General features: G+C 32.2%; 85 protein-coding genes and 5 tRNA genes (1 of these 90 cut by a window edge). 71 read left to right on the top strand and 19 right to left on the bottom strand.

The genetic code is table 11. The features are described from left to right. The 5 genes from D3P13_RS14810 to D3P13_RS14790 form a co-directional block, all read left to right on the top strand. On the top strand, positions 1-1030 hold the 3' portion of the coding sequence (locus D3P13_RS14810; protein WP_157972926.1) for an Lcl C-terminal domain-containing protein. It extends 176 nt beyond the left edge of the window; 1030 of the gene's 1206 nt are visible here — the last part of the coding sequence; its start codon lies off the left edge, out of view; its stop codon occupies positions 1028-1030. 17 nt (positions 1031-1047) lie between these two features. Further along, positions 1048-1434: a hypothetical protein gene (locus D3P13_RS14805; RefSeq protein ID WP_117883644.1), complete on the top strand. Its 387-nt coding sequence runs from the start codon at positions 1048-1050 to the stop codon at positions 1432-1434. A 284-nt stretch (positions 1435-1718) separates the two neighbouring features. Beyond that, the gene (locus tag D3P13_RS14800; protein ID WP_232829206.1) at positions 1719-3146 is read left to right on the top strand and encodes a CotH kinase family protein; all 1428 of its coding nucleotides are present in this window, start codon (positions 1719-1721) and stop codon (positions 3144-3146) included. A 93-nt stretch (positions 3147-3239) separates the two neighbouring features. Then, the gene (locus tag D3P13_RS14795) at positions 3240-4349 is read left to right on the top strand and encodes a sensor histidine kinase (protein ID WP_117883642.1); all 1110 of its coding nucleotides are present in this window, start codon (positions 3240-3242) and stop codon (positions 4347-4349) included. Next, entirely contained in the window at positions 4346-5059 is a 714-nt protein-coding gene (locus D3P13_RS14790; RefSeq protein ID WP_117883641.1) for a LytR/AlgR family response regulator transcription factor, read from the top strand. The genes D3P13_RS14795 and D3P13_RS14790 overlap by 4 nt, the downstream gene beginning before the upstream one ends. A 419-nt stretch (positions 5060-5478) precedes the next feature. On the opposite strand, the gene D3P13_RS14780 is transcribed toward D3P13_RS14790, so the two are convergent. Then, a complete protein-coding gene (locus D3P13_RS14780) occupies positions 5479-8781 on the bottom strand; it encodes a glycoside hydrolase family 2 TIM barrel-domain containing protein (protein WP_117883639.1) in 3303 nt (1100 codons plus the stop codon). Between the two features lie 294 nt (positions 8782-9075). Here D3P13_RS14780 and D3P13_RS14775 point away from each other — a divergent pair, with 294 nt between their 5' ends. The 20 genes from D3P13_RS14775 to D3P13_RS14680 all read left to right on the top strand — a co-directional run bounded on the left by D3P13_RS14775 (position 9076) and on the right by D3P13_RS14680 (position 42377). Continuing rightward, a complete protein-coding gene (locus tag D3P13_RS14775) occupies positions 9076-9936 on the top strand; it encodes an AraC family transcriptional regulator (RefSeq protein WP_117883638.1) in 861 nt (286 codons plus the stop codon). 258 nt (positions 9937-10194) lie between these two features. Beyond that, positions 10195-12513: a family 20 glycosylhydrolase gene (locus D3P13_RS14770; RefSeq protein ID WP_117883637.1), complete on the top strand. Its 2319-nt coding sequence runs from the start codon at positions 10195-10197 to the stop codon at positions 12511-12513. A 253-nt stretch (positions 12514-12766) separates the two neighbouring features. After that, a complete protein-coding gene (locus tag D3P13_RS14765) occupies positions 12767-14563 on the top strand; it encodes an alpha-L-fucosidase (protein ID WP_198680038.1) in 1797 nt (598 codons plus the stop codon). Positions 14564-14695: 132 nt separating this feature from the next. Beyond that, positions 14696-17014, top strand: a complete 2319-nt coding sequence (locus D3P13_RS14760; protein ID WP_232829205.1) for an alpha-L-fucosidase — start codon at positions 14696-14698, stop codon at positions 17012-17014. Positions 17015-17021: 7 nt separating this feature from the next. Further along, a complete protein-coding gene (locus tag D3P13_RS14755) occupies positions 17022-17765 on the top strand; it encodes a hypothetical protein (RefSeq protein WP_117883635.1) in 744 nt (247 codons plus the stop codon). 29 nt (positions 17766-17794) lie between these two features. Continuing rightward, positions 17795-19408 (top strand): PDZ domain-containing protein, encoded by a 1614-nt coding sequence (locus D3P13_RS14750; protein ID WP_157972925.1) that lies wholly within the window; start codon positions 17795-17797, stop codon positions 19406-19408. Positions 19409-19440: 32 nt separating this feature from the next. After that, a complete protein-coding gene (locus tag D3P13_RS14745; RefSeq protein ID WP_117883633.1) occupies positions 19441-21039 on the top strand; it encodes a sulfatase family protein in 1599 nt (532 codons plus the stop codon). Positions 21040-21061: 22 nt separating this feature from the next. Then, positions 21062-22519, top strand: coding sequence for a sulfatase-like hydrolase/transferase (locus D3P13_RS14740; RefSeq protein WP_117883632.1), 1458 nt, complete (start codon positions 21062-21064; stop codon positions 22517-22519). Next, positions 22516-24651: a GDSL-type esterase/lipase family protein gene (locus tag D3P13_RS14735; protein ID WP_117883631.1), complete on the top strand. Its 2136-nt coding sequence runs from the start codon at positions 22516-22518 to the stop codon at positions 24649-24651. The genes D3P13_RS14740 and D3P13_RS14735 overlap by 4 nt, the downstream gene beginning before the upstream one ends. Before the next feature lie 67 nt (positions 24652-24718). Further along, positions 24719-26812, top strand: a complete 2094-nt coding sequence (locus D3P13_RS14730; protein ID WP_117883630.1) for an alpha-L-fucosidase — start codon at positions 24719-24721, stop codon at positions 26810-26812. Between the two features lie 61 nt (positions 26813-26873). Beyond that, positions 26874-28277: a sialate O-acetylesterase gene (locus tag D3P13_RS14725; protein ID WP_117883629.1), complete on the top strand. Its 1404-nt coding sequence runs from the start codon at positions 26874-26876 to the stop codon at positions 28275-28277. Between the two features lie 4 nt (positions 28278-28281). Next, on the top strand, positions 28282-30648 hold the full coding sequence (locus D3P13_RS14720; RefSeq protein WP_117883628.1) for a glycoside hydrolase family 95 protein: 2367 nt from the start codon (positions 28282-28284) through the stop codon (positions 30646-30648). A gap of 16 nt (positions 30649-30664) precedes the next feature. Beyond that, the gene (locus tag D3P13_RS14715; RefSeq protein WP_117883727.1) at positions 30665-31999 is read left to right on the top strand and encodes an alpha-L-fucosidase; all 1335 of its coding nucleotides are present in this window, start codon (positions 30665-30667) and stop codon (positions 31997-31999) included. Positions 32000-32021: 22 nt separating this feature from the next. Next, positions 32022-32936 carry an alkaline phosphatase gene (locus D3P13_RS14710; protein WP_117883627.1) on the top strand — a complete coding sequence of 305 codons (915 nt, stop codon included), beginning with the start codon at positions 32022-32024 and terminating at the stop codon, positions 32934-32936. Then, positions 32933-34489 carry a sulfatase gene (locus D3P13_RS14705; RefSeq protein WP_117883626.1) on the top strand — a complete coding sequence of 519 codons (1557 nt, stop codon included), beginning with the start codon at positions 32933-32935 and terminating at the stop codon, positions 34487-34489. The genes D3P13_RS14710 and D3P13_RS14705 overlap by 4 nt, the downstream gene beginning before the upstream one ends. Positions 34490-34551: 62 nt before the next feature. Then, on the top strand, positions 34552-36708 hold the full coding sequence (locus D3P13_RS14700; RefSeq protein ID WP_117883625.1) for an alpha-galactosidase: 2157 nt from the start codon (positions 34552-34554) through the stop codon (positions 36706-36708). Between the two features lie 2 nt (positions 36709-36710). Continuing rightward, complete coding sequence (locus D3P13_RS22245; RefSeq protein WP_232829204.1) at positions 36711-39083, top strand: alpha-L-fucosidase; 2373 nt, start codon at positions 36711-36713, stop codon at positions 39081-39083. Between the two features lie 281 nt (positions 39084-39364). Beyond that, the gene (locus tag D3P13_RS14690) at positions 39365-40681 is read left to right on the top strand and encodes a sugar MFS transporter (RefSeq protein ID WP_117883624.1); all 1317 of its coding nucleotides are present in this window, start codon (positions 39365-39367) and stop codon (positions 40679-40681) included. A 109-nt stretch (positions 40682-40790) separates the two neighbouring features. Then, positions 40791-41882, top strand: coding sequence for an acyltransferase family protein (locus D3P13_RS14685; protein WP_117883623.1), 1092 nt, complete (start codon positions 40791-40793; stop codon positions 41880-41882). Between the two features lie 66 nt (positions 41883-41948). Further along, entirely contained in the window at positions 41949-42377 is a 429-nt protein-coding gene (locus D3P13_RS14680; RefSeq protein ID WP_117883622.1) for a DUF6526 family protein, read from the top strand. Positions 42378-42416: 39 nt separating this feature from the next. On the opposite strand, the gene D3P13_RS14675 is transcribed toward D3P13_RS14680, so the two are convergent. Next, a complete protein-coding gene (locus D3P13_RS14675) occupies positions 42417-43049 on the bottom strand; it encodes a DinB family protein (protein ID WP_117883621.1) in 633 nt (210 codons plus the stop codon). 146 nt (positions 43050-43195) lie between these two features. On the opposite strand from D3P13_RS14675, the gene D3P13_RS14670 reads away from it, so the two are divergent. Beyond that, on the top strand, positions 43196-44683 hold the full coding sequence (locus D3P13_RS14670) for a Na+/H+ antiporter NhaC family protein (protein WP_117883620.1): 1488 nt from the start codon (positions 43196-43198) through the stop codon (positions 44681-44683). On the opposite strand, the gene D3P13_RS14665 is transcribed toward D3P13_RS14670, so the two are convergent. Next, positions 44676-46646, bottom strand: coding sequence for a putative porin (locus tag D3P13_RS14665; RefSeq protein ID WP_117883619.1), 1971 nt, complete (start codon positions 46644-46646; stop codon positions 44676-44678). The two genes, D3P13_RS14670 and D3P13_RS14665, sit on opposite strands and share 8 nt — an antisense overlap. Positions 46647-46738: 92 nt before the next feature. On the opposite strand from D3P13_RS14665, the gene D3P13_RS14660 reads away from it, so the two are divergent. From D3P13_RS14660 to D3P13_RS14650, 3 genes are all read left to right on the top strand, one after another. Then, positions 46739-47320 (top strand): ribonuclease HII, encoded by a 582-nt coding sequence (locus D3P13_RS14660; protein WP_117883618.1) that lies wholly within the window; start codon positions 46739-46741, stop codon positions 47318-47320. A gap of 138 nt (positions 47321-47458) precedes the next feature. Next, positions 47459-48148, top strand: coding sequence for a TapB family protein (locus D3P13_RS14655; RefSeq protein WP_117883617.1), 690 nt, complete (start codon positions 47459-47461; stop codon positions 48146-48148). Positions 48149-48234: 86 nt separating this feature from the next. Continuing rightward, positions 48235-49284: a nucleoid-associated protein gene (locus tag D3P13_RS14650; RefSeq protein ID WP_117883616.1), complete on the top strand. Its 1050-nt coding sequence runs from the start codon at positions 48235-48237 to the stop codon at positions 49282-49284. 69 nt (positions 49285-49353) lie between these two features. Here the strand turns inward: D3P13_RS14650 and lipB are convergent, their stop codons facing one another. The 3 genes from lipB to D3P13_RS14635 are packed head-to-tail and all read right to left on the bottom strand — an operon-like array spanning position 49354 to position 51023. Beyond that, the gene (gene lipB / locus D3P13_RS14645; protein ID WP_198680037.1) at positions 49354-50076 is read right to left on the bottom strand and encodes a lipoyl(octanoyl) transferase LipB; all 723 of its coding nucleotides are present in this window, start codon (positions 50074-50076) and stop codon (positions 49354-49356) included. A gap of 49 nt (positions 50077-50125) precedes the next feature. Beyond that, a complete protein-coding gene (locus D3P13_RS14640) occupies positions 50126-50857 on the bottom strand; it encodes a hypothetical protein (RefSeq protein ID WP_117883615.1) in 732 nt (243 codons plus the stop codon). Positions 50858-50864: 7 nt separating this feature from the next. Further along, complete coding sequence (locus tag D3P13_RS14635) at positions 50865-51023, bottom strand: YqaE/Pmp3 family membrane protein (protein WP_117883614.1); 159 nt, start codon at positions 51021-51023, stop codon at positions 50865-50867. 122 nt (positions 51024-51145) lie between these two features. Here D3P13_RS14635 and lysS point away from each other — a divergent pair, with 122 nt between their 5' ends. From lysS to D3P13_RS14495, 28 genes are all read left to right on the top strand, one after another. Continuing rightward, positions 51146-52837, top strand: a complete 1692-nt coding sequence (gene lysS, locus D3P13_RS14630; protein ID WP_117883613.1) for a lysine--tRNA ligase — start codon at positions 51146-51148, stop codon at positions 52835-52837. A 24-nt stretch (positions 52838-52861) separates the two neighbouring features. Beyond that, on the top strand, positions 52862-54211 hold the full coding sequence (locus D3P13_RS14625) for a WG repeat-containing protein (protein ID WP_117883612.1): 1350 nt from the start codon (positions 52862-52864) through the stop codon (positions 54209-54211). A gap of 12 nt (positions 54212-54223) precedes the next feature. Continuing rightward, on the top strand, positions 54224-54847 hold the full coding sequence (locus D3P13_RS14620; protein WP_117883611.1) for a class I SAM-dependent methyltransferase: 624 nt from the start codon (positions 54224-54226) through the stop codon (positions 54845-54847). 276 nt (positions 54848-55123) lie between these two features. Continuing rightward, complete coding sequence (locus D3P13_RS14615) at positions 55124-57523, top strand: glycoside hydrolase family 3 N-terminal domain-containing protein (RefSeq protein WP_117883610.1); 2400 nt, start codon at positions 55124-55126, stop codon at positions 57521-57523. 2 nt (positions 57524-57525) lie between these two features. After that, positions 57526-59820 carry a GH92 family glycosyl hydrolase gene (locus tag D3P13_RS14610; RefSeq protein WP_198680036.1) on the top strand — a complete coding sequence of 765 codons (2295 nt, stop codon included), beginning with the start codon at positions 57526-57528 and terminating at the stop codon, positions 59818-59820. Between the two features lie 30 nt (positions 59821-59850). Continuing rightward, positions 59851-60081: a hypothetical protein gene (locus D3P13_RS14605; protein WP_394336468.1), complete on the top strand. Its 231-nt coding sequence runs from the start codon at positions 59851-59853 to the stop codon at positions 60079-60081. A gap of 146 nt (positions 60082-60227) precedes the next feature. After that, the gene (locus tag D3P13_RS14600) at positions 60228-61814 is read left to right on the top strand and encodes an aryl-sulfate sulfotransferase (protein ID WP_117883608.1); all 1587 of its coding nucleotides are present in this window, start codon (positions 60228-60230) and stop codon (positions 61812-61814) included. A 213-nt stretch (positions 61815-62027) separates the two neighbouring features. Next, complete coding sequence (locus D3P13_RS14595) at positions 62028-63509, top strand: SLC13 family permease (protein ID WP_117883607.1); 1482 nt, start codon at positions 62028-62030, stop codon at positions 63507-63509. Between the two features lie 112 nt (positions 63510-63621). Next, entirely contained in the window at positions 63622-66111 is a 2490-nt protein-coding gene (locus tag D3P13_RS14590; RefSeq protein WP_117883606.1) for a zinc-dependent metalloprotease, read from the top strand. Positions 66112-66430: 319 nt separating this feature from the next. Further along, positions 66431-66628, top strand: a complete 198-nt coding sequence (gene rpsU, locus D3P13_RS14585) for a 30S ribosomal protein S21 (RefSeq protein WP_117883605.1) — start codon at positions 66431-66433, stop codon at positions 66626-66628. Positions 66629-66733: 105 nt separating this feature from the next. Next, positions 66734-67624 (top strand): tyrosine-type recombinase/integrase, encoded by an 891-nt coding sequence (locus tag D3P13_RS14580; RefSeq protein WP_117883604.1) that lies wholly within the window; start codon positions 66734-66736, stop codon positions 67622-67624. Between the two features lie 7 nt (positions 67625-67631). Beyond that, a complete protein-coding gene (hpf, locus tag D3P13_RS14575; RefSeq protein ID WP_117883603.1) occupies positions 67632-67937 on the top strand; it encodes a ribosome hibernation-promoting factor, HPF/YfiA family in 306 nt (101 codons plus the stop codon). A gap of 98 nt (positions 67938-68035) precedes the next feature. Further along, positions 68036-68109 (top strand) — tRNA-Thr (locus D3P13_RS14570). Positions 68110-68148: 39 nt separating this feature from the next. Continuing rightward, positions 68149-68230, top strand: a tRNA-Tyr gene (locus D3P13_RS14565). 106 nt (positions 68231-68336) lie between these two features. Then, positions 68337-68409, top strand: a tRNA-Gly gene (locus D3P13_RS14560). A gap of 91 nt (positions 68410-68500) precedes the next feature. Next, positions 68501-68572, top strand: a tRNA-Thr gene (locus D3P13_RS14555). Between the two features lie 56 nt (positions 68573-68628). Continuing rightward, the gene (gene tuf / locus D3P13_RS14550) at positions 68629-69813 is read left to right on the top strand and encodes an elongation factor Tu (protein ID WP_117883602.1); all 1185 of its coding nucleotides are present in this window, start codon (positions 68629-68631) and stop codon (positions 69811-69813) included. Positions 69814-69889: 76 nt separating this feature from the next. After that, a tRNA-Trp gene (locus tag D3P13_RS14545) sits at positions 69890-69962 on the top strand. 85 nt (positions 69963-70047) lie between these two features. Further along, positions 70048-70242, top strand: a complete 195-nt coding sequence (gene secE / locus D3P13_RS14540) for a preprotein translocase subunit SecE (RefSeq protein WP_117883601.1) — start codon at positions 70048-70050, stop codon at positions 70240-70242. Between the two features lies 1 nt (position 70243). After that, entirely contained in the window at positions 70244-70795 is a 552-nt protein-coding gene (gene nusG, locus D3P13_RS14535; RefSeq protein ID WP_117883600.1) for a transcription termination/antitermination protein NusG, read from the top strand. A 65-nt stretch (positions 70796-70860) separates the two neighbouring features. Next, positions 70861-71298, top strand: a complete 438-nt coding sequence (rplK, locus tag D3P13_RS14530; RefSeq protein ID WP_117883599.1) for a 50S ribosomal protein L11 — start codon at positions 70861-70863, stop codon at positions 71296-71298. Positions 71299-71319: 21 nt separating this feature from the next. Continuing rightward, on the top strand, positions 71320-72012 hold the full coding sequence (gene rplA, locus D3P13_RS14525; RefSeq protein WP_117883598.1) for a 50S ribosomal protein L1: 693 nt from the start codon (positions 71320-71322) through the stop codon (positions 72010-72012). Positions 72013-72032: 20 nt separating this feature from the next. Further along, positions 72033-72548 carry a 50S ribosomal protein L10 gene (gene rplJ / locus D3P13_RS14520; protein WP_117883597.1) on the top strand — a complete coding sequence of 172 codons (516 nt, stop codon included), beginning with the start codon at positions 72033-72035 and terminating at the stop codon, positions 72546-72548. A 48-nt stretch (positions 72549-72596) separates the two neighbouring features. After that, a complete protein-coding gene (gene rplL / locus D3P13_RS14515) occupies positions 72597-72974 on the top strand; it encodes a 50S ribosomal protein L7/L12 (protein ID WP_117883596.1) in 378 nt (125 codons plus the stop codon). A 132-nt stretch (positions 72975-73106) separates the two neighbouring features. After that, positions 73107-76922: a DNA-directed RNA polymerase subunit beta gene (gene rpoB / locus D3P13_RS14510; protein ID WP_117883595.1), complete on the top strand. Its 3816-nt coding sequence runs from the start codon at positions 73107-73109 to the stop codon at positions 76920-76922. A gap of 74 nt (positions 76923-76996) precedes the next feature. After that, positions 76997-81268: a DNA-directed RNA polymerase subunit beta' gene (gene rpoC / locus D3P13_RS14505; RefSeq protein WP_117883594.1), complete on the top strand. Its 4272-nt coding sequence runs from the start codon at positions 76997-76999 to the stop codon at positions 81266-81268. A gap of 2 nt (positions 81269-81270) precedes the next feature. Continuing rightward, on the top strand, positions 81271-81582 hold the full coding sequence (locus D3P13_RS14500) for a DUF3467 domain-containing protein (RefSeq protein ID WP_117883593.1): 312 nt from the start codon (positions 81271-81273) through the stop codon (positions 81580-81582). 54 nt (positions 81583-81636) lie between these two features. After that, positions 81637-82773, top strand: coding sequence for a hypothetical protein (locus D3P13_RS14495; RefSeq protein ID WP_117883592.1), 1137 nt, complete (start codon positions 81637-81639; stop codon positions 82771-82773). Positions 82774-82813: 40 nt separating this feature from the next. Here the strand turns inward: D3P13_RS14495 and ftcD are convergent, their stop codons facing one another. Continuing rightward, complete coding sequence (gene ftcD / locus D3P13_RS14490; RefSeq protein WP_117883591.1) at positions 82814-84508, bottom strand: glutamate formimidoyltransferase; 1695 nt, start codon at positions 84506-84508, stop codon at positions 82814-82816. Between the two features lie 166 nt (positions 84509-84674). On the opposite strand from ftcD, the gene D3P13_RS14485 reads away from it, so the two are divergent. Further along, positions 84675-85403, top strand: coding sequence for an FKBP-type peptidyl-prolyl cis-trans isomerase (locus D3P13_RS14485; protein ID WP_117883590.1), 729 nt, complete (start codon positions 84675-84677; stop codon positions 85401-85403). 291 nt (positions 85404-85694) lie between these two features. Here the strand turns inward: D3P13_RS14485 and D3P13_RS14480 are convergent, their stop codons facing one another. The 3 genes from D3P13_RS14480 to hutI all read right to left on the bottom strand — a co-directional run bounded on the left by D3P13_RS14480 (position 85695) and on the right by hutI (position 89503). Next, complete coding sequence (locus D3P13_RS14480) at positions 85695-86831, bottom strand: putative porin (RefSeq protein WP_117883589.1); 1137 nt, start codon at positions 86829-86831, stop codon at positions 85695-85697. Between the two features lie 163 nt (positions 86832-86994). After that, positions 86995-88065 carry an N-acetylmuramoyl-L-alanine amidase family protein gene (locus D3P13_RS14475; protein ID WP_117883588.1) on the bottom strand — a complete coding sequence of 357 codons (1071 nt, stop codon included), beginning with the start codon at positions 88063-88065 and terminating at the stop codon, positions 86995-86997. Positions 88066-88267: 202 nt separating this feature from the next. Then, the gene (gene hutI / locus D3P13_RS14470; protein WP_117883587.1) at positions 88268-89503 is read right to left on the bottom strand and encodes an imidazolonepropionase; all 1236 of its coding nucleotides are present in this window, start codon (positions 89501-89503) and stop codon (positions 88268-88270) included. 33 nt (positions 89504-89536) lie between these two features. Between hutI and D3P13_RS14465 the strand changes: the two genes are divergently transcribed. From D3P13_RS14465 to D3P13_RS14455, 3 genes are all read left to right on the top strand, one after another. Further along, positions 89537-90055, top strand: a complete 519-nt coding sequence (locus D3P13_RS14465; RefSeq protein ID WP_117883586.1) for a DinB family protein — start codon at positions 89537-89539, stop codon at positions 90053-90055. Between the two features lie 71 nt (positions 90056-90126). Continuing rightward, positions 90127-90306: a hypothetical protein gene (locus D3P13_RS14460; RefSeq protein WP_117883585.1), complete on the top strand. Its 180-nt coding sequence runs from the start codon at positions 90127-90129 to the stop codon at positions 90304-90306. 85 nt (positions 90307-90391) lie between these two features. Continuing rightward, positions 90392-90799, top strand: coding sequence for a hypothetical protein (locus D3P13_RS14455; protein ID WP_117883584.1), 408 nt, complete (start codon positions 90392-90394; stop codon positions 90797-90799). Here the strand turns inward: D3P13_RS14455 and D3P13_RS14450 are convergent. The 3 genes from D3P13_RS14450 to D3P13_RS14440 form a co-directional block, all read right to left on the bottom strand. Next, positions 90796-91335, bottom strand: coding sequence for a nucleoside deaminase (locus D3P13_RS14450; RefSeq protein WP_198680035.1), 540 nt, complete (start codon positions 91333-91335; stop codon positions 90796-90798). The two genes, D3P13_RS14455 and D3P13_RS14450, sit on opposite strands and share 4 nt — an antisense overlap. A gap of 73 nt (positions 91336-91408) precedes the next feature. Further along, a complete protein-coding gene (gene fumC, locus D3P13_RS14445; RefSeq protein ID WP_117883583.1) occupies positions 91409-92803 on the bottom strand; it encodes a class II fumarate hydratase in 1395 nt (464 codons plus the stop codon). Positions 92804-92931: 128 nt separating this feature from the next. Continuing rightward, positions 92932-95388 carry an outer membrane beta-barrel family protein gene (locus D3P13_RS14440; protein WP_117883582.1) on the bottom strand — a complete coding sequence of 819 codons (2457 nt, stop codon included), beginning with the start codon at positions 95386-95388 and terminating at the stop codon, positions 92932-92934. A gap of 337 nt (positions 95389-95725) precedes the next feature. Here D3P13_RS14440 and D3P13_RS22100 point away from each other — a divergent pair, with 337 nt between their 5' ends. Further along, positions 95726-95890 (top strand): hypothetical protein, encoded by a 165-nt coding sequence (locus D3P13_RS22100; RefSeq protein ID WP_175418937.1) that lies wholly within the window; start codon positions 95726-95728, stop codon positions 95888-95890. Positions 95891-95940: 50 nt separating this feature from the next. Here D3P13_RS22100 and D3P13_RS14435 read toward each other — a convergent pair whose 3' ends face one another. After that, on the bottom strand, positions 95941-98364 hold the full coding sequence (locus tag D3P13_RS14435; protein ID WP_232829203.1) for a TonB-dependent receptor domain-containing protein: 2424 nt from the start codon (positions 98362-98364) through the stop codon (positions 95941-95943). 82 nt (positions 98365-98446) lie between these two features. Beyond that, entirely contained in the window at positions 98447-98788 is a 342-nt protein-coding gene (arsC, locus tag D3P13_RS14430; RefSeq protein WP_117883580.1) for an arsenate reductase (glutaredoxin), read from the bottom strand. A 77-nt stretch (positions 98789-98865) separates the two neighbouring features. On the opposite strand from arsC, the gene D3P13_RS14425 reads away from it, so the two are divergent. The 9 genes from D3P13_RS14425 to D3P13_RS14380 all read left to right on the top strand — a co-directional run bounded on the left by D3P13_RS14425 (position 98866) and on the right by D3P13_RS14380 (position 112519). Beyond that, a complete protein-coding gene (locus D3P13_RS14425) occupies positions 98866-99633 on the top strand; it encodes a TatD family hydrolase (protein WP_198680034.1) in 768 nt (255 codons plus the stop codon). Continuing rightward, positions 99623-100105 carry a methylated-DNA--[protein]-cysteine S-methyltransferase gene (locus tag D3P13_RS14420; RefSeq protein WP_394336467.1) on the top strand — a complete coding sequence of 161 codons (483 nt, stop codon included), beginning with the start codon at positions 99623-99625 and terminating at the stop codon, positions 100103-100105. Before D3P13_RS14425 ends, D3P13_RS14420 begins: the two co-directional genes overlap by 11 nt. A gap of 365 nt (positions 100106-100470) precedes the next feature. Continuing rightward, positions 100471-103887: a hypothetical protein gene (locus D3P13_RS14415; protein WP_117883579.1), complete on the top strand. Its 3417-nt coding sequence runs from the start codon at positions 100471-100473 to the stop codon at positions 103885-103887. An 895-nt stretch (positions 103888-104782) separates the two neighbouring features. Continuing rightward, complete coding sequence (locus D3P13_RS14405; protein ID WP_117883577.1) at positions 104783-105133, top strand: hypothetical protein; 351 nt, start codon at positions 104783-104785, stop codon at positions 105131-105133. 107 nt (positions 105134-105240) lie between these two features. Then, positions 105241-105630 carry a hypothetical protein gene (locus D3P13_RS14400; RefSeq protein WP_117883576.1) on the top strand — a complete coding sequence of 130 codons (390 nt, stop codon included), beginning with the start codon at positions 105241-105243 and terminating at the stop codon, positions 105628-105630. A gap of 72 nt (positions 105631-105702) precedes the next feature. Next, on the top strand, positions 105703-110019 hold the full coding sequence (locus D3P13_RS14395) for a CusA/CzcA family heavy metal efflux RND transporter (protein ID WP_117883575.1): 4317 nt from the start codon (positions 105703-105705) through the stop codon (positions 110017-110019). A gap of 86 nt (positions 110020-110105) precedes the next feature. Further along, positions 110106-111230 (top strand): efflux RND transporter periplasmic adaptor subunit, encoded by a 1125-nt coding sequence (locus D3P13_RS14390; RefSeq protein ID WP_117883574.1) that lies wholly within the window; start codon positions 110106-110108, stop codon positions 111228-111230. Between the two features lie 104 nt (positions 111231-111334). Continuing rightward, positions 111335-111904 carry a DUF3575 domain-containing protein gene (locus D3P13_RS14385; protein ID WP_117883573.1) on the top strand — a complete coding sequence of 190 codons (570 nt, stop codon included), beginning with the start codon at positions 111335-111337 and terminating at the stop codon, positions 111902-111904. A 39-nt stretch (positions 111905-111943) separates the two neighbouring features. Next, positions 111944-112519 carry a DUF3575 domain-containing protein gene (locus D3P13_RS14380; RefSeq protein WP_117883572.1) on the top strand — a complete coding sequence of 192 codons (576 nt, stop codon included), beginning with the start codon at positions 111944-111946 and terminating at the stop codon, positions 112517-112519. Positions 112520-112592: 73 nt separating this feature from the next. On the opposite strand, the gene D3P13_RS14375 is transcribed toward D3P13_RS14380, so the two are convergent. The 4 genes from D3P13_RS14375 to D3P13_RS14360 form a co-directional block, all read right to left on the bottom strand. Further along, positions 112593-113327, bottom strand: coding sequence for an SDR family oxidoreductase (locus tag D3P13_RS14375; RefSeq protein ID WP_117883571.1), 735 nt, complete (start codon positions 113325-113327; stop codon positions 112593-112595). After that, on the bottom strand, positions 113324-113719 hold the full coding sequence (locus tag D3P13_RS14370) for a hypothetical protein (protein WP_117883570.1): 396 nt from the start codon (positions 113717-113719) through the stop codon (positions 113324-113326). The genes D3P13_RS14375 and D3P13_RS14370 overlap by 4 nt, the downstream gene beginning before the upstream one ends. After that, on the bottom strand, positions 113720-114382 hold the full coding sequence (locus tag D3P13_RS14365; RefSeq protein ID WP_198680033.1) for a peroxiredoxin-like family protein: 663 nt from the start codon (positions 114380-114382) through the stop codon (positions 113720-113722). It abuts the gene before it with no gap. A gap of 110 nt (positions 114383-114492) precedes the next feature. Further along, entirely contained in the window at positions 114493-115293 is an 801-nt protein-coding gene (locus D3P13_RS14360) for a haloacid dehalogenase type II (RefSeq protein WP_117883568.1), read from the bottom strand. Between the last annotated feature and the right edge of the window lie 50 nt (positions 115294-115343).

Below are 115343 nucleotides of genomic sequence, written 5' to 3'. Positions count from 1 at the left end.
TGATAATGACGGGGCAGTGGTGAGTAACATAAGTTCTGGTGAAGAATTTTACGGACAAGATGCTAATTATTTAAAGGGAGCTTCAATGGATTATGCCGATAATGGAGATGGAACAATAACTGACAACAACACGGGGTTAATGTGGCAACAAGTTCCTTCATCAGATGATTATACTTGGCAAGAAGCAATAGACTATTGTGATGATCTAGAGCTTTCCGGTTATAATGATTGGCGGATGCCTACTTTAAAAGAACTCTTTTCGATTAGTGATTTTAGTTCAGGATGGCCATATTTAGATACTGATTATTTTAATTTGGCAAGTGGTGAGGTAACCAAAGATGAACAATTTTGGGCCAACAACTATTATGTAGGTGTAACTGTTGAAGGCGGTAGTAATGCAGCCTTTGGTGTAAACCATGTTACAGGGCATATAAAGGCATATTCAGCGACAGCAAGCGGTCCTGTTGGTGGTAAATATGTTAGAGCTGTACGTGGTGGCGATTATGGAACTAATGTATTTACCGATAATGGAGATGGTACAATAAGTGATGCTAACACTGGTTTAATGTGGGCACAAGATGATGATGGAATTACCTTAGACTGGGAAGATGCTTTAATATATGCTGAAAGTTCAGAATTAGCAGGTTATTCAAATTGGCGATTGCCAAATGTAAAAGAATTGCAAGGAATTGTTGATTATTCCTATTCCCCAACAGCAACTGACGCTTCAAAGGTGGGGCCTGCAATTGACCCTCTATTTTCTTGTACACAATTGTCCAGCGATGTTCAAGAAGCGGGGTATGATGATGATTATGGTTATTATTGGACAGGTACTTCTGCTCCATTTACGAGTGGCGAACCTTACTATTATGCCTGGTATGTTGCTTTTGGTAGAGCTGTAAATGGCGAAGGTGAAGATTTTCACGGAGCAGGTGCGGTAAGATTTGACACCAAGGATGAAGACGGGCCAGCAGGAGAGGATGCTGAACGTTATTATAATAATGTAAGATTAGTAAGAGATATAAATTAATCAATAAATATAAACACATGAAAATTCAAAAAATAACAAAGACAATATTGATTTTAGGGATAGCACTGATTTCAGTTGGAGTTTATGCTCAACCAGGAGGTGATAGAGGTCAAGAGGGCCCTCCAAAACTTCCTTCAGACAAAGAAATAGTAACTATGGTCAGTGATTTAGCTACAGATATTGATTTGTCAGATTTACAAGAAGCGACTGTCTTGCAGCTTTATAAAGATCATTTCACAGAAGTTAAAGAGAAAACAAAATCTGGAAGACCTAAAAGGGAAGAAATGGAATCCTTAAAATCAGATTTTGAAGCTAAAGTCAAAGAAGCATTAACTGAAGATCAGGAAAAACTTTATATAAATTATTTGAAAAAAAATCAATCTCCAAAAAGGAAAATGAGATAATATTTGAGTTAGGTTAGTTTATCCCCATGTTTAAAAGTTTTATGAAATTTATAAACATGGGGATTTTTTCCATTTCGTAGATAAAATCATCCATTTCATTGATTTCTTTTTATTTCATGACACAAAATTCGGTGTTTTGCAGTATTAATTTAATCAATAACATCATAAAGAATAATTAATTATGAAATGAGCATGTTCAGAGCGTTGTCACCCAAGGGAATGATCAATAGCGAACTGTCCCGATGCTTCGGGATGACCATTTAAAAATAATAAATATAAGACACATGAAAAAAGTAAATTTAAGAATTCCACTCCTAGTTAATGTTTTGTTTATAGCCACTTTCTTATTTGTAAGTTGCTCTGATGACGATTCAGTTACGGAAACAGAAGTAGCAACACAAGTAGGGGTAACTTTAGATGATCCAGATTTTGACCCCACAGATTGGACAGACGCAACACATAGTAAAAGTGCAGATGCAGATTTTGATGAGGTATTTGATAATACTACAGTAAAAAGATTTGATTTTGTAATTTCTGAAAGTAATTGGGAAGCCATGCTAGTAGATATGACAAGTCTTTATGGAACTTTTGGTCAAAATAGTAGTGGTCCTGGAGGGTTAAGTGATGTTGACGAAGACCCAATATTTGTACCCGGAGAAGTTTTCTATAATGGCAAAGAATGGTACAAAGTAGGACTACGTTTTAAAGGTAATTCAAGTTTACAGACTGCTTGGCAATCTGGTATTTTAAAATTGGCATTTAAAATGGATTTTGATGAGTATGAAGATGATTATCCTCAAATAGACAATCAACGATTTTATGGATTCAAAAAATTCAGTTTAAAAAATAATTATGACGATAGCTCATTTTTAAGAGAAAAAGTTGCTGCAGATATTTTTAAGGAGGCGGGGTTAGCAGTTTCTAATACAGCTTTTTATACTCTTTATGTAGATCATGGAGATGGTCCTGAATATTTCGGATTATATACACTGGTAGAAGAGATTGATGATACCGTAATTGATACTCAATTCTCTAGTGACGACGGTAATCTTTACAAACCAGAAGATTATGGAGCTAGTTTTGCAGAAGGTACAATTAATGAGGATGGTTTTGAGAAAAAAACTAATGAAGATGAAGCTGATTGGTCTGATATTCAATCTGTGTTTACAGCTTTGCACGCAACAACACGAACAACAGATCCGGCCTCTTGGAGATTAGGTTTAGATGCAGTATTGGATACTGATGTGTTTTTACATTATTTAGCCGTAAATACGGTAATACAAAATTGGGACACCTATGGTAGAATGGAACATAATTACTATCTATACAATAATCCTGATAATAATCTATTGACGTGGATTCCTTGGGATAATAACGAAGCTTTACAAGAAGGAAAACAAGGAGGTTCTTTAAATTTGAATTTCTCTAGTCTATCAAATAACGATTGGCCTTTAATAGAATATTTATATGCAGATGAGGAATATAAGGCAATTTATGATAATTATGTTCAACAAACTGTAAACGGGCCTTTTTCAACATCTTACATTCAAAATATATATGACACATATGCAACAATAGTTGAGCCCTATGCAACCACTGAAGTTTCTGGATATACATTCTTAAATAGTAGTGGAAGTTTTCAGCAAGCAATTACAACTTTAAAATCGCATGCTTCAAGTCGTGCAACGGCTGTTGGAAAATACTTGAATTAAGATTAGTTTTAATATCTTTGTTTGTACCCAATTTATGAGTATGAACAAAGATATTTTTAATTTTTTATAAAATTTTGCACTTACATTTAAAGAATGAAACTTATTAAAAAGCAATACAATTTTAATTTTTTTGAGCCTTTTATCATTATCGCATTTTGGATATTGTTATTTGCTTCACCGTTGCTTTTTGGCCCCTTTGAAGACGGAATAGACTGGAATCATATTTTTGAAGTCTGGAAAAATAATTTACCACTATTAGGACTGTATTTAATTCACCGGTTTTTATTAATGCCTAAATTGTTTTTTAAGGGTAAAAAGGTCTTTTATTTTGTAATTACATTAGGAATAATTATTACCATTACATCTGTTCTTTACATTTTTGGGGATACTACAGGTCGGCAAAAAATGACTCCTCCAGAACGTGTTGAAAGGCATATTGAAAATTCTCCGCAAAGAATTTCTGAAATGGAACCACCACCACCTCCCCAATCTATAGAAAAAAATGGAGGGCGAATTCCTGTCTATGCCAATTTTATCATCTTAGCAGTATTATTAGTAGGTTTTGATGCAGGGTTGCAAATTTCAATGCGGTGGTCAACACTGGAACAAGAAAAAACGAGTCTTCAAAAAGAAAGTGTAGAAAACCAGTTGGCTTTTTTAAGAAATCAGATCAGTCCTCATTTTTTTATGAATACTTTAAATAATATTCATGCTTTGGTTGACATTGATACCGTAGAAGCTAAAGATGCCATTATTAAACTCTCAAATTTAATGCGTCATTTGCTCTATGATTCAGAAGAAAAATTTACACCCATTAAAAAGGAAGTGAAGTTTATTCAAAGTTATATAGAATTGATGCGACTTCGTTTTTCAGATAAAGTAAAAATCAATGTAGAAATCCCTTCAGAAATCCCTGATACATCAATTCCACCATTATTGTTCACTTCATTATTGGAAAATGCTTTTAAGCACGGAATAAGTTATAATAAAGAATCATTCATTACTATAATTATGAATTTTACAGATGAACAATTGCAGTTTTCAATAGAAAATAGTAATCATGTTAAAGAGCGTGATGGAGCTTCTGGAATTGGTATTGAAAACACTAAAAAAAGATTAGCTTTACTGTTTCAAGAGAGTTTTGATCTGAAAGTTTCAGAAACAAAGGGTATTTATAAAGTTAACTTAAACATTCCAATATGATCAGTTGCATAAACATTGACGATGAACCATTGGCGTTAAAACAAGTTGCGAGTTATATTTGTAAAACACCTTTTTTAGAGCTAAAAGGCAGTTTTGAAAGCCCTCTTGAGGCCATTTCTTTTTTACAAGATAATGCCGTTGATTTAATGTTTGTAGATATAAATATGCCGGATTTAAACGGAATGGATTTTGTAAAATCGTTAAACAGTCCGCCGAAAGTAATTTTTACAACAGCTTACAGTGAATATGCTCTGGAAGGTTTTAAAGTTGATGCATTAGATTATTTGTTAAAACCAATTGATTATGCTACTTTTTTAAAAGCTTCTAATAAAGCAAATGAATGGTTTGGGAATCAACAAAATGAAAAAGAAGAATTAAAAAGTGATGATGATTTCTTATTTATAAAATCTGAATACAAGATTGTAAGAGTTAAATTGGATGACATAAAGTATATTGAAGGTATGCGAGAATATGTTAGAATTCATTTGGTCAATGATAAACCAGTGATGACTCTTCTGAGTATGAAATCGGTTGAAGAGCAACTACCTAAGAATAATTTTATGAGGGTACATCGTTCTTTTATTGTTAATTTAAAAAAAATCACGACTATAGAGCGTAATAGAATTGTTTTTGATAAGATTTATATTCCTGTTAGTGAGCAGCATAAAGAAAAATTTCAAAAATATTTGGATGCTAATTTTTTGGTTTAATAGAAAAATACTCCCGTGATTCTAATGTTGTTGGAATACTCTTAATAGTTGGCATTCTTGATATAAATTCAGTCATGTTGCCATAGTTATCATATTTATATGTTTTTTTATGAAATAATATGCCACCCGATTGATAAACACTTTCTTCAATTATATTTCCATTTTTGTTGTACTTATATATCTGTTTTTCGGATATTGAAGTCCCTGAGTTATAAATCAATCTTTCAATCTTTTTTCCATTTTTATTAAAAAGGTATAAAACCTTATATTCAATATTCCCAGCGGTGTCAAATTAAATTTAACCTGAAGTCATAATAACACAGGGATTCATTTGTCGTAGGTTACTCACTATATTTTACTAGTAAGCTTTTTTTTTATAAATCATCGATAATTGAATTAAAATGAAATACAATTAAAAATTATTCCCTAACAAAATATTCCTTAAACTTTTTCACAAACAACTCATTGTTACCCTGAATAAAAGGAATCAAATAAAACTCATATTGATGGGTTTTAGTCGGGTCAATTTGATATTCTTTTTGTGGTTTAGAATACCAACTGTCATCACCAGCTAAGCCACGTTGCTGTAGGTCAATATTTAACTGGACTAAGTCTTGTTCTTTAATATCAATGGTGTGTTTACTGAAATTTGCATTAGGGTTTTCTTTGGAATAATCTAAGTCTGCAGTAATATCAAAATCTTCATTTGGTGAATGTGAAGCTCCTAACCCTAAGTTTTGTTGGTTACTTTTGGAGGATACTACAAGTAGACCATTTGCATTTTTATCCGCAAAGGCTACCCAGCGAATTCCTGTTTTATAGCCGTTTTCTTGTGGTCTAATATAAGGTACGTACTGATCACTAACGGTAGATTTATACAAATCTGTAATCGCTGCCGCTTTTCTGTCTTGATAATTTTCAAAAGGCCCATTACCGAAAAATGTCATCTGATCAAATTGTTTTTGAATTTGCATACGCATTCCTACTCTAGGGATATCTGATTTTTCTTTACTTGCACTTAAAACATTTCCAATTTTAATAACGCCTGAAGGAAAAATGGTGTAAGTGGACTGAAACTGTGTATCAACTCCTGGTAAATTATAAGTTACGGTAACTACAGATTTTAGAGGATCCGTTTTTTTATCTATAATAAAGTCCTGAACTTTATATTCCAACGAGGCTTTTTTCCAAGCTATATTTTTGACGTGCATAGCATTACCTAAATCATTATCGGTTGGTGCTCTCCAGAAATTCGGTTTCGGACCATTTTCCCCTTTAATATACTGTGTATCTTTATAAGTATAAGTGGTAATTTTTCCTTGAATTTTGTCAAATTCAACCATAAAATCATCATTAAATAATATCAATTTTTGTTTGTCTTCTTTTATATTCACTTTACCAGTTTGGTCAAGGTTAGAAGGTTTCCATTCGGTTTTATTGAGCAATTGAATTTGTTCATGGGCTACTTCAAAATCTGCGGGTAAAATTCCCCATTCATTCTTGGTCTTTGCAGAAATTTCAACAAAATATTCTGTATTTTGTTCGGGTTTTATACTTTCTAATGATATGCGTACTAATTTTGAAGTATGTGGCACAACATCAATACTTTCTATTGGTATTGTTGTAATTACTTTACCATCAGCCTTAATTATAGCTTCAAAATTAAAAAGAGATAAATTGGTAAAATCATATAAGTTTTCAATCAAAACACGGATTTCATTTTTTCTAGTGGTACCTTGGTTTTTAAAATTGATAAACTCATGGGCTTTTTTTACTTCATACAATGCGGGTTGTGGAGTGCGGTCAGGAAATACGATTCCGTTATTTAAAAAGCTATTGTCAGTTGGCATATTTTTACCAAAATCGCCACCATAGGCATAATATTTTTCACCTTTTTCGTTTGTTTTCCATATGGATTGATCAACCCAGTCCCATATAAAACCACCTTGTAGGTTAGGATATTTCTCAATTATATCCCAATAGTCTTGGAAGTTACCTGTGCTATTTCCCATGGCGTGAGCATATTCACTCGGAATAAAAGGGCGGTCTGTTAAATTCTTTCCTATATTTTCAAAAGAGGCAGGACTAGGGTATTGTGGTACGATAATGTCAGTATTCCAATCCATATCAAATAAATTTCCGTCTTCATCTTTATAGGGTCTTTCGTATTGTACAGGTCTTTTTGAAGCGTCTAAACTCTTAATGGCTTTATATCCATCATAAAAATTGATGCCGTTTCCAGCTTCGTTGCCCATACTCCAAATTATAACTGATGCATGATTTTTGTCTCTTGCAACCAAACGTGTCATTCTATCTATATGTGCATTTTTCCATTCTGGTTTTTTAGCTAAAGAATGTTTGCCATAATACATACCATGTGATTCAATATTAGATTCATCAACTACATAAATTCCATATTTGTCACACAATTTATAAAATAATTCTTGCTGAGGATAATGGCTCAATCGAACCGCATTGATGTTGCTTTGTTTCCAAAGTGTAATATCTCTTATAATCTGAGCTTCACTGACCACGTGTCCAGTTTCTGGATTATGTTCTTGTGTGTTCACACCTTTTAAAGTAATTCGTTGACCGTTTAGCAATAATAAACCTTGCTTTATTTCAACTGTTCTAAACCCAATTTTGGTTGGAATGGATTCAATGATATTTCCTTTTTTATCTGAAGTCGTTATCAAAAGAGTATATAAATTGGGGTGTTCAGCTGACCATGATTTTACATTATTAATAGTTGCAGAAAAGATTACTGAACTGGGCTCTGATAATTGAAATTCTTTCGTTTTACTAGTAATTTCTAGGTTATCGTTATCAAGAATTTTATAGTTGACTTTAATTTTTTGTTTTTTTATGTTATGATTTTCTAATTCTATTTTTAAATTGAATTTACCATTCAGGTAAGATGCGTCTAATAAAGATTGTACTTCAAAATCTTTAATGCGAGTTTTGGGTTGTGCATAAAGGTAAACATCTCGCTCAATACCGCTGATTCTCCAGAAATCTTGACATTCCAAATAAGATCCATCTGTCCATCTATAAATTTGTAAAGCAATACTGTTTTTACCAGATTTTAAATGTTTTGTGATATTGAATTCTGCTGGTAATTTACTTCCTTGGGAGTAACCAACATAATTTCCGTTAACCCATAGAAATCCACCAGATTTCATTGCACCAATATGTATAAAAACTTCTTTTTGATCCCAATTATTAGTTAGTTCAAAGTCTTTTCTATAAGAGCCTACTGGATTATAATCATGAGGGACTTTTCCTGGGTTTTTTGGGTATATTCCATCAATAAATTCCATTTCTTTAGAGACAGGTGCTTTAAAATCAGAAAATTCATATTGATGATTTACATATATAGGTATACCATATCCTTCAACTTCCCAGTTGGCAGGTACTTTAATGTCGTCCCAATTTGTGAGGTCCGTATCTGGCTTCATAAAATCTAATGATCTTTGATTGGGTGATTTTACCCATTGAAATTTCCATTGACCATTTAGAGATTGGTAATTTGTAGAAATATTTATATCATTACTTAAAGCTTTATCTGACGAAGTGTAAGAATGAAAAGTAGCATGGCCATTTTCTTTATTCTCAGAAATTACAGCGGGGTTTTCAATATAATGATAAATGTTTTTTTGTAAAACTTGGGAATTTAAAAAAAGGGATGTTAATAATAATAATGGAAAAATAAAACTTTTCATAGTGAGTTAATTGGTTGGGTGGATTCAAACAGTGTATTTGTCAAATTTTAATAATGGGTAAATTTAAAAAGGTCGATTATAAACCAACCATATTCTAAATGAACTCAAATATATTTAAAAAAATAATGTAATGAGGTGTTCACAATAAATTACATCGTAAATGTAATATTGAATAAAGTGCTACCCTACCAATAATTAGATGGATAATGATATTTTTTTTGCCTAAATCAAATATTTATAATCTCATTTGTATATTTTTACAAAACCCAAAACCCAAAACCCAAAACCCCATAATTGAAACTACATCGATTAAACAGAACGAGTACAAATGATAGTTCCTTCACAATAGCTCATGATGAGTATCCATTTTTTTTAAAAGTATGGCATCATCATCCAGAATTAGAACTAGTTTTAATATTAAAAAGTACAGGTACACTTTTTATTGGTGATGGTATTATTAATTTTAAAGAAAATGATGTTGTTTTAATTGGGGAGGACATACCCCATATATGGCTGAACGATGAGGTTTATTTTAACGAAGATTCTGAATTATCTTCAGAAGCGATTGCAATTCATTTTAATAAATATTTTTTAGGAGAAATTTTTTTAGATATGTTTGAAATGAAAAGAATTCTCCAAATGATACATCATTCAGGACAGGGGATTAAATTTTTTGACGTAAAGAAAGAACTTATTGAAGATATTGTAAGCCTAAAGTCATTTGATCCTTTTATTCGCATTATAAATTTCATTAAGATACTCCATAAGTTATCTAATTCAAAATCTGAAAATTTAGTTAGTTCAGGTTATATTAAAACTTTCAATAAAACTGAAAATAGAACTTTAGATAAGGCATACGAATTTATTTTTAACAACTTTAATCAACCTATTACTTCAATAGATGTTGCTAACGCTGTTAATATGAATAGTTCTTCATTTAGTAGATTCTTTAAGCGTATGCATAGAAAAACATTTACTGCTTATTTAAATGAATTGCGAATAGGGTTTGCTTGTAAATTGTTAATAGAAAATAAACAAAACATAACATCAATTTGCTATGAATGCGGTTATAATAATATTTCCAATTTTAATAGACAATTTAGAAAAATAAAAGAAATGTCACCTACGCAATATGTTAAGATTCATTCGAATTAAACTATTTACAAGCAAAAAAAGTATTAGTATTATAATCTTTAGTATTTGTTATAATTACTCGATAATACTATTTTTACTTGTTTTTAATTTAGAGTAATGATGATGATTATTACTTAAAATTCTTTAGAATTTTTTTTTCATTTTAAATGAATACTTTTTAGGTAAGGATTTTTAGAATATAATAAAGGCAGATTCTAATATTTAATGCTATAAGTGATTTAAATAGGTAATAACTAAAAATATAAACGGTAGATATTTATGTATAGATTTATTATAAGATTATTGTTTTGTTTACTAGTGTTAAATGCATGTGACAAAAAAGAAGATGAACTACAAATCGGACGAGCTGATATAATTCCTAAACCAATAAGTCAAGTAGATGGTGAAGGGCATTTTGAAATAAAATCAACTTCAATAATTACGGTTGAGAATGAAGAGCAGCGAGTTATAGTATCAAAATTTTTTAGTCAATTTCAAAAAGTAGCAGGTTGGATTCCTGAAATTGAAATAGGAGGGCAAGGTGATATTAATTTTAGTACCGATAAATCTATAAAGCCTGAAGGTTATACTTTAAAAGCAACTACAAATAGCATTACTATACAAGCAGCAACAAATACTGGGTTTTACTATGCTTTACAAACTTTAAAACAATTATTACCCATAGCTATTTATAAAAAATCACAGCAAAGTATTCGTTGGGGTATACCGGTTGTAACTATTGATGACTACCCAGCTTTTGGTTGGCGTGGTTATATGCTTGACGTTTCTCGACATTTCTTTTCAAAAGATCAGGTAAAAGATGTAATTGATTTTATGGGAGAACTCAAGTTGAATAGATTTCATTGGCATTTAGCAGATGATCAAGGATGGCGAATAGAGATTAAGAGTTATCCAAAGCTTACAGAAATTGGAGCTTGGAGAATGGATTACAATCATACAGATGAAAATAAATCTGATTGGTGGGGCAGGCCTGCACAAAAACCGGGAGAAAAAGCAACTTATGGTGGTTTTTATACTCAAGAAGATGTCAAAGAAATTATTGCTTATGCCAAAGATCGCAACATTGAAATTATTCCTGAAATTGATATGCCGGGCCATGCTCAAGCAACCATTGCAGCTTATCCAGAAATAGGTTGTGTTAATGCTTTGCCTTATGTTGCCACTGGAGGTGTTTTTAAAAATAATACGTATAACCCTGGAAAAGAAGAAACTTTTCAGTTCGCGGAGAAAATGTTAAATGAAATAATGGATTTGTTTCCTTATAAGTATGTACACATTGGTGGTGATGAGTGTAATAAAGAGCAATGGAAAGTAGACCCTTTTGCACAGCAAAGAATGAAAGAGGAGAAACTAAAAGATGAACATGAATTACAAAGTTATTTTATAAAAAGAATTGAAAAGATTATCAATTCACGTAATCGAATTATGATCGGTTGGGATGAAATTTTGGAAGGTGGTTTGGCTCCTAACGCTACAGTAATGAGTTGGCGAGGAGAAAGAGGTGGTATAGCTTCTGCAAAGGCAGGTCATGAAGTAATTATGACGCCAAGTAATTATTGTTATATAGATTTAAAACAAGGTCATGACGATTTAGAACCTAATTTAGGATATTCACGTTTATTACTTTCAAAAGCTTATAGTTATAAGGTTATTCCAGATACCTTAAATACGGAAGAAGGAAAATTAATAAAAGGAATTCAAGCGAATTTGTGGACAGAATCTATAAGTGATTGGAGTAAACTTACCTATATGACTTTTCCTAGAGTTTATGCAATTGCTGAAACGGCATGGACACCTCATGAAAAGAAAAATTGGAATGATTTTACGAACAGGCTTTTAACGCAATTCGATAGGCTTGACGCTCAAGAAGTACGGTATGCTGTAAGTGCTTTTAGTCCTTGGATAGATCATAAAGGAAATGGAAAAGAGATTGAAGTAACAATGAAAACAGAAGTGGAAGGGCTAACTATTCATTATACGTTAGACGGTACAGAACCTACTTATAAATCGCCTAAATATGAAAAAGGTTTAACGATATCAGAAAATTCAGAATTGAAAGCAAGAGCATTTAAAAATGAAAAAGCCGTTGGGTATATTTCTTCTAAAACGTTCCCTGTTCATTTGGCTAAAAATGCCAATGTTGTAAATGAAAATGAAAATGGAAAGGAAATTAAAGAAATGACGGATTTAAGTTACGGGGCTCTTTCAAAAGGGGATAAAGCATGGTATCATTTTTCTAATAAGGTTGAATTGACTATTAATTTAGGCAAAGAGACTGAAGTAAAAAAAATACAATTTGATGGGTTAAGATTTACCATATCAGGTATTTATCCACCAAAAGAAATTGAAGTTTTTGGCTCCGTTGATGGGAAAACCTATACGTTATTGGCTAAAAAAGAACAATTAGAAGAGGCATCAGAACAAGGAAGAAATAAGGTAAGTACAACTATATCTTTTGATCCTGTTAAAGTGAAAATGTTAAAATTTAAGGCAAGCGGTTTTGAGATAATTCCTGAAGGACATCATAAAAGTGGAAGCTCTTCACAAATATGGATAGATGAAATTGTAGTGAAATAACTTAATATTATTTTATCCTTACGGATGTTTTAGGTCATGAATATGACGGAGCACATTCTCCTACTTAAGGAAGCGTAAAGTGGACTGAGTAATAATTAGATGTGAATTGTTAGACTTTAGAAAAGAGACAAATTATGTAATTTATTGAATTCTGACGGGAGAAGAGCTTTTTAAAATGGGCGTTCATATTTAAAAAAATAGCGTCACCCTTTTAAAAATGAAATTCAAATTAAAAATTTTAATCAATAAAATAATGAAATTCAAATTTACTTTTTTAATTGCTATTTACTTTTTTGGATTTGCATTAAGTGCACAAGAAGATAATTACGAAGAAGCCAAAAAAGCCCTATCAGAGAGGCCTTATCCGCAATGGTTTAAAGATGCTAAATTGGGTATATTCATCCATTGGGGATTGTATTCAGTTCCCTCATATGCAAGCAAAGAGGGGTATTCTGAATGGTTTTTGAGAGGAATGCAAACTAAGGGAGTAGAGAGGATGAAATTTGTAGAAGATATTTATGGTTCCAATTTTACCTATAAAGACTTTGCTCCACTTTTTAAAGCTGAATTATTCAATCCTGATGAATGGGCTTCGCTTTTTGAAAGGGCTGGAGCCAAATATGTAATGTTGGTCTCAAAACACCATGATGGATATACACTTTGGCCGAGTAAATACAACAGAAATTGGAATTCTGTTGATGTTGGACCAAAACGTGATATTGTGGGGGAATTGACAGAAGCCGTACGAAAAACCGATTTAAAAATGGGCTTGTATTATTCACTTAGTGAATGGAATCATCCGTTACATCGTTGGTACACAGATCCACATGATAGTATTGGTAAATATGTGGATGAATATATGATTCCACAGTTTAAAGAATTAGTTAGTACTTACAAACCTACCTTAATTTTTTCAGATGGTGAGTGGTATAATACAGCAAAACAATGGCATGCCCCTCAATTAATCAATTGGTACTATAATTTAGTCGGAGATGAAGCTATTGTAAATAACCGTTGGGGGCATGGTTTAGATACCGGTTTTTTAACACCAGAATACAGTTCTGGCATTAAAGAAACTAATCGTCCTTGGACGGAGGTTCGCGGTTTAGGAAGATCATTTGGTTTAAATCGGAATGAAGATTTGGAAGCCTATGGAACATCAAAAGAACTGATTGAACGTTTTGCTCAAGCCGTTGCAAATGGAGGAGGTATGATTTTAAATGTAGGGCCAAAAGCTGATGGGCAAATTCCAATGATTCAACAAGAACGTTTAGTACAGTTGGGAGATTGGTTAAAAACTAATGGTAGTGCAATTTATGGAGCAACAGCTTATCAAATAACTGAAGAAGAAAAAAGAATAGAAATAGAAGGTCTTGATGAAAATATAGATTTTAATTGGGTGCGTAATTCGCCTATGAAAGGTATAAAAGAAGATAATTTCACTATAGAGTGGAGTGGTTATATTGTCGCCCCAAAAAAAGGAAAATACACTTTTGAAACCAAAGCTGATGATGCTGTAGCAGTCTATATAGATGGAAAACTTATTATAGATCAAAATTATACCGCATCTGGAACGCAGTCTGAAGTTATGGATGCAAATACCACTGCTTCAACGAAAGGAATAGTAAACTTGAAAGAAGGAGTAGCATATCCGATTACTATAAAATATCAAGAAAAGAAGCAAAATGCTTCGGTAAGTTTGTTTTGGGAAAGTAAATCAATAGAAAAGCAAATTGTACCGACAACGGCATTTTTTCAAAACAAAGGAAAAACAAAAAAAGGTTTAAAAGGTGTTTACAGTTCTATGAAAACGCATTTGTGCTATACCCAAAACAATGATAATGTTTACGCCATTAGTTTTGAATGGTACGATGATGAAATCGAATTAAATATTCCGAATCCTGGTAAAACGGCAAAAGTAAAACTTTTGGGCCTCGGCAGAAATTTGGATTGGAAATACGTAAATGAAAAATTAATTATTGATACCAGTTCTATAAAATATGATGAATTACCATCACATGATGCTTGGGTATTTGAGATAGGCTTATAATTGTTTATCATTTCAAATGTTTTCTTTAGTCGAGACCTGAAAAGAAAATTTATAGAGAAATGTTATCAATTTATTAGTTCATTCGGGCGGAATGAGCTAAGAATAACAAACCGAATCTTACAGGTAATACATATGAATAAATTAATAATAACAACTACAATGACAACTATAAATTTATACCGACATACATTTTCCTTATTTCATAGAGGGCTAAAGGCTGTGTTTTTTATTTATATGTTTTTATTATTAATATCATGCACACAAGATAAAGTTGAAATAGATTCACTGGTAATGCCTGTTTCCAACACCATCAAAATAGATGTTGATGACTCTAACGATTCTATTCTATTAAAAGCGGCACATGTTATTCCAACTCCTAATCAATACGAAGCTTTAAAAAATGAATTTATTGCTTTTATTCATTTTGGACCAAACACCTTTACAAGGATGGAGTGGGGAAATGGTATGGAAGATCCAAAAATATTTAATCTCCAAAAATTGAATACTGACCAATGGTGTAAAACCATGGCTGCTGCTCAAATGAAGATGGTTATTATCACGGTTAAACACCATGATGGTTTCGTTTTGTGGCAAAGTCGTTATACCAAACATGGTATTATGTCGACACCTTTTAAGAATGGAAAAGGCGACATTTTAAAAGAGTTATCAGCATCTTGTAAAAAATATGGGCTAAAATTAGGTGTCTATTTATCTCCAGCAGATTTATTTCAAATAGAAAATAAAGACGGACTTTATGGAAACTTGAGCGAATATTCAGAACGTACAATTCCTAGGGCTGTTGAAGGTCGTCCATTTGAAAATAAAACCACTTTTAAATTTAAGGTTGACGATTATAACGAGTATTTTTTAAATCAACTCTTTGAATTATTAACCGAATACGGCTCAATTGATGAGGTTTGGTTTGATGGGGCTCATCCTAAAAGAAAAGGAGGACAAACTTATAATTACATGGCATGGAAACAACTTATTACTACTTTGGCACCTAAAGCGGTCATTTTTGGTAAACAAGACATCCGTTGGTGTGGTAATGAGGCAGGAGGAACGAGAGATACTGAATTCAATGTAATGCCATACGCTGAAAACCCTCAGGAGATGAATAGCTTTGCTGATATTACTGGTGAAGATATTGCCAGTAAAGAGAAATTATATGAGGCCAAATATTTGCACTATCAGCAAGCAGAAACAAATACCTCAATTCGTGAAGGTTGGTTTTACAGAGATGACGATAAGCAAAAAGTTAGAAGTGTCGATGATGTTTTTGATATTTATGAAAGATCGGTAGGAGGTAATTCAACTTTTTTATTGAATATTCCGCCAAACAGAGATGGTAAGTTTTCTGATGAAGATGTTAAAGTATTGAATGAAGTAGGTAAACGCATTCAGGAAACTTATGGCAAAAATTTATTCGAAAACGCAACGGGTTCAAACAATGTATTGGATGAAGATTTAAGCAGTTTCGAAGTATTAGATTCTGTAAATAATGAAATTATTATTATCATAAAAGATCCAATTAAAATCAATAGAATTGCACTACAAGAAGCCATTGCAACGCATGGTGAACGAGTTGAAAAACATGCTCTTGATGCTTGGATAGACAATGCTTGGAAAGAAATTTTAACAGCAACAAATATTGGTTATAAGAGAATTTTACGATTTCCAGAAGTGAATTCAAATAAATTTAGGATTCGAATTTTAGAATCTCGTTTTTATCCTGCTATTTCAAATGTTACAGCACATTACTATAAGCCTAAACCACCTCAACTTGCAATCACAAGAGATATAAACGGTTTCGTAAGTATTCACCCTAAACGACACGATTTTGGTTGGAAACCTCATGGAGAAAATGCTTCTGAAAATATTAATTCGGGTATTAAAATGAGATATACAACTGATGGAAATGAACCAACGTCTGATTCAGAAATTTATATAGAACCGTTTTTATTGGAATCTGGAGAGGTAAAAGCCAAAGCTGAGGCAAATGATGAAAAAGGTAGTTTAACAATGCAGTTATTTGGCATTGTGAAAAAGGATTGGAAGGTTATCGGAGAGGACAACTCGTCTGGGAAACACAGCTCTAAATATGCAATTGATGAAAATTCTAAAACCTATTGGCAATCTGGTCCAAAAAAGCATCTCAATTTTATAAGTATTGATTTGGGAAAAGCCCAAAACATTAAAGGATTTATCTATACACCTCAAAAAGAACACAATGAAGGCATGATAGAAAAAGGTGTTTTAAAATCAAGTAAGGATGGAAAAACTTGGCAGTTGATCGATGAATTTGAATTTGGTAATCTAATTAATGACCCAACTCCGAGGACTCATTATTTTAAAGAAGCAATCACAACAAAATATATACGCATTGAATCTAAAGTAATAGCTGGTGGTGGAAAAACAGCAGCTATTTCAGAAATAGATTTGTTACAATAATAATTTAATGAGAAAATTTTTTAAATATAAAAAACAAGATCTAAAATGGATCTTTAGGCTTAGTATTTTATTGTTGATGTTTATTGGGTGTAAACCCATTGTATCTGATTTATATGTATCAAAAAATAATGATTTCTCTGACTTTAACGATGGGAAAATTGTTTTGAGCACACTTGAAGAAGCAATCAATAAAGTAAATAGGTTAAGAAATAATGGAAAACTTCATCCTATTACAATTCATCTTGAAGCTGGTGAGCACCGAATAACTTCACCGATTAGGATAGGTAATGAACAAGGATCTTTAAAACTGATAGGAGCGGGAAATGACAAAACTATCATAAAAGGATCTAAAAAGTTAAATTTAAGTTGGCAAAAGCATAACAGTGCTATTTGGATCGCAAAAGTTGAAAAAAATGAAATATTTGATGCCTTATATATCAATGGAAAACCGCAAATAATGGCACGTTATCCAAATTATGAAGAAAACGGAGGTCATTGGCAAGGACATGCAGCTGATGCTCTATCTAAAGAAAGAATAAGTTCTTGGAACAATCCTATTGGAGCTTTTCTTCATGTAATGCATAGTGGTGAATGGGGTGATTTTCATTATAAGATTACTGAGATAGATGAAAATGGAGAAGCCAAATTAATTGGAGGACATCAAAATAATCGTCCATCAAAAATGCACGAAAAATACAGAATGGTAGAAAATGTTTTGAGGAATTGGATAGTCCAGGTGAATGGTATTTAGATACTCATGATAATTTATACTATTGGCCTATGGAGAATATAGATTTAGCTAATACTTTGGTAGAGGTTTCAGAACAGAAACATTTAATTGAGATTGTAGGCACAGAGGAAAAGCCCGCAAGTAATATTGAAATTAGCAATTTAAAATTTGAACATACGCAGCGAACATTCATGGAAAAATACGAGCCATTATTAAGAAGCGATTGGACAATTTATCGAGGTGGGGCTATTTTTATTGAAGGTGCAAAAGATATAAAAATTGAAAATTGTGAATTTACTAATTTGGGAGGTAATGCTATTTTTGTCAGTAATTTTAATCGTAATATCGAAATTTCAAATAACCACATTCATAATATTGGAGCTTCAGCAATTTGTTTGGTAGGCTCTCCTGAAGCCGTACGTTCGCCATCTTTCCAATATAATGAGTTCATGCCGCTACCTAAAATGGATACTATTAAAGGACCAAAAAACAACAAATATCCAAGTAATGTATTGGTAGATAATAATTTAATTTACAAAATCGGTCGTATAGAAAAACAAACCGCCGGTGTTGAAATTGCTATGGCAATGAACATAACAGTTAGTAATAATAGCATTTATGATGTTCCCAGAGCAGGTGTTAATATTGGGGACGGTACTTGGGGTGGGCATATCATAGAGTATAATGACGTTTTTAATACGGTGTTGGAATCTGGCGACCACGGTGCTTTTAATTCTTGGGGAAGAGATCGTTTCTGGCACCCTAACAGAGAAACAATGAATGGTATAGTTGAGGCAAACCCTAAAATGCCAACTTGGGATGCTACCCAAACCACTATCATTAGAAATAACAGGTTCCGTTGTGACCATGGTTGGGATATAGATTTAGATGATGGGTCGTCCAACTATCAAATTTATAATAATTTATGTTTAAATGGAGGGATTAAATTGAGGGAAGGATTTAATCGTACGGTTGAAAATAATATTACAATTAACAATGGATTCCATCCACATGTTTGGTTTAAAAATAGCAACGACATTTTTAAAAGTAACATTGTTTTTACGGAGCATAGAGATATCCGTTTACAAGAATGGGGAAAAGAAGTCGATTTTAATTTTTTTCCCGACCAAAAAACTTTATTGGCAAGCCAAAATAAGGGGGTAGACAAACATAGTATTTTTGGGAACCCTCTTTTTGAAGATGCTAAATCAGGAAATTACAAGTTAAAAAATAATTCACGGGCTTTTGAAATTGGCTTCAAGAATTTTGATATGACAGGTTTTGGCGTAAAAAATAAAAAATTAAAAGCCTTGGCTAAAACTCCCAATACACCAATTATATTTTTTAGTGGAGTTAGTGAAAAGTCTTCTGTTTATGAATGGTTGGGAGCAAAAATAAAAAATATAACAACAATTGAAGAACGTTCAGCTGCAGGTTTAAACAAAACAGCAGGAGTTTTAATTACCTCAATTGATGAGAATGGTATAATCGGTAATTCTTCTTTAAAAGTTGGTGATGTTATTATTTCCTGCCAAGGTTTAGAAATAAATGAGTTTGCAAATTTAATGAAATCGTTTCAAAATGATAGTTGGCTAGGTAAACTTGATCTATTGGTTTTTAGAAATCAAAAAGAATTGAAAATTGAATTGCCTCTAAAAAAATAGTATAAACTTAACATATAAATAATTTAATTAAAATGAAGAAATCATTAAAGACAATATTATTTTTAACTTTTTTGAGCCTAATGTTTTCTTGCAATGATAAAAAAGAGCACGAAAAAGAGATCATTCAAAATCCTCCAAACATTATCTACGTCCTTACGGATGATTTGGGTTATGGAGATATTGGAACGTTTAATTCTAATGGTAAAATAAAAACTCCAAATATCGATCAATTGGCAGCAGATGGAATTAAATTTACTGACGCTCATACTTCATCAGCAGTTTGTACTCCTACAAGATATGGAATTTTAACTGGCAGATATAATTGGAGGAGTCCGTTAAAAAATGGAGTGCTCACTGGTGTGTCTAAGGCATTAATTCCAAATAGTAGAACCACAGTTGCTTCTTTGTTGAAAAAACAAGGATATGAAACGGGCTTTATTGGTAAATGGCATTTAGGTTGGGATTGGGCTCTAAAACAGGGGGATTCTGTTGGTGGTACAGGCTGGAATGCCGATGATTATGATAATATAGACTTCTCTAAACCTATAAAAAATGGACCAAAAGAATTAGGGTTTACCTATTCTTATGGGCATTCAGGCTCTTTAGATATGGCACCTTATGTATACGTTCAAAACGGAATGCCTACGGTAATTCCAGATTCTGTTACAGTAAATAAAGGGAAGTATTCTTGGTGGCGAGAAGGACCAACAGGTTCTGATTTTGTACATGAGGATGTTACCCCAAATTTTTTTAAAAAATCATTCAGTTATATTGAACAAAAGGCTAAAAGTGACAAACCTTTCTTTTTGTATTTAGCACTACCATCACCGCACACACCTATTTTACCAACCGAAGAATGGCAAGGTAAAAGTGGATTAAATCCATATGCTGATTTTATGATGCAAATTGACCATTATATGGGGCAATTACTACAAACAGTTGAAGAGGAAGGTATTGCAGAAAATACTGTTATAATTTTCACAAGTGATAATGGATGTTCTCCTCAGGCCAATTATAAAGTTTTGGCTGAAAAAGGACATAATCCAAGTGCTATATACAGAGGTCACAAGGCTGATATATTTGAAGGTGGGCATCGTGTTCCTTTTATTGTAAAATGGCCAAAGCATATTAAACCCAACTCTAGTTCTGATAAAACGATATGTACTACGGATTTATTGGCTACTGTGGCCGAATTAACAAATACAGAACTGAAAGATAGTGAGTGTGAAGATAGTTATTCAATGGTTCCACTTTTTTCTAGTGAAAGCGTTACCAATTACAGTCGTGAAGCTACTGTTCATCATTCCATCAACGGAAGTTTTGCGATACGTAAAGGAAAGTGGAAAATGATTTTTTGTCCTGACTCAGGAGGTTGGAGTGATCCGAAACCGAATTCTGAATTGGCAAAAACCTTACCAAAATATCAACTCTACAATTTAGAAGAAGATCCCGAAGAAGCGAATAATTTATTTAAAGCGAATCCTGAAATTGCTAAAGAATTAAATAGTTTAATGGTTTCAACAATTGAAAATGGCAGAAGTACAGAAGGAGAGTATCAACAGAATGATGCACCGATGAACGGTAAAGTATGGAAGGAAATAGAGCGGTTTAGTCTTTTGAATAAAAAATAATTAAATAGAAATACTTAAAGTCATGAGAAATATCAGTTGGTTATTACTATTAGTTATCTGTGTTTTTGGTTGTAAAAAAAACAATGAAAATTCAGAACCCGAAAATAAAATTGTAAAAAAGCCTAATATTATTTTTCTGTTTTCTGACGATCAAAGTTTTAAAGATGTCCATGTATTAGGTAATAAAGAAGTAAAAACGCCTACTATGGATAAACTGGCGGAAGAGGGGACTACTTTTACGCATACCTATAATATGGGTGGATGGAACGGTGCTATTTGTTTAGCTTCAAGAGCAATGGTCATAAGCGGACGGTCAGTATGGCGAGCTCAAGCAGTTTCAAAAGAGTTTAGTAAGAATAATGAACTAGATAAGACCTGGCCAAGGTTAATGCAACGTGCGGGTTATGAAACCTATATGACTGGAAAATGGCATATTTCAGCTAAAGCGGATTCTATTTTTAACCATGTAGGTCATGTTCTTCCAGGCATGCCTGGTGATAGTCCTGAAGGATATAATCGACCACAAAATGAGAATGACACGCTATGGAAACCATGGAAAAGAGAATTTGGTGGGTATTGGAAAGGAGGCAAACATTGGAGCGAAATGATAAAAGATGATGCGGTGTCTTTTATTGACAGTGCGGCAACCAAAGAAAAACCATTTTTTATGTATATCGCGTTCAACGCTCCACATGATCCGCGTCAATCTCCGAAGAAATATGTAGATATGTATCCGTTGGATAGTATCGCTATTCCTGACAGTTTTATGCCCATGTACCCTTATGCCGAAACCATGGGAGCTGGGAAAAACCTGAGAGATGAAAAATTGGCTCCTTTTCCTAGAACTGAATATTCCGTAAAAGTAAATAGGCAGGAATATTATGCATTAACAACCCATTTGGACGATCAGCTAAAGGACATAATTAATACCTTAGAAAAACAAGGTCTTATGGAAAATACGTATATATTTTTCAGTTCTGATCATGGTTTGTCAGTGGGTGAACATGGACTTATCGGAAAGCAGAATATGTATGATCATAGTATGCGAGTTCCTTTAATGATTGTAGGACCCAAAATTCCAAAAGGCAAAAAAATAGCTACTGATGTTTATATGCAAGATGTAATGGCCACAACACTTGAGTTGGCAGGAATTGAAAAACCAAAATATGTTGAGTTTAATAGTTTAACAAATCAAATTGATGGTACTGATTCTAAGGGTAGTTATGATGCTATTTATGGAACGTACGAGAAAAAATCTCAAAGAATGATAAGAAGGGATGGTTATAAATTAATCGTTTATCCTAAAAGCGAGAAAATTCTTTTATATAACTTAAAAGAAGATCCACAAGAGTTGAAAGATATAGCAGCAGAGCCTCAGAGTAAAGAAAAAATAAAAACCCTTTTTGTAGAATTAATGGAGTTACAGAAACAAATGGGAGATCAATTAGACTTATCAATTATTTATAAAAACATTTCATGAAAAGAACAAGTAAACTTTTAATTCTTTTTCTCTTAACTTTTTCTGTTGGGTTAATAGCCCAAGAACCTATAAAAATTGCTTGCGTCGGTAATAGTATTACTTATGGGGCTGGAGTCGTTAATCGTGAAAAAAACTCATACCCTGCTCAATTACAGGAATTGTTAGGTGATAAATATGAGGTGAAAAATTTTGGAGTTAGTGGTAGAACGCTTTTGAACAAAGGAAATCACCCATATACTGAGACTAAAGCTTATAAGGAAGCTCTTAATTTTATTCCTGATATTGTATTTATGAAGTTGGGTACTAATGATAGTAAGCTTGGAAACAGGGTTTATTTAGGTGAATTTGAAAAGGATTATCAAGATTTGATTCAATCATTTAAAAACATAAATGATAAAATACGGATAGTTTTGTTGCTTCCAGTACCATCTTTTACAGTAGATACTACCAAAATTTGGAATCCTGTAATAAAAAATAAAATTATTCCTTTGACGCAGTCAGTGGCATTTAATACGAATGTTGAGGTTATAGATTTATATCATTTGTTTGTGGACAAAAAGGATTTATTGCCAGATGGAATTCATCCCTCTGGATTAGGTCAAACCATTATAGCTAAAAGATTGTATGAAGTAATTCATCAAGAGCAAATGATGTCGATAAACTTTTTTGAAGATAAAAATAGTGCCATTGAAAAAAGCGAAAATTTTTACGGATATTCTTTGTTAAACTTTAAAATTGACAGTACGCAATGTAAAATTGTTGTACCCAAAAAAGTGGCAAAAGGAAACCCTTGGGTTTTACGTGCAAGATTCTGGGGACATGAGCCGCAAACTGATATTGCATTACTGGAAAGAGGTTTTCATATTGCATATTGTGATGTTAGTAGTCTTTATGGGAGCAAATTAGCATTAAAGCGGTGGAATAATTTTTATAAATTAATGACGAGTTCAGGTTTGTCTAAAAAAGTAGTTCTAGAAGGAATGAGCCGAGGTGGATTAATAATTTACAATTGGGCTGCGAAAAATCCTAAAAAAATTGCTGCTATTTATGCAGATGCCCCAGTTTTAGATGGTAAGAGTTGGCCAGGAGGAATGGGCCAAGGTAAATTAAGTAAGGGAGACTGGGGGCGTTTTAAGAAGGTGTATAAGTTGAAAAATGAAAGGAAACTAGAGAGGTTTAAAGACAACCCGATACACAAAGTAAAAAAAATAGTAAAAGGAGGTTATCCAATGCTACATGTGGTAGGAGATGCAGATAACGTAGTCCCTATTTCAGAAAATACAACACTATTTGAGAAGAAAATTAATCAGTTTTCAGGTGACATTGAAGTAATTCATAAACCAAATACTGGTCATCATCCACATAGCTTGCAAAACCCAACACCTATTGTTGACTTTATTTTGCGGGCTACAGATCAAAAAGTGAGTTTTGTAACAATTCCATCACCTTCTGCTGAATATCGTTCAGCTGCAGGATGGACTAATGGTACCGATTGGTGGGCACAAGCTCATGATATTGATTCTGTAGTTCAGACACTTAAAAATATCGATGTACTAGTTATTGGTAACTCTATTACTCAAAGTTGGGGGAGTAGTGGTAATAGAAATTATATAAATAGTAATACTGGTACCGAAGCAGCTAAAACATACTTTAAAGATATTACTTGGATGAATGCTGGTATTTCTGGTGATAGAACGCAGCATGTTTTATGGCGAATTGAAAAAGGAAATTATGAAAATGCAAATCCAAAAATGGTGGTAGTAACAATTGGCGTCAATAACTTTAGAGATAATAATGCTTTTGAAATTTTTGAAGGTATAGAAAAATTGATAGCACTTACTCGAACAAAATTTAAAAAATCAAAAATTGTCGTGTTAGGACCGTTACCAACAGGAATAGATCCTACCCAGAAGACAAGACAGAAATATAATTCAGTTCATAAATTGTTAAGTGCGTTTAAAACGCCAAACAAGGTGAAGTACTATAACCTTATTTCATTATTCATTGATGAAAAAGGGTTTTTAAATGAGGATTATTTTTCTGGAGATGGTATACATTTAAAACCTGAAGGTTATGCTATTTGGGGTAAGTTTATTAAAGAAAAATATGAACAGCTTTTGGAGGAAAATTAAAACATATCTGAAACGGACGATGTTCAAAAGAATTTTCGTAAATCAAAATATAAAGAAGATCTGAGAAATGAAATTAAGTATAAAAATAGTAGTTGTTCTAGCATTAAGTAGTATAATTTCTTGTGCTCCAAAAGTAGCACCACCAGAACCATTTGGACCAATACCGTCACAACGACAATTGCAATGGCACGGGATGGAATATTACGCATTTATTCATTTTAACATGAATACGTTTACGAATATGGAGTGGGGTGACGGTAGTGAAAAACCAGAACAGTTCAATCCAACGGAATTGGATGCTAGGCAATGGGCAAAAACAATTAAAGATGCTGGAATGAAAGGAGTCATAATTACAGCTAAACACCATGACGGGTTTTGCCTATGGCCATCAGAATATACAGAGCATTCGGTTAAAAACTCTCCATGGAAAAATGGAAAAGGTGATGTTCTTAAAGATTTATCAGAAGCTTGTAAAGAATTTGGTTTAAAGTTAGGCGTATATTTATCACCATGGGATAGAAACCATGAACAATACGGGAAACCAGAATATGTTACGTATTTTCATAATCAATTAAGAGAATTATTGACAAATTATGGTGACATATTTGAAGTTTGGTTTGATGGTGCTAATGGAGGTTCTGGGTATTATGGAGGAGCAAATGAAACTCGAAAAATAGATAATAAAACTTATTACCAATGGGATAAAGCCGTTGAAATTGTAAGAGAGTTACAGCCTAATGCTGTTATTTTTGGAGATGGTGGCCCAGGCGTACGTTGGGTAGGTAATGAAGAAGGATGGGCAAATGAAACCAATTGGAGTTTACTCAGAAGAGATGAAGTTTATCCTGGTTATCAGAAATACAAAGAATTGCGTTCTGGTCATGAAGACGGAACCCATTGGGTACCGGCAGAATGTGATGTGTCTATAAGACCAGGTTGGTATTATCATAAATCTGAAGATACTCAAGTGAAATCCTTAGAACATTTGGTTAAAATTTATTACGAATCTGTGGGGAGAAATGCTTCATTGCTAATGAATTTACCTGTTGACACTAGGGGCTTGGTTCATGAAAATGATGTGAAGCAATTGATGGCCTTAAAAGAGCAAATTACTAAAGATTTTTCTGAGAATTTAGCTAAAGATTTAGATGTAAAAGCTACAAATGTAAGAGGAGACAATTCAATGTATAAGCCTGAAAATGTGAATGATAATAATGATGAAACGTATTGGTCAACTAACGATTCAATTACAGAAGCATCTATTACATTGTCTTTTAATAAGCCTACCGAAATTAATAGAATTTTATTAGAAGAATACATACCCTTAGGACAGCGTGTAAGTAAATTTACTGTAGAAGCAGAAGTGGATGGCGTTTGGAAAGTAATAGATACACAAACCACTATTGGAGATAAGCGTATTTTAAGGTTTAATGTGGTTAAGACCTCAAAAATAAAGCTGGATATTAAAGGAAAAGCAGCATTAGCTATTTCAAATATAGAATTGTATAAAGCTCCACATTTATTAACTGAACCTATTGTTACTAGAGATAAGGAAGGCACAATAACAATGAAAGTAGCGGATAAAAATATTGAAATTTATTATACAACAGATGGTTCAGAGCCAGATACCTCTTCATTAAAGTATAATAATGCCTTTTTTGTTGATCAGCCTACTCAGCTTAAAGTGATTGGTTATAATCCAGAAAATAAAGAAAGGACTTCAGTAAAGCAGGTCTATTTTGATATTAGTAAAAAGAATTGGAAGGTTTTAAAAGTGTCTTCAGGTAAGATAGAAGAGGCTACGAAGATGATTGATGATAGTTACATGAGCTCTTGGGTCTGCGATACTAATAATAGTGGACCTAATGAAATTGTTATAGATTTAGGTAACGTGTACAATTTGTCAGGCTTTACATATATGCCTATGCAAGGGCGTTGGCCGGCTGGAATCATTTCTGATTATGAGTTTTTAGTAAGTGAAAATAATAAAACATGGAAATCTGTATCTATTGGAGAGTTTGGAAATATTAAAAACAACCCCATTGAACAGATTATAAAATTCCAATCATCTAAAGGTCGCTATATTAAGCTAAAAGGGATTAAAAGTGTAGACCATGACGGAAAAATGTCTGTTGCTGAAATAGGGGTGATTACAGAATAACATAGTTTCAATAATAAAAATAATGAACAGATAACTAAATTAAAACTCTAAAAATAGACACATGAAAAAAAGTATATTATTAATAATTGCCATCTTCTTTTTTAATCAGGCATTTGCAGAGATTTGGCTACCCTCTATCTTATCTGATAATATGGTTTTGCAGCAAAAATCTGAAGTTACCTTTTGGGGGTGGACTACTAATACCAATGAAAAAATAACCATTACGCCTTCTTGGAATAATATTTCCGTAGAAATTAAAGCCTATCAAGGAAAATGGCAAGGAAAATTAACCACGCCTAAAGCAGGAGGAATTTATACTATAACGATACAAGGTCACGAAGAAATTAGTATTAAAAATGTGCTCATTGGTGAAGTTTGGTTGGGTTCTGGACAATCGAATATGGAGTGGACGCCGGCTCAAGGCCTTGTTAATGCAGAAGAAGAAATTAAGAATGCTAATTATCCAGAAATTCGGTTTTTTCAAGTGTCTAAGCATATTGCAAATACGCCCCAAGAAAACACGAGAGGTAAGTGGATTGTTTGTAGTCCTGAAACTATGAAAAATTTTAGTTCAATTGCTTATTTATTTGGCAAGAAATTACATAAGGAGTTGGGTATTCCTGTAGGATTAATAAGTAGTAATTGGGGAGGTACCCCTATTGAAACTTGGATACCAGAACAAATGATGAACGGTAATAAGTCACTACAAGAGGCGGCAAAAAAAATCACACCAAGAGCGTGGTGGCCAAATAAAACCGAACTAGCATATAATGCAATGATTTACCCACTAATAAATTTTAATATAGCAGGTGTTATATGGTATCAAGGAGAGTCTAACCGGCAAAATGCACTATCTTATTATAAATCATTTCCTTTATTAATTGAATCTTGGAGAAAAGCATTTGGTAAGGAGTTTCCTTTTTATTTTGTACAAATTGCACCTTATAAATATGACGACCTACAAGGAATGGATGCTGCGGTGGTCAGAGATGCTCAATTACAAACCATGTTAACAATACCTAAGACTGGTATGGTGGTTACAAATGATATAGGTAATTTAGAAAACATTCATCCCATTAATAAGCAAGATGTAGGTTTGAGATTGGCCTTATGGGCATTGGCAAAAGATTATGGTAAATCAGATTTAGTATATAGTGGGCCCATTTATAAATCAATGGAAATCAAAAAGAAGAAAATTATATTGAATTTTGATTATGCTGATAATGGTTTATTACAAAAAGGAAAGGTGTTAAACGAATTTTATATTGCAGGTGATGACCAGAAATTTTATCCAGCCAAGGCTAAAGTAGTAGGAAAAACCGTCGTCGTTTCAGCGAAAGCAGTAAAAAAACCAGTTGCTGTTAGGTTTGCTTTTACAAACGGAGCTTTACCTAATTTTTTCAATAAGGAAAATTTACCTGCGTCGGCCTTTAGAACAGATAATTGGGAAATTGAATTAAAATAACAAGATGAGAAAACCAACCAAAATTTTAATAATATTTATCGTATTTTTTGCTTTAATCTCATGTCAAAAGGAAGAGGTAAAGCAACCCGTAACAGAAATTTGGTATGCCCAACCTGCTACTAAATGGATGGAAGCCTTACCTGTAGGTAATGGCCGTTTAGGGGCTATGGTGTTTGGTGACCCCAATCATGAACGTATTCAACTTAACGAAGATTCACTTTGGCCAGGTGGTCCAGACTGGGGTAATTCGAAAGGGAATAAGGATGATTTAGAGCAAATTCGTGAACTTTTGGCAGCAGGAAAAGCTCATGAAGTTGATCAACTAATAATAGAGAAGTTTTCGTATAAATCAGTTTTAAGGTCGCACCAAACTATGGGCGATTTGTTTATTGATTTTGAAGGAGAGAACGAAGTAACCAATTATAAGAGATCTTTAGATTTTGATAATGCTATTGCTAAAACTGTTTATGATTCAAATGGATATCAAGTTACGCAAAAAGTTTTTGCTTCAAACCCAGATGATGTACTCATTGTAACATTAGAAAGTAAAAATCCCGAAGGTTTAAGCTTTACTATAAAGATGAATCGTCCAGAGGATAATGGGCATAAAACCGTGGAAATCTCAAACCCTTCTGAAAAAGAAATCAGTATGAAAGGAATGGTAACTCAATATGGTGGTAAAAAGTTTTCAGAACCATTTCCTATTGATTATGGTGTAAAGTTTGAAACACGCTTAAAAGTAAATAATAATAGTGGTGAAGTAATTGCAAAAGATGGAATTTTAGAATTAAAAAACGTTAAGCAGGCTACCCTATATGTAGTAGCAAATACTTCTTTTTATCATGATGATTATGAGACTGAAAATACTAAAACTCTAACAGACGTTACTGAAAAATCGATTAAGGAATTACTTGATACTCATAAAAAGGATTATCAGGAACTATACAATAGAGTTGATTTTAATCTGGGTGATGCGAGTTTAGATAGTTTACCTACGGATGTACGTTTAAAACGTATAAAAGAGGGTAATGACGATCCAGATTTAGCGGCTAAGTTATTTAAGTACGGACGCTATTTGTTGATAGCTTCTTCACGTGAAGGAACAAATCCCGCAAATTTACAAGGGTTATGGAATGAACATATACAAGCTCCTTGGAATGCAGATTATCATTTAAACATTAATTTACAAATGAATTATTGGCCGGCTGAGGTAACTAATTTAAGTGAATTGCATACTCCATTTTTCAATTTTTTAGATAAAGTATTTGATAGAGGAAGGATTACCGTAAAAGAGCAATATGGTATTGAAAGAGGTACAGTTGCTCATCATGCTACAGATTTATGGGCTACACCATGGATGCGTGCAGAAAGGGCTTATTGGGGGGCTTGGATTCACGGAGGTGGATGGTCAGGCCAACATTATTGGGAGCATTATCAATTTACTGAAGATAAAGTGTTTTTAGAAAAGAGAGCCTATCCTACGTTGAAAAGCTTATCTGAGTTTTATTTAGATTGGTTGGTTTGGGATGAAAAATCAAAGACTTGGGTTTCTAGCCCAGATTCATCTCCTGAAAATTCATATTTAGCGTCGGATGGAAAACCAGCAGCAATATCTTTTGGTAGTGCAATGGGACATCAAATTATTGGAGAAGTTTTTGACAATACGTTGGCTGCAGCTGAAATTTTAGGAATAGATGATGATTTTGTGAAAGAGTTAAAAGCTAAAAAAGAGAAGTTACATCCAGGTGTCGTTATTGGTGAAGATGGTAGAATATTAGAATGGAATGAACCTTACGAAGAACCTGAAAAGGGACATAGGCATATGTCGCATTTATATGCACTGCATCCGGGTGATGATATTACTTCGCAAACTAAAGAAGCCTTTGCCGCGGCTCAAAAAACAATAGATTATCGATTAGAGCACGGTGGTGCCGGTACAGGTTGGAGTAGAGCATGGATGATAAACATGAATGCTAGGTTGTTAAATGCAAAATCTGCCGAAGAAAATATTGCAAAATTTATGCAGATTTCAGTTGCTGATAATTTGTTCGATGAGCATCCTCCATTTCAAATTGATGGAAATTTTGGCTATACGGCAGGTGTTGCAGAATGTTTATTACAATCCCATGAAGGGTTTTTAATGATATTACCATCGCTTCCTAATAATTGGAAAATAGGTAATGTTGAAGGATTAAAGGCAAGAGGTAATATTATAGTTGATATCGTGTGGGAGGATGGTTTATTAAAACAATTAAACTTGGTGCCGTTAACCGATAAATTGGTGAAAATTAAGTACAGTAATAAGGAAGTTGAAATTCAATTAATAAAAAATAAAAAAACATCATTAAATGAAAGTCTTGAAGAAATATAACAAAATTAAAGAGGTAATGAAAAAGTCTGTAATTTGTATATTTTTATTGTCCGCAATGTTTTCTTGGTCTCAGAATGTTGATTCACTAAAAGTAGAACAGCAAAAAATGCAATGGTTTAAAGATGCCAAATTGGGTGTTTTTATACATTGGGGATTATATGCTGTAAATGGAATTGATGAATCTTGGTCATTTTATAACGGTTATATTTCTCATAAAAATTACCTTAAGCAAACAAAAGGATTTACGGCTAAAAATTATAATCCTGAAGCATGGGCCAAATTAATTAAAAATAGTGGAGCAAAATATTCTGTAATTACTTCAAAACATCATGATGGTTTTGCTTTATGGGATACAAAATATGGAAATTTTAATTCTGTGGATGCCGCTACATCAAAAAAAGATGTATTGACACCATTTGTAACTGCACTAAGAAAAAATGACCTTAAAGTTGGTATTTATTATTCGTTACCCGATTGGACTTATAATGATTATACAAATTTCACTAGAGATTCTATTCGCTATAAAATTCAAGATGAACCAAAAAGATGGAAAAAATTCTTGAACTATTACCAAGGTCAATTAAAAGAACTTTCTGACAATTATAATCCAGATTTATATTGGTTTGATGGTGATTGGGAACATAATTCGGAAGAATGGCAAGCTCCGCAAGTTAGAAAGATGTTGTTGGATAAAAACCCAAATACAATTTTGAATTCTCGTTTACGAGAACATGGAGATTATGCGACTCCAGAACAAGGTATGCCTATAACTAGACCCAAAAGTAAGTATTGGGAATTATGTATGACTATAAATGATTCTTGGGGGTATCAAAAGAATGATCACAATTATAAAACTACCAACCAAATTATCGGAATTTTCGCTGATGTTATTGGCAATGGAGGTAATTTATTATTAGATATTGGGCCTAAAGGAGATGGTTCAATTCCAAAAGAACAAGTTGAAGTGTTGGAAGGATTAGGTAAATGGACTAGTAAACATAAAGAAGCTATTTATGGTTCTATCGCAGGCATACCCAAAGAACATTTTTATGGACCAACGACCTTATCAAAAGATAAAACAATGTTGTATTTATTTGTTAAAGGAGACCCTAAAGGTGAAGTTGTTATTAGAGGTTTAAAGAATAAAATAAACCGTATTTGGGTAGTTGGTGATGGTACTAAACTTTCTCATAAAGTTGTAGGAAGCGTATATTGGAGTCATTATCCTGGTATTAAGTATATTCAAGTACCAGAGTATGTGTTAGATGATGAGATGACTGTAATTGCTGTCTTATTAGATGGTAAGGTTGATTTATATCGAGAAGACGGAGCAGTAATAGAAAGTAATTAAAAGTAAAATTAAATAGTAGTAGATGAAACGTAAATTAATATTTGTAGTTGTTTTTATTTCTTTATTGACAATTTCTTGCAGTAAAAAGATTGTACAACAGAATAGTCATAGTGAGCCAATAACAAAGCATGTAATTCTAATAGGTTCTGACGGTTTTGGTGCTTATGCTTTTGATAAAGCTAAATTACCGAATTTAAGAATGTTAATGAAAGATGGTGCTTACTCTCTGAAAGCGAGGTCAGTTTTACCATCTTCTAGTGCTGTAAATTGGGCATCAATGATAATGGGTTCGGGTCCAGAGCTGCATGGCTATACAGAATGGGGTAGTAAAACGCCTGAATTACCATCTCGTATTATTGGAAAAGACAGTATTTATCCAACAATATTTAGTTTGATAGATGAGCAGTTGCCTAATGCAAAAATGGGTGTTTCTTACACATGGAATGGTATTGGGTACTTGTTTGAAAAGAGTATTGTAGATCTTAATTATAACGGAGCATCTGATGAAAAAACAATAAAAACAGCTATGGACTTCTTTTTAAAGGAAAAGCCGGCATTCACTTTTATACATCTTTCACATCCTGATAATGAAGGGCATGAAATTGGTCATAATACTCCTGAATACTTTACTGCTGTTGAAAAAGTAGATGGTCAAATCGGTGGTGTTATCAGTACTTTACAACAAAATAATATGATGGATGATACCGTAATTATTTTCACTTCAGATCATGGTGGTGTAGGCAAAGGGCATGGAGGTAAGACTTTACTAGAAGTTGAAATACCTTGGATTATCTATGGTAAAAACATTGCTAACAAAGGAAAATTAGAAAAGAGTATTGTAACCTATGATACTGCACCAACTATAGCCTATCTGTTAGGATTAAAAACTCCCGATTTTTGGAGAGGAAAAGCTGTTAAAGAAGTAGTGAAATTATGAAAAAAAACTATTTACCGTATTTGACATTAATTCTTTTATTGATAATTAATTGCAAACCGAAAGATCATCAAGAAAATGAAATAGCAAAAATAAATCGTCCCAATATTGTCTTGTTTTTAGTAGATGACATGGGGTGGCAAGATACTTCTGTTCCATTTTGGGATAAACGTACACCTTTTAATGATTTGTATCATACCCCAAATATGGAGCGTTTGGCCACTGAAGGTATGAAATTTACGCAAGCTTATGCAACCGCAGTGTGTTCACCAACACGGATAAGTTTAATGACCGGTATGAATGCAGCTAAGCATCAAGTTACCAATTGGACTTTAAATAAAGATGCTTTACAACCTATGGAGTCAAATCATAAAACATTATCATTTCCAAATTGGAATGTAAATGGTATGAGTCAGGTAGCAGGAGATGAAAACGCTGTTTATGCCACACCATTGCCACAGGTATTAAAAGATGCGGGTTATTATACAATTCATTCAGGAAAAGCACATCTAGGAGCAATTGGTACACCAGGAGAAAACCCATTGAATTTAGGTTTTGATGTAAATATTGCAGGTCATGCTGCGGGAGCACCTGCAAGTTATTACGGAATGGAAAATTTTGGCAATGGTAAAAAAGGTAAAGAGGTATGGGCAGTGCCTGGGTTAGAGCAATACCATGGCAAAGATATTTATTTATCAGAAGCTATTACATTAGAAGCTCTTAAAGCCATTGATACTGCAGTGCAAAATAAAAATCCTTTTTTTTTATATATGTCCCATTATGCAGTTCATTCTCCAATTATGGGAGATGATAGGTTTGTTCAGAAATATTATGATAAAGGTATCGATTCTATAGAAGCTAAATATGCCTCAATGGTTGAAGGTATGGATAAAAGTTTAGGAGATATTATGGATTTTATTGATAAAAAAAACATAGCAGATAATACCATAATATTATTTATGTCAGATAATGGAGGATTAAGTGCTGTTGCCCGTGGTGGCAAAAAACACTCCCATAATAAACCACTTAATAGTGGTAAAGGTTCTGCTTATGAAGGAGGTATACGAGAACCAATGTTGGTGAAATGGCCAGGAAAAGTGAGTGAGAAATCGAATACAGATAATTATGTAATTATTGAAGATTTTTATCCAACCATTCTTGAAATGGCGGGAATTGAAAATCCTAAAACAATTCAAAAAGTAGATGGGCAGAGTTTTGTGCCAATTTTAATAGGAGAAAGTCCTAAAACAAATGAACGTCCATTATTTTGGCATTATCCAAATTTTTGGGGAGCATCAGGTCCTGGAATTGGTGCCAGTAGTGCAGTGCGTCTAGGTGATTGGAAATTAATTTATTTTTATGAAAATCAGAAATTAGAATTGTATAATATTATTAAAGATATTGGAGAGCTAAATAACTTAGTCGAGATAAATCCTGAAAAAGCTAAAGCATTGGCAATTATTTTGACAGACTATTTAAAAGAAGTTAAGGCTCAAATTCCCGCAGATAAAAAAAATGGAAAACAGATCCCTTATCCTGCTGAGGTTTTAAACTAATTAAAACAAATAGATATACTGTACGTTATATATTAAATATTTTAATCAACAACCAATTATAAATGAAATCATTCCTAAAAATAGTCGCTCTACTCAGTATTACCTTAATTCTAAGTTTTACATTCATAGCTGAAAAAGCCAATGATTGGCTAATTGATAATACAGTTTATGAAGCTCAAGTTTTTAATAAAGGCAAAGACATTGTATTGACTAACGGTCTTATAACCAGAAAAATAAGGATGAGTCCTAATGCAGCTACGGTTGAATTTCGGAATGATGTTACTGGCGAAAATATGTTAAGAAGCATTAAACCAGAAGCAGAAGTTACAATTGATGGTAAGGTATATGCGGTAGGTGGATTAACTGGACTTAAAGAACACGGTTATTTAAAAAATGAATGGATTGATGACTTAGAAACGGATGATTCTGCTTTTCAGTTTAAAAATTACACCAATAATCCAATAGATAGAAAAATAAAATGGAGTAAGAATAAGGAGTTTAATTTAGCTACCAAAGGATTTGCTACAGGAAGAGAAATTGTATTGGAATTTAAACATAAATCACCTGATTTAAAAAAGATTAAAGTATTTGTACATTACGAAATTTATAATGGGGCTCCATTAATTTCTAAATGGATTACTATTGAGAATAATAGTGATAAAGCGGTTACTGTAGATGGATTTAAAAACGAAATGTTGGCTTTTCCTGAACCAGAAAATGCTGTTGATAAACCAGAGCAATGGTTACGTCCGAACATGCATGTAGAAAGTGATTACGCTTTTGGTGGATTTTCAGCAAGTTCAGCCAACCATACTATTTTTTATGAAAAAGATCCCGAATATACTTCGCAAGTTAATTGGAACTTGGAAACGCCGTGTTTACTTGAAAGTAAATTAAAAGTTGGTCCGGACAAACTTTTACAACCAAAGGGAACTTTTGAAAGTTTCCATACTTACGAACTTTTATTAGATGGTACGGACAGAGAACGGAATTCGTTAAGTAAACGAAAAATGTATCGTTTATTGGCTCCATGGTCAACTGAGAATCCAATTTTTATGCATTTAACAAGTACAGATTCAACAGAAGTTGTTTCTGCTATAGATCAATGTAAGGAAACCGGTTACGAAATGGTTATTTTAAGTTTTGGAAGTGGGTTGAATATGGAAGATACCACGGCTGTAAACATACAAAAATTCAAAAACCTAGCAGATTACGCTCATGGTAAAGGTATTGAATTGGGTGGGTATTCACTTTTTTCAAGTAGGAAAATAAATGATGCTGTTGATGTAATTGATAAGGAAACTGGAAAACCAGGAGGTGCTAAATTTGGAAATGCTCCATGTTTGGCAAGTGAATGGGGAGAAAGTTATATTGAAAAATTGAAATATTTTTTAGATAAAACGGGATTTGATTTATTAGAACATGACGGTCCATATCCTGGTGATTTTTGTGCTTCTACAACTCATAAACATCATAAAGGTTATGAAGATTCACAGTGGGAACAATGGAAAATGACCACTGATTTTTATCATTGGCTAAAGGACAAAAGAATTTATTTAAATGCTCCAGATTTTTATTATTTAAACGGTTCAAATAAATGTGGTATTGGGTATCGAGAAGTAAATTGGTCTTTACCTAGAGAGCAGCAAATTATGTTAGGTCGACAAAATATTTACGATGGTACCTGGGAAAAAACACCTTCGATGGCCTGGACATTTGTCCCGTTGACTGAATATCATGGAGGGGGAGAAGAGGCTACTTTAGAGCCATTAAGCAAACATTTACTCGATTATGAAAAACATATGGTTCAGAATTATGGTTCAGGTGTACAAGCTTGTTATCGAGGTCCACGCTTATATGATACAGAAAAAACAAAAGAACTGGTTATTGAACAAATAGATCATTATAAAAAATATAGAGAAATTCTAAATTCAGACATTATTCATTTAAGAAGGCCAGATGGAAGATCTTGGGATGGATTTATGCATGCCAATCCTAATAATTCTGAAAAAGGCTTTGTTATGTTATTTAACCCTACAGAAAATACTATAGACGAAGTTATAAAAGTACCATTATATTATACCGGTATAACGGAATTTGCAACCATATCCGAAAAAGACAAGAAAAAAGGTAAAAAATACGAGTTGAATCGAAATTATGAAGTTGATTTAAGTGTGAAAATTCCAGCAAATGGATATACTTGGTTCCTCATAAAATAGAAATGAAAACGCAACTATTTTTTATTTGCTATTTCTTTCTTTTTACTATTATGGCACAAAAGAAAGAGGATGATTTATACTTATATGATCGTTTTCAACCTATTGCCAAAGAAAATATTTTCAATACACCTAATTTTTACAATTGGGGAGGCTCAATCATTAAAGATAAAAAAGGGAAGTACCATCTTTTTTATTCTCGATGGAAAAAAGAGTATGGTTTTTTAGGTTGGTTGACACATTCAGAAGTTGCCCATGCAACGGCTAAAAATCCTACTGGTCCGTGGAAATATAGGGAAACGGTTTTAAAAGGACGGGGCGAAGGTTTTTGGGATGCTATTACGGCTCATAATCCGAAAATAAAATATTTCGAAGGGAAATACTATCTTTATTATATAGCTACTAATCTAGGCGTAAATAACTACACAGAACAAGACCTGATTGAGACAGCCAAAACAGGCTATAACCATGCCAATTGGAAAATTTTAAGACCCAATCAGCGTACAGGAGTGGCCGTATCAAATTCTTTGAATGGGATATGGGTTAGACAAGATAAGCCATTAATTGAGCCTAGTGGGCCTATTACTACCTTAACCGTAAATCCAGCAATTGAGAGAGGAAAGGACGGTAATTATTATTTAATTGTAAAAGGAGATAAACCTAATGAAACTCGATTTATTAGGAATCAAGCTGTAGCGGTTTCAAACAGACCCGATCGTGGTTTTGTAATTCAAGATAATCCTGTGATTGATTATTTAGACACCGAAGATATGTCTGTTTGGTTTGATAAAAATAGAGAGCGTTATTATGGTGTTTTTCATACAAATGGCTTTATAGGTTTGATAACTTCTGAAAATGGACTGGATTGGGAAAAAGCTACAGAATACGTTCTTAAATTAAAAGAAATCGAACAAAATGATGGCACATTGATAAAACCTGACAGAATGGAACGTCCATTTATATATCATGAAAATGGCGAACCGGTTTTACTTATGGTTACTGTAAAAAAAGATGATGAATCGTATTCTGTTTTTATTCCTATTGAGAAAAAGAGCTCTCCTAAACCCAATAAACGTCAATTGGCATGGCAAGAAGCCGAATTAGGTGTGGTTTTTCATTATGATTTACATGTTTTTGATAATAAAAAATATGGACAGGGTAATAATCGAATTGATCCGGTTGATGACTATCAAATATTTAACCCAGAACATTTAGACACTGACCAATGGGTAAAGGCCGCCAAAGATGCCGGTGCAACATTTGCCATTCTTACAGCTACCCATGAAACGGGTTTTGCTTTATTTCAATCAGATATAAATCCTTATAGTGTCAAAGCGTTAAAATGGCGAGATGGTAAAGGTGATGTTGTAAGAGATTTTGTAGCTTCTTGTAGGAAATATGGAATTAAGCCTGGAATTTATTTAGGCATTCGATGGAACTCTTTTATGGGAGTTCATGATTTTAAGATAAATGGAGAGGGAGCGTTTAAAGAGCAACGACAAAAGTGGTATAATAAAATGGTTGAAGGGATGGTCAAAGAAATTAGTACCAATTATGGTGAATTGTTCGAAATCTGGTTCGATGGAGGTGCAGACCATCCTAAAAATGGTGCACCAGATGTATTGCCGATCGTGCGAAAATATCAACCCAATTGTCTTTTTTATCATAACGGACAATTAGCAGAGGCACGCTGGGGAGGGTCAGAATCTGGTACAGTAGGTTATCCTAATTGGTCCACTTTTCCTTACCCTGTTACAGGGGCCGGTGAGAGTGCTAAAAAAAATATTGCTAAGGATAATTTTAAACTATTGAAACACGGAGACAAAAATGGTAAATTCTGGGTGCCAGCAATGGCAGATGCCCCATTACGAGGATATAACGGACGTCACGAATGGTTTTGGGAACCTGGTGATGACGCACATGTTTTTCCTTTAGAGAATTTGGTGGAAATGTATTACAAATCAGTTGGACGGAATGCAACATTGATTATGGGCCTAACACCAAACCCAGATGGTTTATTACCTGAGCCTGATGTGCAACGCTTAAAAGAATGGGGTGATGAAATTAAAAGACGTTTTTCAAACCCAATTGCTACAACTTCAGGAACAGGTAATGTCGTTGAATTGAAACTAGATAGACCTACTGAAATTAATCATATTATCATTCAAGAGGATATTAAATTTGGTGAACGTATTAGAAAATATCAAGTGGAAGGGCGTTTCAATGGAAAATGGAAAATTATCATCAAAGGAGAAAGTATTGGACATAAAAGAATTGAAAAATTTGATAATATAAAGCTAAGTCGAGTAAGAATTCGAGTATTAGCTTCAGAAAAGCAACCACAAATTAAAAAAATCAGTGTTTATTTAGTAGAATAAATTTCTTTATAATTATGAATACGCGTAAAAATAAAGTAATAGATAAAATTTAATTCTAATTATCCTTCCATAGATAATTTAAATGAAAAGACATTTGACCGTTTAATTGTTTCTAACCAAGGAGGAATCCAATTAGATGTAGTAGAATCAATAATTAAACATTTTAACGGCATAAATGCTTTTCGAAGTCGTTTAGATGTCAATTGTAGAATATTATATGAAATATTCAATTATTTTAGTACATTACCATCCTTTAAAAATCAACCTATAATTTATAATTTATGACAACCCCTTCTAAAAGCAACAGTAACTTAATACCAATGCTGATTATTGGAGCTATGTTCTTCATTTTCGGATTTGTAACTTGGATAAATGGAGTTTTAATTCCATTTATGAAAACTATTAATGAGTTAACAGATACACAATCATATTTAGTGGCATCAGCTTCTTACATCGCCTTTGTAGTAATGGCTTTACCATCATCTTATCTGTTGAAAAAAGTAGGATATAAAAAGGGTATGTCCATTGGTTTAATATTAATGGCTGTTGGAGCATTGGTGTTTATACCCGCGGCCGAAGCCAGAACCTATTGGATGTTTTTAGCTGGAATCTTTATTCAAGGTACGGGTATGACCTTATTACAAACTGCAGCAAACCCATATATAACGATATTAGGACCTATTGAAAGTGGAGCAAAACGGATTGCAATGATGGGTATTGCCAATAAAGTGGCAGGATCTTTAGGCTCAATAGTTTTTGGAGCATTACTGTTATCGGGTATAGATGATATAAAAGATAAAGTGAGTACTGTTTCTTCAGATGAAAAGATGCAACTATTGGATACTATGGCCAATAGTGTAGTAGTGCCATATATAATAATGGCAGTAGTATTATTCCTTTTTGGTTTATTAGTTTTAAGAGCACCATTACCAGAATTAGAAGGTGATGAAGACGAGGAAGTTGCTGAAGGTGAAACGGCTAAAACTAGTATTTTTCAATTCCCACATTTATGGTTAGGTGTATTAACGTTGTTTGTTTATGTTGGTGCAGAAGTAATTGCTGGTGATTCTATAATTGCCTATGGTTTATCAATAGGTATCCCCGCAGCTGAGGCAAGTAAATTCACCTCCTTTACGTTAGGAGCAATGGTGTTTATGTATGCTCTCGGTGTATTTTTGATACCAAAATATCTAAGTCAAGGCCTTGCGTTAAGAATTAGTGCAGTACTTGGTGTTATCTTTTCAGTTTGTATTTTATTAACTACTGGTTTTACTTCGGTATTATTCGTAGCTTCTTTAGGTATTGCAAATGCATTGGTATGGCCGGCAGTTTGGCCTTTAACCTTACATGGATTAGGGAAATTTACCAAAACAGCTTCCGCTTTATTAGTTATGGCAATTTCTGGTGGGGCGATAATTCCACCATTATATGGTAGATTGGTAGATTCTGGTAAACATGAATTAATTGCTAGTGGTATTTCTGAAGCTGAAGCAATGGCAAGTTCTGCGAATAGTAGCTATTGGATTCTTTTACCTTGTTATATAATTATTTTATATTATGCTGTTTGGGGGCATAAACTAGGTTTTAAAAAGAAATAAAATTAGGGATTGTCCCTTTGAGGATTATCGAAATGGAAAAATATTTTTATTGAAGATACCGAGCAGAGTTCATTAGGGGTGTATTTTCCTTTTTTAATAAGATGTTAAAATGAAAAATAGAGTTGAATCTGTAGATATACTAAGGGGTTTAACCATAGTCGCAATGATTATGGTGAATAATCCAGGAAGTTGGGGGAGTATTTATCCACCACTTATGCATGCAGAATGGCATGGGTTGACACCAACTGATTTGGTTTTTCCTTTCTTTTTATATATTGTGGGTATTTCAATTTCTTACGCGTATAAAAACAAGCCCAATACTTGGTTAACGTATAAAAAAATAACCATTAGAGGTTTAAAATTAATAGGCTTAGGCTTATTCTTAGGATGGTTTTTGCCTTATTTTCCGTTTTTTAAAAGTTTTGAATCACTAAGGTTTCCTGGTGTTTTACAAAGAATAGGTGTCGTGTTTTTTATTGCAGCTATTTTATTTCTAAATTTTGACTGGAAAAAACTATTAGCCATTGGTTTTGTCATTTTAGTTGGCTATTGGTTGTTTTTAGGCTTTGTTCCATTACCTGATGGGGAAATACCCACTTTTGATAGGGCTTCAAATAATTGGGCTAATTATATTGATTTAAATGTATTGGGCAATCATATGTGGAAAGATGATTATGATCCAGAAGGTTTGTTAAGTACGTTACCCGCTATAGTTACCTGTATTATAGGAATTTTAATAGGAAAGGTGTTGGCTTCAAAAGAACTCAAGAAAACACAATTTTTATTAATTATTGGTGCTATGTTATTACTTACAGGGTATATATGGAGTCTTTGGTTTCCGTTAAATAAAGCTCTTTGGTCAAGTAGTTTTGTGCTCGTAACTAGTGGCTGGGCAACACTAATTTTGGCCATAGTTTATTATGTGACCGATGTTAAAAAAATAAAAATTGGTACTATTTTTAAATATGTAGGAAGTAATGCTATTACCATATTTTTCTTGTCAAGTTTTATAGCAAAAACGTTCTATCTTACTAAAATAGGGGAGAACCAAAGCATTCATTCATGGTTATATCAAACCTTTTATACAAGTTGGATTTCTATTGACAAATTAGCATCACTAATGTATGCTTTAACGGTAATAACCTTCTATTTAGTTTTAGGATACATTATGTATAAGCGGAAGATTTTTATTAAGGTTTAGTATTTTTATTGATTACATTTATTTTCTTAAGTTTAAAACCATTAATTTCACCTAAACTTTACCCTTATGAATTCTCAAAATTATAAAAACCACGCTCGTTTTAGCCCAGTTTATCATTTTTTTGCAATACCACTATCTTTAATTGTACTTATTGGTACCATTGTTAATGTTGTAAAATCATCAGAACAAAATTTTTATAGTGCCACTTTATTAGTAATGGTTGCTCTTCTTTTAATATTGGCCATGCTTTTTGCTCGTACTTTCGCGTTAAAAGCACAAGATAGGGCTATCAGGGCAGAAGAAAATTTAAAACATTTTGTTTTATCAGGAAAACCATTAGATAGTAACCTAACGACTCGTCAAATCATTGGTCTACGTTTTGCTTCTGATGAAGAATTTCCAGATTTAGCAAAAAAAGCCGTAGCCGACAAATTATCGGAAAAAGAAATCAAGAAATTAGTAAAAAATTGGAGAGGTGATTATTACCGCATATAGAGACAGTTTGATATTTTAATTTCAAACTGTCTCCTGTTTTTAATACAACTTGTATTCAGGTGATTTTATGCCTTGCATTCGTAAGGCTACTAATGCTTGCCCTCTATGATGTGCTGTATGCTCACCAATAAATTGAAATGCTTTTTCTTTTGCAAAAGCTGGTTGTTGGGGGTCAAAAGGAACTACAAATGTTTCAGCCAATTGTTCATCACTCATGTTTTGAAAGGTAGAAATAACCAAATTATATGATTCGGAAATTGCTTTTAAACAAGCTTCCTTCGAAACTCCCATTTCCTTTTCCATTTTTGCGGCAGCAGCAAAATCTTCTTGACTTGGCATCGGTTCTCCCTTTACAAATAAAGCAATTAAAAATTTTGACGAGGTAGCAATATGAGCCATTTGTTCTCCAAAGCTTCTTACAGAGTCCGTTGGTTTAAACGTATATTTTTCGGCAGGCATAGCCTCTGCTATTTGAAGTGTATACGCCTTAGAGCTACTTAATACTTCAATATATGCTTTTACGTTAGTGTTTTTGGTAATTTTATTTTCAACTTTAATAAAAGCAACGGTACTCATTACAAGTATTCCAAGGGTAAAATAAATAATAGATTTTTGATTCACAATTAAAAAATTGCTCTTTTGATGCTCGTGATTTTTTTTTGAAAAGTTCATAATAAATTAGTTTAGTTTGCATTAAAGATAATAATAAAAATTTAACTCATTGGTAGTGAGTAAGTTTGACTTTTTGGATTTAACATGCTAATACCCTTTTATTGTCTTTAGTATTTTTCGTAATATTACAGTACAAAACCAACCTAATGGAAGACGAAAAGAATATTTCTGAAATTGATATAAGTTCTAAAGTTACACATAACAAAATAATAGATAATAAAGAACTTAATATTTGGGAAGCTTTGACTCCAGTTTTAATATTAATGGCCTTGTTAGCCTATAATATTTTTTATAAAGAAGGGGAATGGTTGGGTGAATATTCAAATCAATTTATTTTGTTAATTGGTGGAGGTATAGCTGCCATAGTCGGATTTTTAAATAAAGTTCCTTTAAATATAATGCTTACCGAAATTTGGGAAAACTGGAAAAGTGTTTTTGTTCCCATAATGATTTTGTTTTTGGTTGGTGCTTTGGCTGGTACTTGGTTGGTAAGTGGAGTTATACCAGCAATGGTGTATTACGGACTTCAATTATTAAGTCCCAGTATATTTTTACCAGCATCTGTTGTTATTGCAGCTGTTATTTCAATAGCTACAGGTAGTTCTTGGACCACTTCAGCCACAGTAGGTATTGCTTTAGTTGGTATTGGTACTGCACTGGGAATTCCTACAGGAATGATTGCTGGTGCTGTAATTTCAGGAGCTTATTTTGGTGATAAAATGTCACCTTTAAGTGATACTACAAATCTTGCTCCTGCCATGGCAGGCACAGATTTGTTTACGCATATAAAATACATGTCAATTACAACTGTACCTACAATTTTAATAACTTTAATTGTTTTTGGAATACTAAGTACTACCATAGAGACTAATGGTAATGCTAACGTTAGTAATTTATTAGATACTATTAAATCCACTTTTCATATAACACCTTATTTGTTTATTGTACCATTAACGGTTATCGCTCTGATATTATTAAAAACAAAACCTTTGATAGCTTTAAGTGCAGGTGTCTTATTAGCCGCTGTTTTTGCATTTATTTTTCAATCAGATGTTTTAAGTAGTTTGTCTGAAAGTAATTTTCAATCCATAATTAATGCAGTATTCGTAGATACTGAGATTGTTACAACAAATGAAAAATTGAATGAATTATTTAGTTCTGGAGGTATGGAAGGTATGCTTTGGACCATCTTTTTAATTATTTGTGCTATGGTTTTTGGTGGCGTAATGGATGGTATTGGTGCGTTGGCCAGAATTACAAAAGCCTTATTAAGTTTGGCATCTTCAGTTTTTGGCTTATTTTCTGCAACAGTGGTAAGTTGTTTAGGTTTAAATATTGTGGCTTCTGATCAGTATTTAGCCATAGTAATCCCTGGTAAAATGTTTAAAAAGGCTTATGAAGATAAAGGTTTAGCTCCTGAAAATTTAAGTAGAACCTTAGAAGATTCAGGTACGGTAACTTCAGTGCTAATACCATGGAATACTTGTGGTGCTTACCAATCTAGTGTTTTAGGTGTTGGTGTAGGTGAGTATTTTATCTATGCAATTTTTAATTGGTTAAGTCCTTTTATGACATTAATTTTTGCTGCATTGAATATAAAAATTAGAATGCTAGCTGGTAAGGAAATTAAATAAAGAAATTCCAAACCAAACCAAACCGAATAACAAAATCTCTATAGGGATAATTTGGAGCTGAATAATAATCTGCCGTTTTACCAAAACTAGAATTAAAGTGCTCAAATTTTAGATAAAGTCTTGTGCGTTGTACTTGTGCATTTATAAAAAAATCTAATACTGGGTAACCACCAATTTCCTGTTCGTTTTGTAAATAAAATTCTGATAATACAGGGTTATAGCTATTGGCATAATATTTAGTAAAATAGTTTAATGTTACGCCTGTTTGAAGGTATAAAGGATCACCTTTAAATAAATGATCAGCAAAGTATAAGGTGTTTCTAGTTACTAACTCAGGTACTCTAAAAACAGAACTTCCTTGGGCTACTTTTTGATACATTATAGTATTATCTAATGCAAATTTACCCAATCGTAATTCTTTAGATATTTTTAATTTAAGGTAATTTACAGTAAAATCTGTCTGACTAGGAGAAGTAAAACCGACAGTAGCAGTGTCTCCAAAATAAGCGTAATTATCTATTTGTGTAATTTGTGCAGAAGCGTTTAAAATTCTATCAGATTTTAAATCGAATAATAAGGTTCTTGTACGTTCATTTTTTAAGCTTCCAGACCAATTGAAATTGATATAATTACTTTGATTTAATTCAAAATTTAAGTTTGGTGATTTACTGTTTGTCAATAATGTGCCTTTAAAAGTAAAAAGACTGTCTTGTTTATATTCAGCAGAACCCTTAAAATAGTTGCCAACAAGGTCTCCAGATAATGTTGTTGCAGTTTCTACATTAATGTTGAATTTCTTAAAATTGGTTTGCCAAGCTCCACCAATTGAAACAGAATTCCCTTTTATTGATGATGGAACTAAGTCATCACCAAAATAAACGGCACTATTATAATTGTAATTATAATTAAAATGTGTTGCTTTAAATTGTAGCTCACCCAATACCAAAGGCGATTTTAAAGCAACAAAGCCTTCATTTTTTAATGTAATATAGTTTAATTTATCAGCAATACTTGTATCAAAAGCATCTCCAAAAATACTATTTGCAGCCGTTTGTGTGAAGTAATAATGTTTGCGTTCGTAATTGAAAATATGCCCAACTTTTAAATAACTCTTTTTATGACGTACCGTATCATTTCGTTGCCAAATTTTATAATTGTGATCTAAATAATACCTATTTCCACGTAAGGAGCTTAACCCGTCTTCAAAATTTGTTTCTAATCTACCTCTATCACTAAAATTAGGATCTTTACTTTCAAAATAGGATAAAGATAACTCTGGTAATCCTCCATTATCTTGATTTGATAGGTCTTGTGCCGTTATATGAGCATTTAAATTGTAGGCATCATTTTTAGTTTGATAACTATATGTAAAACGCATGTTACCATGGCTACTTAAAGTACTTCTGTATTTTCCTAAGGAACGTAATCCTTTATAAGCAATAGAAATATTTTGACGCTCAGAGGTGTTAAAAGTTAATAGTGCATCTAAAAATTGACCTTGCTCTAAGCCCGTTCTATAGGCCAATTCAGAAGTGGGAGTAGGTACCTTATAATAGTTGATGTCTTCTATTTCATAATAGTTAAAATGCATGGCTCTATTTCCCATTTCAGGAAATAATGAAACTTCAGAAAAATCATAGCCTAAACTATTAAAAGTTTGTCCTTGATTTTGAAAAGCTAATAATTCGAAATTATCTTTACGTAAAAAATTAAATATATAATCTTTATTTATTGTTAAGGTAGTATCAATATATGTGGTATCTCCTTTATAAGAAATTTTTTTATAATCTGTATAATGTGTTTTTCCACTTAGTTGTACATCAATCATACGATTATCTCTTACAGAGTCTCTTTCTGATAGATCTTCTCCATTAATTCCTCTTGGTGAATTAATAGGGTTAATTTGAGAGTGTATACCAAAGCTGAAGCAAAGGGTTAATAATAAAAAAAAGTATTTTTGCATAAACTAATAATTGCAACAAAGGTAAAATAATTGTTTGATAAAATTTTGCCAAAATTTCGTATTACTTTTGATATATAAATAAGATTTATAATATGTTACAATTAAATTATTCAGGCTTTGAATTAGAAGTAGGTACAGATGAAGCGGGGAGAGGTTGCTTGGCAGGGCCAGTTGTGGCAGCCGCCGTAATTTTGCCCAAAAAATTTAAACATTCTTTTCTTAATGATTCAAAGCAGTTGACTGAAAAGCAACGCGTTCAATTAAGACCCTATATTGAGGAAAATGCTTTAGCGTATGCCGTTAGCTTTGTTTGGCAAGATAAAATTGATGAAATAAATATTTTACAGAGTTCTATTTTGGCAATGCATCAGGCTATAGATCAACTCTCTTTAAAAGCTGAATATATAATTGTAGATGGTAATAAATTCAATCCATATAAAGAAGTACCACATGAAACTATTGTAAAGGGTGATAGTAAATTTATGAGTATAGCCGCAGCTTCAGTATTAGCAAAAACCTATCGCGATGAGTATATGAAAAAACTTCACGATGATTTTCCACACTACAATTGGAAACAGAATAAAGGGTACCCTACTAAGCAGCATAGGTTGGCAATTAAAGCGTTTGGAACAACAGAACATCATAGGTTGACATTTAGGTTATTGTCTTCATAATAGAAATTTTAGCATAGGGGGGTTTTCCCCCATTTTATAAGTGCTACTTGACTTGACCGATTTATTTTCTTACTATTGGTAATAGTAAGCCCGAAAGTAAAATGCAAAAGGTAGAATTGAACTTATAAAAGTATAATTATGAAAAATATAATATTAGGATTGTGCTTGTTTTTCACACTACAATTAGTAGCTCAAGATTGTAATTTCTTAATTCTAAATGAAGGTACATTATTAGAATATACCCAATTTAATAAAAAAGGTAAAGAGACTTCGAAAAGTACGCATAAGACTGAAAACATAAGCAGTGCGGGTGGTAAGATTTCAGCTTTAATTAAAATGTCTACTTCTACTGGTAAGGAAGATGAAACATTTAGTTCAGAATATAAAGTGTTATGCACAGATGGTTTGATTGCAATAGATATGATTCGTTTTTTTGATAGTAATCAAATTTCTAATTATAATAGTGACGACTTTACAGTTGAAATGCAAGGAGATATACTCGAGTTTCCTAATAAAATGAAAGTTGGTACTAATTTGAATGATGGGTCAATTACGGTAACAGTATTTAATAATGATTTAAAGATTGTTACAGTAACGATGGATATTACCAATAGAAAGATTGTGGGAAATGAATCAATTACCACTAAAGCAGGAACATTTAATTGCATTAAACTGACTTATGATTTTGAAAGTAAGATAGGTTTTATAAAAGTGAAAGGTAGCGGTGTAGAATGGCATAGTGAAGACAAAGCAATAATTAAATCTGAATCGTATAATAAAAAAGGGAAGTTAATAGGTTCACAAGAATTAACTAAAATTAGTAAATAGTTTTCTTAACATAGAAGAATAACTGTTATTCAAATTGAAAATTCAAAAAGGTAATACTACATTTGCCATTCTAAATTTTCAATAACATGATTAAAAGAAACAAGGCATTTATTTCAAAATTTATTATTCATAAGGTAGGTAATAAATTTAACGAAGCTAAAAATGTGTATTCAGAAGATGTAGTAACGTTTGATGAAGATAGCTATAAATTAATGCAGCCTTTTTTATTAAAACCTTTTGGTAACTTAACAGAGAGTTATCGTTTTAACCATCATGCAGATATTAATTTAAATGAAATTAATAGCTATGCCCAAAACATTTTTAAAGAGGAGAGTTCATTTATTGAAGTTTCAAAAAATGTAGTTAAACATTTATTTGAACAGTCTAATTCGGCTCAAATAAAAACAGGTGACGTTATCATTGCCTTATTTGAAGATATTGAATACAGAGATGTAAATACGCAAGCGTTGGGTATTTTTAAAATTGAAAACAAAGCCGACTTTTTTCAAACCTATTTAGAGGATAATAGTTATGATGTTTTTGTGCAAAAAGGGATAAGTACAAAAAGAGTTGATAAAGGGTGTTTGGTAATCAACTCTCAAGATGATGCTGGTTATACTGTTTTAACAGTAGATAACAATAATTACGACGCTCAATATTGGATACAGAATTTTTTAAATATTAAATTCGCTGATGATAGTAATAGACATACTCAGGTTTATATAGATTTGTGTAAAGACTTTTCTGAAGAGGTTATAAAACAAGAATTTGGTAATCAACAACAAAATCAGTTTTTAGCACAAACCATTGACTTTTTTAAGGAAAATGAAACGGTTAATGTCGACGATTTTAAAGAAACCGTTTTTGAAGAAGAGGGCACAAAAGAATTGTTTGAAGGTTATAAAAAACAATTTGAAGACACAAATGGTGTATTGGTTCGCAATCAGTTTTCTATTTCAGAAGCGGTTGTAAAAAAACAAAAGAAAAAGATAAAAACAGAAATTAAATTAGATACAAATATTCAAATAAAATTGGATATTGATGCTCCAGATGCAGCTGAAGAGTATTTAGAAAAAGGCTATGACGAAGTGCGTAAAATGCAATATTATAAAGTCTATTTTAATGAAGAAGATTGATGCAAAAGGTCACATGAAGAACCTTTATGGTCTTACTTTTAGTATACAACAACAGAAAAGTACCATGAATTAAATATTCACTTGGTCCTTAACAAAGGTTACTTCAAACACATCTGTAAAGTGTTTTAATATTTTAGATTTTACTTCTTCAATATTTAATGTTGAACCCAATTCAACTTCCATAGAGGTAACCGCTTTACCACGAATACCACAGGGAATAATATGATCAAAATACCCTAAGTTGGTATTTGCGTTTAAAGCAAAACCATGCATCGTTACCCAACGACTACTTCGCACACCTAACGCACAAATTTTACGGGCAAATGGAGTGCCAACATCTAGCCAAACCCCTGTTTCACCTTTACTTCGCTCTCCTTTAATTCCATATTCAGCCAAAACCCTGATAATAGTTTCTTCTAAAGATCGCATATACTTGCCAATATCATTAAAGAAATTATCTAAATCTAAAATAGGGTAGCCCACTATTTGTCCAAAACCGTGATAGGTAATATCGCCACCTCTATTAATCTTATGAAAGGTGATGCCTTTGTCTACAAGTTGTTTTTCATCTAGTAATAAATTATTTAAATCGCCACTTTTTCCTAAGGTATAAACATGCGGATGCTCTACAAATAAAAAATGATTAGGCGTTTTAATACTTAAATTATCATTTCTATTTTTCCGTTTTATTTGAATAATAGCATCAAATAATTCCTCCTGATAATCCCAAGTATCCTTATAATCTTTTGTGCCTAAATCTTGTAGTTGTATGTTTTTATTTTTTATTTCCAATTGTCTATAATAATTCCCTTTCCTAAGGGAAGGGTTAGGGATGGGATTTTTATTTCAATTTCAATGTAAAATCTAGTAATTTCGGGTGTTTTACTAATGAGTCCATTGGTACTTCAATAGTTAATGTTTTACCATCGTTACTAATACTGGCTTCTTTATGTGAAACACTTTTAATTTTTTTCTCAAAATGATAAATTAGTTTATACATGCTACCATCTAGAAAAGAACCTGATTGTTGTATACTTTTATCAACTTCATTTTCTTCTTCTGTCGTCAATTTTTTTGGAATAGTTTTTCTAACGAAATTATTACCATTTAGGCTAAAAGTCACATTTGATTTGTTCATCAAAGGGGCATTACCTTTGTTTTTATTTACGGACATTGCTTTAGTCAGTTTTTCTTCCATATTCTTTATTTCAGAAACATCTTTAAAGTTTAAACCAAAATCCATGAGCATTTTGCCTTTTTCATCATCAACCTGAAGGTGCAAATTCATATCAGCTATGGCTTTTATAGCCGCCTGTTCTTCTTTAGACAATTGTGCAATACTGTCTTTTTTCTCTTCTAAAATATCTTTAAAATTGAAGGTGGTGTCTATCGATTTTGAGGCAGCTGTAGAGTCTTTTGTACCCATGTCTTGCATTTCTTGCATCATTTCGCTCATATCAATTTTAAAATTGTAGGTTCCACTACCATCATTATTAATATGGATTTCTTCTGTAAAAGCACAGCTGGTCAGTAAGAACAATAAACTAGTAACAATTAATAAATTTCTTAACATAGTAATTTTAATTTTTAGGATTATTCAAAATAATTAAAGCTGCAATTACCCCAGGCACCCAACCACATAAGGTTAAAAGGAATACAATTATCATTGATCCACAGCCTTTATCTATAACTGCCAAAGGCGGACAAATAATTGAGAGCAATACTCTAAAACAACCCATAATAATTTAGTTTACAAAGATAGTAGAATTTTATCTACCAATAAGACGTGGTTTATAGTGTTTTGTTACAAGTTTTTGTTTAGAAAATATCATATCTTTGCCGCCAAATTAATAGCATTTATATGGCATTGTCAGAACAAGAAATCGTAAGACGAGAAAAATTACAAAAACTTCGTGAGTTAGGAATCAATCCTTATCCAGCAGATTTATATCCATTAGATCATACTTCTAAGAAGGTGAAATCTGAATTTGAAGAAGGAAAAAAGGTTATTGTTGCTGGACGATTAATGTCACGCCGTATACAAGGAAATGCCAGTTTTGCTGAGTTGCAAGATAGTGATGGTAGAATACAAGTCTATTTTAACCGTGATGAAATTTGTACAGGTGAAGATAAAAGTAAATACAACACTGTCTATAAAAAATTATTAGACATTGGCGACTTTATAGGAATTGAAGGGGAGTTGTTTCTAACTAAAGTTGGCGAAAAAACGATAAAAGTAAAGAATTTTACGCTTTTAAGTAAAACACTAAAGCCATTACCATTACCTAAAGTAGATGCTGAAGGGAATACACATGACGAATTTAATGACCCTGAAATGCGTTACCGTCAACGTTATGCAGATTTGGTAGTAAACCCAAATGTTAAAGAAGTATTTGTAAAACGTACAAAGCTTTTTAATGCGATGCGTAAATATTTTAATGACGCAGGTTATTTTGAAGTTGAGACGCCAGTTTTACAGCCAATTCCAGGAGGTGCTGCGGCAAGACCATTTGTTACGCATCATAATAGTTTAGATATGCCATTGTATATGCGTATTGCTAATGAATTATATCTGAAAAGATTAATTGTCGGAGGATTTGACGGTGTTTATGAGTTTTCTAAAAACTTCCGTAACGAAGGGATGGACAGAACGCATAATCCTGAATTTACAGCTATGGAAATTTATGTAGCGTACAAAGATTATAATTGGATGATGGAGTTTGTAGAAAACCTATTAGAATATTGTGCTGTTGCCGTAAACGGAACCTCAGAAGCTACTTTTGGAGAACATAAAATTAATTTTAAGGCTCCTTACAAAAGAGTAACAATGACCGATTCTATTATTGAGTTTACAGGATTTGATATTACCAATAAATCAGAAGATGAAATTCGTCAAGCTGCTAAGGGTATGGGTATTGATGTTGACGAAACTATGGGGAAAGGGAAGTTGATAGATGAGATTTTTGGAGAAAAATGTGAAGGTAATTATATACAGCCTACGTATATAACTGATTATCCAAAAGAGATGAGCCCGTTGTGTAAAGAGCACCGTACTAATCCTGAACTAACAGAGCGTTTTGAATTGATGGTTTGTGGTAAAGAAGTAGCAAATGCCTATTCTGAATTGAACGATCCGATTGACCAAAGAGAACGTTTTGAGCATCAATTAAAATTAGCTCAAAAAGGTGATGATGAAGCTACAGAATTTATAGATTATGACTTTTTACGTGCATTAGAATATGGTATGCCACCTACATCTGGATTGGGAATTGGTATGGATAGATTAATCATGTTTTTAACCAATCAGCAATCCATTCAAGAAGTATTATTCTTCCCTCAAATGCGTCCAGAAAGAAAGGCTATTGAAATGACAGAGGAAGAAAAGGCAGTTTTAAAACTACTAAAAACAAACTCTCCAATAGATTTGAATGTACTGAAGTCACAATCAGGTTTGAGTAATAAAAAATGGGATAAGACCATAAAAGGGTTGACCAAAAATAAATTAGCTGAAGTCTCTAAAACGGAGGAAGGTCTTTTTGTATCTGCAGTTTAAAACTTTTTAAGTCCATAAAGTCAAATGATAAAAGCAATCAAGAAGAGTAAGATTACATATTGTCTTCTTTTTTTGTTGATTAATTCGTTAAATTCTTTTTCTCAAGAAGAACATAGAGACATTTATGTATTTGAAAGAAATGGAAAAAAAGGATTGGTAAACAATAAAATGGAAATTGTTGTGGATCCTGTTTATGAACAATTGGGTGGCTTTACCATATCTTATTATAATAAAATCCATCAAGATGGGTTGCTTGATGTTTGGCGATTAGGCGACAATTACAGCGTTGGTGATTATATTGTTTTTAAATTGAAAGGGAAGTATGGCGTGATGAGTTTAGATGGTCAGCACCTTGTTAAACCTCTATATGATGAACTTAGATACACCGCTGTTTCAGGAGTGTTTAGATACGAAGAAAATGAAATATTTGGACTTGTAAATAAGAATGGAGAAGAGTTTTTGAAAGCTAATTATGATTTAGTTTCTCCGGAGGACAAGGAAAATATTATCGTTAAACAATCGGATAATTATTTTTTAGTTGATTACAAAGGGAAGCTAATTTCTAAAAAATTTAAGCATAGAATATTCTCTTACGATAAGAATACTGATAACTTCATTTTTCAATTGGATAAGAAATATGGTTATAAAAAAAGTCATGGCGACCTATTGTTTGATACTATTTTTTATTCCGCTTTTTCTTTTAAAAATGGTAAAGCTAAAGTAAGAAAGGATGCAAATGGAAAATTTGGGTTTATAGATGCCAATGGAAAAATAATTATGCCTCCAACTTATGAGTCAATTTATTTAAGTGGAGACTTTGATGGTTATTATATTCGTAATAAAGATTACAAGTACGGACTTTTAAATAAAAACATTCAACTATTGCTGAAGCCAGAATATGATGACATAGGTTCTTTTAATAATGGATATGCTTTTGTTAAGAAAAATGATAAATATGGATTTATTAATGAAAATGGGAAATTAATTATTCCAATAATTTATGAAAGAGTGAAAGACTTTTCAGAGGGATTGGCTCCAGTCAAACTAAATGGAAAATGGGGTTTTATTAATAGTGATCATAAAGTAGTTATAGATTTTAAGTTTGAAGGTTCAAATATCAAACCTTTTTCTGATGGATTAGCAGCTTATGAGCAAGAGTATAATAAATGGGGATATATAAATAAAAAAGGGCAGTTAGAAATTGGGTCTATTTATAATGGAATAGTTACAAAATTTATTAATGGAGCTGCAATAGTGTATTTAAAAGGTGATAAATATCTATTACATAAAGATTCAAAAAAATTTCTTTTAAAATCAAAAAGAGATGAGCCAAAGATTGAAATTATGGAGGTAGATAGTAGCGAACATAAATAACTAAGCATTAAAATGAGAGAAGAACAGTTAAAAATGTGGGATGATAGGTTTGCGAATCAAGAATATACCTATGGTGTAGAGCCCAATGCTTATCTTAAAGAGCAATTAGAAAAACTGCAACCAGGCAAAATACTTTTCCCTGCTGAAGGTGAAGGGCGGAATGCTGTGTATGCAGCCAAGTTGGGTTGGGATGTTTCGGCATTTGATTTAAGTAAAGAAGGTAGAAAAAAAGCTCTTAAACTGGCTGAAGAAAATAACGTTACTATTGATTACCAAATAGGTGAATTGCCAGAATTGAATTACCATAAGGGACAATTTGATGTTATTGTACTCATTTTTGCTCACTTTAATGCGGACATACGATCAGTATATCACCAATTATTAAGTTCCTATTTACGCAAAGGTGGAATGTTAATTATTGAAGCTTTTAGTAAAAAACATTTAGAATACAGAACTAAAAATCCAAAGATTGGTGGCCCAAGAGATTTGGAAACACTATGTTCAATAGATGAATTTAAATCTGACTTTAGCGATTTTGAAATTATTGAATTGGAAGAAAAAGAAATTGATTTGGATGAAGGACTTTTTCACGTTGGTAAAGGTTCAGTAGTACGGTTTGTGGGAGTTAAGAAATAATCATATTGAAAATAATTAGATTTTTTAAATTAGACTTTATTGCTACAAAACATTGGTATGTATAATTATCGCCTTGAGTTGAGTTTAGAGAGTCGACTGAATTCGAAATTTTCATTTACAGAATATTTATAAGTACCCTTTGTTAAGGTTTAAATAAAAAAAACTTTCAATTTTTAAACCAACTATAAAAATTATAGATTCAAAACAAATTGTTTGTCCAGTCCTAGATATATACAATTTAAAATGTAATTTTAACATTCAAAATAGTCATTTTAAATGCAAAACAAATTTTATTTAAAACTTTTATGTGTCTCTTTACTGTTTTCTATGTATTCTGTAAATGCTCAAACAAAAAGAATATATCATAAAAACTGGATAGATTTTAATAAAAACGGTCAGAAAGATATTTATGAAGACCAAAATCAATCTATAGAGAAAAGAATAGAAAATTTGCTTTCTTTGATGACAGTTGAAGAGAAAACAAACCAACTAGTTACGCTTTATGGTTACGGTCGTGTTGCTGAAGAAGAAATTCCTACAGCTTCTTGGAAAAATGAATTATGGAAAGATGGATTGGCTAATATTGATGAAGCTTCTAATGGAGTTTCAGAAAAAGCACAATTCACTTTTCCTTATAGTAAACACGTTTGGGCTTTAAATAAAATACAAACCTTTTTTATAGAAGAAACTCGCTTAGGTATTCCGGTAGAATTTACCAATGAAGGTATTCGTGGATTAAACCATGTAAAAGCCACCTCATTTCCTGCACAAATTGGTATGGGGTCTACGTTTAACCCAGAACTATTATACAAAACGGGGCAAGTTATTGGCAAAGAAGCTTATGCCTTGGGATATAATAATATATATTCACCTGTATTAGATGTAGCAAGAGATCAACGTTGGGGTCGTATTGTAGAGAGTTTTGGTGAAGATCCATTTTTAGTTTCAGAATATGGTGTACAAATAAGTAAAGGTTTACAAGAGCAGGGTGTTGTTAACTCGTTAAAACATTTTGCAGTGTATTCGGCTCCAAAGGGGGGGCGAGACGGTCATGTTCGTTTAGATCCACATATTACTTGGCGTGATATGCATTTAATGTATTTATATCCATTTAAACGTGTCATTCAAGAAACCAATATTATGGGCATTATGAGCTCTTATAATGATTACGATGGTGAGCCTATTATTGGTAGTCATTATTTTCAAACCGAACTTTTACGAGACACTTATGGATTTAATGGCTATGTAGTTTCAGATAGTGATGCCCTAATTTATTTATACAACAAACATCACGTTGCCGATTCGTATAAACAGGCCATACAACAAGCTTTAACGGCAGGTTTAAATGTTAGAACCACTTTTAATCATCCTGAAAATTTTATAAAACCACTTCGCGAATTAGTGAAAGAAGGCGGTATTTCTATAAAGCTTTTAGATAGTCGTGTAAAAGATGTTTTACGTGTTAAATTTAACGAAGGGCTTTTTAATAATCCGTATAGAGATGAAAAAATTGCTGATAGAGTCGTTAAAAATGAAGCTCATAAAAACATTGCACTTCAGGCTTCAAGAGAATCTATCATCTTGCTCAAAAACAAAAACAGTATTTTACCTTTAGATAAAAATAAGCTGAAAAACATTTTAGTTTGTGGCCCTACAGCAAAATCAAAATCGAGCTCTATAAGTAGATATGGTGCTTTAAAAACAGATATTATATCTGGTTTTGATGGCATAAAAAACTATTTAAAGGATGACATAGAAGTAACCTATGCAAAAGGTATAGACTTAAAAGACAAAAATTGGCCAGACTCAGAAGTGTTCAATGTGCCCTTAGATACTGATGAAGAAGCTCAGATTAACGAGGCTCTTTCTATGGCAAAAAGTGCAGATGCAATTGTGTTATTTGTTGGTGAAGATGAGAAAATGGTTGGTGAAAATTTAAGTCGAACTAATTTGGATTTACCTGGACATCAAAAAAAATTATTAACGGCACTTTCTAAAATTGGAAAACCGTTAATCGTTGTTCTTATAAATGGTCACCCATTATCTATAAATTATGCAGACCGACAAGCCGATGCTATTTTAGAGGCTTGGTTTCCAGGAGAATTTGGCGGACAAGCCATAGCTGAAGTTATTTTTGGTGATTATAACCCTGGCGGAAAATTACCTGTTACTGTGCTTAGAAGTGTAGGGCAAATTCCTTATAATTTTCCATACAAACCACATTCACAAAGTGGGCAAGCAAATGAAGGTCCCAACGGAACCGGAGATAGCCGAGTGGTTACTGAGTTATATCCTTTTGGTTTTGGCTTGAGTTATACCAGTTTCAAATACAGTAATTTGAAAATAGATGCTAATATTACATCAACATCTGGCACTGTTACAATTAGTTTTAATGTTGAAAATATTGGCAGTACGGCTGGTGATGTAGTACCACAACTTTATGTTAATGACGATACGAGTTCGATTACCGTTTACGAATGGCAGTTACGCGGTTTTAATAGGATTTATTTAAAACCAAAAGAGCAAAAAACAGTAACCTTTATCTTACAGCCTAAAGATTTAGAACTTATTAATAAGGACAGAATATTTGTTGTTGAACCTGGTAAGTTTAATATTGCCATAGGAAATTCCTCTAAAGACTTTCAATTAAAAGACAGTTTCGTAATAATAAAATAACTATGAATATCAATTGTATTAAAAACAGCCTTTTAATGGTTCTATTCGCTTTTTGTATAACATCTTGCAAAAAGAACAATACGCAGCATTTTGAAGCAATCTCAGAAACAAAAAATACAATAGATGTATTAAGTTATGTTGACCCGTTTATAGGTACAGGTTTTCACGGTCACACGTACCCTGGACCAGTTATGCCACATGGAATGGTGCAATTAAGTCCTGATACCAAACTTAATGGATGGGATGCTTCAAGTGGTTACCATAATGATGATGCAACAATTTATGGCTTTTCACACACGCATTTAAGTGGTACAGGTATTGGTGATATGGGAGATGTGTTATTACTTCCATTTACGGGTACAAGTAATGAAAAACCTGTGGCTACTTTCAGTAAAAAAAATGAGCATGCCGAAGTTGGAGTATATTCAGTAAAATTTGATAACTATCAAGTAAAAGCAGAATTAGCCGTTACTGAACGCGTAGGTATGCACAAATACACCTATTCTAAAGATGCAAAAAAACGATTACTATTTGATCTTGGGCACACCCTACAACGTACTTGGAGCAACAGTAATATTGCAAATGAAATTGAATTTGTAGATAATAAAACAATCAGAGGCTTAAAACAAACTACAGGATGGGCAAATGATAATAAAGTCTACTTTTATGCTGAATTTTCTAGTCCTTTTCAAATTGAAACTGTAAATGTTGATAGTATAAATACAGACACTTCAAAAAATATATATAAAGCGACAGATATCTATTCATATTTAAATTTCGAATCTCTTGAAAATGAATCTCTATTTGTTAAAGTAGGAATTTCTTACGTAGATTATGATGGTGCCAAGAAAAATTTGAAATCAGAATTGCCACATTGGGACTTCAATAGAGTAAAACAAAACGCAAAGGATGTTTGGGAAAAAGAACTTCAAAGAATTGCTGTAACTACAAAAAATAAAGAAACCTTAATTACGTTTTACACGGCATTATACCATAGTATGATTGCTCCAATGATTTACCAAGATACAGATGGTCGCTATAGAGGTATGGATAAAATAATTCATCAAGCTCAAGAAGGTCAAGTCAACTATACTGTATATTCATTATGGGATACTTTTAGAGCTTTACACCCATTAATGACTATTATAGATGAACCAAATGCAATCAATTGGGTAAACAATCTATTACTAAAATACGAACAAGGTGGTTTGTTACCCAAATGGCCACTAGCCTCGAATTATACAGGTACTATGGTAGGTTATCCCGCTGTTGCCAATATTGCAGATGCCTTAACGAAAAATTTAAAAGGTATTGATAAAGAGTTGGCATTAGAAGCCGCATTGACTAGTGCATCTTACAATCTAGATTTATTAAAAGCCATTAAAGAACCTAGAAAAGAACGCTTAATGACGTTGCATAATAAATTTATTAATGAAGGCAAACATATTCCTTCAGATAAGATTGGAGCTTCAGTAACTTATGGTTTAGAAAATGCCTATTATGATTGGTGTATCGCACAAATTGCAAAACAAAATAATAACAATGATGTTGTTACAACATTTGAAAAACGTGCTTTAAACTACAAACTTTATTTTGATGCTGAAACGGGTTTTATGCGTGGTAAAAATGAAGATGGTAGTTGGGTAACACCTTTTAACCCGAAGTACTCAAATCATGAAAATTCAGATTATGTTGAAGGTAATGCATGGCAATGGACCTGGTTTGTGCCACATGATATTGATGGTTTTTCAAGATTGTTTAAAAACAAAGAGCAATATATTGCAAAATTAGACTCGCTTTTTACCACTTCTTCAATTATAGATGGCGATAACGCCAGTGGAGATATTACAGGTTTAATTGGACAATATGCACATGGTAATGAGCCCAGCCACCATATTTCTTATTTGTACACTTATGCAGGGCAACCTTGGAAAACACAAGAACTGGTTGATCAAATATTAAAAGAATTTTATACTACAAAACCCGATGGTATTATTGGAAATGAAGACTGTGGGCAGATGTCGGCATGGTATATTATGAGTGCTATGGGTTTTTACCAAGTGGCTCCAGGAGACCCTACTTATGTTATTGGCAGACCTTTGTTTGATACTGTTACCATATCTCTAACCAATAATAAAGCATTTACTATTATTACTAAAAAAAACAGTGCTGAAAATAAATATGTTCAAAAAGTGACTTTAAATGGAAAAGAACTTAAAGACCTATTCTTTACACATAATGATATTAAAGCAGGAGGTACTTTAACTATAGAGATGGGTAATAGTCCAAAAAAATAGTTATTAAGTTCCTATTTACGTAAAGGTGGAATGTTAATTATTGAAGCTTTTAGTAAAAAAAAACATTTAGAATACAGCACTAAAAATCCAAAGGTTGGTGGCCCAAGAGATTTAGAAACGTTGTATTCTATCGAAGAATTTAAAACTGACTTTAAAAATTTCGAAATTATTGAGTTGGAAGAGAAAGAGGTTGAGCTAAATGAAGGGCTTTTCCATGTGGGTACTGGTTCTGTAATTCGGTTTGTGGGGCGTAAAAAATAAGGCATCTACTTTTATCGAAATAATCAGCACTACGGCATTTATTATTACCTCCTTATAACATAATGGCTTATAGACTACTATAGTTGTTATTTGAAATTTATTATTTTTAATTTAAGTTAATTATATTTGAAATTCATTTAGGGCATATGAAAAAGATTATATTCTTATTTGTAATTTTAAGTTTCAAACTTTCTATTGCACAAGAAACAATTGGTTTGGTTTTTAATGATGTTAATAATCCTAAATCAAATGGTTATACATTATTTAATACCTTGTCAGATGATAGCGTTTATCTCATTAATAATTGTGGAGAAGCGGTTAATCATTGGAATTTCTCAGGTCAAATAAGTAGGCAAGCTTACTTATTGGAAAATGGAAATTTATTGCAAGGCAATAGTTCAAAGGCAGATATAAGAGATTGGAATAATAATGTACTTTGGAGTCTCAATTATATGGAGGTCCTTGGTTTTAGCATACACCATGATATTGAACCTTTGCCAAATGGTAACTTTTTGGTATTAATTAGAGATCCTTATACCAATGTTGAAATGTTTGCAGAAGGTAAGGACACCTTTTTTTCTGAAGATTCCATTGATTTAGAAAGAATAGTAGAAATTGAACCTGTTGGTATTGATTCCGCTAAAATTGTTTGGGAATGGAAACTTTTTGATCATTTGGTACAAGATTTTGATAACACGAAACCTAATTTTGGAACTATTTCGAGTAGTCCTCAATTATTGGATATGAATTACAATAATGGAAACTCTTTTAATCCTATACATGCAAATGCAATTGATTATAATGAAGACTTAGATCAAATAGCATTCTCATCAAGGCATTTAAGTGAAATTTTTGTTATAGACCATAGTACTACTTCAACCGAAGCAGCATCGCATTCAGGTGGCATTTATGGTAAGGGTGGAGATTTTCTTTGGAGATGGGGAAACCCTGAAGTTTATGATCAAGGAACTGTTAATGACAGAAAATTAGGAAGACAACATGATATTAAATGGATTACTGATGGCCCACATCAAGGTAAGATGTCGGTTTTTAATAATGATGGGTATGGATCTGATTTAAGAGCGTCATCTATACATATTATAGATCAGAATGATAGTAATGGTGTATATAGCTTAGCTTCAGGTAAATTTTTTCCAACTGATTATTATTGGTCTTATGATGGCACCATCTTAGATGAATTAATGATTGAATCTTCCAGAAGTGGAGTGCAAATAATGTCTAATGGAAATGCTCTAATTAATGAAACTGGTCTTGGCAGAATTACAGAAATTGATGCCTTAGGAAATGTGGTTTGGGTTTATATTATTCCTATAAATGAGAACAGTACTTTTAGTCAATTTGATACACCTATTGGTAATGGATCTTTTAGGGCACATAGATATCCTGAAAATTATGCAGGTTTCAATGGCGTCGCTTTTAATAATACTGGGATTATTGAAGATGTAAATTTTATTTCAGATAATTGTATCCATACGCTAACGGTCGATAATTCGTATTTTAATGATTTACACGTTTATCCCAATCCTACTAAAGATGTACTTAATTTTAATAAACGTATTGATGAATTTCAAGTTCATGATGTAACAGGGAAAGTTGTCCTAAATAGAACGAATGCTGAATTTATAAATTTAGAAAATTTAACAGAAGGATTATATTTCATCAAAATTTCAGTTGAAGAAAATTCTGAATTCATTAAAATTCTAAAGAATTAAAGTCAACTAATAAAAACCTAGCGTTTTTTATTTCAGTTTTAGAGATGTTATTTATGATGATGAAGTAAAATCATTTGGAATATTATTAGAGGTTTCAAGTATATAAATAGGAATGAAAGCACAATTCAATCTCTCTTGAAGTGGACAATAGTTTTGATTGCCATTTTGACTCAAAAAAAAACCTTAGATTTACCCAATATCAGCCAACTACAAATGAATCAAACCACCATAACGCAAAAAATCGGACTTGTTTTAGGGCCTGTGGTTTTTGCTTTAATTTTATATTTTTTCCATCCAGAAGGCTTGTCTAGAGAGGCCAATGCAGTACTTGCTGCGACTTTATGGATTGCCATTTGGTGGATAACCGAAGCCATACCTATTGCTGTAACGGCATTGTTACCCATTGTGTTGTTTCCACTTTCTGGTGGCTTAGATATTGCATCAACAAGTGGCTCATACGGTCATAAATACGTGTTTTTATATTTGGGTGGTTTCATAATTGCTATTTCCATTGAAAAATGGAATTTACATAAACGGATAGCTCTAAATATTATTAATTTTATAGGTTCTGACATTCGGAAAATTATATTAGGTTTTATGCTCGCAACGGCTTTTCTCTCTATGTGGATTTCCAACACAGCTACTGCGGTTATGATGTTACCGATTGGGATTGCTATTATCAAACAGTTAAAAGACAACCCCAATACCGTTGAAGATGAAAATCGCACTTTTGGTAAAGCATTAATGTTGGCAATTGCTTATAGTGCTTCTATTGGCGGAATGGCGACTTTAATTGGGACTCCCCCAAATTTGGTTTTGGCAGGTGTAGTTGAAGAAACTTATGGATATGAAATTACTTTTTCACAATGGTTTATTTTTGGTTTTCCTATCACTGTAGTACTCCTTTTTATTTGTTATCAATATTTGACCAAATTTGCATTTACGTTTAAGCAAAAAGAATTTCCTGGAGGTAGAGCGGAAATTAAGAGACTTTTACAAGGTTTAGGTAAAATTACTTATGAAGAAAAAGTAGTATCATTTGTTTTTGCATTAACAGCTTTTTGTTGGATAACACGCTCTTTTTTATTGCAAAAAATAGTACCTCAATTAGATGATACTATTATAGCAATAACATTTGCAATTGTATTATTTTTAATTCCATCAAAAGATAAAAAAGACAAACTTATAAATTGGGACGAAGCTGTAAAATTACCGTGGGGAATTATTTTGCTGTTTGGAGGAGGTATGGCATTGGCAAAAGGTTTTGAAGTTAGTGGTCTTGCATTTTGGTTAGGTAGTCAAATGACTGCATTTGGCGGGTTAACTATCATTTTATTGATATTAGTTTTAATAACGGCGGTCAATTTTTTAACTGAAATAACATCGAATTTAGCAACAACGGCAATGTTGTTACCGGTTTTAGCACCTATGGCTTTAACAGTTGATGTGCATCCATTAGTATTGATGGTTGCAGCCGCAGTTGCAGCCTCTTGTGCATTTATGCTCCCTGTAGCAACACCTCCAAATGCTGTAGTTTTTGGTTCTGGATATTTACGAATACCAGATATGGTATCAAAAGGTATTATTATGAATGTTATTTCCATAATTATCCTAACCCTATTTGTATATTTTGTTTTGCCAGAATTATGGAATTTAACCGTTGAAGGTTTTCCTGAGAATTTTAGAAAGAAATAGCACATAGATTGAATCTTAACGATTTCTTTAACATTTCATTAAGAATTAATTAATCATTATTCAATAATTTCGTTTTTTTTAAGATTAATTAACCCTTTCATTCAAATAATTTATGTTCAAAAGACTACCTATTGCCATAACCGTTGTAGTAATGGCATTATTAACAGCTTCTTGTTCTAGCTCAAAAGAGGCTAGTAAATCAAAGGCTAAAGCAGCTCAAACCGCTAAGAAACCACCAGCAAAAAAAGGTGCTATTCAAGAGTATAGCAAAGTAATTACCAAAGAAGCAAAAACAGATGAAGGTTTGTTTAAAGTTCATGAATTAGATGAAAAGTACTTTTATGAAATTCCAGATTCTTTATTAGAACGTGAAATGTTAATGGTAACACGTATTGCTAAAACGGCATCAGGTATTGGTTTTGGTGGAGGTAAACAAAATACGAAAGTTGTTCGCTGGCAGAAACATGGTAAAAAAATAATTGCAAGAGTAGTTTCCTATTCTGTTGTTGCTTCAGATTCTTTACCAGTGCATGAGGCTGTTGTAAATTCAAATTTTGAACCTATTCTATATACTTTTCCAATCAAAGCTTTTAGCAAAGATTCTACGGCAACAGTTATCGATGTAACCGATTTTTTCAACAAAGATGTTAAAGCCTTAGGTTTACCTGATAGGTCTAGAAAACAATATAAAGTATCTCGTTTAGATGCTGATAAATCTTTTATTGAAAGCGTAAAGAGTTATCCTACTAATATTGAAGCAAGACACGTAAAAACATATATGGCAGGTTCGCCTCCATCTAATTCAAGTACAGGTACTATATCTATTGAAATTAATAATTCAATGGTGTTATTGCCAAAAGTGCCAATGAAACGTAGAATGTTCGACGAAAGAGTAGGATGGTTTACCTCAGGTCAAACAGATTATGGGCTAGAAGCTCAAAAAAGTGATAGAGTTACTTATTTAGATAGATGGAGATTGGAAGTTAAGGATGAAGATATTGAGAAGTTTAAAAGAGGAGAATTGGTTGTCCCTAAAAAACAAATTATTTATTATATAGACAGAGCAACACCAGTAAAATGGAGAAAATATATTAAGCAAGGTATTGAAGATTGGCAAGTTGCATTTGAAGCCGCAGGTTTTAAAGAAGCAATTATTGCAAAAGACCCACCAACTGTAGAGGAAGATCCAGAATGGACTCCAGAAGATGTACGATATTCTGTAGTAAGATATTTAGCTTCTCCAATTCCAAATGCAAATGGACCTCACGTAAGTGATCCTCGTTCTGGAGAAATTCTAGAATCTGATATCAATTGGTACCATAATGTAATGAGTTTATTAAATGGATGGTTCTTTGTTCAAACGGCTGCCATAAACCCTAATGCTCAAACTGCTGAATTTAAGGATGAGGTTATGGGCGAATTGATAAAATTTGTTTCGTCTCACGAAGTAGGGCATACGCTTGGTTTACCACATAATATGGGGAGTAGTGCTGCATATGCAGTTGACTCTTTAAGGTCAAAATCGTTTACTGAAAAATATGGTACGGCACCTTCAATAATGGATTATGCACGTTTTAATTACGTTGCTCAGCCAGAAGATAAAGGAGTTGCTTTAATGCCAAATATTGGTGTTTATGACAAATATTCTATTTCTTGGGGGTATAGACCTATTTTAGAAGCTAAAACGGCGGCAGACGAAAAGAAGACGTTGGATTCATGGATTTTAAAACATGCAGGAGATTCAATGTATCGATTTGGAAAACAACAAAGTGGAGTAATTGATCCGAGCTCTCAAACAGAAGATTTAGGTGACGATGCTATAAAAGCTAGTGATTACGGTATTGCTAATCTTAAGCGAATTGTTCCTAATTTGATAAAATGGACAACTAAAACAGGAGAGAACTACGATGATTTAGAGACGATGTACGGACATGTACTTTCTCAATTTAATCGTTACATGGGCCATGTGTCTTCAAATATTGGTGGTGTTTATGAATATTATAAAACATCTGACCAAGAAGGAGCGGTATACACTCATGTAGGAAAAGAACGACAAAAAGAATCATTAAATTTTTTACATAAAAATTTATTTGAAACACCTAAATGGATGATTGATGCTAACATTTTTAATAAGTTTGAAAGTGCAGGGGTTGTAGAAAGAGTGAGAGGAGTTCAAGCAAGAACCTTAAATAATATTTTAGATTTTGGCAGAATGGCTAGAATGATAGAAAATGAAACACTAAATGGTAATAAAGCCTATAATTTAGTAGACATGATGCGAGATTTAAGAAGAGGTATTTGGAGCGAAGTTTATAATGGACGTTCAATTGATACTTATAGAAGAAATTTACAACGTGCCTATATCGATAGAATGGAGTATTTAATGAAGAATGAACAAACTTCTATTCCACCTCAGTTTAGAAGATGGGTTTCTAGAACCAATGTAAATGTAAAAGAATCTGACATTAGACCTATTGTAAGGGCAGAGTTAAAATCTTTACAAAGATCAGTAAGATCGTCTGCAGCAAATTCTTCAGGAATGAAAAGAATTCATTTACAAGATGTTGTTGAGAGAATTGAAAATATTTTAGATCCAAAATAATTGAGATTAAAAATTATATAAATCCGGCCTAGGTCGGATTTTTTTTGTTTTTAAAATAAATGTTTAATTCTAAATATAGTTTTGTACATTTGCAGCCCAATAAAAAGAATACATATGAAACGAGCCAACTAAAATCAATTTAACAACGTTGATTTTTTAAAAGGCGAACTGCATATGACCGATTAAAAACAAATAAAAAGAGTACATATGAAACGAGCCAACTAAAATCAATTTAACAACGTTGATTTTTTAAAAGGCGAACTACATATGACCGATTAAAATAAATAAAAAGAGTACATATGAAAGGAGGTGCGACATTATGCTAATAATTCCAGTAAAAGATGGTGAGAATATCGATAGAGCGTTAAAGCGTTTTAAGAGAAAATTTGATAGAACTAAAACTATGAAGCAGTTGCGTGAACGTAAAAACTTCTCGAAACCTTCAGTAGTAAAAAGAGCTCAGATTCAGAAAGCTCAGTATGTTCAGAATATCAGAACAGTAGAAGAGCAAGGTTAGTAATATAAACCTAATAATATATAGGTATATATTTTACTAAATATAAGTTAAACCGTTAGTAAAAACACTACAGATTTTGTAGCTTTGTTTGCTAACGGTTTTTTTATGTCAATAATCCACTTTATAGATTATCTCACTTCAGAGAAAAAATACTCCCCCCATACCGTTAGAGCTTATCAAGATGATTTAATGTCTTTTAAGTTATTTTGTCAAGAAACATATGATTCCGAACTATTATTAGATGTTAATTATGGTCAAATTAGGTCATGGATTGTAGAAATGGTCAATAAAAATATTTCCAATCGAACAATTAATAGAAAAATAAGTAGTCTAAAAACATATTATAAATTTTTAGTAAAATCAAAACAAATAAAAGAATCTCCATTATTGAGCCATCAAGCATTAAAAGTGTCAAAGAAAATGCAGGTTCCTTTTTCTCAAGCTGAAATTGAAGAGGTACTCGCTAATTTAAGTTCAGAAGACACTGATTTTGAGTCTATCCGAAACAAATTAATTGTTGAGTTGTTGTATTCAACGGGAATGCGACGTGCAGAACTCATAGAATTAAACTTAGGTTCTGTAAATTTACACAATGCAACGTTAAAGGTGTTAGGTAAAAGAAATAAGGAAAGATATATTCCATTGTTAGATTCGGTTCAAAAAACACTAACTATTTATCTCACAGAAAGAAAGCAAATGGCTTATGACATTGACTATTTATTTATAACAATAAAGGGCAATAAAATATATCCGAACCTTGTTTATAGAATAATAAATGAGTACTTTAGTAAAGTCTCTTCAAAAGTTAAAAAAAGCCCACATGTTATTCGACATTCATTTGCAACACATTTATTAAATGAAGGGGCTGATTTAAATTCAGTAAAAGAATTACTAGGGCATTCAAGTTTAGCGTCAACACAAATTTATACGCATAGTAGCTTGAATGAATTAAAAAAAGTTTATAACCAGGCTCATCCAAGGAGCACTAAAACCTAAAATAGATATGAAAGTAAACATTCAATCAGTAAATTTCAACATAGATAAAAGTTTAAATGATTTTATTCAAACTAAAATAGACAACTTAGAAAAGTATTATGACAAAATAATTGGTGCTGAAGTATATTTGAAAGTACAAAACACAAGTGAAAAAGAAAATAAAATAGCTGAAATTAAGATGCTTATCCCTGGTGATGAGCTAATTGTAAAAAAGGAATGTAAAACATTTGAAGAAGCTATTGATTTAATTGCAGAAGCCTTAAGAAGGCAGTTGTGTAAGAAGAAAGACAAGCAAAGATCGCATCATGTGTAATTTTTTAAAAAAAATAGACAGAAAAGTTTTGTAAGAAAAATAAAACTTTATACATTTGCACACCGTAAGAAAAAGCGGTGTGTATTTATACACAAAAAGCCGATGTAGCTCAGCTGGCTAGAGCAGCTGATTTGTAATCAGCAGGTCGTGGGTTCGAGTCCCTCCATCGGCTCAATAGTATTGAAATTAGTTCTTTGAATTGAAATTTTTTGGGGAGATACCAAAGTGGCCAACTGGGGCGGACTGTAACTCCGCTGACTACGTCTTCGTAGGTTCGAATCCTACTCTCCCCACTAAAAAAAATTTCTATTTATAGTTTTCAAAGCTTATCTTTGAAAACTATAAAGAAAATTCAAGATTTTATTGAAACACCATCTCTATAGTAGTATAGAGTAAAATGCGAGAGTAGCTCAGTTGGTAGAGCGTCAGCCTTCCAAGCTGAATGTCGCCGGTTCGAACCCGGTCTCTCGCTCTAAGCAAATTGGCTTAATAAATTAAGTTATTTTGCTCATTATCTTTGAGTTATGGTTCAGTTTTATACGTTGAATCATATAACCTGATTAGCCGGTGTAGCTCAGGGGTAGAGCGTTTCCTTGGTAAGGAAGAGGTCACGGGTTCAATTCCCGTCATTGGCTCAATAGTAAAGGAAGAATAACTAAATATATATAACTAAGATTTAAAATTAATAATCATGGCAAAAGAAACTTATGACCGTTCCAAACCACACCTAAACATAGGTACAATAGGACACGTAGATCACGGTAAAACAACTTTAACTGCAGCAATTACTAAAGTATTGTCTGATAAAGGATATTCTGAAGCGAAAAATTTCGATCAAATCGATAATGCACCAGAAGAAAAGGAAAGAGGTATAACGATTAATACATCTCACGTTGAATATGCAACTGAGAATCGTCACTATGCACACGTTGATTGTCCAGGTCACGCGGATTACGTGAAAAACATGGTTACAGGTGCTGCTCAAATGGACGGTGCTATTTTAGTTGTAGCTGCAACTGATGGTCCAATGCCTCAAACTAGAGAGCATATCTTATTAGGTCGTCAGGTTGGTATTCCAAGAATGGTAGTTTTCTTGAATAAAGTTGACATGGTTGATGATGAAGAGTTATTAGAGCTAGTTGATATGGAAGTTAGAGATTTGTTAAACTTCTACGAATATGATGGTGATAATGGGCCAGTTATTTCTGGTTCTGCTTTAGGAGCTTTAAATGGTGAAGAAAAATGGGTGAATTCTGTTATTGAATTAATGGAAGCTGTTGATACTTGGATTGAATTACCAAAACGTGATGTTGATAAGCCTTTCTTGATGCCGGTTGAAGATGTATTTTCAATTACAGGTCGTGGTACTGTAGCAACTGGTCGTATTGAAACTGGTGTTGCAAATACTGGTGACAGTGTTGATATTATTGGTATGGGAGCTGAAAAGTTAACTTCTACTGTAACTGGAGTTGAAATGTTCCGTAAAATATTAGATAGAGGTGAAGCTGGTGATAATGTAGGTATCTTATTAAGAGGTATTGAAAAAGAAAGTATCAAAAGAGGTATGGTAATCTGTAAGCCAGGTTCAGTAACTCCACACGATAAATTTAAAGCTGAGGTTTATATCCTTAAGAAAGAAGAAGGTGGACGTCATACTCCATTCCATAACAATTACCGTCCACAGTTCTATGTAAGAACAACTGACGTAACAGGTACTATTAACTTGCCTTCTGGTGTAGAAATGGTTATGCCTGGTGATAACTTAACTATTACTGTTGATTTACATCAAGCGATTGCAATGAATGTTGGTTTACGTTTTGCAATACGTGAAGGTGGTAGAACAGTTGGTGCTGGTCAGGTGACTGAAATATTATAAGACACCATTAGTTATTAGTTAATTATATATATAGGTATAATAGGTGCTCCTTTTTAAGGAGCACCTAATATTCTATACGGGTGTAGCTCAGTTGGTAGAGCACCGGTCTCCAAAACCGGGTGTCGGGAGTTCGAGCCTCTCCGCCCGTGCAATAGTTAAAAAAATAGTGTTTTCAAAATTCAAGCCTGTCCTGAATAAATTTGATTAGATATTATCACAAAAAATATATATATAATGGGTATTGTTACATACATTAAAGAATCTTTTGAAGAGCTAAACCATAAGGTTACCTGGATATCTTTTACAGAAGCTCAAAAATCTACAGTGGTAGTAGCTCTATTTACTGTTTTATTCGCTATAGCAGTATTTCTTGTTGACAAGGTATTTCAGTTAGGTTTAGAACAATATTTTAATCTATTTAATAAATAATATGTCAGATTCTGTAAAGAAATGGTATGTAGTGAGAGCTATTGGAGGTCAAGAAAATAAAGTTAAGACTTATATCGAAAACGAAGTTGCTCGTTTAGGTCTTTCAGATTATGTTGATCAGGTGTTGGTACCTACAGAAAAAGTGATACAAATACGTGCTGGAAAAAAAGTAAATAAAGAAAAAGTTTATTTTCCAGGGTATATAATGATTCAAGCTAATTTAACAGGAGAACTTCCTCACGTAATTAAATCGGTTACTGGTGTAATTGGATTTTTGGGTGAAGTAAAAGGTGGAGATCCAGTTCCTTTGAGAAGATCAGAAGTGAATAGAATGTTAGGTAAGGTTGATGAATTAGCTGTGCAGAATGAAAATGTGGCTATTCCTTATATAAAAGGAGAAACAGTTAAAGTTATAGATGGTCCATTCAATGGTTTTGATGGTACTATCGAAAATATAAATGAAGAAAAACGTAAACTTGAGGTTATGGTTAAAATCTTTGGAAGAAAAACTCCATTGGAATTGAGCTATATGCAAGTTGAGAAAATATCATAAATGTTACATATTTAAGACTTAATTTAAGTTTCCATTAAATTATTGTCTAAACTAAAGTTTAAAAAATGGCAAAAGAAATTAGTAAGGTTGTAAAATTACAAGTTCGTGGAGGAGCAGCAAACCCTTCGCCACCTGTTGGACCTGCTTTGGGTGCTGCCGGGGTTAACATCATGGAGTTCTGTAAGCAGTTTAATGCTAGAACTCAAGATAAACCAGGCAAAGTGTTACCAGTGGCTATTACTGTTTATAAAGACAAGTCTTTTGACTTTGTTGTAAAAACACCACCAGCTGCAGTACAGTTACTTGAAGCTGCGAAAACTAAAAAAGGATCAGGAGAACCAAATCGTAAAAAAGTTGCGACGGTTACTTGGGACCAAATTAGAACCATTGCTGAAGATAAAATGGTTGATTTAAATGCTTTTAAAGTTGAATCAGCAATGAAAATGGTTGCGGGTACAGCAAGATCAATGGGAATAAAAGTTAAAGGAAACGCTCCTGCTTAAACTTTATAATTTTATAAAAAAATGTCGAAATTAACTAAAAATAGAAAAGAAGCTAAGGCCAAAGTGGATGCTACAAAGGCATATTCTTTAGAAGAAGCCTCTGTTTTAGTAAAAGAAATATCTAATGTAAAGTTTGATCCATCTATTGATGTTGCGGTTAGATTAGGAGTTGATCCTAGAAAAGCAAATCAAATGGTTCGTGGGGTAGTAACATTACCACATGGAACAGGTAAAGATGTGAAAGTACTTGCATTGGTAACACCAGATAAAGAAGAGGAAGCCAAAGCGGCGGGTGCTGATTATGTTGGTTTAGATGAATACCTTCAAAAAATTAAAGGAGGATGGACAGATGTTGACGTAATTGTTACAATGCCAAGCGTTATGGGTAAATTAGGTCCTTTAGGTAGAGTATTAGGCCCACGTGGTTTAATGCCTAACCCTAAGACTGGTACCGTAACTATGGATGTAGCAAAAGCTGTTGCAGATGTTAAAGGTGGTAAAATTGATTTTAAAGTTGATAAAACTGGAATCATTCATGCTGCTATAGGTAAAGCGTCTTTTGATGCCGATAAAATTGCTGGTAATGCTAAAGAATTGTTTACAACAATAATGAAGTTAAAACCAACAACATCTAAAGGAATTTATGTAAAAAGTGTCTTTATGTCTAGTACGATGAGTCCTAGTATTCAAATAGATACCAAATCAGTTGTATAGCAAGTTAAAAGTTTAGAAAAATGACTAGAGAACAAAAATCACAAGTAATAGACGACTTAACAAGCCAATTAGCTGATAGTAGCACAATATACCTTGCAGATATTTCGGGCTTAGATGCTTCAAATACTACAAAATTACGCAGAGCTTGTTTTAAAGCTAATGTAAAATTGGCAGTTGTTAAAAATACCTTGCTTACTAAAGCAATGGAAAAATCTGATAAAGATTTTGGAGAATTACCAGAAGTTTTAAAGGGAAATACCTCTATAATGATTTCTGAAGTTAGTAATGCTCCTGCAAAAGTAATTAAAGAATTCCGTAAAAAATCTGACAAACCAGTTCTTAAAGGAGCTTATATTGAAGAGGCTATTTATGTTGGTGATAACCAATTAGATGCACTTGTAAATATTAAATCTAAAGAAGAACTTATTGGTGAAGTTATCGGATTGTTACAATCTCCAGCTAAAAATGTTATTGGAGCATTACAATCAGGTGGTCAGAAATTATCTGGAATCCTTAAGACTTTATCAGAAAAATAAAAAGTACGCACTTATAATCTAAATATTAAAAAATTAAAACAAACAAAAATGGCAGAATTAAAAGATTTCGCAGAACAATTAGTTAACTTAACTGTAAAAGAAGTTAATGAATTGGCTAATATATTAAAAGACGAGTATGGTATTGAGCCTGCAGCAGCTGCAGTAGCAGTAGCAGGACCTGGTGCTGGTGCTGGCGATGATGCAGCTGAAGAGCAATCAGAATTTGACGTAATTTTAAAAGCAGCTGGTGGTTCTAAATTAGCAGTTGTAAAATTAGTTAAAGAATTAACTGGTTTAGGTCTTAAAGATGCTAAGGAATTAGTAGATGGTGCTCCTAAAGCAATTAAAGAAGGAGTTTCTAAAGAAGAAGCTGAAGGTCTTAAAACATCTTTAGAAGAGGCTGGAGCTGAGGTTGAACTTAAATAGGTTCAGTCCCCGAATATCGGGCTAGACAATTAAGGTTTAGGTCATTGCGTGTATGCGTAATTGGCCTAAACCATTTTGCGTATATATTCGTTATTTAAAGTTCATCATTTTTTTAATTAAAAAATTTCTCCATTGGCAACAAATACAAGTACCGAAAGAGTAAACTTCTCATCTGCAAAACTAATTACTGATTATCCTGACTTTTTAGATATTCAAGTAAAATCGTTTCAAGATTTTTTTCAGTTAGAAACTAAGGCAGACCAAAGAAGTGACGAGGGTTTATTTAAAACTTTCTCAGATAATTTCCCTATAACTGATACCAGAAATCAATTTGTATTAGAGTTTATAGATTATTTTGTTGATCCGCCAAGATACTCAATTCAAGAATGTATCGAAAGGGGTTTAACGCATAGTGTTCCATTAAAGGCAAGACTTAAATTGTATTGTACTGATCCGGAACATGAGGATTTTGAAACTATTGTACAAGATGTATATTTAGGTACAATTCCTTACATGACACATAGTGGTACTTTTGTTATAAATGGTGCTGAACGTGTTGTGGTTTCTCAATTACACCGTTCGCCAGGGGTTTTCTTCGGTCAATCTTTCCATGCTAATGGTACTAAATTATATTCTGCGAGGGTAATTCCTTTTAAAGGTTCTTGGATAGAATTTGCAACAGATATCAATCAGGTAATGTATGCCTATATTGATAGAAAGAAAAAATTACCTGTTACTACTTTATTCCGTGCTATCGGATATGAACGTGATAAGGATATATTAGAAATATTTGATCTTGCTGATGAAATAAAAGTTTCAAAAAGTGGATTGAAAAAAGTTTTAGACAGAAAGTTAGCTGCGAGAGTATTGAAAACTTGGCATGAAGATTTTGTTGATGAAGATACTGGTGAAGTTGTTTCTATTGAGCGTAATGAGATTATTTTAGATAGAGATACTGTTCTTGAAAAAGAACATATTGATGAAATACTTGATGCTGGAACTAAAACCATTCTTTTACATAAAGAAGACAATGAAATGGGTGATTATGCTATAATCCATAACACCTTACAAAAAGATCCTACAAATTCTGAAAAGGAAGCTGTAGAACATATTTACCGTCAATTACGTAATGCTGAGCCGCCAGATTATGAGACAGCAAAAGGTATTATAAATAAATTGTTCTTTTCTGAACAACGTTACAATTTAGGTGAAGTTGGTCGTTATAGAATGAATAAAAAATTAGGTTTAGACATTGATATTGAAGAACGTGTCTTAACTAAAATTGATATTATTACGATTATCAAGAATTTAATCAAATTGGTTAATTCTAAAGCGGAAGTTGATGATATTGATCACTTATCTAACCGTCGTGTAAGAACTGTTGGAGAGCAGTTAGCAAGTCAGTTTGGTGTCGGTCTTTCTCGTATGGCTCGTACCATTAGAGAACGTATGAATGTGCGTGATAATGAGGTGTTTACACCTATTGATTTGATTAATGCGAAAACATTATCATCTGTAATTAATTCGTTTTTTGGAACGAATCAATTATCTCAATTTATGGATCAAACGAATCCATTGGCTGAGATTACTCATAAAAGAAGATTATCAGCATTAGGACCTGGAGGTTTATCTAGAGAAAGAGCTGGTTTTGAGGTACGTGATGTTCACTATACTCATTATGGTCGTCTTTGTCCAATTGAAACTCCAGAGGGGCCGAATATTGGATTGATTTCTTCACTAGCTGTATATGCAAAAGTGAATAACCTAGGGTTTATTGAAACTCCTTATCGTGAAGTAGTTGATGGTAAAATTGATATTACTAAAACGCCTATTTATTTAAGTGCAGAAGAAGAAGAAGGTAAAAAAATTGCCCAATCTAATTTAGATTTAGATGATGAAGGTAGAATAGAATTAGAAAAAGTTGTAGCAAGAGAAGAGGGTGATTTTCCATTAGTAACTCCAGAAGAAGTTAATTACATGGATGTTTCTCCGAATCAAATTTCTTCGATATCAGCTTCGTTGATTCCGTTCTTAGAACATGATGATGCCAACCGTGCATTAATGGGATCGAATATGATGCGTCAAGCAGTTCCATTGATGAGACCTGAGTCTCCAATTGTTGGTACTGGTTTAGAGCGTAGAGTAGCAACGGATTCAAGAATTCTTATCAATGCCGAAGGTAATGGTGTTGTAGAATATGTAGATTCTGATAAAGTTACTATTAGATATGACAGAACAGAAGAGGAGAGGTTAGTAAGTTTTACAGAAGATAGTAAAACCTATAATCTTATTAAATTTAGAAAAACAAATCAAGGTACCTCTATAAACTTACATCCTATTGTAACCAAAGGAGATAAAGTTGCTAAAGGTCAAGTACTTTGTGAAGGTTATGCAACCGAAAAAGGTGAATTAGCTTTAGGTAGAAATATGAAAGTAGCCTTTATGCCTTGGAAAGGGTATAACTTTGAGGATGCAATCGTAATTTCTGAAAGAGTTGTTCGTGAAGATATTTTTACTTCTATTCATATTGATGAATATTCTCTAGATGTTAGAGATACTAAATTAGGTGCTGAAGAATTAACAAATGATATTCCAAATGTTAGTGAAGAAGCTACTAAAGATTTAGATGAAAATGGAATGATAAGAATTGGTGCTGAAATTAAACCAGGCGATATTCTTATTGGTAAGATTACTCCAAAAGGAGAATCTGATCCAACTCCAGAAGAAAAATTATTACGTGCTATATTTGGTGATAATGCTGGTGATGTTAAAGATGCTTCTTTAAAGGCTTCTCCATCATTGAACGGTGTTGTTATCGATAAGAAATTATTCCAAAGAACAATAAAGGATAAAGCAAAAAGAAGCCAAGACAAAGAAGATATTGCAAAATTAGAGGCTGAATTTACCCTTAAGTTTGATGATATTAGAGAACGTTTAATTGATAAACTTTTTAGTCTTGTTAATGGTAAAACGGCACAAGGTGTATTAAATGATTTAGGTGAAGAAGTTTTTCCTAAAGGAAAAAAATATACGTTGAAAATGTTAAATGCAATTAGCAATTTCGAGTACTTAACTAAAGGTACTTGGACAACTGATGATCATTTAAATAAATTGATTACTGAATTAATTCACAACTATAAAATTACTGTGAATGATATTCAAGGGTCATTACGTAGAGAGAAATTTACAATTACAGTTGGTGATGAGTTACCAGCAGGTATTGTAAAACTTGCTAAAGTTTATATTGCGAAAAAACGTAAACTTAAAGTGGGAGATAAAATGGCGGGTCGTCACGGTAATAAAGGTATTGTAGCTCGTATTGTACGTGCTGAAGATATGCCTTTCTTAGAAGATGGAACTCCTGTTGATATCGTATTAAATCCATTAGGTGTACCTTCTCGTATGAATATTGGACAAATTTATGAAACAGTGTTAGGTTGGGCTGGTCAGAAATTAAATCAAAAATATGCAACACCAATTTTTGATGGTGCTAGTATTGATCAAATTACTGAATTAACCAATAAAGCAGGTGTACCTGAATTTGGACATACGTATTTATATGATGGTGGTACAGGTGAGCGTTTTGATCAACCAGCAACAGTAGGTGTAATTTATATGATTAAATTAGGTCATATGATTGAAGATAAAATGCATGCACGTTCTATTGGACCATATTCATTAATTACACAACAACCATTAGGTGGTAAAGCACAATTTGGTGGTCAACGTTTTGGTGAGATGGAAGTATGGGCATTAGAAGCTTATGGAGCATCTGCTACATTAAGAGAAATCTTAACCGTAAAATCAGATGATGTATTAGGTAGAGCCAAAACTTACGAATCTATCGTAAAAGGAGAACCAATGCCAGAACCTGGTTTACCAGAGTCGTTTAATGTATTAATGCACGAGTTAAAAGGACTTGGCTTAGACGTTAGATTAGAGGAATAACAATCAAACTGTGGAGTTTTGGCTCCACAGTTTTACAATACATTTTTACATTTTAATTGATTGCATAATATATCATGGCAAAACAAAAAGAAAAATACACTGTAAAAAAATTCAATAAAATTTCTATTGGTTTGGCTTCGCCTGAATCAATTCTAGAAAAATCTAGAGGGGAAGTTTTAAAACCAGAAACCATTAATTATCGTACGCACAAACCAGAAAGAGATGGTTTATTTTGTGAGCGTATTTTTGGCCCTATAAAAGATTATGAGTGTGCTTGTGGTAAGTACAAAAGAATTAGATATAAAGGAATTATTTGTGATCGATGTGGAGTAGAAGTTACGGAGAAGAAAGTTCGTAGAGATAGAGTAGGTCATATTAATTTAGTAGTGCCTATTGCACATATTTGGTATTTTAGATCATTACCAAATAAAATGGGTTACTTATTAGGATTACCTTCTAAGAAATTAGACATGATTATTTACTACGAACGTTATGTAGTAATTCAACCAGGTAATGCTAAGAATGCAGAAGGTGAGTCTTTAGAGAAAATGGACTTCTTAACTGAAGAAGAATATTTAGATATTTTAGAATCTCTTCCTCAAGATAATCAATATTTAGATGATTCTGACCCTACTAAGTTTATCGCTAAAATGGGTGCGGAATGTTTAATAGAACTATTGTCTAGAATAGATTTAGATTCTTTATCTTATGAATTAAGACATAAAGCAAATACTGAAACTTCTAAACAACGTAAAACTGAAGCTTTAAAAAGGTTAAATGTTGTTGAGGCTTTTAGAGATGCAAATTTAAATAGAGAAAATAAGCCAGAATGGATGATTATGAAGGTGGTTCCAGTTATACCACCAGAATTACGTCCGTTAGTGCCATTAGATGGTGGTCGTTTTGCGACTTCAGATTTAAATGATTTATACCGTCGTGTAATCATTAGAAACAACCGTTTAAAAAGATTGATGGAGATTAAAGCTCCTGAAGTTATTTTGCGTAATGAGAAACGTATGTTACAAGAATCTGTAGATTCATTATTTGATAACACACGTAAGTCATCTGCAGTAAAAACAGAATCAAATAGACCTTTAAAATCATTATCTGATTCATTAAAAGGTAAACAAGGTCGTTTCCGTCAAAACTTATTGGGTAAACGTGTTGATTATTCTGCACGTTCGGTAATTGTTGTTGGACCTGAATTGAAATTATTTGAATGTGGATTGCCAAAAGATATGGCAGCTGAATTATACAAGCCTTTTGTAATTAGAAAATTAATTGAAAGAGGTATTGTAAAAACAGTAAAATCTGCAAAGAAAATTATAGATAAAAGAGAACCTGTAGTTTGGGATATTTTAGAGAATGTTTTAAAAGGACATCCTGTATTATTGAACCGTGCTCCAACATTACACCGTTTGGGTATTCAAGCTTTTCAACCAAAATTAATTGAGGGTAAGGCTATACAATTACACCCACTTGTGTGTACTGCATTTAATGCGGATTTTGATGGGGATCAAATGGCGGTGCATTTACCATTAGGACCAGAAGCTATTTTAGAATGTCAATTATTAATGTTGGCTTCACATAGTATTTTGAATCCAGCAAATGGTTCACCGATTACTGTACCTTCTCAGGATATGGTTTTGGGTCTGTATTATATGACCAAAGAGCGTAAAACTGATGAAACTTATACAGTTAAAGGAGAGGGAACTACTTTTTATTCTCCAGAGGAAGTAAATATTGCTTTTAATGAAAAGAAAGTAGATCTTAATGCAGGAATTAGAGTTAGAACTAAAGACTTTAATGAAAATGGAGAATTAACAACACAAATTGTTACAACAACAGTTGGTAGAGTTTTATTTAATGAGGTGGTTCCTGAAGCAGCTGGATATGTAAATGAGGTATTGACAAAAAAATCACTGAGAGATATTATTGGTCGTATATTAAAAGTGACCAATGTGCCTACTACAGGAGAATTTTTGGATGCGATAAAAGGAATGGGGTATCATTTCTCATTTAAAGGTGGTTTATCATTTAGTTTAGGAGATATTATTATCCCTAAAGAAAAATCAGGAATGATTGATGATGCCAACGAGCAAGTAGATACTATTACTGCTAGTTATAATATGGGTATGTTAACGAATAAAGAACGTTATAATCAAGTAATTGATATATGGAGTTCTACAAACAATAAGTTGACAGAACTTTCTATGAAACGATTGAGAGAAGACCAACAAGGGTTTAACTCAGTATATATGATGCTTGATTCTGGTGCAAGGGGTTCTAAAGAACAAATTCGTCAGTTAACAGGTATGCGTGGATTAATGGCGAAGCCTAAAAAATCTACAGCAGGTGGTGGAGAAATTATTGAAAACCCTATTCTTTCTAACTTTAAAGAAGGATTATCAATTTTAGAATACTTTATATCTACACACGGTGCTCGTAAAGGTCTAGCAGATACCGCTTTAAAAACGGCAGATGCTGGTTACTTAACACGTCGTTTGGTAGATGTTTCTCAAGATGTTATTGTAAACGAACACGATTGTGGAACGTTAAGAGGTCTTGAAATTTTCCCGCTTAAGAAAAATGAAGAGATTGTAGAATCTTTAGGAGATCGTATTTTCGGTAGAACTTCTTTAAATAATGTTAGAAATCCTTTAACAGATGAAATCATTGTTGGTGAAGGAGAACAAATAGATGAAGATATCATTGCTGTTATTGAATCTTTACCAATAGAAAGTGTTGAAGTACGTTCAGCATTAACTTGTGAGGCTTCAAGAGGTATTTGTGCGAAATGTTACGGTAACAGTTTGTCAACTCGTAATATGGTTCAAATTGGTGAGGCTGTTGGTGTAATTGCAGCACAGTCTATTGGAGAACCTGGTACACAGTTAACCTTACGTACTTTTCACGTGGGTGGTATTGCAGGTAATATTTCTGAAGAGAATAAATTAACGGCTAAGTTTGATGGTGCTGTTGAAATTGAAGACTTGAATACAGTTGAAGGTCTTGATAATGATGGTAATAAAGCAGATATTGTAATTTCTAGAACATCAGAAATTAAAATTCTAGATAAGAAAACGGGTATTACCTTAAGTACTAATAATATTCCTTACGGTTCTTACCTATCAGTAAAAGATGCTAAAACGATTAAAAAAGGAGATGTTATTTGTCAATGGGATCCTTATAATGGTGTAATTGTATCTGAATTTAAAGGTAAAATCGGATTTGAAAATATAGATCAAGGTATTACTTATGTCGTTGAAGTCGATGAACAAACAGGTCACCAAGAAAAAGTAATTTCTGAATCTAAGAACAAAAAAGTAGTTCCTACTTTATTAATATTAGATGCTAAGGGTGAAGTGATAAGATCTTACAGTTTACCTGTAGGTGCTCACTTAATGGTTGAAGAAGGAGAGAAAATTGATGCTGGTAAAGTATTGGTTAAAATACCTAGAAGATCTGGTAAAGCAGGTGATATTACAGGTGGTTTACCAAGAGTAACTGAATTGTTTGAAGCTCGTAACCCTTCTAACCCTTCTGTTGTATCAGAAATTGATGGTGTGGTTTCATTCGGTAAAATTAAGCGTGGTAACCGTGAGATTATTGTTGAATCTAAATTAGGTGATATTAGAAAATATTTAGTAAAACTTTCTAATCAGATCTTAGTTCAAGAGAATGACTTTATTAAAGCAGGTATGGCATTGTCTGATGGAGCTGTAACTCCAACTGATATTTTAAATATTAAAGGACCTGGTGCTGTTCAAGAATATTTGGTAAACGAAATTCAAGAAGTATATAGACTACAAGGTGTGAAGATTAATGATAAACACTTTGAAGTTGTTGTTCGTCAAATGATGCGTAAAGTAAGAATTATTGATTCTGGAGATACTATTTTCTTAGAAAATCAATTGATTCATAAAAACGACTTTATTCATGAGAATGATGAAATTTACGGAATGAAAGTTATTGAGGATGAAGGTGATTCTGAAACCCTAAAACTAGGTATGATTATTTCTTCACGTAAATTAAGAGATGAAAATTCTATTTTACGTAGATCTGATAAAAACTTAGTGGTAGCAAGAGAGGCAATTCCTGCAACAGCAGAACCTATCTTACAAGGTATTACAAGAGCATCACTACAAACGAAATCATTTATTTCTGCTGCATCTTTCCAAGAGACAACTAAAGTATTAAACGAAGCTGCTGTAAGTGGTAAAATTGATACCTTAGAAGGATTGAAAGAAAATGTAATTGTTGGTAAGAGAATTCCGGCAGGTACTGGTATGCGTATGTATGATCATATGATTGTAGGATCTAAAGCAGAAATGGAAGAGAACTAATTATGGCAGAAGATAAAAATAAAGAAAATCAATTAAATATTGAATTAGATGAGAGTATTGCTGATGGCACTTATGCTAACCTAGCAATTATCAATCATTCTGTATCTGAATTTGTGGTTGACTTTGTTAACGTTATGCCAGGTACACCAAAGGCTAAAGTAAAGTCTAGAATTATTTTAACGCCACAGCATGCTAAACGTTTAGCAAAAGCATTGGCAGAGAATATAAATAGATTTGAAAATGCTCACGGTGAAATAAAAGATTATGAACAACCTCCAATTCCAATGAATTTTGGACCGACAGGTCAAGCATAAATAAGTTAAAAGCCTCCAATACATATTGGAGGCTTTTTTTATATCTTAGTTGTTATGAAGGTTAAAAGGCTTTGGACCTACCCATTACTGTTTGGAATTATTGGTGCTTTATTAGGATTGATATTACGCTATGCTTATACAGGTTCTTTTAGTGGTTTTCCATTTAAGAATGTGTTGCATTCACATAGCCATGTAATGCTATTAGGCTTTATTTTTAATGCACTTTTAATTACTGTCTGGTCAACGTTTGTAATTGAGATCGATAAAGCTACCTATTGGTTGTTTTTGATATTACAGCTATGTGTTGCTATTTTTTTAGTAGCATTTATTCTACAGGGATATGCTTTTTACTCCATTTTGTTTTCTACTATCCATTTATGGGTAAGTTACATATTGTTAATTCGTTTATGGCGAAAGCTTGATTCTAATAATAAACAACAAAATTTAATAAAACTAGGAATTGTATTTCACTTTCTGTCAAGTATAGGTCCGTATATGTTAGGGCCACTTATGGCAATGGAAATGCAAAATTCACCTTGGTATCAGCAAGCTATTTTCTTTTACCTACATTTTCAATATTTTGGCGTGTTTTTAACATGGATGTTGGCTGTGCTATTTCATAAAGCAAAAATTAAACTCAATAAAACTCAATTATTAGTCCTTACTGTTAGCCTAGGTTTTCTTTTTGCACACTCATTAGATTTTAGTTTTAATCATTGGCCAATTCAATTATTTGGTAGTCTTGGATCCCTAGGGTTGTTTGGTTTGTTATTAAGTTTTGTAAAGCAATTCAGTACCTTAAAACACAACTATAAATTCCTTTATTTAGGTGTTCTAATAATTGCTTTTTTGAATGTTTTAGGGAGTGTTCCTGCAATTGCTGATTTAGCTGTAGAAAGTAGGTTTATTTTAATTGCCTGGCTTCATTTAATTTTCTTGGGTATTTACACCCCTTTTATTTGGTTGTCATTACCAAAAAAAGTGCATCCAATAATTTGGTTCTGTTATGGCTTAGTATTGTTCACCTCTGAAATAGGATTACTCTTTCCTAAGTTTATTAATAATTGGACTACTGTACCTATAATGTGGTTTTTGTTTTTTAGTTATTTAGGTATATTTTTATGTATTTGTTTGGTACATATTGCTACTATGTTGTATTTGAGAAAAACAAATGTCATTATTAAAATGTAATATATTTATCGGTATATAGAAAAATTTTAATATTCATTTACTACATTTTACTATTTACAAATTCAATTACTTCCTTTTCAACGCGTAAAGCATTGTTATATATCTTATCAGCTTTAGCTATGATTTCCTGAGCAAAATTTCTGTCTTTTAAATCCTTAGCATTAATTTTCACATTAAAATAGGCACCAATAACTGCAGTTCTTGCACATAACACTCCAACTGCAGCATCAGAAAGTGAACTAGGTAAACCCTCCTTAACCATGGTTTGCATTACTTCCATTGAATTATAGGCTGTTTCCATAACTTGAAATGGAATTTCAGTAGCATATTTTGTAGCAACTTCAATTGCTTGTCTTCTTAGTTCTTTTTCTTCAGCGGTACTCTTTGGCATCCTAAAGCCGTCAATAATTTTACCAAAAGCATTCGTGTCTTCATCTACTAAAAAGAGTAATTTAGTTTTAAATACTTGTCCTTTTTCTGCCCAATCTGAATAATATTTCCATTTATCATCCCAACCCGCTTTATGAGAAGATAAGTTGGCAACCATAGCCCCTAAAGCAGCACCTAATGCACCGGTATATGCGGCAATAGAACCACCACCAGGAGCAACGGATTCACTTGCGGTTATGTCAGCAAAATCAGATAAAGATAAATCAATAAGCTTTTTACTTGCATCTTTATTCAAAACATACTCTATTATCTTTTCCTGTGGGTTAAACGGTTTTAAATCATCTAACCCTAGCGATTTTATAGTGATTTTAATTTTTTCATTTTCAGAAATACCTAGAGAGCGTTGTTGTTTTTCTAGAAAATAATCGGCAGCAGCCAACATTGCTTTAAGTGGAATAAGCCCAACCAATTCAGACCCTGTTACTCTCAATCCTCTTTCCTCGGCATTTTTTGCCGTTTCATCAAAAGCGATGTGCATTGGGGTGATTGAAATATTGGTCAAGTTATATGAAATTTGAGCAATACCATATTCTTCAATATACCAACCAATACCTTTCACCGCTTTTAATTTACCAGGAATACGAACGGGCTCTCCATTATTATCTATTACTTTTTTACCCGTAATCGGATTTCCTTCTCTTTTAATTCTTCCAGCTTCACGCATATCAAATGCGATAGCATTGGCTCTTCTAGTAGATGTTGTGTTTAAGTTGATATTATAGGCAATTAGAAAGTCACGTGCAGAAATTGCTATGGCTCCTGTTTTTGAAACACTGTCATTAAATTCGGCTGGGCCAAAATCAGGTTTCCATTCAGGGTTTATTAATTTTTTAGGTAAGCCTTCATATTCTCCAGCTCTACAATTGGCCAAATTTTTACGTTTATTTTCTTTTGCTGCGGTCTCATAAAAATAACCAGGTATTCCAAGTTCTTTACCCACACGGTCTCCTAATTTATGAGCGTATTTTGCTGTTTCTTCTAATGTAATTCCTGAAATTGGTACTAAAGGGCAAACGTCGGTGGCTCCAAACCTAGGATGTTCGCCTTTTTGATGACGCATATCAATTAATTCTGAAGCTTTTTTAATCAATTTAAATGCAGCTTCAATAACCTGTTCGGGTTCGCCTACAAAAGTAATTACGGTACGGTTTGTGGCTTTTCCAGGATCAATATCTAGTAGTTTTACACCTTTAACCGTCTCTACAATATGTGCTATTGTATTAATTTTTTCGGTATTGCGACCTTCACTAATATTGGGTACGCATTCTATCAATTGTTTTTGCATCTTATTACACTTTACAGGTTATGAATATCAAAGTTATATTTTGTTTTTGAGATATTCCAATATTTAGGATTATAATACTCATTCTTATAACGATAAAAATATTTAAATCAATGAATATAAGTGATTAAAATTCCTTAGTTTTGCGGCGAATTTAAAATAATATAAAATGAAAATAGTGAAATTTTTTACAGTTATATTAATGTCAACTGTACTTTTTTCTTGTAACAGCCAAGGTGTTACAAAAAAGGCATTAAAGACTGAAATTGATTCAGTAAGTTATGCATTAGGGGTAAATATAGCTTCTAGTTTAAAACAAACTTTTGATAATCTTGATACGGATTTAGTATTGCAAGGTTATAGAAATGGAGCTGATTCACTGAATATTTTAATTCCTGCTGCAAAAACTGATAGTATTATTAGAGCTTACATGCAAGGCAAACAAATGGCAGAACAAGAAAAACAACAAGCTGAAGCTTTAGCAAAAGCTGAAAAAGATTTTGCATCAATCAAAGCGGAAGGTGAAAAATTCTTGGCTGAAAATAAAACAAAAGAAGGTGTAAAAACAACTGCTAGCGGTTTGCAATACATTGTTTTAAAAGAAGGTACTGGTGAAAAACCAGGTGCTACTTCTAAGGTAAAAGTTCATTATCATGGAACTTCAATTGACGGAACTGTATTTGATAGTTCTGTAGATAAAGGAGTACCCGCTGAATTTGGAGTTAACCAAGTTATAAAAGGATGGACAGAAGGATTACAGTTAATGCCTGTTGGTTCTAAATTCAAATTCTTTATTCCTCAAGAGTTGGCTTATGGTGCTTTTCCAAGACCTAATGGACCAATTAAACCTTTTTCAACTTTAATTTTTGAAGTTGAAATGTTAGAAATTATTAAGTAATAATAGCAAACAAATAATATATAAAAAAAGGAGCGATGTTTACATCGCTCCTTTTATGTTTTATAAAGTGCTAATTGTTTAATAAAAAAGCCTAGAGTACACAAACGAGCAAAATGAACGTTATTTTCATCATTAGAATAACTGTTCTCGTTAATTCAATTTTGTTTACTCGGTTTATATTATTTTTTTAAATTGTTAGTAGTAGCTTAACCTAACAATAATCCATCAAAACCTATTTTTAATCCTTTTATAAGTATTAGTCGATATAAAGTTTATTTTCTAATTATAGTTTTAAAAACTTATATTAAAATCTAATCTAATTCGGTTTCCAGTTTCTTTGTCATTACCGGTTGGTATAATTTGGTCCACTATAAAATACCTTAATTTTAGATTAATGTTTTTATCAATAGCATATCCACCAGCTATTTCAAGACCTTTAAAATTTGTTAACCTACCATCAGGTGAACCTTGTGAAGAATAATCCCATCTTGCCCAGTCATTTTGTGATAAAAAATCAACAGCAGCATACTTTTCTAAATAAGTATGGGTTAATTGCACTTTCCAGTCCCCTTTTTTTGCTAAATCCCCTATACTTATATTGGATACGAAACCTTGTTTTTCATTTTTAAATTTTTGAGGAATTGAGTCTTTATTATTATAATTCTGAGTATTATAATAATAATCAATGCCAGCTATAACTTTAGGTTGATTGATTAATTTTATAGATGCACCAACATGGGCTATAGAATAATCTAATACATAGGTTTCATTACCATCAGGGATATTAGGCATTTTATTAAAACTATAATAAGAAGGGAATATTTTAATTCTGTTTTTCCAATGTGTGGTAACGAGTTGTACTCCTTGAAAGTAACTATCCGACTCTAGAGATTTACCTTGGGTTGTCACAATAAAATGACCTGTATTTATTTGTAAAGATGTTAAAAATTTATTTTCAAAATTAAATTTACCTGATAATGCAACACCTTCTGGAAAAACATTATCGCTCCAAAACAGTTCATTTTGCTTTTCAAAAGGAAAAGCATTTTTACCAACCCAGGCAGAAAACCATTTATAGTTGAATTTGGCATAAATTTTTTCAATAGCAATTGGTAAAGTACCGAATTCTTTAAAACCATCACCTAATGTCAATTGAGGATCCTGCTGCTTTTTGGGGTCACCTGTTCTTATTCTAATTCCTGATGATAGCCAATCATTATATGTATAGGAAACCCCAAAACGTGCTCTATAACGCAGACGCGTTCGATCATCGCGATAAACACCTGAAGAATTGAGAGATTTCCAATCCTGCTCTATTCTAAATCTAAAATCTCCCATAAATGAAAGTTTTTTTATAGTATCATTACTTTGGGCTGATAAAAATACGGGAAGTAGTACTAGGAGTAAAAAGTATAATGTTTTTTTCAAGATGAGAATTGTTATATGATAATAAATTGGTTTGATTTAAAAACGAAATTAGCAATATTTTAGTAAAAATCAATTGATTTTTACCTAGAGTTAATAATTAAATATCAACCATAATCATGGAGAAGAAAGCCATACTTGGTAATGCTTTTATAACTAATTAAATTTACTTTTTATTTTCATCAAAATCAACTAAAAGTCCGTTATGAATCCATTCGGCTAAGGCTTCTCTGTTTTTATAATTAAGAATTCGTTTTTGATCTTTTTTATTTTTGATATTGCCCAATTCAATATATACCATGGCAGGTAATGTGCTTTTTATTAAATATAACCCCCTAGTGCTTACTGAACCATCGTATATTCTATTTGGTTGATGTTCGTTATATTTATCTCTAAAAGAATTATGGATATTTTCGGCTAATTTTTTTCCACTTTTACTTTTACTGTCGTGATAGAAAAAAACATCAATATTTTTATTCTTATTTCTGCTGTCAACATGTGTAACAATTAATCTTTGGTAAGCACCTTTATGTTTTAAAAATAAATTATTTACTGCTTTTGTTCGTTGTCGTAATCGCAATTTCTGGCTTAAAGGAATTGGGTTTTCGGGGTAACAAAACTCATCATGATCTACTTCTAATATTTTATCATCACGAATTCCGTCATTTTTATCTTTAATAATTAGATAAACCTTTGCTCCATTAGATATGAGCATATGAGCTAATCGTAAAGTTACATCATATGCATATTCATCTTCAGAAATAAGCGTACCATTATAGTTCTCCATAGCACCGGGATCAGGACCGCCATGTCCAGAAATTAAATAGTAAATAGCACCTTTTAATTTTTTATTTTCTATAACAATAGGATTGTAGTTTTTACCAAAAATAGGATCGTAAATTTTCTCTAGTGATACAATGGTGTCAATTGTTTCTGAAATCGTTTCAGGAGGAACAGAATCAGATATTTTAGGTATTTTTATAGCAGCAATACTGTCTTTTTGAGTTAATGGAAGGATGTAGGTTTTCCCTATAAGCAAACCATTATTTGTTCTTAAGTTTTTTTTATTTAATTCTATAAATTCTTTAAGATACTTTGTCGGTTCTAAACCATTTTTTCTAAGGATAGAATAAACGCCATCACCGTTAACAGCTATCACCGTTTTATGTGATGTTTGAGCAATAACAAAAATGTTTATACCAAGGAAAAAGAGCAAGCAGAATATTTTTCTAAGCATTTATTAATTACTTTTTTTGAATTATTTAAAACCATATGCTATTCTCATTTTTAGAAATAGCCATATTGAAAATCATTATAATAGTAGGCGAAATTAATAATTTTTATAGAACCATCAATAGATTCAACGATAGAGGTTTCAAAATTAAATATTAATTGAATTAAACAAAGCTCTTCTATGTAACAAAAAGTCTAAACCAGTTCTATATTTGTTTTCCATCAATGAAAACCATGTCAATCAGATTACTACCAAAAGCATAAGGTAGAAAGCCATAGGAAGAAATTTCTTTAGTGATTATTATGTTTGCTTTTTTGCCTTTGGTAATACTACCGTGTGTGTCTGAGATATTCATTGCATAGGCTGCGTTAATAGTAGCTGCATTAATGGCTTCTTCAGGTGTCATTTTCATTTTAATACAAGCGGTACTAATAACAAAATTCATATTGCCACTAGGCGTAGAGCCTGGGTTGTAATCAGTTGCTAAGGCTAATGACAATCCCGAATCAATCATTTCTCTTGCAGGTGCATAAGGAATGCCAAGAAAGTAAGAGCAGGAGGGAAGTGCCACAGGCATTGTAGTACTGTTTTTTAAGGTTTGAATATCTTCTGTTGTCATAACTTCAAGATGATCAACGGAAAGTGCGTTGTATTTAACACCTAACTGAATGCCCCCAATGCTGTTAAATTGATTCACATGTATTTTAGGAATTAATCCATAAGTTTTGCCGGCAACAATGATTCTCTCTGTTTGATCAATAGAAAAATATCCTTTTTCGCAAAAGACATCAATAAATTCGGCTAAGTTTTCTGACGCTATTTTAGGTAACATTTTATTGATTATTAAATCCACATAACCTTCTTCATTATTTTTGAATTCAGAAGGAAACGCATGAGCACCCAAAAAAGTGGCCTTTATGGTTATTGGATAATTTTCCGCTAACTTTTTGATAACTCGTAATATTTTAAGCTCAGCCTCTGTTGTTAAACCATATCCCGATTTTATTTCAACAGCACCAGTGCCCAATGCCATAACTTCTTCTAAGCGTTTAGCAGATTGCTTATGTAAATCATCTTCACTAGTTTGCTGTAATTTCTTTGCTGAATTTAAAATACCTCCTCCTTTTGCAGCAATCTCCTCATAGGTTAATCCGTTAATTCTGTCAACGAATTCACCTTCTCTATTTCCGGCATAAACAATATGTGTATGACTATCGCACCAAGTGGGAAGTACCATTTTTCCTTGGGCATTAATTACTTCATTTACTGGAATTTTATAAAGATCATCCATTTTACCAAAATCCTTAATTAAACCATCATCTATCAATAAGAATGCATTTTTAAGGGTAGGTAATGTTTTCATTTCAGAACCAGAAACCCTGCTCACTGAACCATCTCTAATTTGCAGCAATTCTTTAATATTCGTAATAAGTGTAGGCATAATTGGCTATCTTTACCGTAAAGATAACGAAATATGTTAGAATTAAGTAAGAGTGAATATGCTTCATTTTTTCAGCCATATGTTGATATTTTGGGAGAAAATTCAAAAGGTGTCATTAACAATTTAGAAGATTCTTTAAATAGAGCATTACTTGTTTTGGAAAATATATCAGAACCAAAACAATCCTATCGATATGAAGAAGGTAAATGGACAATAAAAGAGTTGGTTCAGCACATAATTGATTCTGAACGTGTTTTTGGTTATAGAGCTTTAACTTTTAGTAGAAATGATACTACACTTTTACCAGGGTTTGATGAGAATGATTTTGTTAAGTATTCAAATGCTAATGATAGATCTTACGGAGAAATGTTAGAAGAATTAAAGGTAGTAAGATTATCTACTATTTTACTTTTCACAAGTTTTGATGCTTCTGATTTTATAAATGTAGGAGTAGCAAGTGGTAAATCGATGTCAGTCAAAGCCTTAGGCTATATCGTATCAGGGCATTTATTACATCATTTAAAAATCATTGAAGAAAGATATTTAATTTAATGTTCTTTTGAAGTAATGAAAATGTAATAATTAGGCTTTTGTTTACGTTATTTAATAAAAATACGCTAGACATGAATAAAAACTTCGACTCTGAAAGTGACGAATCTTTACGTCCCAAAAAAAATAGAAAAAAGAATATTAAACCTTACAAAAAAGATAAATATACATTATCAAAATTGATAGAGTATGAAAATTATCTAAATACTATTGAATTATTTAGTAAAGGAAATAACAATTTAGATTTTCAGTAATTATTCTTATATTTGAGTATAGACTTATCTTGACTTTTTTTAATAAGAAAAGTTAAGATGGGTTTAATATCTTAATCTTAGAATTATGAAAAATATACTTATTATTTTCTGTTTATTATTTTCGATTTCAATTTTTTCGCAAGTAAAAAAAGTTGTAAAGGAAGATAATTCTGTACCTACAAGTATTTTTGCAGCTAACTCGCTGATTTATCAAACAGATAAAGAGAGTATGGCTTCTTTAAATTTGAATTATCTTAACCTTTGGATTATGGATTTTAGTGATGATTCTTCCTTTTCTAATGCAAATAGAATTAAATTAGATTTAAGAAATTTTGGAAGGCACATTACCTATGAGGATTTGTCTGACAACTTTAGGAGAACTGAATTTAACAATTATAATGTTTCTGTAAACAGCGATCATTTTATATGGTCTATGTGGGATACCAGAATACAAAAGCAATGGCAACAACAATTAGAAAAAGCTAAAAATTAATACGCCGTTTTATCTTCTTTTTCTGTCCATTTGTTAAAAGCTTCTAAAGCAGTAGTTCGAGCTACTTGTTGAAAAGGAATACTACGTTTATCAAAAGCTAAATCAATTTCTTTATAAATAAAGGCATCATCAAACCCTATATTGGCAGCATCAGTTTGACTACAACCAAAATATACTTTATCTGGTCTAGCCCAATATATTGCACCTAAGCACATAGGACAAGGTTCGCATGATGTGTAAATAATACAACCTTCTAATTGAAAAGAATTTAAATGTTTACAAGCATCTCTAATAGCCGTAACTTCAGCATGTGCTGTAGGGTCATTATTCGAAGTTACTTTGTTATTTCCTCTTCCAATTATTTTATTATCTTTAACAATAACACAGCCAAAAGGACCTCCTTCATTAGCGTTCATTCCTTTTATAGCTAATTGAATAGCTTCACTCATGTAAAGTTCATGGTCAGGCAATTTTTTAGTATCTGATTGAGCTTTCTCAGCTTCACCAGGGAATTTTTTATTGAAATTATTACACATTATAATCTAATTTGAGATAAAAAATGAGACATAAGAAATGTTTACAATCTCATGTCTCAAGTTTAATATTTAATTAAAGTCCACTAGTCATTTCCTCAGGTTTTACCCATTCGTCATATTGCTCAGGAGTTACATAACCTAAACGAACAGCTTCTTCTTTTAAAGTTGTTCCATTTTTGTGAGCTGTATTGGCAATTTCAGCAGCTTTATAATAACCTATTTTAGTATTTAAAGCAGTAACTAACATTAATGAGTTATCTACTAATTCTTTAATTCTAGGTCTATTTGGTTCTATACCTTTTGCACAATTTTCATCAAATGAAGCACAAGCATCGCCTAATAATCTTGCAGATTGTAATACATTGCTCGCCATAACTGGTTTAAAAACATTCAATTCATAATTTCCTTGCATACCACCAACGGTTACTGCAACATCATTACCAATAACCTGAGCACAAACCATTGTTAACGCTTCAGCTTGGGTTGGGTTTACTTTTCCTGGCATTATAGAACTTCCAGGTTCGTTTGCCGGAATTATTAATTCGCCAATACCTGAACGTGGTCCAGAAGCCATTAATCTAATGTCATTAGCAATTTTGTTTAATGATACGGCTAATTGTTTTAAAGCTCCGTGTGATTCTACTAAGGCATCATGTGCAGCTAATGCTTCAAATTTATTTTCAGCAGTTATAAAAGGTAGCTCAGTAAATTCAGCTATTTTTTTTGCTACTAAAACATCATATCCTTTTGGAGTATTTAATCCTGTTCCTACAGCTGTACCACCAAGAGCAAGTTCTGAAAGGTGAGCTAACGTGTTTTTAAGAGCTTTTAAACCATGATCGAGTTGAGAAACATATCCTGAAATTTCTTGGCCAACAGTTAAAGGCGTAGCATCCATTAAGTGGGTTCTACCAATTTTAACAACATCCGAAAAGTCTTTAGCTTTTTTATCTAAGGTATTTCTTAATTGTTCTATACCAGGAATGGTGGTTTCAACAATCATTTTATAACAAGCAATATGCATACCTGTTGGAAAAGTATCATTAGAGGATTGCGATTTGTTTACATCGTCATTCGGTTGAATTGTTTTTTCACCTTCACCAATTTTTTTACCAGCAATTTCATGAGCCCGGTTCGCAATAACTTCATTCACATTCATATTGCTTTGTGTACCTGAACCTGTTTGCCATATTACTAATGGAAATTGATCATCTAATTTGCCTTCTAAAATTTCATCACATACTTTAGAGATTAAATCACGTTTTTCTTCAGTCAATACACCCAAATCGAAATTTGCATGAGCGGCTGCTTTTTTAAGGTAGGCAAAACCGTAAACTATTTCTAAGGGCATAGAAGCTGAAGGCCCTATTTTAAAGTTGTTTCTTGAACGTTCTGTTTGTGCTCCCCAATATTTTTCAGCAGGTACTTTTACCTCGCCCATCGTATCTTTTTCTATTCTGTATTCCATTGTAAATAATATTTAAATGCTTTGATATTTTGTATTGTTTATCAAAAACAAAGTTACAAAATATGTACTTCATAAGCATAAAAAAAAGCCAGCATTTGCTGACCTTTTTTTATAATTAATTTTAAATTTTATCCTCCAAAACCTTCACCTTCATCATTGTCCATTCCACCTTGACGCTCTTGTTTTTTCTTTTTCTGATTGAAACGATAAGTGAATGCTAGATTAAAACTACGTTGTCTCCATTGGAATTCACTGTCACTATTAAAAGTAGGTGTAAATGACTCCATAGAGCGTTTACGTGTATTGAATACATCACTTATATTAAAGGTAATGGAAGCCTTTTCCTTTAAGATGTCTTTACTAAAGGCCAAGTCTGTTGAAAACATGCCTTTACGCTTGTTTTGAGCATCTTCACTAGGCCCCATATAAAATAAACGTGTTTGCCAATCTATATTTGCTGGTAAAGTTACTTTATTATTAAATCTGATAAACCAACTTAAATTTTCAGCTCCATAATCAACACCGTTATAGTCTCCAATAGTTTCAGAACTGAAAAGATTAAAATTTCCATTCATGTTCCATTTATTCGTAGGTCTATACGTAACTGTAAATTCTAATCCAAATCTGTTATTGGTTGCTAAGTTTATAGGTGTACGTCTAATAATTGGTATATCAGTACCACCAACAACAGCCGTTTCACCAGTATCCTCGCTAATAAATGTAAATACATCAGTTGCTTTTTGATAATAGATAGACGAATTTAATGTCAATTTTCCAAATCTATTTAAATAACCAAGGTCAACGGTGTTAGAGTAACTTGGTTTTACATCGGGATTTCCTTGAAATAAGTTTGTAGCACTACTTCTTGAAGGAAAAGGATTGATATATCTAGATCTTGGTCTTCTTATACGTCGGTTATATCCAAAAGTTATACTCTGTTTTTCGTTGAGTTCATATCCTAAATTTACGGTAGGAAAAAAGCCAGAATAATTTTGATTTGCATAATTTTGGTTTGCTCTTTGCTCAATAGTAACATCAGTCGTTTCGAAACGTAAACCAAGTAAATAGGAAAATTTATCTTTTAATTTACTCCCAAATTGGGTGTATAAAGCATTTACGTTTTCTTTATAAATTAGGTTATTACTTACATCACCATTAATGCCAGACACACCAAATTTGTCAATGGTATCTAATCTGTAATCAGTATCTAAGTTGTTAAATTCACCGCGATAACCAAATTCAAACTGGCTTTTTTCGCCAATTGGTAAAACATAATCCGTTTTAATTAAAATTTCTTTTTGAGTTTCGTAAGTACGTACTTTCTCGGCGTCTTCGCCATCTTCACTAATAAGTGAGTTTTCGTCTTCTGTGGCATTTGAATATTGAAAATCGGCAGTTAATTTATGTCCATCAGTTTTAAAATCTTTATTAAAATTTAATGAAAATTCAGTTGTCTTGTCAATATCATTTTCTGGATCAAAACGCAAAGATTCATTTAGTAGAGCTCCATTTACGTCATATTCCTTAATTTTATTTGTTGTTTCGCTATCATTATCTCTGTTACCTAAAAGTACCGCTGCGGTTAATGACGCAGATTCCGTTAGGTAATACTCAACCCCAAAATTAGTATTAAAACTATTTCCTTTTCTTTCGGTATCTCTAATTTCATTTAAAAAAGTATCTGGGTTATCAGCAATAAAATTACCATCATCATCATATTCTTTATTAAAATATTGTGATTCAGTTGTAGATAAACCTGGAGATTCTCTATAACTATAACTTGTGGTATTAAAAAAGTTAAAGTCGCCTGTTCTATAATTAATATTTCCAGAAATTCCAGCTTGGTAAGGATAACCAACATTGGTAGTTATAGAGCCGTTAAGTCCTTGTAATTTACTTCTACGTAAAATAATATTTAATATACCACCAGTACCTTCCGCATTGTATCTCGCAGATGGAGAAGTAATAACTTCAACTTTTTCAATAGCGTCTGCTGGTAATTGACGTAAGGCATCGGTTGAGTTTAATCCAACCAAACCAGAAGGTTTTCCATTAATCAATATGGTTACATTATCATTTCCACGCAAAGCGACATTACCTTCAACATCAACGGAAACTGAAGGTACATTATCTAAAACATCACTTACGGTACCTCCTCTAACGGTTAAGTCTTTACCTACATTATATATTTTTTTATCTAATTTAATTTCTACAGTAGTTTTTTCAGCAATGAGTTCAACTTCATCTAAGGCCTTACTGTCAGCACTTAATATGATTTTACCCAAATTTAAATTGTTATTAACTACTTTTTTTGGAAGACTATATGATTTGAAAGAAATAAATTCTACAGATATGTTATAGGTTCCTTTTTTTGCTTCTACATTAAAATTACCATTCTCATCAGTTAAACCTCCAGTTACTTGATCGCCATTTGTTGGTCTTAATACAATAGTGGCATATTCTAAAGGTTGATTAGTATCTTGATCAATAACTGTACCCGATATTTCAACTTTTTGCTGAGCATTTAGGGTAAAAGCAATACTGGTTAATATAAAAAGTGATAAAATATTTTTTAATTTTTGCATAATTATAAATTGATACTTTTTTATGGGTTGAATTACGTTTGCTAAATTTTGACAAAAATAGATACTTAATTTTGGAGTTCATATGAATTACTGTTAACGATTGTTAAGATAAAAATGAAGTTGTGAAATACAGCTTTAGTGATATAATGTGTTGTTATTCAGTGTTTAAAGATAGATTTCAGGAATAGTTTCTTTGTTAAATAAAAGTTAAAAACGAAGCTTTTAGGAATAAGAGAATAATTGGAATCCTTTTTTCATATAAAAAATTGCCAAGTATTTTTAGAATGTGAAAAATATATATTATTTTTGACGAAATATTAAATAAATAGAAGGCAATATGGAATTTCAACAATTTATAGGATTTTTAATTTTTCTAGGAGTATTTACTATGGGATTTTGGTTGTTGATATTTTCTTTAACCTTTATTGTACCTTATTGGCTTTTTGGAACCATTATGGAAAATATAAAGTTAAAGCGTGAGGCTAAAAAGAATAAAAAATAAATTTAGTTATAAATAATTTATAAAAAGGGGTTGATTTTTTCAACCCCTTTTTACATTTTTAAATCTTGTTTATCTTCTAATTCATCTTTCTTTACCTCTTTACTTCTGTCTTTTTTACTCTTACCATTTTGTTTAAATTGGTAAGTAAATGCTAAAGAAAATTGTTGGTTAAGTCTTAAACTTCTTAATGTATTGCTATTTGCTTCTAAAGTACGTGTTGTAAAAGCCTTCGTTTTAAAGGCATCTATAACTTTAAAAGTAAGCATTCCTTTCTTTTTTAAAAGCGAAGTACTAACAGTAAAATTTGTAAAGCTGACCGTTTTGTATTTTGCCAAGCCATTTATCATTGGTGATTGATAATAATGTTGTACTCCAAAACGGAGACCATTGTTTAAGGTAATCAATGCTGAAGCTTCAGCATACCAAACGGTATTAGAGATATTATAGTCCTCGTCTAAGGCTTTTGTAGTTTCTTCTCTGTAAGGACTAACATACGTGTTAAATCTCAATCCTTTAAAAGGAGTGTAAGTAATATCTAAATCAACGCCTACACTTAGTTTATTTCCACTATTAATGGGTAGCCTTTTAAAAGTTTCTAAACCTTCAGCATTTTGCCCTGCACTTTGTAAGACAGTTAAAAATTGCTTTTCAGCGTAAGTAGCATATAATGATAAGGTTATCAATAATTTTTCAAAACTCATATCATATAACAGTTCAAGGAAGTTAGTGTAATAAGGATCTAAATATGGATTTCCAACCGACTGATAACGCTCGTCAATTAATGAGATAAACGGATTCACTTGATAAATTTCGGGTCTATTTATAGATCTACTATAGTTTAAGGAGAGATAACTTTCGTTTTCAAATTCGTAACCAAATGATGCCGATGGAAAAAAATCAGTATAATTTTTAGTATTCTTATTACTAGTTTTAGTTCCAATGGAAACATCGGAATATTCAGATCGTAAACCTAATGCATAAGAAAAACTTCCGTGGGTTGCTGTATATTGAGCAAACAAGGCATGTACTTTTTCGTCATAATTTACTAAATCAGTAAATCCACTAATCGTTTCGTAATTACTACTATTTGCGTTTAACTCAGAGACGTTATAATTGTTTTTATAGAATCGTAATGTACTTTTATAACCTAGTTCTAAGATTTTATCTTCAGTAAAAGGTAAGGTGTAATCTAACTGAAATAAATAGTCATTTAAATCCTGATCTTTTAATACAATTTGTTGATTGTTTTCTAAATTAGGTATAAAAGTATTTTCTAATATATCAGCCGTATTATCAGAAATGGTAGAACTATATTTAAAATCAAAAGACAGTTTCTCTCCTTTATTGTTCAGTTTGTTGGTATAATTAAAAAGGCCTTCTAGTTTAGTAATATCATCGCGGTCATTTACATTTCTCTTGGTCGATTGTTTTATTATTTTCTCAGAATCAAAATCGTCCAAACTTAAATCGGAATTATAATCCTTATTATGGTTGTTGTATAAGAGTGAAACAGTTAAACTATTCTTATTGTTTAAATAAAAATCGCTTCCTATGGTAAATAAAAAACTATTCCGTTGATTTTCGTCTAATCTTTTCTGTTCAAAAAAACCTAAAACATTTTCGGAAGTATCAAAATAAGTTTGGTCTATATCGGTATGTAATATTTTTTTCTCATTATTAAAACTAAGGGTGCTAAACAAATTTACATGATCAGTACTTTTATTCAAAAATATGGACCCACCATTATTATCAGGTATTCCGCCATGAATATCAAAAGAGCCACTAAATCCTTGACCTTTTCTTTTTTTAGTGATTATATTTAGAATTCCGCCACCGCCTTCAGCACTATATTTTGCTGAACGTGTAATAATTTCAACTCTGTCTATATTATTTGAGGGCATTGCACTCAAAACATCAGATCCATTCCCTAAGCCAAAAAGAGGTTTCCCATCAATTAATAGTGTCGCAGAAGCACCTCTCATATTTACATTTCCATCTTGGTCAACAGTTACTGATGGAGTATTGTTTAATACATCTAATCCATTTCCTCCATTATTAGAGACATCTTGTGATGATCTATATATCTTTTTGTCTATTTGAAATTCCGTAAGACGCTGTTGTCCCTTAATTTCTACTTCGTTCAACGTTTCAGTGTTGTAAAACAATACAATGGTACCAAGGTCAATTGATTCAGTTACATTCTTGTTTTTTATAATATAAGGGTCAAAAGATATAAATTCAGCTTTTATTAGGTAATTATCTGGTAGAATATCAATCGTAAAATTTCCTTTTTTGTTGGTAGTGGTGCCTAATAAAGTAGAATCCTTTTTAAAAGAAATAGTCGCAAATTCTATCGGATTACTCGTGGCTGCGTCAATTACTTTGCCCGTAATCGTTATCTTTTCCATAGGCTCTTGGCCTAAAGCAGATAATGAAAACGTGATACACAGAAGTAATAAGATTGATTTTTTCAATGCAATTTCCTTTACTTACAAAGTTAAGGCATTAACATAAAATAAAAAATAGTGGTTTTTGGGTAGTTTATTTTAAAGAAATTTATTTTAATAAAGTGGTAATGTTTTCAGGTGGTCTACCTATTACAGCTTTATCACCTTTAACTACAATTGGTCTTTCAATTAGTTTTGGGTGTGCTGACATCGCTTTAATAATTTCAGTATCAGAAAGGTCTTTCCCTTTATAGTTTTCTTTCCAAATGGCTTCATTTTTCCGAACCAATTGAATAGGTGAAAAGTCTAATTTTTTTAATAAATCTTTAATTTCTGCTTCAGAAAGTGGATTTTTAATATAATCAACCACCTCAAAATCTTGTTTTGAATTTTTTAAAATCTCTAGTCCACATCTACTTTTACTGCATCGATTGTTATGGTAAATCTTCATCTCTTCGTTTTATTTTGAAGTGCTAAACTATAAAAAACTAAGATAACATCATATCTTTGCAATCTTAAAATTTATAAATGATAATTACTGATACGCATACCCATTTATATTCTGATCAATTTAAAGATGATCGAGATGAAATGATTCAAAGAGCTTTAGATGCAGGGGTTTCTCGTTTTTTTATACCTGCAATTGATTCAACTTATAATGATGTCATGTTTCAATTGGAACATGATTTTCCTAAAAATGTCTTTCTGATGATGGGGTTGCACCCCACAAGTGTGAAAGAAAATTATAAAGAGGAGTTGCTATTGGTTAAAGATTGGATTGATAAGCGTAATTTTTATGCCATCGGAGAAATAGGAATAGACTTGTATTGGGATAAATCATTTTTACAACAACAGCAAGATGCCTTTAAGACTCAAATAGAATGGGCAAAACAAAAAGAATTACCAATAGTAATTCATTGTAGAGATGCTTTTGATGAAATTTTTGAAATATTAGAAGAGGTAAATGATGATAAATTACGAGGAATTTTTCATTGTTTTTCAGGAAATATAGAACAAGCTCATAGAGCTATTTCTTACAATATGAAATTAGGTATTGGAGGTGTTGTAACTTTTAAGAATGGTAAAATAGATCAATTTTTAAATCAAATTAACTTAAAACATATTGTCTTAGAAACAGATTCACCCTATTTGGCACCAACTCCGTATCGTGGAAAACGGAACGAAAGTAGTTACATTATAAATGTTTTGGAAAAACTGGTAACTATTTATAACTTGAGCCCTGAAGCAATTGCTAAAATCACTACAAAAAATTCAGAAAACGTATTTGGAATTTGAAAGCATAACATATTATAAAACGCCTATAGGAATGGCCAGAATTGTTGGAGACAGTCATGGTATATCATCTATTACCGTTATTGATGGCAATGAAAAAAGTTCGACTAAAATTCCTAAATGTCTTCAAGATTGTGTGCAGCAGTTAGATGAATATTTTTTAAAGAAAAGGAATTCATTTAGTTTGAAATTGAATCCACAAGGAACAGAATTTCAAAAACAAGTTTGGCAAAGTTTACAACAAATTCCATACGGAACAACGCGGTCTTATCAAAAACAAAGTGAAGCGTTAGGTGATGTTAAAGCAATTAGAGCAGTAGCTTCCGCTAATGGGAAAAATCCACTGTGGATTGTTATCCCTTGTCATCGTGTAATTGGTTCTGATGGTTCACTTACAGGCTATGCAGGTGGTTTATGGAGGAAACGTTGGCTATTAGAGCATGAAAATCCACCAGAACAACAGTCATTGTTTTAAAGTACAAAATGCGAGGTGAGAAAATCTGGAAGAAAAGAGGAATCATAAAATTAAATGACATTTCAACCCCGAAGCGTCTGGAGAGTAATCTTATCAATAGAAATACCACTTTTAAAAAGATTCTTCAATACGCTTTGCTCCACTCTGAATGACAAATCAAATTAGTGTTCTTTCCTTATAAATGGAGTAAATGAAATACTACTTTGAATAAAGTCCCCTTTAGGGTTATCGAATTGAAAATGTATTTTCAGTGAAGATACCGAGCATAGCTCACTAGGGGTGTTTTATTATTCCGTTTATTCTTAATATCAATCCTTTCGATTGTTTAAAATACCCTATTTTTACCATCAAAACGCTTCGATTTAGTGAATAAATTCATTTGCATAATTGTAATTTTAATTGGTTCTTTTGTATACGCTCAAGAAGGAGCTGAGCGTTATAAATCGAAAACATTTCAAGTAGTTTCAGGTACAATTCAAATTGATTCAATTAGCATTAGTCCTTATAATTTTAGAGTATTAGATGACTTAAAGCAGCAAATTGATAGTCTTAATTATAGTGTTGATTTTGCAACTTCTATATTGATTTTAGATCATTTAAAATACCCAACGATTACAATTGAATATAATGCTCTTCCTACGTTTTTAACCAAAACCTATGCTGTTTTTGATAAAGGATTAATAGTACCGAAATCGACAGATTTATCGCGTTTATATAGTGTAAGAGGCAGAACTAAGAATAAAACTTTTGCTCCTTTTGATGGATTAAATACGAGCGGGAGTATATCAAGAGGGGTAACTGTTGGTAACAACCAAGATGCTACTGTTAATTCAAATTTAGATTTACAGATTTCAGGTCGGTTATCAGATAAAGTGCAATTAAGAGCTTCAATTACAGATAGTAATATTCCTTTACAAAATAATGGTTATACCCAGCGTTTAGATGAGTTTGATCGTGTGTTTATTGAACTTTTCAGTGATGATTGGAGTATAACTGCAGGAGATATTAATTTACAAAATACGGAAAGTCAATTTTTAAGATTTAACAAAAAAGTGGCAGGACTTCAACTTGATGTAAATTTAGAAAATGAAGAAAGTGATGTGAATTTATTTGCGTCAGGTGCATTGGTTAGAGGTCAATTTAGCCAAAATCAGATTTTAGGTCAAGAAGGTAACCAAGGCCCTTATAAAATTACGGATTCAAATAATGGGACTTTGGCAGAGCAGTACATTCTATTAATTTCTGGTTCTGAACGCGTTTTTATAAATGGTGTCTTAATAAAGCGTGGTGAAAACAATGATTATATTATTGATTATAACACGGCAGAAGTAACGTTTATGCCAACTTATCCGATAACTGCAGATATGCGAATAGCTATAGAATATCAATTTGCTGATCAAAATTATACACGATTTGTGACCTATAATGGAGCTGCATATGAAACCGATAAATTTAAGATAGGCTTTAATTTTTATAATGAAAATGATGCTAAAAATCAACCTTTACAGCAAGATTTAAGTAACAGTCAAAAACAAATTCTTTCCTTAGCAGGAGATGATACTGCTCAAATGAATGTTTCTTCAGCTTACGCTGATGTTTATGAAGAACATAAAATTCTATATAAAAAGGAATTCCAAAATAGTGAAGAAATTTTTGTGTTTTCTAATGATGAAAATGATGATTTGTTTAATGTAAGGTTTACTTATGTAGGTGCAAATAATGGCAATTATCAAATTCAAACCACCATAGCTTCGGGTCGAATTTACGAATATGTTACTCCGGTAAATGGAGTTATGCAAGGTGACTATGAACCTATTATACAACTAGTAGCTCCTGAGAAATTACAAATAGCAGTAATGAACATGAGTTATAACCCTAGTTTGAAAACGAGCTTTAATTCAGAAGTTGCCTATAGTGTTAATGACAAGAACCTTTTTTCATCAAATAACGACTCTGATAATAAAGGGGTGGCGGCTAAGTTAAATTGGCAACAACTATTATCTGATGGAAAATGGAAATTAAACAGTAATGTAGATTATGAGTTTATTCAACAAGATTTTAAAACCATTGAACGTTTTAGAAATATTGAGTTTACACGTGATTGGGATATAATTAATCCACTTGGGAATCAACAGTATTTAGCTGCAAGTTTAAATTATACAAATCCTGAAAAAGGAAAAATGATGTATGAATTTAATTGGTTGAATTTTAGCGAAAATTACTCAGGAACTAAACATAACTTTTTAAGTGATTTAAAATTTAATAAAACAAAAATAGATGTTAAAAGTAGTTACTTAAATAACGATTCAGACCTTACTCAAACTGAATTTTTTAGAGGCTATGTAGATGTAAAACAGCATTTTAATAAAAGTTGGATTGGGGCAAGATTAAACAGTGAAAGTAATGAGCGTAAAGATAAATTGACCAGTACACTTTCTAGTTTAAGTCATAAATATATAGAATCTGAGGCCTATGTTGGCGTAGGAGATACCGCTGAAGTTTATGCAGAATTGGGTTATAAGTTTAGAACCACAGATAGTGTACAAAACAATCAATTGAAACGTGTAAATAATGCCAATACTTATTTTTTAAGATCGCAATTAATTCAAAATGCAACGGCGAACTTATTCCTGTTTGTCAATTACAGAACCGTAAATCATGAGAATTCTAATGAAAAATCAACGAAAGAAGAATCCTTAAATTCTAGATTGTCATATCGCCAACAATTATTTAAAAATGCCATCATATTGCAAACGGTTTATGAAACCAACTCGGGTAACTTACCACAACAAGAATATAGCTATATTCAAGTAGATACTGGACTCGGTTTTTACACTTGGAATGATTATAACGGTAATGGTATACAAGAATTGGATGAATTTGAAACAGCACAATTTCAAGATGAAGCTAATTATGTAAGGGTATTGTTACCAACCATCAATTTTGTAAAGACGCATAGGAACAAGTTTAGCCAAAGTTTAACCATTTTTCCATCTAATTGGAGTGTACAAAAAGGATTTAAAAAAGTATTATCTCATTTTACCAATCAATCCTTTGTACTGATTGATAGCAAAAAGCAACGAGACGGAACAAATTTTGAAATTAATCCGTTTAATATCAATAATGATGTGTTGTCGTTAACTTTTAATTTAAAAAACAGTTTGTTTTTTAACAGAGGGAAACAAAAATATTCAACTACATACACCTATATCACTACAAAGAATAAAAATTCCTTTTCAATTGGAGATCAAGAGCAAGCTTTAAAAGCACATCAATTATTGTTTAACCATAAAATTGGTAAATTTTGGCTGTTTGATTTTAAGACTGCACTTACTGAAAACAAAAGTGCTTCAGAACAATTTACGAGTCGTAATTATACCTTAGAAAATACAGAAGTTAACCCAAAAATATCTTATTTGTATAGTAAAAATTCACGATTAGAAATGGAATACTATTTTAAAAGTAAAGACAATCAATTAGGGGATTTTGAAACCTTAACTTCTCATAATTTTGGGGCTAATTTTGTTTTTGCTAAAAATCAAAAGTATTCCATTAACTCTTCAATAAATCTGGTATTCAATAAATTTGAGGGTAACTCAAACTCAGCAGTGGCTTATCAAATGTTAGAAGGTTTACAACCTGGAACGAATTATACTTGGAATTTAAGTTTACAAAAAAGAATTACTTCATATTTAGATTTAAACATCAATTATTTAGGTAGAAAATCAGAAACGGCAAATGCGATTCATACGGGTACGGTGCAATTGAGAGCGAGTTTTTAGTTTCATTTACTAATTTTTTATTAAATCAAAATTTAAATAAAGGCGTTTGAAACTTTAAACTATTTTCGATGACAAGCCAGATTACTATTAACAGAAAATTAAAACCAATAAGATTCCAAAGCGAGTTTCTCTTTATAAAAATATTAAAATAAATGATAATTATATTTACAATTAGCGATGTTAAAATAAAAAGGTAAAAATACTTAAGTTCATCAATTGTATTTGAAAAAAGTTTATCTGAATAATCTTTATTATTTGACTTTAAGGCAATTACATTATGTAAAAGTAATGTGTGTTCAAGTTCAACTTCATTGGTTTGTTTTGTACGAAAATCTATACGTGTAATGTAAAAAACGTAACCTTTACTCGTTTTACATTTGTATCCTATTGTTTTATATGTATTAGTTTCTCTTGAGTGTTCTAATAGTTTTTTAATCTCAACGACGGAATCATTTATTGTAGTTTTAGGCAAAATAAAAATATCAACAAATATGATTGATATAAGTAGAGCTACTAAAGTGAATAATGATAGAACAAATTTATTATTCGTAAAAATGTTTACAAACCTACTTGGAAAGGTTTCTAAAAAATGCTCTATTTTTATTTTAATACTCAATCGACCTTATGTCATTTTGTTAAAAAAAAGTGTTTTAATAAATTGATTTGCTAAAGTAATTAATAAGCAAGTGAATAGCAACCAAAAGAGTAGGCTAATAGTGAAATAATATTACAAAGAATTATGGTAATGTAATTTAGGGTACAAAGTTTTAGATAAAAAATACCGATCAGCGAAGCCTCCTGAGTACGCTGTACATCAACCATCAATTTATGTAAAAATCATTAAACTCCCATCTTTCATTTTTTATTTTTTGTAGCCCCTATTTTTGGAATAAGTATGACAATTTCATTTGGGGGTGAATTTCATATCGGATACATTATAGGTTTATTTCTTTTTTGTCTATTAGGTTTTTATTTATTACGTATTTCATTATGGAATACCTATGGTGAAGAAATCATCGTTTTTAATAAATCTACCATAAACTATGAAGCTGACTATGGCTGGTTTAAAGATGGAAGGAAAGTGATAAATGTTGAGCATTTAAATTACACCATGAGAATTATTGACTATGAGGAAGATAAAAAAAGTGCTTTAATTATTAGCAATAATGACGATACAATAGAATCTGTTGTTAAGATGGACAATGATGAGTTAGTAGAGCTAATTCAATTACTGACAGACAATTAAAATTCAGAAATCATCATGAAATTTGTTTGATTTTTTTCTAAGTATTCAATCTTGTAATGTAAAACTTGTTACATAGCTTATTAGAAAAAAGTGTAACTTCGCAGTCAATGACAAAATTAATTGCCATATTATCTTCAGGATTAATCCTTTTTCAGAGTTTCAATATTAGTATTGATGATATCTCTAAATTAAAGGTGCTGCTAGAACATGCAGAATACCATCAGAAGAACTATGGCGATACTTTTATGGAATTTTTGGTTGAACATTATAGTGATGATGATATTAAAAAAGGTAATAACCATGAGGAACACGATGACTTACCATTTAAGCATCATAATCATAATTGTTCGCACGTTAATGGAACATTTACATTTAGACCAATTGTTTATAATTTAGATTTTAAACCGTTTGTATCTATTCCTTTTAATTTTTTTTACAAAGATTCTATTTCTTGTTTTGAAAAACCTTCTGTTTTTCAACCGCCCAAATTGGCATAATTCATACTCCATATTTTAAAAGCTCACAAATGATTTTCATTTGTGTATTATTAATTATTTTTAAAATGAATTATGTTAGAATACATCATAAAATTTAGCTTAAAAAACAAGCCAATTATTTTATTATTTATTGCATTTGTTATTGGGTTTGGAATGTTTTCATTAACTAAAATTCCTATTGGTGCAGTACCCGATATTACCAATAATCAGGTACAAGTCATTACTACTTCAAGGAATTTATCAACACAAGATGTGGAGCAATTTATTACCTATCCTATAGAATTAGAGATGGCTAATTTACCTGGGGTTGTTGAAATACGTTCCGTTTCAAAATTTGGTTTATCAGTAGTTACCATCGTTTTTGAAGACAACTTAGGCACCTATTTACCAAGACAATTAATTGCAGAAAAGATAAAATCTGCTTCTGAGAAAATACCAAAAGGTTTTGGGGCTCCTGAAATGGGACCAATAACTACGGGTTTAGGTGAAATTTATCAATACATTTTAGATGTAAAACCAGCCTATGCGGATAAATACTCAACAACTGAGCTACGTACTATTCAAGATTGGATTGTAAAAAGACAGCTATCGGGTATTCGAGGAGTTGTAGAGATAAATACATGGGGAGGCTATTTGAAGCAATACGAAGTGGCTATAAATCCCACAAAATTAAAGGCCATGAATATTGCTATTGCTGATATTTATACAGCCTTAGAAAAAAATAATAGCGTTGCTGGTGGTGGATATATCGAAAAATCTAACGAGGCCTTCTTTATACGAGGGGAGGGTTTAGTTAAATCTTTAGTGGACATTGAAAATATTGTTGTTAAAAATACAGAGGGCAACCCAATTTATATAAAAGATATTGCCATAGTTGGCTTTGGAAGTGCTACACGTTTTGGTGCAATTACAGGAAATGGTGAAGGCGAGAAGGTCCTTGGACAGGTAATGATGCTCAAAGATGGAAATTCTAATGAAATTATTACAGCGGTAAAAGACCGTGTTGCTTCCATTCAAAAAACGTTACCTGAAGGGGTTTATATCAATGGATTCTTAGAACGTAGCGAGTTGATTGGAAAAACCACGTTTACAGTGGCAGAAAATCTGATTTTAGGTTCCCTCATTGTTATTTTTGTAGTCGTTTTATTATTAGGTAACTGGCGTTCTGGTTTGGTAGTGGCATCTGTAATTCCTCTTAGTTTACTCTTTGCAATTTCATTAATGTATATTTTTGGTATAGATGCCAATTTAATGAGCTTAGGGGCTATAGATTTTGGTATTATCATTGACGGTGCCGTTATTATTGTAGAGTTTATTGCCTTTCAAATAACATCAAAAAGCTCACATATTTTAGCGTTATCAAAAGAGGAACGGCAAGGTGAAATAGATCAGGTTACACTAAAAGGAGCTTCAAAAATGATGAACTCTGCCATCTTTGGTCAATTAATTATTTTAATTGTTTTTATTCCAATCTTATCATTAAGTAGTGTAGAGGGAAAAATGTTTAAACCCATGGCATTAACATTTAGTTTTGCCTTAATTGGAGCAATGCTTTTCTGTTTAACTTATGTTCCAGTAATAGCATCTATATTTTTAAAACCAGCGAAGCAAAGTGATAAGAATATCTCTGTGAGATTGATGAAGTTTGTGAATACGAAATATAAACCAGTTATTAAATGGGCACTTTTTAATAAAAAATTAGTAATAGGTCTATCAATACTTTTGTTAGTAGTAAGTGGTTGGATTTTTAGTAGAATGGGAGGGGAGTTTGTTCCAACGTTAGATGAAGGAGACTTTGTTATTCAACCCGTTTTAAAAACAGGAACTTCATTAAGTAAGACCATAGATATTACTACTAAAATAGAAAATATTTTATTAGATAATTTTCCGGAAGTAGATCAAGTAGTCAGCAGAATTGGTGCTGCTGAAGTACCCACAGATCCAATGTCAATGGAAGAGAGTGATGTTATTATTAAACTAAAACCCAAAAAGCAATGGACGTCTGCTTCAAGTAAAGATGAACTGGCAGATAAATTTAAGGAAGCTCTCGCAGTAATTCCAGGTATGGAAGTCGAATTTACACAACCTATTGAAATGCGATTTAATGAATTGATTACGGGCGTAAGAGCAGATGTTGCTATTAAAATATTTGGAGAAGATTTAAATATCCTAGCTAAAAAAGCTGATGAAATTAAAAAACTAATTACAAATGTTGATGGTGCTTCAGATATCATTGTCGAAAAAGTGGCTGGTTTACCGCAAATGAGTGTAACTTTTAATAGAAGCAAAATTGCGAGGTATGGGTTAAACATTGCCGATTTAAACCAATTAATAACCATGGGCTTTGCAGGTGAATCTCTTGGAAGTGTTTTTGAAGGTGAAAAGCGTTTTGATTTGGTTTTACGTTTAGATGCTAATCATCGTAAAGATTTATCCAGCCTTCAAAATTTATATGTTGATACTCCTAATGGGCAAAAAATTCCGTTGAGTGAATTGGCAGAAATTAAATATTCATCAGGTCCAGCAAAAATTTCTAGAGATGATACAAAACGTCGAATTGTAGTCGGTATTAATGTTCGTAACCGAGATTTACAATCAGTAGTAGATGATGTTCAGGCAATAATTGATGAGCAATTAAAATTACCTCCGGGTTATACAATTACTTATGGTGGTCAATTTGAGAATTTGCAAAGTGCCAAAGATCGTTTAAAAATTGCGGTGCCTATTGCCTTGATACTTATTTTTATTATGCTTCATTTTGCTTTTGGATCTATAAAAGAGGCCTTAATGGTTTATTCTGCTATTCCTTTAGCTGCAGTTGGTGGAGTATTGTTACTTTGGATGCGAGGGCTGCCCTTTAGTATTTCGGCAGGTGTTGGTTTTATTGCCCTTTTCGGGATAGCAGTATTGAATGGTATTGTATTGATAGAACATTTTAAAGAGCTAAAAGAGCAAGGTGTTAAAGATATTAATGAACGTATTTTACGAGGAACTTCTGAACGTTTGCGACCTGTTTTATTAACCGCCATGGCTGCTGCATTGGGTTTTTTACCCATGGCTATTTCTACCAATGCGGGTGCTGAGGTACAAAGACCATTGGCAACGGTAGTAATTGGAGGTTTAATTACGGCAACTTTTTTAACGTTGGTAGTATTACCCGTTTTATATGCTTGGTTCGAAGATAAAAAAGAAATTAAAATGAACAAAAAAGGAATTGCATCTATAATAATAGTGTTGCTTACTGTAAGTGTAAATGCACAACAAGAACCCTTAACTGCGGATAAAGCGGTAACATTGGCAATAAAAAATAATGCCGAGCTAAAGGCATCGGCATTAATGGCTGATAAAAGTAATGCCCTAATTGGTGGTGCTTTTGATTTTGATAAAACAACTGTGTATTATAATTATGATGAAAGTAATTTGGGTAGTAATAATTTGCCTTTAAGAGTTTTTGGAGTACAGCAAGATTTTAAGTTTCCTACCGTTTATTTTGCCGATAAAAAAGTTGGTAAGGCAGATTATAAAATGCAACAGTCTAAATATAACATTAAATTAGAAATAGTAAAACGTAACGTGTATTTAGCATATTACGATGTTGTTTACGCTCAAAACAAAGCAGCAAAGTATCAATTCTTAGATAGTTTGTATGCCAATTTTGCAAAAGCAGCGGAACGTAGATTTGAACTGGGAGAAACTAATTATTTGGAGATGATAACTGCAAAATCTAAACAACGGCAGTTACAAACATTATTTAAGCAAGCGAAACAAGAAGTGGTTTTAATGAACGAACAATTAAAAGCAGTTGTTCAGGTCGATAGTATTTTGGTGCTGTCACAACCATTGGTAAAACTACCAGTGCAACGTATTGCTATAGATGATAATGTGGGCTTGAATTATTACCAAAATGCGGATTTTTATTATAAAGCCTTGCAGCAAAAAGAAAAACAGAGCCTGTTACCTGATTTGAGTATCCAATATTTTCAAGGCTCAAACAGTTCTTTAAATCAGCAAATGATAGGCTATCAGTTCGGTATTAAAATTCCATTATTATTTGGAGGTAAGTCGTCAAAAATTAAAGCATCAAAAATTGCTCAAAATATTATAAAAGAAGAGCAAACAGATTATAAAGTGAAGTTAACAACTAGTTATGCAAAACTGATGGCCGAACTTAATCAATATAATGAGGCCGTAATGTATTATGAAACGCAAGGAAAACAACTTTCAGAAGAGATTATTAAAACGGCAGAACAAAGTTTTAAACATGGTGAAATTGACTTTTTTCAATACATACAAAGTGTTGAAACTTCAAAGGATATTGAGTTAACCTATTTAGAGAACCTCAATAAATACAATGATACTGTTATTGCCATGAATTATTTAACCTTATAGCACCTCATTGGGGGAAGTAGGAAAAGGTATTATTTCTTAAAAAAAGGAATAGCTAAATATCAAACATTTAAAATTAATTTAAACACATGAAAAATTTATATATTATTTTATTCGCACTCTTTTTATCAGCTTGTGGAAATTCTGAAAAACAAGAAAATGATGAAGTAGTAACTTCAGGTACTGATTTAATTGAAGTTACTAAAGCTCAATTTGAATCTGAGAAAATGAAATTAGGTTCGTTTACAGAGCAAGATTTTAATAAAAGTATAAATGTAAATGGAATGATTGATGTTCCTCCACAAAATAAGGCCAAAGTAAGTTCTTTTTTAGGTGGTTACATTAAAAGAACACCTCTTTTAATTGGCGATAAAGTTAAAAAAGGGCAGTTGTTAGTTACCTTAGAAAATACTGAATTTGTTGAATTACAGCAGCAATATGCTGAAATAACAGAACAGCTCAATTATTTGAAATCTGAATACGAAAGACAAAAAACATTGTTTGAAGAAAAAATTACTTCTCAAAAAAATTACTTAAAAGCAGAAAGTACCTATAAAAGTGCAATGGCACAATCTAAGGGATTACAACAAAAATTAAGGATGATGAATATCAATCCTAAAGCTGTTGAAAATGGTAATTTTACTTCTCAAATAAATATATTTGCACCAATAGAGGGTACAATTTCAAAAGTAAATGTAAGTAATGGAATGTACGTATCACCTGCTAATACTATTTTGGAAATAGTAGACACCGACCATTTACATTTAGAATTGTCTGTTTTTGAAAAAGACATCTTAAATGTTAAAAAAGGACAAAAGGTGTTGTTTAAAATATCAGAAGCTTCAGATAAAGTGATTATGGCAGAAGTGCATTTAGTGGGTACAACAATTGATGAAGCTAATAGAACGGTTAAAGTACATGCACACTTAGAAAATGAAGATATTAATTTGATCGTAGGTATGTTTGCCGAAGCCCAAATTATTACTAATACTAAAAAAGGTTTGGCGTTACCTGTTAATGCTGTTGGTGAAATAGGGAATGACTTTTATACCTTAGTTGTAAATAATAAAAATGATACCGGTTATAATTTTGAAAGTATAAAATTAGAAATAGGAGATAAAACGGAAGCGTATATTGAAATTTTGAATAGTGATGTTTTAAAAGATAAAGAAATATTGGTAAAGGGTGCCTTTATGTTATTGAATGAAGGTTAATTATTTTAGGTTGACAATATACAGTGATATAAAAAAGCAACCAATTTCTTTTTCGTGCATCTAAAAATGGTATAACATTTAATTACTTATCTTAAAATCAATCAATGAAGAAATTAATCGCAATCCTATTTTTATTAGTTACCGTAGTAACATTTGCACAAAATGATGATGTGCCTGTAAAGAAACATGAATTAAAGGTCAATGCCTTGAACATCATTGCTTTTAAAGCAGTTGATTTTTCGTATGAGTATTTAATCGATTCTGAATCTTCTTTTGGGGCTTCATTATTAATTAATTTACAAGATTCTGATACTTATGAGGATGGACCTATTTATGAAGAAAAATTTGCCTTCACCCCGTTTTATCGAAGGTTTTTTGCTAGTAAATATGCTTGGGGATTCTTTTTAGAAGCTTTTGGTATGTATAATGTTCAAGATGACTATGATGGCAGATATTATGATTATATAACTGATCCTTATATCGAGCAAACATCTGTTGATGAAACTTCTCATAATGTTGCCATAGGAATCTCTGTTGGAGGTAAGTTTGTTAGCAGTAAAGGTTTTGTTTTTGAAATTTATGGAGGAATAGGTAGAAATATCTATCAATCAAATAAAGATTTCGCAACGGAATTAGTACCTAGGGTAGGGGCTTCATTAGGATATAGATGGTAGTTAAATTTTTTACGTTGGTATAGCATAAGCATTCGTTTTATGAAAAAAATAATTTTAGTATTTACTCTTTTATTTTCATTGTATACTGATGCACAGAATGAAAATGATTATGTCAGACGAAATGAATTAAAAGTAAATGTTTTTAATCTTATTGGGTTAAAAGTGGTCGATTTTTCCTATGAACACTTATTAAATGAGCAATCTTCAGTTGGAGCCTCTTTTTTCTTCAATTTAAAAGATAATGAATTGTCTGATTTTGAAGATGTATTTGAATTGTATTACAACGAAAAATTTGCCTTTACACCCTACTATCGCTACAATTTTTTAAATAGATATACCAGGGCCTTTTTTATTGAGGGCTTTGGAATGTATAATGTTCAAGAAAACTTTAATAATTCAGGTTATGAAAATGAATATGACCCTGTAATTGAAGATTTCGAAGCTACTTCAAATAATTTTGCAATAGGTGTTTCCGTTGGTGGAAAGTTTGTCAGTGGTAAAGGATTTGTTTTTGAAATCTATGGAGGAGTAGGAAGGAACCTTTATACTTCAAATGATAATATAGCTACAGATTTTGTCCGTAGAGTTGGAGCTTTAATTGGATATAGATGGTAAGTTTTTTAGTATTAAGAAATTAAAGACTAGGACTTCTAATGAATTATATAAAAGAGAAACCCTAGTTTTCTATTTATATCAAAGCACCATTGGCTCCTATTACTTGACCTGAAATCCATTTGGATTCATCACTTGCTAAAAACAAAACAACGTTGGCAATGTCAATTGGTTGTGCTAATCTATTAAATGCATTCATTGCACTTAGTTTTTCAATAAATTCTGGTGTTTTACCATTTAAAAATAAATCTGTTTCTGTAGCTCCAGGGGCAATGGCATTTACAGAAATTCCTCGACCTATTTCCTTAGAAAATACTCGTGTCATTTGCTCAACTGCGGCCTTTGAAGCAGAATATAAAGCATAGGTTGGGAACATTAATTTGACTGTACTTGAAGATACATTAATAATATTTCCATTGTCAGCCAATTTACTTTCAGCCTCTTGTAGGGTGTTAAAAATTCCTCGAACATTAATGTCAAATTGTTTACTGAAATCTTCTTGTGTATTATCTTTTAATTTTTTAGAAATCATGATGCCAGCGTTATTAATTAAAACATCAACTTTACCATATGTCTCAATGGTTTTATCAAATAAATGAATAACTTGATCCTTTTGACTCACATCTGCTTTTATGGAAATAGCTTTACCGCCATTTTTTAAAATGCTCTCTACTGTTGCTTGTGCTTCAGCTTCACTATTCGAATGATTTACAACTACTTTAGCTCCATTCTTAGCTAAAAGTAAGGCAATTTCTTTTCCTATACCCTTAGAAGAACCTGTTACAATAATTACTTTTTTTTCTAATTTCATAATTTAATTTTAGGTAAATTATTTATCGTTTTCAATTTGTAAATAGATAACAATGCTAGAAAAATTGCTATAATTACAAGTACTATTTTTGGTTCTGGTCTAGCAAAAAATTCAAGACCTAATGCTGTTAACATCGTCACTAATAAAAATGTATAAGCTATTTTACCAATCGTTTCGTTTTTATTGAATATAAAAATAAGTACAAGTAGGGCTAAGCCTAATTCTGAGATTCCGGTAAATATTCTAAAAAAATCGGCATCTAAGTGAATGACTTTTTCAAATTGGATAAACCCAGCAGTACTTTGAGGTTTAGCCAATAATTTAGGAATTGCAAAAAAGGTCATCACAGCTATTGTAATAATATTGATTATTTGATCTATTATTTTCTTCATTTAATTTTGTTTTAAGAATGTGATTAAATCATTCGGTTCTGCTCTGTTTCTATAATCAGCATCTAAAAATGCATATTTAATAACTTTATCTTGCCCTATAATATAAGTAGCAGCGAGTGGTAGTTCAGCCTTGTCATTGCCATTATATTTGCTCAATTCAAAACTATTTTCATAAATTTCTGCAACGTCATCAGTTAATTTAAAAACTACTTTATATTGATGAGCGACCTCATTATTGATATCGCTTAAAATTTCAAATTGCAATTCGTTTTTTTCTTTGGTTGTAATTGAATTATCTGGAAGCTCAGGGGTTAATGCCAATAAACTAGCACCATATTTCTTAAATTCAGAAAGTGATTCTTGCATGTAATGTAGTGTCATGTTACAATAGGGACACCATCCACCGCGGTACCACATTAATATGACGGGGCCCTTTTTAAGTTCATCAGATAAAGTTATGTTTTTGCCAGATGCATTTGTAAGGGTAAAGTTAACGGCAGTATCTCCTACTTGCAAAGCGTTGCTTACAATATGACTATTAACTACTGATTTTATTCCTTCTGCGTATTTTGTTTTTTTCTCAATGGAAGCAGATGCTGCAAAACTTGCTTTACGATCTTTTAATTCTTTTTCTAAAGGTCTTTCTATGCTATTTTGTTTCATGATCATTTTTGTTTTTTACACCATCAACTATAAATAGTAAAAATGTTTAGCACGGCTATGTCGCTATAACGAAGTACTCTATTTATGATTTATGAAATAATATGGAGCTATTATTTTAGTGCAATTAATTTTTTAGTTATCAATGCTAAATCTGACTCGTTAATTTCGGGAGTAGGGGCTAATGGATATAATTGTGCTCCAGGTCTACTGATAAAGGCTGCTCTCCAATTTGCCCAAAGAGCACCTGCAATATCCCAACCATGAGCCGCAACTAATAAGCATTCATTGGATGCAATACCCATTTTTCTGGCTGCCCAATCGTAAGTATCGGCATGTGGTTTAAATTTGCCAATATCTTCTACACTTAATCTGTCGTCAAAAAGGTCAAGTAGTCCGGCATTTTTAAATTGTGTTTCAACACCCTTGTTTGATGAGTTTGTAAATGACACCAATTTATATCCGGCATTTTTTAATTCGGCAAGTGCTTTTTTTACTTCAGGATGTGCAGGCAACGATCGTATCGGACCTAAAATAGCTTCTTTAGCTTCCGTTTCAGAAATAGATATATTATTGTTTGATGCTACCATCTGTAAAGCTGCAGCACCAATTACTCCAAAGTCTTTGTATTGCCTTCCTACAGTGGAGACTAATGAGTATTGCAACATGGTTGTAAACCATAAGGGTAATAAATCACTTCTATTTCCAAGTGCTTTTCCAACACTATTTTTCATAGCCGTTAAGTCAAGCAACGTTTCGTTTACATCGAAAAAAAGCACTTTAGGTCTATTTATAAAGTTGTTCTCAATTTCACTTTTAACGTTATTTTTGGCAAAACCAAATTGAGGTATGGCCGCACCAGCTAATCCTACTAGTGCTGTTTTTTTGATAAAATTTCTTCTGTTATTTTCCATTTTTTTAAATTTTTATAAACATTCTATTGCATATGTTTTAGATGCAAAGA

The sequence above is a fragment of the Aureibaculum luteum genome (assembly GCF_003449015.1).
GTDB classification, from domain to species: Bacteria; Bacteroidota; Bacteroidia; order Flavobacteriales; family Flavobacteriaceae; genus Aureibaculum; species Aureibaculum luteum.
Note: the sequence above shows the minus strand (reverse complement) of the source record. Positions and strands in the feature narration are given on the sequence as shown.

Bases quoted from the DNA above. Each gene is read 5' to 3' on its own strand.
- D3P13_RS14680 (WP_117883622.1), top strand. From the start codon at position 41,949: ATGAATTCTCAAAATTATAAAAACCACGCTCGTTTTAGCCCAGTTTAT.
- rplA (WP_117883598.1), top strand. From the start codon at position 71,320: ATGTCGAAATTAACTAAAAATAGAAAAGAAGCTAAGGCCAAAGTGGAT.
- D3P13_RS14765 (WP_198680038.1), top strand. From the start codon at position 12,767: ATGAAATTCAAATTTACTTTTTTAATTGCTATTTACTTTTTTGGATTT.
- rpoC (WP_117883594.1), top strand. From the start codon at position 76,997: ATGGCAAAACAAAAAGAAAAATACACTGTAAAAAAATTCAATAAAATT.
- D3P13_RS14620 (WP_117883611.1), top strand. From the start codon at position 54,224: ATGAGAGAAGAACAGTTAAAAATGTGGGATGATAGGTTTGCGAATCAA.
- D3P13_RS14735 (WP_117883631.1), top strand. From the start codon at position 22,516: ATGAAAAGAACAAGTAAACTTTTAATTCTTTTTCTCTTAACTTTTTCT.
- fumC (WP_117883583.1), bottom strand. From the start codon at position 92,803: ATGGAATACAGAATAGAAAAAGATACGATGGGCGAGGTAAAAGTACCT.
- D3P13_RS14495 (WP_117883592.1), top strand. From the start codon at position 81,637: ATGAAGGTTAAAAGGCTTTGGACCTACCCATTACTGTTTGGAATTATT.
- D3P13_RS14590 (WP_117883606.1), top strand. From the start codon at position 63,622: ATGTTCAAAAGACTACCTATTGCCATAACCGTTGTAGTAATGGCATTA.
- D3P13_RS14500 (WP_117883593.1), top strand. From the start codon at position 81,271: ATGGCAGAAGATAAAAATAAAGAAAATCAATTAAATATTGAATTAGAT.
- D3P13_RS14440 (WP_117883582.1), bottom strand. From the start codon at position 95,388: ATGCAAAAATTAAAAAATATTTTATCACTTTTTATATTAACCAGTATT.
- D3P13_RS22100 (WP_175418937.1), top strand. From the start codon at position 95,726: ATGGAATTTCAACAATTTATAGGATTTTTAATTTTTCTAGGAGTATTT.
- D3P13_RS14365 (WP_198680033.1), bottom strand. From the start codon at position 114,382: ATGAAACAAAATAGCATAGAAAGACCTTTAGAAAAAGAATTAAAAGAT.
- D3P13_RS14600 (WP_117883608.1), top strand. From the start codon at position 60,228: ATGAAAAAGATTATATTCTTATTTGTAATTTTAAGTTTCAAACTTTCT.
- D3P13_RS14790 (WP_117883641.1), top strand. From the start codon at position 4,346: ATGATCAGTTGCATAAACATTGACGATGAACCATTGGCGTTAAAACAA.
- D3P13_RS14475 (WP_117883588.1), bottom strand. From the start codon at position 88,065: ATGCTTAGAAAAATATTCTGCTTGCTCTTTTTCCTTGGTATAAACATT.
- D3P13_RS14730 (WP_117883630.1), top strand. From the start codon at position 24,719: ATGAAATTAAGTATAAAAATAGTAGTTGTTCTAGCATTAAGTAGTATA.
- D3P13_RS14710 (WP_117883627.1), top strand. From the start codon at position 32,022: ATGAAACGTAAATTAATATTTGTAGTTGTTTTTATTTCTTTATTGACA.
- D3P13_RS14800 (WP_232829206.1), top strand. From the start codon at position 1,719: ATGAAAAAAGTAAATTTAAGAATTCCACTCCTAGTTAATGTTTTGTTT.
- D3P13_RS14485 (WP_117883590.1), top strand. From the start codon at position 84,675: ATGAAAATAGTGAAATTTTTTACAGTTATATTAATGTCAACTGTACTT.
- D3P13_RS14460 (WP_117883585.1), top strand. From the start codon at position 90,127: ATGAATAAAAACTTCGACTCTGAAAGTGACGAATCTTTACGTCCCAAA.
- D3P13_RS14740 (WP_117883632.1), top strand. From the start codon at position 21,062: ATGAGAAATATCAGTTGGTTATTACTATTAGTTATCTGTGTTTTTGGT.
- D3P13_RS14580 (WP_117883604.1), top strand. From the start codon at position 66,734: ATGTCAATAATCCACTTTATAGATTATCTCACTTCAGAGAAAAAATAC.
- D3P13_RS14595 (WP_117883607.1), top strand. From the start codon at position 62,028: ATGAATCAAACCACCATAACGCAAAAAATCGGACTTGTTTTAGGGCCT.
- secE (WP_117883601.1), top strand. From the start codon at position 70,048: ATGGGTATTGTTACATACATTAAAGAATCTTTTGAAGAGCTAAACCAT.
- lysS (WP_117883613.1), top strand. From the start codon at position 51,146: ATGGCATTGTCAGAACAAGAAATCGTAAGACGAGAAAAATTACAAAAA.
- hpf (WP_117883603.1), top strand. From the start codon at position 67,632: ATGAAAGTAAACATTCAATCAGTAAATTTCAACATAGATAAAAGTTTA.
- D3P13_RS14360 (WP_117883568.1), bottom strand. From the start codon at position 115,293: ATGGAAAATAACAGAAGAAATTTTATCAAAAAAACAGCACTAGTAGGA.
- D3P13_RS14705 (WP_117883626.1), top strand. From the start codon at position 32,933: ATGAAAAAAAACTATTTACCGTATTTGACATTAATTCTTTTATTGATA.
- D3P13_RS14655 (WP_117883617.1), top strand. From the start codon at position 47,459: ATGAAAAATATAATATTAGGATTGTGCTTGTTTTTCACACTACAATTA.
- D3P13_RS14720 (WP_117883628.1), top strand. From the start codon at position 28,282: ATGAGAAAACCAACCAAAATTTTAATAATATTTATCGTATTTTTTGCT.
- D3P13_RS14650 (WP_117883616.1), top strand. From the start codon at position 48,235: ATGATTAAAAGAAACAAGGCATTTATTTCAAAATTTATTATTCATAAG.
- ftcD (WP_117883591.1), bottom strand. From the start codon at position 84,508: ATGCAAAAACAATTGATAGAATGCGTACCCAATATTAGTGAAGGTCGC.
- D3P13_RS14665 (WP_117883619.1), bottom strand. From the start codon at position 46,646: ATGCAAAAATACTTTTTTTTATTATTAACCCTTTGCTTCAGCTTTGGT.
- D3P13_RS14635 (WP_117883614.1), bottom strand. From the start codon at position 51,023: ATGGGTTGTTTTAGAGTATTGCTCTCAATTATTTGTCCGCCTTTGGCA.
- D3P13_RS14615 (WP_117883610.1), top strand. From the start codon at position 55,124: ATGCAAAACAAATTTTATTTAAAACTTTTATGTGTCTCTTTACTGTTT.
- D3P13_RS14745 (WP_117883633.1), top strand. From the start codon at position 19,441: ATGAAGAAATCATTAAAGACAATATTATTTTTAACTTTTTTGAGCCTA.
- D3P13_RS14640 (WP_117883615.1), bottom strand. From the start codon at position 50,857: ATGTTAAGAAATTTATTAATTGTTACTAGTTTATTGTTCTTACTGACC.
- D3P13_RS14465 (WP_117883586.1), top strand. From the start codon at position 89,537: ATGTTAGAATTAAGTAAGAGTGAATATGCTTCATTTTTTCAGCCATAT.
- D3P13_RS14455 (WP_117883584.1), top strand. From the start codon at position 90,392: ATGAAAAATATACTTATTATTTTCTGTTTATTATTTTCGATTTCAATT.
- D3P13_RS14375 (WP_117883571.1), bottom strand. From the start codon at position 113,327: ATGAAATTAGAAAAAAAAGTAATTATTGTAACAGGTTCTTCTAAGGGT.
- D3P13_RS14690 (WP_117883624.1), top strand. From the start codon at position 39,365: ATGACAACCCCTTCTAAAAGCAACAGTAACTTAATACCAATGCTGATT.
- D3P13_RS14805 (WP_117883644.1), top strand. From the start codon at position 1,048: ATGAAAATTCAAAAAATAACAAAGACAATATTGATTTTAGGGATAGCA.
- hutI (WP_117883587.1), bottom strand. From the start codon at position 89,503: ATGCCTACACTTATTACGAATATTAAAGAATTGCTGCAAATTAGAGAT.
- D3P13_RS14795 (WP_117883642.1), top strand. From the start codon at position 3,240: ATGAAACTTATTAAAAAGCAATACAATTTTAATTTTTTTGAGCCTTTT.
- D3P13_RS14385 (WP_117883573.1), top strand. From the start codon at position 111,335: ATGAAGAAATTAATCGCAATCCTATTTTTATTAGTTACCGTAGTAACA.
- D3P13_RS14780 (WP_117883639.1), bottom strand. From the start codon at position 8,781: ATGAAAAGTTTTATTTTTCCATTATTATTATTAACATCCCTTTTTTTA.
- D3P13_RS14755 (WP_117883635.1), top strand. From the start codon at position 17,022: ATGAGAAAATTTTTTAAATATAAAAAACAAGATCTAAAATGGATCTTT.
- D3P13_RS14450 (WP_198680035.1), bottom strand. From the start codon at position 91,335: ATGTGTAATAATTTCAATAAAAAATTCCCTGGTGAAGCTGAGAAAGCT.
- D3P13_RS22245 (WP_232829204.1), top strand. From the start codon at position 36,711: ATGAAAACGCAACTATTTTTTATTTGCTATTTCTTTCTTTTTACTATT.
- D3P13_RS14605 (WP_394336468.1), top strand. From the start codon at position 59,851: ATGTTAATTATTGAAGCTTTTAGTAAAAAAAAACATTTAGAATACAGC.
- rplJ (WP_117883597.1), top strand. From the start codon at position 72,033: ATGACTAGAGAACAAAAATCACAAGTAATAGACGACTTAACAAGCCAA.
- arsC (WP_117883580.1), bottom strand. From the start codon at position 98,788: ATGAAGATTTACCATAACAATCGATGCAGTAAAAGTAGATGTGGACTA.
- D3P13_RS14670 (WP_117883620.1), top strand. From the start codon at position 43,196: ATGGAAGACGAAAAGAATATTTCTGAAATTGATATAAGTTCTAAAGTT.
- D3P13_RS14760 (WP_232829205.1), top strand. From the start codon at position 14,696: ATGAATAAATTAATAATAACAACTACAATGACAACTATAAATTTATAC.
- D3P13_RS14370 (WP_117883570.1), bottom strand. From the start codon at position 113,719: ATGAAGAAAATAATAGATCAAATAATCAATATTATTACAATAGCTGTG.
- D3P13_RS14400 (WP_117883576.1), top strand. From the start codon at position 105,241: ATGACAAAATTAATTGCCATATTATCTTCAGGATTAATCCTTTTTCAG.
- rplK (WP_117883599.1), top strand. From the start codon at position 70,861: ATGGCAAAAGAAATTAGTAAGGTTGTAAAATTACAAGTTCGTGGAGGA.
- D3P13_RS14700 (WP_117883625.1), top strand. From the start codon at position 34,552: ATGAAATCATTCCTAAAAATAGTCGCTCTACTCAGTATTACCTTAATT.
- D3P13_RS14750 (WP_157972925.1), top strand. From the start codon at position 17,795: ATGGAGAATATAGATTTAGCTAATACTTTGGTAGAGGTTTCAGAACAG.
- D3P13_RS14770 (WP_117883637.1), top strand. From the start codon at position 10,195: ATGTATAGATTTATTATAAGATTATTGTTTTGTTTACTAGTGTTAAAT.
- nusG (WP_117883600.1), top strand. From the start codon at position 70,244: ATGTCAGATTCTGTAAAGAAATGGTATGTAGTGAGAGCTATTGGAGGT.
- D3P13_RS14610 (WP_198680036.1), top strand. From the start codon at position 57,526: ATGAATATCAATTGTATTAAAAACAGCCTTTTAATGGTTCTATTCGCT.
- tuf (WP_117883602.1), top strand. From the start codon at position 68,629: ATGGCAAAAGAAACTTATGACCGTTCCAAACCACACCTAAACATAGGT.
- D3P13_RS14390 (WP_117883574.1), top strand. From the start codon at position 110,106: ATGAAAAATTTATATATTATTTTATTCGCACTCTTTTTATCAGCTTGT.
- rpsU (WP_117883605.1), top strand. From the start codon at position 66,431: ATGCTAATAATTCCAGTAAAAGATGGTGAGAATATCGATAGAGCGTTA.
- rplL (WP_117883596.1), top strand. From the start codon at position 72,597: ATGGCAGAATTAAAAGATTTCGCAGAACAATTAGTTAACTTAACTGTA.
- D3P13_RS14425 (WP_198680034.1), top strand. From the start codon at position 98,866: ATGATAATTACTGATACGCATACCCATTTATATTCTGATCAATTTAAA.
- D3P13_RS14715 (WP_117883727.1), top strand. From the start codon at position 30,665: ATGAAAAAGTCTGTAATTTGTATATTTTTATTGTCCGCAATGTTTTCT.
- D3P13_RS14380 (WP_117883572.1), top strand. From the start codon at position 111,944: ATGAAAAAAATAATTTTAGTATTTACTCTTTTATTTTCATTGTATACT.
- D3P13_RS14625 (WP_117883612.1), top strand. From the start codon at position 52,862: ATGATAAAAGCAATCAAGAAGAGTAAGATTACATATTGTCTTCTTTTT.
- D3P13_RS14675 (WP_117883621.1), bottom strand. From the start codon at position 43,049: ATGAACTTTTCAAAAAAAAATCACGAGCATCAAAAGAGCAATTTTTTA.
- D3P13_RS14660 (WP_117883618.1), top strand. From the start codon at position 46,739: ATGTTACAATTAAATTATTCAGGCTTTGAATTAGAAGTAGGTACAGAT.
- D3P13_RS14725 (WP_117883629.1), top strand. From the start codon at position 26,874: ATGAAAAAAAGTATATTATTAATAATTGCCATCTTCTTTTTTAATCAG.
- D3P13_RS14685 (WP_117883623.1), top strand. From the start codon at position 40,791: ATGAAAAATAGAGTTGAATCTGTAGATATACTAAGGGGTTTAACCATA.
- D3P13_RS14395 (WP_117883575.1), top strand. From the start codon at position 105,703: ATGTTAGAATACATCATAAAATTTAGCTTAAAAAACAAGCCAATTATT.
- D3P13_RS14405 (WP_117883577.1), top strand. From the start codon at position 104,783: ATGACAATTTCATTTGGGGGTGAATTTCATATCGGATACATTATAGGT.